Origin of the sequence: Minwuia sp., from assembly GCF_048007105.1 — a bacterium.
Lineage (GTDB): Bacteria > Pseudomonadota > Alphaproteobacteria > Minwuiales > Minwuiaceae > Minwuia.
In genome coordinates this window covers 3,592,978-3,704,195 of sequence record NZ_CP180352.1, presented here as the reverse complement: position 1 = coordinate 3,704,195, position 111,218 = coordinate 3,592,978, and the positions used below count along the sequence as shown (strand labels likewise).

The following is a 111,218-nucleotide window of genomic DNA, read 5'->3' as shown; positions in this document are numbered from 1 at the left end:
TGAAACCTCGGTCGTCGTGCTGACCGGCCGGTCCGACAACTTCTCCATGGGCTTCGACCTGAAGGAAGGCCGGGATCCGGACGCCAGCCTGCTGGAGCGGCGGCGCGCGGTGCAGCGGGGCCCCCGGCTCTGCCGCGCCTGGGAGGATCTGGAGCAGATGACGATCTGCGCCATCGAGGGCTGGTGCGTGGGCGGCGGGGTGGCGCTGGCGACGGCGCTCGACCTGCGCGTCATGGGTGAGGGATCGACGCTCTACGTGTCCGAGATCGAGCGCGGCATGAACATGTCCTGGAACTCGGTGCCGCGCTTCGTGAATCTCTGCGGCCCGGCCCGGACCAAGCGGCTGGTCGTCATGGCCGAGCGGGTTGGTGCGGAACAGGCGAAGGAATGGGGCCTGGCGGACGAGCTGACGCCGAAGGGCGGCGCTTTCGACAAGGCGATGGTGATGGCCGAACGGATCGCCAGCCTGCCGCCGGTCCAGGTCCGGATGCTGAAGAAGGACGTCGATGTCGCGGCCAAGGCGCTGAACCACGCTGTCAGCTTCATGGACGCCGATCAGTTCGTGCTGTCGCAGACCTCGGAGGATTACCGGGAGGGGGTCGAATCCTTCCTCGAGAAGCGTCCGCCGAACTATACTGGCCGGTAATATTTGGTATACTGTTCGGTAAGGGGAGGAAGCGATGCCGGACGAGAATGTGAATGCAGGAAATCGCGCGCCGGACTGCGACGTCGTCGTGGTCGGCGCCGGGTTTGCGGGAATCTACGCGCTCTGGACGGCGCGGAAGCGCGGCTACAGCGTGCGCGGCTTCGAGGCGGGTTCCGACGTTGGCGGGACCTGGTACTGGAACGCCTATCCGGGCGCCCGCTGCGACGTGGACAGCTACAGCTACGCCTATTTCTTCGACAACGAGGTGGTCCGCGACTGGGACTGGTCGGACATCTGCGCCCGTCAGCCGGAGATCCAGAACTACCTCTCCTTCGTCGCCGACCGCTGCGATGTGAAGCCGCTGATCACCTTCGACACACGGGTGACCGCATCGACCTATGACGAGAGCGCCGGCCTGTGGACCGTCAGCACGTCCGGTGGCGAAGAGGTCGTCTGCCGCTATCTGGTGCTGGCCGTCGGTGCGTTGTCGGAACCGAAGGCGCCGGATATCGAGGGCGTCGACGACTTCCAGGGCGAGAAATACTTCACATCGATGTGGCCGAAGGACCGGGAGGTCGATCTGTCGGGCAAGCGCGTCGGGGTGATCGGCACGGGTTCTTCGGGGGTCCAGGCGATCCCCGAGATTGCGAAGGTCGCCAGCGAGGTGGTGGTCTTCCAGCGTACGGCGAACTTCGTCATGCCGACCTGCGGCGGGCCGATGGACCCGGACCATGTCGCCATGCTGCGCGAGGATCCACAGGCGATCCGCGAGGGCATGCGCGCCAACTACGGCGGCACCCGTCCGATCGCGATGGGCCCGCGCTTCGCCGAACTTGACGAGGCCGGGCGCGAGAAGGCGCTGCAGGAAGCCTGGGACGGCGGCTACATGATGACCGCCTTCTATGACGCGCACCTGCCCGAGGCCAACGAGGCCATCTCCGAATTCGTCCGCAAGCGGATGCACGAGCAGGTGGAGGACCCCTGGACCGCGAACCAGATCGTCCCCTGGGACCATCCCTATGGCGGCAAGCGGCCCTGCATGAGCGACGTGTACCTGCAGACCTACAACCAGCCGCATGTCCGTCTCGTCGCGCTGAAGGAGACGCCCATCGAGCGCATTACCGTCGACGGCATCACGACATCGGCGGAGCATGTGCCGCTGGACGTCATCGTCTTCGCCACCGGCTTCGATGCGCTGACCGGCCCGGTCCGGTCGATGAACATCAAGGGCATTGGCGGCGCCGTCATGGCCGATGTCTGGGCGGACGGACCGGTGAACTATCTGGGCACCATGGTCCACGGCTTCCCCAACCTGTTCCTGCCTTCAAGCGCCATGTCGCCGTCCGTGCTCTCCAACATGGCGACGCTGGCCGAGCAGCAGGTGGACTTCGTCTTCGACACCGTCGACGAGCTGGAACGGCGCCAGGCCAGCGGCTGCATCCGAAGCATGAATCGGAGGAGTTCTGGGCCGAGGAAACCCTGCGCTACGCCAAGCGCGTGCCGGGGGCACTGACCACCGACAGCTGGTACAACGGCGCCAACATTCCGGGCAAGCCGCGGCGTTACATGGTCTACCGCGGCGGCTTCAAGCGCTACCACGACACCTGCTACGCCGAGATCGAGCGGGGATTTCCGGGCTACGAGCTGATCGAACCCGAAGCCGCCTGACGAATTGCCGCCGGCGCAGAACCGCCTAGGTTAAGATGCGAGCGCCCATCCGGCCGGATGGGCGCCGCCTGGGCATGCCGGCGTCATGAGGTAACGGATTGAGAAACAGCCTATCCAGCGAACCGACGGGTCCCGCCGACTGGTCGGTGCTGCGCCGGCTCTGGCCGTATCTCTGGCCGAAGGACAACTGGGCGCCGAAGGTCCGCATCTTCATTGCGGCGGCCTGTCTCGGGGGCTCCATCGCCGCCGGCGCCGCCGTGCCGTTCCTGCTGAAGGAGGCGGTGGATGCACTGGACGGTGAGACCATCGCCATCGGTGTTGCCGTAGCCTTTGTGGTCGCCTACGGCCTCGGCCGCGTGCTGCAGCAGGGGCTGGGCCAGGCGCGGGATGCGGTATTCTCGGCGGTCGGCCAGCGCGCGGCGCGGAACGTGTCGCGGCGGGTCTTCGAGCGGCTGCACGAACTCTCCTACCGCTTCCACACGGAGCGGCGCACCGGTGCGCTGCATCAGGTCATCGACCGCGGCGCGAAGGCCATCGACTTCCTGCTGCGCATGACATTGTTCAACGTCGTCCCCGTGGTCGGGCAGGCGCTGATCTTCTGCGGCATCCTGCTGATCGAGTACCAGGTCTGGTTCGCCATCGTGACGCTGCTGACCGTGGTCGGCTATGTCGCCTTCACCTTCATCGTCACCGAGTGGCGGATCGGCATCCGCCGCGAGATGAACAGGCGCGACGAGCAGGCCAATGCGAGTTCCATCGACAGCCTGCTGAATTTCGAGACCGTCCGCTACTTCGGCAACGAGCCCTACGAGACAGGCCGCTTCGACAGCCGCCTCGCGCATTACGAGAAGGCGGCCGTACGCAGCCAGGTCAGCCTGGCCATGCTGAATACGGGGCAGGGGATCATCGTCTCCGCCGGCCTCGCCATCGTCATGGCAATGGCGGCCTATGGCGTGAACGCCGGCACCATGACCATCGGCGACTTCGTGCTGGTCAACGCCTTCCTGATACAGCTTTACATGCCGCTGAACATGCTGGGCATGGTCTACCGCGAGGTGAAGCAGAGCCTGACGGACATGCAGAAGATGTTCGGCCTGCTGGACCGCGAGATCGAGGTGGAGGACCGGCCCGGCGCGCCGGAGCTCGACTTCAGGGGCGGCGAGATCGAGTTCGACCGCGTCGTCTTCGGCTACGATCCGCGGCGGCTGGTGCTGCGCGACGTCTCCTTCCGCGTGCCGCCGGGCAAGACCATCGCCGTGGTCGGCGGCTCGGGCGGCGGCAAGTCGACCATCACCCGGCTGATCTACCGCTTCTTCGATGTGAACGGCGGGGCCATCCGGATCGACGGGCAGGACATCCGCGAGGTGACCCAGAAATCGCTCCGCAAGGCGCTTGGCGTGGTGCCGCAGGACGTGGTGCTGTTCAACGACACGCTGGAGCACAACATCCGCTACGGCGATCTGGACGCGAGCGACGAGCAACTTCAGGACGCCATCGACTCGGCCCAGCTCCGGCCCCTGATCGAGAACCTGCCCGACGGCCTGAAGACCATGGTGGGCGAGCGCGGGCTGAAGCTTTCAGGCGGCGAGAAGCAGCGCGTCGCCATCGCCCGGATGATGCTGAAGAACCCGGGCATCATGATCTTCGACGAGGCGACCTCGGCGCTTGATACGGCGACCGAGCGCGAGATCCAGAAGGCGCTGACCCGCGTCTCCGTGGGCCGCACGACGCTGATGATCGCCCACCGGCTGTCGACCGTGGTCGACGCCGACGAGATCGTGGTGCTGGCCGCCGGCGAGATCGTCGAACGCGGCCACCACACGGACCTGCTCGCCGCCAATGGCGTCTACGCCGGCATGTGGCGCCGCCAGCAGGCGGAGAAGCAGGACGACGCCCCGCCGGTCACCGAGGCGGCGGAGTAGGTGCTCCAAAAGGCTTGAGCGCCGTGACCGGCTGCCGGTAGGTTCCGCTTCCCGTTGTTGAACCGGGGAGGCGGGGAGACGTCATGATCAAGCCGGATACGCTGAAGGGCATCCGTGTCGTCGAGATGAGCCACATGGTGATGGGGCCGTCCTGCGGCATGTTTCTCGCCATGCTGGGCGCCGAGGTGATCAAGGTGGAGCCGCCCGAGGGCGACCGCACCCGGTTCCTGACCGGCATGGGCACGGGCTTCTTCCCGGTCTTCAACCGCGGCAAGCGCTCCATCACACTGGACCTGAACACCGATGAGGGCATGGCCGCGATGCACGGCCTGCTGGCCACTGCCGACGTGTTTCTGGAAAACTTCAAGCACGGTTCGCTGGCGAAGCGGGGGCTCGACGCCGCGTCGCTCAGGCAGCGCTATCCGAAACTGATCGCGGTGCCGCACAAGGGCTTCGCCAACGGCCCGTACCGCGACCGCACCGCGCTGGACGAGGTGGTGCAGATGATGACCGGCCTCGCCTACATGACCGGGCCGACGGGCCGGCCGCTCCGCGTGGGGTCATCGGCCAACGACATCATGGCCGGGCTGTTCGGCGCGATGGGCGTCATGGCGGCGCTGATGGATCGCGAGAAATCGGGCGAGGGGCGCGAGATCCGGGTCGGCCTGTTCGAGAACTGCCTGCTGCTGGTTGCCCAGCACATGGTCCAGTTCGAGCTGGAGGGTACCGAGGCCCCGCCGATGCCGGAGCGGGATTTCTCCTGGCCGGTCTACGACATCTTCGACACCGCCGACGGCAAGCCGCTCTTCGTCGGAGCGGTCACGCTCGGCCACTGGAACGATCTCTGCGGTCTGCTCGGCCTGACCGATCTGGTCGGGCGCGACGATCTCTCGACCAAGATGCAGCAGATCGAGGCGCGAAGCTGGACCCTGCCGCTCATTGCCGAGGCGATCCGCAGGCATACACTGTCCGAGCTCGAGACGGCGTTCCAGCCTCTCGGCATTCCCTATGCGCCCATTGCCCGGCCGGTCGAGATGTATGACGACCCGCATGTGCGGCGTCCCGGCGGGCTGCTGCCGTCGCGCTATGGCGAGAAGCGCTTCAACGCGCCGGGCCTGCCGCTGGATTACGACAGCGAACCGGTCGGTTTCCATGCGGATGTGCCTGATATCGGTCAGGACACGGAAGCCGTGCTGGGCGATCTGGGGCTTGACCCGGATGCGATCGCGAGGGCATCTGGCCGGAACGAATAATTCGATACAAGGGGAGGATACCGATGAAGAAGCTTCTGATCGCCGCGGTCGCGCTGACCGGCTTTTCGGGGGCGGCGCAGGCCGCCGAGACCATGCGCTGCAGCCACCAGCTGCCGCCGCAGCACCACATCGCCCAGGTGATCGACCGCTGGGCCGCCGAGGTCGAAGCGCAGTCGGAAGGCGAGATCGACGTTCAGGTGTTCGGGGCCAACAGCCTGTCCGGCGCCGGCGAGAACATCCCCTCGGTCGCCAAGGGCAGCTTCGAATGCGCCTTCTCGGTGAACTTCCAGTGGGGCAAGACCCTGCCGATGATGAACGTCACCCTGAAGCCCTATGCGGTCACCGCGCTGGAGACCGTTCAGGGCTGGCCGGACTCCGAGGCGGCGGCCTTCCTGGAAGAGAAGCTGCTGACCAAGGGTGTGCGCAACGTGGCCTGGCTGTTCACCACCCGGATGAGCGCCTACACCTCCAAGGGCAAGGCGCTGCTGGCGCCGGCTGATTTCGAGGGCGTGAAGATCCGCGGTCTCAACCCGATCGTCGATGCCGGCCTGAGCGCTCTGGGCGCTGCGCCGTCGGCCATGTCGGGCTCCAAGGTTTACCAGGCGCTGTCGACCGGCGTCATCGATGCGGGCCTGACCGACATCTCGGCCACCTGGTCGCGCAAGTACTACGAGGTCCAGGACTTCGTTGTCGCCTCGCCGCTGTTCAGCGTCTTCTTCCACGGCTACGTCAATCCGGCCTGGTATGACGGCCTGAACGACAAGGCCAAGGCGGCCCTGGCCGCCGCCGGCAAGAGCGCCGCGAAGTGGGCAGTCGAGGAATCCGAGAAGTCCGCCGGTTCTGCGCCGTATCAGCTGGCGACCAAGAACGTGAAGGTTCACATCCACACCGCGGACGAGATCGCGGCGATGAAGGCCGTCATGGGCCCGGCCTTCGACAAGGCCTTCGCCGAGGAGAGCGGCGAGGACGGCCAGAAGCTGATCGAGCTGGTCAACAAGATCGGCCAGTGAACCACGGGGGAGCGGACGGGCCTGGCGGCAATGCGCCGGCCGGCCCGCCGCCCTCGCTGATCGAACGCGCCGTCGCTCCGCTGGCCAGGCTGGGCGCGGCGTTTTCGGTTCTGGGCGTGCTGCTCATTCTCGCGATCACCGGATACAGCGTCTTCATGCGCTACGTGCTGGGCACGCCGGTCACCTGGACGGATGAGCTCTCGGGCTATCTGGTCGTCGGCATCGTCATGCTGGGCGCGGCCGAGACGCTGCGTCGCGGCGACCACATCAGCGTCGACCTGATTTCCGCCAGACTGTCAGGAATCTGGGCGCGCGTCGCCGGCATCTGGGCCATGGTGGCGGTGATCCTGCTGGTTGTCGCGATCCTGATCAGCTCGATCACGGCGGTGCGGTTCTCCCACGATTTCGGCATCTACTCCGACGGCTATCTGGCGATTGCCATGTGGATCCCGCAGTCGCTGCTGGTCATTGGCTGCGTCCTGATCCTGCTGGTGGCGGCGGCGCGGCTGGTCTCGGTTCTGCTGGCGCGGCGGCCGCGGCAGTGACTCTCGTCCTGATCCTTGTCCTGCTGCTGGTCCTGCTGCTGACCGGCGCGCCGATCTTTGCGGCGCTGGGTCTGGCGTCGCTGATCGTGACGCTGCTGACCGAGGGCCACGTCAACTCCATCGCCGACACCGTCTTCGCCAAGCTGAACAACAACCTGCTGACGGCGATCCCGATGTTCGCCTTCATGGCCTACATCATGATCCGCGCGAAGGTGGTCGACCACCTCTACGAGGCCGCCAACGCGATGGTCCGGCATCTGCCGGGCGGGCTGGGCATCGCCACCGTCCTTTCCTGCACCGTCTTCGCGGCCATTTCGGGCTCGTCGGTGGCGACGGCGCTGACCATCGGCACGGCGGCGATCCCTCAGATGAAGCGCTTCGGCTATCCGTCCCACACCGCCTATGGCGTCATCGCTGCCGGCGGGACGCTGGGCATCCTGATCCCGCCATCGGGGCCGGCGATCCTCTATGCCATCGTAACCGAGGTCTCCATTGGCGCCCTGTTTCTGGCCGGCGTGATACCGGGCGCGATCATGGCGTTGCTGTTCGCGGCGTATTGCGCGGTCAGCGCCATGCGGCGGCGCGACGAACACAAGCCGGAATGGATCGGCTTCCGCGAATGCGCCCGCGCCGTCGGCCGCGCTTTCTGGGCGCTGATGATGCCGCCGGTGGTTCTGGGGGGCATCTATGCCGGTGTCTTCACGGCCTCCGAGGCCGCGGCCATCGGCTGTTTCTACGCGCTGTTCGTCGGCGTCGTGGTCTATCGCAGCTTCGGCTTCCGCGATCTCTGGGAGACGGCCTACGAGACCGTCCGGACCACCGCGATGCTGTTCATGATCCTCGCCGCCGCGGCGATCTTCGGCCATGCGGTGACCATCATCCGGCTGCCGGCGGAACTGGTCGAGGCTGTCGTGGCCTACCAGCTGACGCCCATCATGTTCCTTCTAGCGGTGATGGCCGTGATCTTCGTCCTCGGCATGTTCCTGGAGACGATCTCCATCATCCTGATCACCACGCCCATCGTCTTCCCGGTCCTGCTGCAACTCGGGATCGACCCGATCTGGTACGGCATCCTGCTGATGATCAATCTGGAACTGGCCCTGATCACACCGCCGGTGGGCATGAACCTGTTCGTCATCAAGGGCATCGCCGACGCGCCGCTGATCGAGGTCATCCGCGGGGTGGTGCCGTATGTCGTGCTGCTGCTGGCCGGGCTGGCGCTTGTGCTGCTCGTACCGGAACTCGCCACCTGGCTGCCGGAGAGCGCGGGCTTCGGCTAGGCCGGGTGCACCGACCGCCAGTGCCGGGCGATCTCCTCGCCGGTGCAGACCCAGGCGTCGCCATGGGCGGTCACATGATCCAGGAACCGGGTGAGGCCCCTGATCCGGCCCGGGCGCCCGATGATCCGGTCGTGCAGGCCGATCGACATCATGCGCGGCTGGCCCGCGCGCCCTTCCGCCAGCAGAACGTCGAAGGCGTCCCGCATGTAGCAGTAGAAGTCTTCGGCCGTGCTGAAACCGGAATTTCCGTCGAAGCGGTTGTCGTTGGTCTCGTAGGAGTAGGGGACAACCAGATACGGCTCGCCGCCATCCCGGATCCAGTAGGGCAGTTCGTCGTTCAGGGAGTCCCGGTCGTAGAGGAAGCCGCCATGCTCCCGCAGCAGGTTCCGCGTGTTGGGACTGGGGCTGGCCGGTCATCCAGCCGACAGGCCGCTTGCCCGACAGGGCCTCGATGGCCTCGACCGCGCTGCGGATGTCCTGACGTTCGACCGCGGCGGGCACGTCCTGGTAGTCGATCCAGCGCCAGCCGTGGCTGACGATCTCGTGGCCGGCCGCCACGCAGGCCTCGACGACGTCCGGATTATGGCTGAGGCCGCTGGCGACGGCGAGAATGCTGGCCTTCAGGCCGCGGCTCTCGAAGGCGTCGAGCAGGCGCCAGATGCCGCGGCGGCTGCCGTATTCGAAGGCGGACTCGGCCAGCATGGAGCGCGCGCCGACCACTTCGGGGAATCCGATGTCGGTCAGCATGGCTTCGGAGCGGCTGTCGCCGTGGAGCACGCTCAGCTCGCCACCGCATTCGTAGTTGATAGCGAAGGTGACCGCGATCTTCGCGCCCTCTGGCCATTCCGGGTCCGGCAGGCGGCGCCCGTAGCCGCGGAGATCGCGCGGGTAGTCCGGACGCCAGGTGCCATGGCTCGATGCATCGGTCATGGCGAAAGGCTCCGGTGCCGCGGCAACTCTGTCAATTGCGGAAACGGCAGGGGCCGGACGTCCTGCTGGACGCCCGGCCCCCGGTTCAGGCCGAAATACGGCCAGATCAGCCGATCAGGCCGCCATCGTCGCGGGTGATGGCGATGACCGCCGACCGGGGCAGGCTCTCGCCGCCGCCCGGCCAATGGCTGTCGCCGCGCTCGCCCGGATGCTGGATGCCGATGAACAGCGTCCGCCGGTCAGCCGCCCAGGCGAAGCCTGTGACCTCGCACTCCTTCGGGCCGACCATGAAGCGGCGGATTTCGCCGCTGACCGGGTCGCCGACCAGCATCTGGTTGTTGCCCTGACCGGCGAAGTCCTTGGCGTTGGAGTAGTTGCCGTCGGTCTGGATCCAGAGCAGGCCGGTCGAAATCGAAGGCGAGACCGTCCGGCGAATTGAACATGTTCTCGGCCGTCACGTTCTTCGATCCGGCATAGACGTCGTTGTGAACCGTCGGGTTGCCGGCGATCACGTAGAGGTCCCAGGCGAAGCCGGTCGCGGTGTGGTCGTCATTGTCGGCCACCCAGCGCACGATCTGGCCGTAATTGTTGCCCTCGCGCGGGTTCGGGCCGTTCACCGGCGCCTCGTCGCCGCCGGCATTCGGCTTGACGCCGCGGTTCTTGTTGTTGGTCAGGCAGCAATAGGCTTCGACCTTGTTGGGGTTGGCCGCGACCCATTCGGGACGGTCCATGGTCGTGGCGCCGACCTTCGACGCGGCCTGGCGGGTATGGATCAGGATCTCCGCCTCGGTCATGCCGGTGGCCGCCGGAGTAAGCTCGACCCATTCGCCGCGGCCGTCGTCGGAGAACTTCGCGACGAACAGCGCGCCGGTCTCCAGCAGGTCGGCATTGTCGCCGCCGGCGGAATACTTGCCGGCCGAGACGAACTTGTAGAGGAACTCGCCCCGCTCGTCGTCGCCCAGGTAGACCACGACATGGCCGTTGTTGGCGATCACCAGCTCGGCGTTCTCATGCTTGAAGCGTCCCAGCGCGGTGCGCTTCTTCGGCGTCGAGGACGGATCGAAGGGGTCGATCTCGACGATGTAGCCGGCCCGGTTGGGCTCGTTCGGGTGCTTGGCGATGTCGAAGCGCTCGTCCGCCGAGGCCCAGTTGTAGCCCCAGTCCTTCGGACCGATGCCGTAGCGGGAGAAGCCTTCCGGCAGGGCGATCGGCTTCTGGTCCAGCGCCTTCTCCGACGAGGAGAAGTAGCCGTTGAAGTTTTCCTCGCAGGTCAGATAGGTGCCCCAGGGCGTGCGGCCGATGCCGCAGTTGTTCCAGGTGCCAAGGGCCATCGTGCCGGCCGGATCGGCTGCGGTCTTCATCAGGTCATGTCCGGCGGCGGGGCCGGTGATCTGCATCGGCGTCTGCGGCGTGATCCGGCGGTTGAACTCGCTGTCCTTCACGATCGACCAGGCGCCATTCTGCTGGGCGACTTCGACAATCGAGATGCCATGCGCCATCATGCCCTTCAGGGCGGCTTCGGCGTCGGCGGGCTTGCCCTCGGTGTTGCCGAAGATGATGCCGGTGTTGGTGTACTCGTTATTCACGGCAAGGATGTAGCGGCCGCCCTTGTTGAACAGCGCCATGCCGTCATTGTTGTCGCCGAAGGCGCGGGCCTGGCTCTCGGAGGTGCCGCGGGTGGCGTCGTCGAACTCGGGCACGTCCGACCACATCGGATCGCCCCAGCGGACGACGGTGTGCCAGCTGTAGCCCTCCGGCACGGTGATGGTGTCATCGCTGTTCGCAGCGACAGCCTTGAAGCCGAGGCGCGAGGCGGCGTGCGCGGCCGCTTCGGCCGTCCGGGTGAGGGCCGTCGTGCCCAACAGCAGCGCGGTGGCGCCCAGCGCGGCGGCGCCGCCCAGGAAGCCGCGGCGGGCCATGCGGCGTTCGACGACCCGGTCGAAATCGGTGATCGCCGGCGGCGGATTATTGATCTCGTCGAACTCGTCGAAGCTGAGTTCGGAAGCGGTGACGTCTGACATCACGGTCTCCATCAAAGGACAAGTATAGATGCACGGCGCGGGATCCCCATCACCGCGGTGCTCGTCCGAGGATTAAGGCGTCAATGCTTCAGATGAATGACAAGAGGCAGGCCTGCCGGCCGGTTTCGCCGGCGTCAGCCGGCGGGCAGAATCCGTGCTTCGGGAAGCTGGACCGCTGCCGTCGTGCCTTGTCCTGGCCGGCTCTTCACCTCGAACGCGCCGTCATGGAGCTCAACCAGGGATTTCACGATCGGCAGGCCCAGTCCGGTGCCCTGATGGGGCCGCGCGTGAGCGCTCGCCACCTGGCCGAACGGGGTCAGCGCCTGCACGATCTCGTCATCGGTCATGCCGACGCCGGTGTCCTCCACGGCAATGCCGAGTGCGCCGGTATCATGGCGGCTCAGGACGATACGGATCTTGCCGCCACGGGGCGTGAACTTGATCGCATTGCTCAGCAGGTTGAACAGAATCTGCTTGATCAGCCTCGGGTCGGCACGACAGCACATGTCCGGCGCATCGGTATCATCGACTTCGAGTGTGACTTTCGCTTCCGCCGCGCGGTGAGAGACGATGCGAAGGCAGTCGGCGATCAGGTCCGACAGCCCGAAAGCCTCTTCGTGCAGCTCGAGCTTGCCGGCCTCGAGCTTGGAGAGGTCCAGAAGGTCGTTGATGATCTGCAGCAGGTGCCGGCCACTGCCGTGAATGTCCTGGGCATATCCAAGATATTTGGGCGACCCGACGGGACCCGCCATCTCCCGTGAAATCATCTCGGAAAAGCCGATGATGGCGTTGAGCGGGGTGCGGAGTTCGTGACTCATGTTGGCGAGGAACTCGCTCTTGGCGCGGTTCGCCAGGTCGGCTGCCCGCATGCTGTCCTGCAGCGCCTGTTCCTGTCGACGCCGTTCGGTCACGTCTCGGGCGACGAACAGCGTGAGATCGTTGCCGGCGAAGCTGATGTCGCGGGCGGAGACGGCGATCTGCTTGCTGCCGCCGCCGGCGAGGTTGATGACCGTGTCAATTTCGGAGTGGTCCTGGCTCTGACGTGCCTGCAGGGCAAGCTGCCGTGCAATGCCAGGGTCGGCGAGCAATGACAGTTCTTCTCCCGTGCGGCCGATCACCTTGTCGCGGTCATGCCCTGTCACGTCCAGAAAGCTTTCATTGACGTCGACGATGCGCCCGTCGGAGCGGCTGGCCAGCAGCATCATGTCCGGACAGGCCCGGAACAGGACGCCGAACAGTTCCTCCGACCGGCGCAGCGACTCCTCGGCGTGCTTTCGCGCCGTGATGTCGACCAGCCAGGCCAGCGATGCGGGTTTGCTGCCCCAGGTGATTTCGGACGTGAAGCACTCGACCCAGATCACGCCGCCATCCAGACGTACCATCCGGAACTCGTAGGTGCCGGGGCTGACGCCACCGGCCATCCGCGCGGACTGACGCCGGTAGACCATCTCGCGATCGTCGGGGTGCGTGTGATCCGCGTGAGCGCCGTCGCGGCGCATGTGTTCCAGGGACTTGTAGCCGAGCATCGGCGCCAGGGCAGGGTTTGCGTAGACCACCCGCTTGCCGACGGTGACCGTGGCGGCCTGCCGGGCGCCCTCGACGATCTGACGCAGCTTTAGTTCGGCGCGTCGTAGGGTTTCCGCCTCGTCTGCGCTGAGTGACAGAAACGCGCCGCCATCGTTCCCGCACTGGATGCGCACAGGAACCCAGCCGCCGTCTGCGCGGCGCATCCGGACCTTCAGCCGGCCCGTGTCCTTGTCGGCGGTCCGGGCCCATTCCGTGGTCATGCGGGCGAAGGCGCGATCATCGGGATGAATCTGGTCAAGAAGGCGTTCGGTTGGGATGAAGAATCGCCCGGATTTTGCAGGAAGATCGTCAAGACCGAGCAACAACGCCAACTCGCCGGGCATATCCAGGCCAATCTGCCCGGCTTCTCGGCATCGGCATTCAGCAGGCTTGCCGATATCCTTGATGTTCAGGACACCTGAGGGGCTGTCTCCATCGCCTGCCGGCCTGAGGGTCGATCTCTTCATCATACGCGGTTCCCGGTACGCGCCCCCTTCTGACGAGGGCTTAGGCATCTCGCTCCCGTTGCAGTCATTCTGGTGCCCGGATCGTTCCGGTTTGCGACTGCTTGATCTGTCAAGATAGTGCATCATTCGTAAACAAACTGCTCATTCGTCGATCATTGCATGCAACCGCCAGCGACGCATGCATGCCATTGCAACGGCCTGGCATGGACACGGTTTCCCGCCGCGCGAACTTGTCCTAAAGAAGCTCCATGACTGACAATCTCCGCATCGCGCTGGCCCAGGCCAATCCCACCGTGGGCGACATCCAGGGCAATCTGGAACTGGCCCGGCAGATCCGTTCCGAAGCTTGGGAAATGGGCGCGGATCTGGTGGTCTATCCGGAGCTGTTCCTGATCGGCTACCCGCCCGAGGATCTGGTGCTGAAGACAGCGTTCCAGGACGACGCCATCAAGGCGGCACAGACGCTTGCCGCCGAAACGGCCGACAATGGCCCGGCGCTGCTGATCTCGACCTGCTGGCGCGAGGGCGGGCATCTCTACAATTCGGCGCTGCTGATGGACGAGGGCCGCATTCTCGCCGCCCGGCACAAGCACGACCTGCCCAATTACGGCGTCTTCGACGAGAAGCGTCTGTTCGCGCAGGGGCCCTTGCCCGGCCCTGTCAATTTCCGTGGCGTCCGCATCGGCGTACCGATCTGCGAGGACATCTGGAAGCCGGACGTCATCGAGTGCCTTCAGGAGACCGGCGCGGAGATCCTGATCGTGCCGAACGGGTCGCCCTTCGAGGTCGACAAGTCGGACACCCGCCTCAACCACGTGGTCGCGCGGGTCACCGAATCCGGCCTGCCGCTGGTCTATCTCAATCAGGTCGGCGGGCAGGACGAGCTTGTCTTCGACGGCGGGTCCTTCGTGCTCAACGCCGACCGGACCGTCGCGGCCCAGATGCCGGAGTTCGAGAGCGCGATTTCCCTGACCGAATGGACACGCAAGCCGGAAGGCTGGGTCTGCATCCGCGGCCAGGATGCGCCGCCGCGAAGCCGCAACGAAGCGATCTACCGCGCCTGCATGCTCGGGCTCCGTGATTACGTCAACAAGAACGGCTTTCCGGGCGTCGTGCTCGGCATGTCCGGCGGCATCGACAGCGCGCTCTCGGCCGCCATGGCCGTCGACGCGCTGGGGCCGGACCGGGTCTGGTGCGTCATGCTGCCGTCCAAATACACCAGCCAGTCCAGTCTGGACGACGCAGCCGACGCCGCGAAGATGATGGGCTGCCGCATCGACACGGTCTCGATCGCCGAGAGTGTCGACGCGCTGGAAGGCTCGCTGGGCAACCTGTTCGCCGAGAAGCAGCCCGACATCACCGAAGAGAACATCCAGTCCCGCGCCCGCGGCCTGTTGCTGATGGCGATTTCCAACAAGTTCGGACACATGCTGCTGACGACAGGCAACAAGTCGGAGATGTCGGTCGGCTACGCCACCATCTACGGCGACATGGCCGGCGGCTATTCGGTGCTGAAGGATCTCTACAAGACGACGGTCTTTGCGCTCTCGGACTGGCGCAACCACCACAAGCCCTCCGATGGGCTGGGCCCAGACGGGCCAGTGATGCCGCAGAACATCATCGACAAGCCGCCGTCGGCCGAACTCCGCCCCGACCAGAAGGACGAGGACAGCCTGCCGCCCTACGATGCGCTGGACGACATTCTCGAGTGCCTGGTCGAGAAGGAAATGGCTTTCGAGGGCATTGTCGCCCGCGGCCACGATCCGGCGACCGTGAAGCGGATCGAGCACCTGCTCTACATCGCCGAGTACAAGCGCCGCCAGGCGCCGCCGGGCGTGAAGATCACCACGAAGAATTTCTGCCGCGACCGGCGCTATCCGATCACCAACCGCTTCCGGGACGCGGTGTGACGCCGAAGGTCCGTTTCGCGCCCAGCCCGACTGGTCTCCTGCATCTCGGCAACATCCGCGCGGCGGTGATCAACTGGCTGCACGCGCGGCGCGAGGGCGGGCATTTCCTGCTGCGCATCGACGACACCGACGAGGCGCGGTCGACGAAGGCGTTCGAGGACGCGATCCTCCGCGATCTCGAATGGCTCGGCCTGGACCGGGACAGCTTCGAGCGTCAGTCGGACCGGACGGCCAGCTATGAAGCCGCGGTCGCAAGCCTGAAGGCCGATGGCCGGCTCTATGCCTGTTACGAAACGCCGGAGGAACTGGAACGGAAACGCGGCCTTCAGCGCGCTGCGGGCCGGCCGCCGGTCTATGATCGTGCCGGACTGAACCTGACCGCCGAACAGCGCGCATCGTTCGAAGCCGAAGGGCGCCGGCCGCACTGGCGGTTCCTCATGAAGCAGGAGCGGGTGGTCTGGCAGGACCTCGTGCGCGGCAATCAGGAGATCGATGCGGCGTCGCTGTCGGACCCCGTGCTGATCCGCGAAGACGGGCGGCCGCTCTATACGCTGACCTCGGTCGTCGACGACGGCGAGCTCGGCATCAACGAGATCATCCGGGGCGAGGATCACGTCGCCAATACGGCGGCACAGATCCAGCTGTTCGAGGCGCTGGGGCACTCGGCGCCCGCATTCGGCCATTTCCCGCTGATCGTCGATGCCGACGGTGCGCCGCTGTCGAAGCGCGCCGGCAGCCTGACGGTCGAATCTCTTCGGAGAGAGAGATCGAGCCGGAGGCCATTGTCAGCCTGCTCGCCAGGCTCGGGACCTCCGCGCCCGTGGTGCTGTTCCCCGACAACCACGCGGCGGCGGAGGCGTTCGATCTCGGCCTGTTCAGCCGTGCCGCCGCCCGCTTCGAGGAGCGGGAACTCGAAAAGCTGTCCGCGGAGAAGCTTCACGCCCTTAAGGCAGATGCTGCGGTCGCGCGGCTCGGCGACGACCGACCGGCGACCCGGTCGATCTGGGAAGCGGTCTCGCAGAACGTCGAACGGTTCTCGGATTTCCGCCGCTGGGTCGGGATTGTCGAGGGCGAGATCGAGCCGGCGATCGAGGATCCCGACTTCTGCGCTGCGGCCGCCGCGCTGCTGCCCGAAGGCGAACTGACGGAAGACAGCTGGGGCGCCTGGACGGGCGCGATCAAGGCCGACACCGGGCGCAAGGGTAAGCAACTCTTCATGCCGTTGCGGCAGGCTCTCACCGGTCTGGGACATGGACCGGAAATGAAAAAGCTGCTACCGCTCATCGGCCCGGCGAAGGCTGCGGCGCGTTTGCGCGGCGAAATCGCCTGAATATCAACAATTTGAACTCGATTGCTGAAGCGATGGCCAAGGAACGACTCTATTTGTTCGACACGACTTTGCGCGACGGTGCGCAGACTCGCGGCGTTGATTTCTCTGTCGAGGACAAGCGCAACATTGCCGAGGCGCTGGATCATCTGGGCATTGACTACATCGAGGGCGGCTGGCCGGGCGCAAACCCCACGGATACGGCCTTCTTCGCCAATCCGCCGAAGCTGCACCGCTCGAAACTGGTCGCCTTCGGTATGACCAAGCGCGCCGGGCGTTCTGTATCGAACGATCCGGGCCTGTCCGAGGTTCTGAACGCCGGGTCCGACGCAATTTGTCTGGTCGGCAAGGCCTGGGACTTCCATGTCGAACTCGCATTGGGCATTTCGCTGGAGGAGAACCTGATCTCGATCCGCGAGAGCATCGAGGGTGGCGTCGAGCGCGGCCGCGAGGCCATGTTCGACGCGGAGCACTTCTTCGACGGCTATCGCGACAATCCGGAATATGCCCTGGCCTGCCTGAAGGCCGCGCTGGACGGCGGCGCGCGCTGGGTCGTGCTCTGCGACACCAATGGCGGCACGCTGCCGGTCGATGTGCAGCGGATCGTCGGCGAGGTGGTGAAGCACGTGCCGAAGGAGAAGATCGGTATCCACGCCCACAACGACACCGAGAACGCTGTCGCTAACAGTCTGGCCGCCATCGCGGCCGGGGCGCGGCAGGTGCAGGGCACGCTGAACGGCCTCGGCGAGCGCTGCGGCAACGCCAACATGATGTCGGTGATCCCCTCGGTGATGCTGAAGCCGAGCTACGCACAGCATCTGGAAACCGGCATCTCCCAGGCCGGGCTTCGTCAATTGACGCCGACATCGCGTCTGCTGGACGAACTGCTGAACCGCGCCCCGAACCGGCACCAGGCTTATGTCGGCGACAGCGCCTTCGCCCACAAGGGCGGGCTGCATGTCTCGGCGGTGCAGAAGGACCCGAAGACCTACGAGCACATCGAGCCGGGCGTGGTCGGCAACCGGCGCCATGTGCTGGTGTCAGATCAGGCCGGCCGGTCCAACATCCTGGCCCGTCTGGAAGAGGCTGGTATCGAGGTCGCGCCGGACGATCCGCGCGTGGCGCGGCTGCTGGAGACCGTCAAGCAGCGCGAGTTCGAGGGCTATTCCTATGACGGGGCCGAGGCCAGCTTCGAGCTGATGGCGCGCCGCGCGCTCGGCCAGGTGCCAGACTACTTCAAGGTCGACCGCTTCCGGGTGCTCGTCGAGCGCCGCTACAACGCGCGCGGCCAGCTCATCACCGTCTCCGAAGCGACCGTGAAGATGGTCGCCGGCGGGCAGGAGAAGCTCACGGTCGGCGAGGGCAACGGGCCGGTCAACGCCCTGGACATGGCGCTGCGCGACGGCCTGGTGGGCCTCTACGACGAACTCGGAGACCTCCGGCTGGTGGACTACAAGGTCCGCATCCTGAACGGCGGCACCGAGGCCGTGACCCGCGTCCTGATCGAGAGCGCCGACGCGAGCGGTGAGCGCTGGTTCACTGTCGGCGTCTCGCCCAACATCGTCGAGGCCAGCTTCGACGCGCTGCACGATTCCATCACCTACAAGCTCTACCGCGACGGCGCGCGCGTCGCGCCGCAGCTCGCGGCGGAGTAGGGGGTATGGGGGCCGTGCCTGGGAAACACCTGATCCGCCCCGGGACTTGATCCCGGGGTCCAGATCGACGTTGCCGCCGGAGCCGATTTCGAGATGTCTGTCGCCCGTCATCTGAGCCGCAATGGGTTGCGGGATCGAGTCCCGCAACGGGTGGGAGACTAGAACTTGGCCGGAACCGACCGCCGTCTGCAGGACCGGGCGCTGCCTCAGCCTGCCGTGATCCTCGTCCGTCCGCAGATGGGCGAGAACATCGGCGCGGCGGCTCGGGCGATGCTGAATTTCGGGCTGGGCGAGATGCGCATCGTCGATCCGCGCGACGGCTGGCCGAACGAGGCGGCTCGGGCCATGGCCTCGCGCGCCGACGAGGTGCTGGACAACGCGCAGGTCTTCGATACCACCGCCGAGGCCATCGCGGACCTGCATCAGGTCTACGCCACGACTGCCCGCGGCCGTGAGATGTCGAAGCCGGTGCTGAGGCCCTCCGAGATGGCGGCGCACGGCGTCGGCGCCGTACATGCTGGCCAGAAGGTCGGCATCCTGTTCGGCGGCGAGCGGGCCGGTCTGGACAATGACGATGTCGCACTGGCCCGTGCGGTTGTTCAGGTGCCGGCGAACCCTGCCTTCTCATCGCTGAACCTGGCCCAGGCCGTGCTGCTCTGCGCCTATGAGTGGCGTCAGGCGGCGGCGGAAGGCGGCGCCGGGAGCTTCGACGAACAGGATCCCCCGGTGGCGGCGGCGCAGATGACCGCCTTTCTGGATTTCCTCACCCGCGAACTGGATACGGCCGGCTTCTTCAATCTGATCGGCGACAAGCGGCCGACCATGCTGCGCAACCTGCGCGCCCTGTTTCACCGTGCAGAGCTGCGCGATCACGAGGTGCGGACGCTGTTCGGCATGATCCGCAGCCTGTCGGGTCACCGGCAGGGCGTCCGGAAGCCTGAGCAAGACGGCGGTTGACAGGCCGGAAACCGCGGCCTATAGCACCGCCTTCCCGCGGCCGGAACGCACCGGCTGTCGTTATATGTTACACCGAACGAAGTAGGTTGCCCCTATGTCGAAGCGCGTCAGTGCGAAATACAAACTCGATCGCCGTATGGGCGAAAATCTCTGGGGCCGTCCGAAGAGCCCGGTGAACAAGCGGGACTACGGCCCAGGCCAGCATGGCCAGGCCGGCAAGCGCAAGAAGATCTCCGACTTCGGCCTGCATCTGCGCGCGAAGCAGAAGCTGAAGGGCTATTACGGCTCGATCACCGAGAAGCAGTTCCGCCGCATCTATAACGAGGCCGTCCGCCGCAAGGGCGACACCTCGGAGAACCTGATCGGCCTGCTGGAGAGCCGTCTGGACGCGCTGGTCTACCGCATGAAGTTCGTGCCGACCGTTTTCGCCGCGCGTCAGTTCGTCAACCACGGCCACGTCATGGTCAACGGCCGCAAGGTCAACATCCCCAGCTACCGCTGCAAGCCGGGCGACGTCGTCGAGATCCGCGAGAAGTCCCGCCAGATCAACCTGGTGCTGGACGCCGTCGACTCCCCGGAGCGCGATCTGCCCGACTACATCAATGTCGACCACGACAAGATGAAGGGCGAGTTCACCCGTGTGCCGAAGCTGGCCGACGTGCCCTACGCCGTCGCAATGGAACCGAACCTGGTGGTCGAGTACTACTCGCGCTAAGTCAGCGGTTCACCGACGAATTCGGAAGCGGCGCCGGAGCAATCCGGCGCCGTTTTCTATTGGGCCGCCGCCCGCTTCACCGCGTCGATGGCGTCGGGGTTGGTCAGCGCCGAGAGGTCGCCTGTGGGTTCGTCCAGCACCAGCGCCCGGATGACCCGGCGCATGATCTTCAGCGAACGCGTCTTCGGCAGGTCGTCCACGAACAGCACCCGCTTGGGCTGGAAGGCCTTGCCGAGGCCGTTCACGACCGCGCCCGACAGTTCGGCCGCCAATGCGTCCGAGGCCTGCTGACCGTCGCTCAGAACGGCTGCGATCAGCACAGCCTCGCCCTTGATCGGGTCGGGCAGGGCGACGGCGGCGGCCTCGGCGACCTTGCCGGTGGCCATGACAAGCCCCTCGATCTCCGCCGGGCCGGCCCGCTTCCCGGCGACCTGGATCGTGTCGTCGGAGCGGCCATGGACGTACCAGAGCCCGTCCTCATCGCGGCTGGCCCAGTCGCCGTGCCGCCAGAGATCGGGGAACATCGACCAGTAGGTCTCGATGTAGCGGTCCGGATCCTTCCAGATGCCGCGTGAGAGGCCGATGGACGGATTGCGCAGAACCAGTTCCCCGACCTCGCCGGGGCCGACGGGCTCGCCCTGACCGTTGACGATATCGGTGCCCATGCCGGGCAACGGGGCCGCGAAGCAGCAGGCCCGTTGCGGCGTCAGCACGTCACCGGCGACGAAACCGCCGCCGATCTCGGTGCCGCCGCAGACATTGATGATCGGGCATCGCCTGCCGCCGGCATGTTCGGAGAACCAGTGCCAGGCTTCTTCGGTCCAGGGCTCGCCGGTCGAGGCGAGGATGCGGACCGATGACAGATCGTGTTTCGCCACCTCCTCGGGGCCGTAGCGCATCAGGCCGCGAACGGCGGTCGGCGCAATGCCGAAGAAGGTGGCGCCATGCTCGGCGGCGACGCGCCAGATCCGCCCCTTGTCCGGCCAGTCAGGCGTGCCCTCGGCCAGGATGAAGGCCGCGCCGGTGTAGAGGGTGCCGGTCATGGAGTAGGGGCCGGTCACCCAGCCGAAATCGGCCAGCCACAGCAGCCGGTCGTCGGGACGCAGGTCGAAGCTGGTGGAGAAATCGAGCGCCGCCTTGATGGACAGACCGCAATGGGTCAACACCACGCCCTTGGGACGGCCCGTGGTGCCGGAGGTGTAGGCGATCATCACTGCCTGGTCGGCATCGACCTGAACCGGATCGACCTCCGCGCCCGAGGTGTCCAGGTCGGACCAGAGCACGTCCCTGCCCGGTTGCATCCCGGCGCCGGCTTCGGTCGTCTGAAGGACGATGATGGTCTTCAGCGTCGGGATCTCGGCGGCTGCCCGGTCGATGACCTCCTTCATCGGTATGTCGGCGCCGCGCCGCTTCGCCGAATCGACGGTGATGGTGGCGACGGCATCGCAGTCGTTCAGCCGCTTGGCGATGGCCTCGGCGCCGAAGCCGGAGAAGAGCGGCGAGATGATCGCGCCGATCCGCGCGATGGCGAGGAAGGCGACCACGGTCTCGGGCAGGATTGGCATGTAGACGCCGACGGCATCGCCGGGCTTCACGCCCAGCGCCGTCAGGCCGGCCCCGAGTTCCCGGACTTCCCGGTCGAGATCGGCGTAGGACAGCCGGCGGACGCTGTCGTCCTCACCGTGCCATACGATCGCGTCCTGGTCCCAGACGGGTGTGCCGCGGTGGCGGTCCAGGATCGCATCGGTGAAGTTCATCGTGCCGCCAACGCACCATTTCGCCCAGGGCTTGCCATCGGAGACGTCCAGCACCTTGTCGTAGGGCTTGCCGAAGCGGATGCCGAGTTCGGCGATGGCCGCGTTCCAGAACCAGGTCGGGTCTGCGTTGCTGCGGGCCAGCAATTCCTTCTCGTCAGCGCAACCGAGCGCCCTTGCGAACGCCGGCAGACGGGCGTTGTCGGTGTACTCGGGCGTCGGCACCCATGTGTAGTTGTCGGCCATCGGCTGCGTCTCCCCTTGCGCCGTTTGTCTCCCCGCGCCGATTATGACGGCCGGATTCCATGGCGTTAAGGGGGAGGAAACATGGCTGGCTGGACCGAGACCTTCAGGGGTGTGATCTATCCATGGAACTGTGACCACATGGGCCACATGAACGTGATGTATTACGTCAACTTCTTCGATCAGGCGGCGTGCCACCTGATTTCGGCCTGCGGCTTCAAGTGGACGACGATGGGCGAAGAGGGCATCGGGTTCGCCGACGTGAAGCATGTCATCGAGTACAAGGCGGAGCAGAAGGTCGGCAGTCCGATCGTGGTCGAAAGCGGCATCGTCAAGCGGGGCCGCACATCGCTTGTCGCCGCGCATCGGATGCTGAACCCGGAGAACGGCGAACTGGCCGCCACGATGGAGGTCACGACCATCCTCTTCGATCTGAAGGCGCGCAAGTCGATGCCGTTGCCGGAAGACACCTGGCCCCTGATCGACGGTCTGCTGGTCGAGCCCGAATGAAGCGGATCCTGCTGATCGAGCCGATGCATCCGGCCGGCCCTGACCTTGCGGCGGCCCGTGGCGGCTTCGAGGTCGTGGTCGCGCCGGATCCACGGCCGGAGACGCTGAAGCGACTGGTCGGCGATGTCCACGCCATCGGCGTCAGGATCGCGCCGCTCCGGCGGGAGGTGCTGGAAGCCGCGCCGATGCTGGAGATCGTCTCCCGCCACGGCGTCGGTTGCGACAATGTCGATGTCGAATACCTGACGGCGCGCGGCATTCCGGTCGCCATTGCTGCGGGCGCCAATGCCGATTCAGTGGCCGAACACACGTTGATGCTGATGCTGGCCGGGACGCGCAACCTGATCCGGCAGGACCGGGCGGTGCGCAGCGGCCGTTTCGCCGACCGTGACGGACTGGTCGGCGGCGACCTGACCGGCGCGCACGCACTTATCGTTGGCTTCGGCCGCGTCGGGCAGCGGGTTGCGCGGCTCTGCAGGGCGTTCGGCATGCGGGTCACTGTCGCCGATGTCGCGCTCGACCGGGACCTTGCCGGGTCGATGGGCTGCGCGGCCGTCACGGACTTCCGCGAGGGGCTTGGCGAAGCCGATTTCGTGTGCATGCACCTGCCGCTGAACGCCGACACGCGCCACGCCATGAGCGGCGCGGAGTTCGCCCGCATGAAGACCGGCGCGGTTCTGGTGAACTGCGCCCGTGGCGGCGTTGTGGACGAGATGGCGCTGGTCGATGCCCTGGAGTGTGGCCGCGTCGCCTGTGCCGGAATCGACGTGTTCGATCAGGAACCGCCGCCGGCGGATCACCCGCTGCTCGGCCGCGACGACGTCGTGCTGACACCGCATACGGGTGCGGCGTCGCGCGGTGCGATGCGGGAGATGTCGCGCATGACCTTCCGGAACATTCTGGACTTCTACGACGGGCGTCTGCGGGAGGACTGCACGTTCAACGGCGCGGCGTTGAGGGCCGCGTAGCTGCGGTCTTCAGGTCCGGCGGTGTCTCGGGATCTCGGCGATGTCGAACCAGTAGTCCTCGATGGTGCGGACCAGATCCCGCATGGCCGAAGGGGTCATCGGCTTGCTGATGAAGGAATTCGCGCCCATGGCGTAGCAGCGGGAGACATCGACCTGGTCGCGCGAGGTCGTCAGCATGACAATCGGAATGTCGGCAAGATCCGGGTCTCTCCGGACCTGATCCAGCGCTTCGAAGCCGTTCATCATCGGCATGTTGATATCGAGCAGGATGATGTGCGGGCGCGGATTGGCGCCGCTGTCGCTGTAGGCGCCGCGATTGTGGAGATAGTCCAGCATCTCGCGGCCGTTCCCGACGGCGTGGAAATCCTTGATCAGACGGCCTTCCTGAAAGGCGCGCCGGGTGAGGAAGATATCGTCGGGGTCGTCATCCACCATCAGGATGACGATCCGCTCGTCTCGCCCGAAGGACGCCGGGTCTTCCACCGATGTCACAGCCGATCTCACGCCCCAGTGTTCCTCGGTCCGGTTTCGCTCACCGTTGTCTTCTAGCCCAGAATTTATTGATCAATCAATGGTCGTGCGAAAAACAGGGTAGCAAGGTGCTTCAGGCGGGCATCGACGGCATCGCTTGCGAGATAGGGCCGGCCGCTGGGCATCTGCAGGGTGAGCACGTTGTCGGACAGGGAAAGACTGAAGTCCTGCAAAGAGTTGCGGCCGCCGCCGCCAAGGGTCAGCGCCAGCCGCATGGCCGCGCCAATGCGGTCCGCCGCCAGCAATTCCTTCTCGCCCAGCAGCGTTCGGGCGTCGCGGATCGCCTCGTCGCCGGCCTTGTGCGAGTAGCGCCGCAGCACCGAGATCGAGATGAAGGTCCGTTCGGCGTGGTTCAGCGCCAGCAGCGGTGCGCGCAGGACGCGGCGGTAGGATTGTGTCGCCCGGTAATCGGGATGGGTCCGCCAGCCGGTGTCGCAGAGCAGACAGGCTGCGAGGCGGAGCCGCCGCTGCCAGTCTGTCTCGTCGGTGAAGAGCGGCGAGATCCAGTCGAACACGGCCTTGCCGGTCTCGTCGCTGAACCGCGCTTCCTGTGCCGCGATGGCCCTGACGCCGGCAATGAGGGGATCCTGGGCCCGGACGTCGGCGTCCAGGCCTTCCAGATAGGCGCCTTCGCGGACGCCGTGGGCGCTGAAGATGATCCGCGCCGGATCGATGAAGCCGACAAGGTGTTTCAGCACCATCGAGGCGGCGGGCAGTACCTGGAGGCGGCGTTTGGAGACGCCGTGCTCGCCGGCCAGGGAGTCCGGGTGCTGTCCGGCGATGAGGTCGGCGAGATCGAGCGCGCGTGCCGCCGTCATCTGGTAGCCGTGAATGATGTTCAGGCCGTAATTGCGCATCGCGATGTCGATCTTCGCGAAGGCGCGCCAGGTGCCGCCGACCAGATAGAGATTCTCGGTCTTGCCGTCGCCCAGCCAGTTGGGGCGGGAGAGTTCCTCGGCGACGCGCTTGCTGATCTGGTCCGCCTGGTTGTCGTCGTCGGCGAACTGCAGCGGTCCGAGGGGCAGGCTGATGCCGCGGCCGGGTACGCCGCCGCCGACTTCCGCCAGTTCCAGGCTGCTGCCGCCCATGTCGCCAACGAGGCCCTCGGCCTCCGGGATGCCGAACAGGACGCCCTGTGCGGCAAGGTGGGCTTCTTCCTCGCCGCTGAGGACCCTCAACTCGACACCGGTCTCCCGTGCCGCACGTTCGACGAAATCGGGTCCGTCATCGGCGTCGCGCACCGCCGCTGTGGCGAAGGCGTTGACCCGGCGTGCGCCCAGGCAACTGGCCATCCAGCTGAACCGGCGGAGCGTGCGGATCGCATGTTCGACACCCTCCGCGTTCAGGTGCCCGGTCGCGGATACGCCGCGGCCCAGCGCGCAGAAGGCCTTCTCGTTCAGCATGGCAAGTGGCGCGCGCTCGCAATCGCCGAAGATCACCAGGCGCACGGAATTGGATCCAACGTCGATGACCGCGGTGCGGTCGGTCCTGGCGGCGGTCATGGTGTCGGGCATGAAAGTCCGTCAGTCGTCGTCCAGCTTCAACATGACCGGACCCCCGCTTCGCGTCAGGGCCTTGCCTCGGCCCGACAGGCTGGGGTTCGTCATGAAATATTCATGCGCACTGAAGCCGTCCCCGTCCACCTCTAATCTGTGATACTCGCCATTCGACTGGAGTTCCCAGCTCTGCAGGTCATCCTTCAGGTTGGCGACCATGATCTGATCCAGAACCTGGGCGTGTACGGTCTCGTTCCTGATCGGCACCATCGTCTCGACACGCCGGTAGAGGTTTCGCGGCATCCAGTCGGCCGAGGTGATGTAGACCCGAGCCTTCCGGTTGGGCAGGTCCGCGCCATTGCCGAAGACGACGATGCGGGAATGCTCGAGGAAGCGGCCGATCAGGCTGCGCACGCGGATGTTCTCCGACAGCCCCGGCACGCCCGGCCTGAGGCAGCAGATGCCGCGGATCACCAGTTCGATCTCCACGCCGGCCTGGCTGGCCTCGTAGAGGGCGTCGATCACGGTGGTGTCGACCAGGCTGTTCATCTTGCCCCATATCAGGGCGGGGCGGCCGGCCTTCGCATGGGCGATCTCGGCCTGGATCTCCTGCAGGATCCGTTCGTGCATCGTGTGCGGCGAGTAGGCGATCTCCTTCAGGTTCTCTGGCCGGGCGTAACCGGTCAGGAAGTTGAAGATCGCCGCCGCCTCACGGCCGAGCTGCGGGTCTGCGGTGAAATAGGAGAGGTCCGTGTAGATCTTGGCCGTGATCGGGTGGTAGTTGCCGGTCCCGAAATGGGCGTAGGTCTTGAGCTCGTCCTTCTCTCGGCGGACCACCAGCGAGATCTTGGCGTGGGTCTTCAGCTCGACGAAACCGTAGACGACCTGCACGCCGGCCCGTTCCAGATCGCGGGCCCATCGGATGTTGGCGGCCTCGTCGAAGCGGGCCTTCAGTTCGACCATCGCGGTGACGGATATGCCGGCCTCTGCCGCTGCGATCAGAGCCTGGACGATCGGTGAGTTGTCGGAGGTGCGGTAGAGCGTCTGCTTGATGGCGACCGTGTTGGGGTCTTCCGCCGCCTGGCGGATGAACTGCACGACGACGTCGAAGCTCTCATAGGGGTGATGGACGATGATGTCCTTGGCCCGGATGGCGGCGAAACAGTCGCCGCCGAACTCCCGGATGCGTTCGGGGAAGCGGGCGTTGTAGGGCTTGAACTGCAGGTCCAGACGTTCGTCGACGATGACCCGCCGGATGTCGGAGAGCGCCAGAAGACCGTCGATCTCGATCACGTCCGCGGGCTTGGTCTCGGTCTCCTCGACGACCAGACGCCGGAGATGGTCGCTCATGTCCGAAGTGACCTGCAGCTTCACGATGTGACCGCGGCGGCGGCGGCGCAGGGCACTTTCGTAGGTGCGGACGAGATCCTCGGATTCCTCCTCCACCTCGATGTCCGAGTTGCGGATGCAGCGGATCTGGCCGCGGCTGACGATCTCGTAGCCGGGGAACAGCCGGGACATGTAGGTGGCGATCACCTGAGAGATGTTGATGAAGCGGATGTCCTTGCTGGGCAGCCGGATGAAGCGGGGCAGGTGCTGCGGGATGGGCACGATGGCGTCCAGCAGCCGCCCGTCCTCGGCGCGCTTCAGCTGCGCGATCATGGCCAGGCCGAGATTGGGAATGAAGGGGAAGGGGTGGGCCGGGTCGATGGCCAGCGGCGTCAGCACCGGCAGAACCTGATCCAGGAAATGCCCGTCCAGCCACTCACGCTCCTCCGCCGTCAGTTCGCTGGCGGCGATGATGGAAATGCCGTTCTCGCGCAGTTCGTCCTGCAGGCCCTTCCAGTAGTCCTCCTGCTTGTGGATCAGTTCCTGGGCCAGCTCGCCGGTGCTTTCCAGCTGTTGCGCCGGGGTCAGGCCCTCGGCGCTGAGCGTCTTCACGTCCGCCTGGACCATGTCCCAGAGGCCGGCGTACCGCACCATGAAGAACTCATCGAGGTTGGAGGCCGAGATCGAGAGGAAGCGCACGCGTTCCAGCAGCGGATGGCGCGGGTTCTGGCTTTCCTCCATGACCCGGTAGTTGAACTGCAGCCAGGAGAGCTCCCGATTGATGAAACGTTCGGGCGACTCGCCGGTGATCGCCGGCGCTTCCGGTTCCCGGACCTCTGCGGCGCTCATCTCGTTCATGAGAAGTGACCTCCCTGAGACCTCCGGGACCCGGAGGTTGTCTTGTGCTCGGGTGACATCCGCGTGACAGTGGCCCGATGAAGACACTCTACCTGCTCCGGCACGCGAAGTCCGCCTGGGGCGATCCGCAGCTTAGCGATCATGACCGCCCGCTCAATGCCCGGGGACGGAACGCCGCGGCGCGGATGGGCCGGTATTTCGCCGAGAACGGCATCCAGCCGGCAAGAGTGTTCGTTTCCACCTCGGTGCGGACCCGGGAGACCTGGAAGCTGCTGTCCGCCGAGGCGCCGGACCTGCCGGCGCCGGTCTTTGCCGATGCCCTCTATCACGCGCCGCCTGGCGTCTACATGCGGCTGGTCGGCGATCTGACGGCCGAGGTGCCCAGTGCGCTCTTCGTGGCTCACAGCCCGGGCATCGAACAGCTGGCGCGTTCCTGCGCGGCCGAAGGCGACGCCGCCGACATGGCCGCCCTGAGGGAGAAATACCCGACCGGCGCGCTGACCGAGCTCGCGTTTTCCGGCGGCTGGTCGAAGGTCGGGCCTGGCGGGGGGCGGCTGGTCCGCTTCGTCCAGCCCAGGCTGCTCGACTCCGAATGAAAAAGGGCCGCGCCGAGGCGCAGCCCTTGGTCGTTTCCGTAGCCGGAAGCCGGATTACTTGATCTTGGCTTCCTTGAACTCGACGTGCTTGCGCGCGACCGGGTCGTACTTCTTCATGACCATCTTCTCGGTCAGGTTACGCGGGTTCTTCTTGGTGACGTAGAAGTAGCCCGTGCCGGCGGTGCTCACGAGCTTGATCTTCTGGACGATGGGCTTGGCCATGGCTCGGTCTTTCCAACTGATGCGAAATCTGAACCGCGGAACATAGTCGGCGCGCGCCCGCTGTCAAGCGGAACGGGACCTACTGATCGACATCGTCCATGTCCGCCTGACCGGAGATCCTGCGGCGCACATGACTCCAGCTGACGCCGACGCCCATGATGGTGGCGATGGCGAGCAGCGCCACCCAGACCATCAGGTCGCGGTTGGCCGGATCGAAGAGCTGCAGGTCGGCGAGGACCCAGACCAGCACGGCGAAAAAGGCGCCAACCAGCACGATGCCGACGATCCCGATGGACCGGAACGTGGCGCGCAGGAAGATGATGTAGCCGACCAGCAGGACCAGCCCGGCCAGCGCCTTGTAGGGCAGGCCGGTCTGAAGATCGCCCAGCACCCAGCGGACATAGCTCCACTGGGTCGGGTTGTAGGTGAGCATCACCAGCACGAGCGCGATCACCCAGCGCTGCAGGAAGTCGCCGAAGCGGAAATACATGGGCCGGGCTCCGGGTCAGGCGGCTTCGATCTTGACCGAGGTGTCGTGGAACAGGCCGCCGCCGATCGGCGCGCCGGGTTCGGCGGATGTCAGCGCATTGATGCCGAGACCGTCGACGAAGGCGGCGTTGGGCCAGACCGACTCGACCACGACCACGCCGTCCCTCAGTCCCTCGGTGATCTCGACATGGATGCGGACCTGCCCGATCGCATTCGACAGCCGCACGAGATCGCCGTCGGCCACGCCGAGCCGGCCGGCGTCGGCCGGATTGATCTTCACCGTCGGCCGCGCCTCGCGCTTCGTCGAGGTCGGCGTCTCGGTGAATGACGAGTTCAGGAAGTTCCGCGCCGGGCTGGTGGTCATGCGGAAGGGACGCTCCGGCGTCGCCTTGTCCTCGCGCGCCCAGTAGTCGGGGAAGTCCGGCATGCTGTCAGGCGTACCAGCCGGCCCGAAGCCCTTCGGTCCCAGGAAATCCCAGCTCGGATGGAAATGGAACTTGCCGTCGGCGTGACCGAAGCCGTTCAGATAATGCGCCGTCTCGAAGTCCGGCTGCACGTCGAACCACTTCTTCTCGCGCAGTTCCTCGATCCCGGGCCAGCCGGAATTGGTGAGCGTCCAGTCGATGATCTCTTCGGGCGTCATGTCGAAGCCGCGGTGTTCTGCGCCGGTGCGCCGCGCCAGCTCGACGATGACATCATGGTTGGAGCGGCACTCGCCGGGGGCGTCGATGATCTTCGGCCCCAGCAGGATGTGCTGGTGGCCGCCGCCCTGGTAGAGGTCGGTGTGCTCCATGAACATGGTCGCCGGCAACACGACATCCGCGAACTTGGCTGTCTCGGTCATGAACTGCTCGTGGACGCACATGAACAGGTCCTCGCGGCGGAAGCCGGCGTGCACCTTGTTCAGTTCCGGCGCGACCATGGCCGGATTGGTGTTCTGCACGAACAGCGCCATCACCGGCGGGCCGCCGGCCAGCTTCTCGTCCTCGCCCAGCAGGATCGGGCCGAGGCGGGACTGGTCGAGAATGCGGCTGTTCTTGTGCGGGGCGTCCAGGCCTTCGATCAGGCTGCGGTCCCAGTGATAGATCTGGCCGTTGTTGTAGAAGGCCCCGCCGCCCTCGTGCTTCCAGGAACCGAGCACGGTGGGCACCGACACGGCCGCATGCATGCTGACCGAGCCGTTGCGGCCGCGCGTGAAGCCGTAGCCGAGGCGGAAGAAGGTGCGGTCGGTGGTGCCGACCAGCTTCGCGAAGGCCTCGATCTCTTCCACCGGCAGCCCGGTGATCTCGCTGGCCCATTCCGGCGTGCGGGTCCTGAGGTGCTCTTCCAGGCCGGCGGGATCGTCGGTGTATTTCGCCATGTAGTCGCGGTCGGCATGGCCGTCGCGGAAGGCGATGTGCATCACCGCGCAGGCCAGCGCCGCGTCGGTGCCCGGCTTCAGGATCAGCGCCATATCGGCCTGTTCGACCGTGCCGTTCGGATAGACGTCGATGGCGACGATCTTCGCGCCCCGGTCCTTCCGGGCCTTGGTGGCGTGGGTCATCACGTTGACCTGGGTGTTCACCGGGTTGGTGCCCCAGATGACGATGACGTCGGCCTTCTGCATCTCGCGCGGATCGACGCCGGCCAGCCGTCCGGTGCCTGCCATGAAGCCGGACTGCGCGATCGGCGTGCAGAAGGTGCCGTGCATGCGGCTGTAGCCCTTGGCGTGCCGCCAGCGGTTGACGCCGTCCCGCATCACCAGGCCCATCGTGCCGGCGTAGTAGTAGGGCCAGACGGCCTCGGCGCCGTATTCGGCCTCGATCTCGTTGAACTTCGAGGCGGTCAATTCCATTGCCTCGTCCCAGCTCGCCTCGCGGAACTCGCCGGAGCCCTTGGCGCCGGTTCGGATCATCGGCTTCGTGAGCCGGTCCGGATGATGGATGCGTTCGGCGTAGCGGGCGACCTTCGCGCAGATCACGCCGCTGGTGTAGGTGTTGTCCTTCGATCCGCGCACGCGGCCGATATGGGTCGACGAGAGCACCTCGACTTCCAGCGCGCAGGTCGACGGACAGTCATGCGGGCAGGCGGAGTAGGCGGTCGTGATCGGCGCGTTCATGCAGCGGACTCCCCATGTTCGATCCCGCTACACCTATCGCTGCGTCAGCCGCTCGGCAAGCGGATGCGGCGTCAGGCGTCGGCGCGCTGGCTGAAGTAACGCTCCTGATTGGTGCGCCGGTCGTCCAGACGCCAGGGTTCGTCGGGCCGCCAGTTCAGCATGCGCAGGAAGTAGCGCGTCATCTTTCCGTCCTCGACATCCAGGTCGAAGATGTTGAGGCAGGCCGTGTCCTGTTCGAAGCGCGAGAGCCCCGCCAGACCGGCGCCGGTCAGCCAGGAGAAGATCGCCCGGTTCACGCCGCCGTGCGCCGCGATCAGCATGGTATCCCAGCCGTCCTGCGTCAGCAGGTCCTCGATGGCGACGCTGATGCGCTCGTAGAAGTCGGCCAGGGGCTCTCCGAAGGCGAAGCGCGCGCCCGGCTCCGCCGCGCGTTCGAAGGCGTAGACCATGTCATTCAGCGCCTGATCCCGGTTCAGCGGTACGTTGCCGGACTTGATCTCCCGCAGCGCCCCGATGGTCTCCAGTTCGGGTCCGTCCCGTCCTTCCAGAATGGCCTCGGCGGTCTGGACGGTGCGCAGCAGTCCGGTGCAGACGGCGCGGTCGAAATCGATACCGGTCAGCGCCTTGCCCATGGCCTGCGCCTGGTGAAGGCCGAGTTCTGTCAGCGGCACCTTGTCGGGTTCGGCGACCCGCTGGCCCTCGGAATCGTAGTAGGCCACATCGCCGTGCCGCATCAGATAGACCCGTCGCCGGTTGGCGCCAAGCATTGTCATCTTCATCCTCCCCTCGGAATCGATGTCCTATTGTTCCCCGACAAGATTACCGGTCAACGACGGCGCTTGCCCTTGTTCTTCAGGCTCGGCTTGCCGCCGCGCTTCGGCAGGTTCCGCGGCCGGCCCTGTTGCGGGCGCCGCGGCTTCGCAGCCGGCTGGTTCAGCATCTCGAAGAGCAGTCCGCCGGTCACCGGCGCGGCCTCCTTCAGCCTTACGGCCACCGCCTGGCCCAGATGGAAGACGGCGCCGGTCGAACGTCCGACAAGCGAGACCGTCCGTTCGTCGAATTCGAAGAAGTCGCTGCCCAGATGGCGCATCGGCACCAGCCCGGAGGCCCCGGTCTCGGTCAGGGTCACGAAGACGCCGGCTCGGGTGATGCCGCTGATCCGGGCGGAGAACTGCGCGCCGATCCGGTCCTGCATGAAGACGGCGGTGAATCGGTCCATCGCGTCCCGTTCGGCCAGCATGGCGCGGCGTTCGTTGGCGGAAACCTGCTCCGCCAGATCCTGGATTTCCTTGATCGGCATGCCGCCCAGGCCGTCGTTTCCGGCCTTCAGCGCGTCGATCAGCGCGCGGTGCACCAGCAGGTCGGCGTAGCGGCGGATCGGCGAGGTGAAATGGGCGTAGCGCCGCAGCGCGAGGCCGAAATGCCCCTTGTTGTCGGTGCCGTAATAGGCCGGTGTCTGGCTGCGCAGCACCGCCTCGTTCACCATCGCTTCGGCGTCGGTGTCGCGCGCCTTGCGCAGGGCATGGTTGAAGTTCTTAGGCCTGACGGTCTCGCCGACGGTGAAGGGGATGCCGAGGGTCTCCAGCATCTCCTTAAGCGGCCGCAGCTTTTCCGGGTCCGGCGGTTCGTGAATGCGGTAGACGCAGGGCTGGCTGCGCCGCTCCAGCGTTTCGGCCGCGCAGACATTGGCGAGGATCATCATCTCCTCGATCAGCTTGTGTGCGTCGAGGCGTTCGCGCGGCAGGATCTCCCTGATGAAGCCGTCCTCGCCTATTTCCGCACGCCGCTCCGGCATCTCGATTTCCAGCGTCTCGCGGCGGCTCCTGGCCTTCTCCAGCGCCTCGAAGGCACCGTAGAGCGGCTTCAGCACTGGTTCGACCAGCGGACCGATCTCGTCCGTCGGACGGCCTTCGATGGCAGCCTGCACGGTCTCGTAGGCGAAGTTGCCGGCCGAGCGCATCAGGGCGCGGAAGAACTTGTGGCGCAGCTTCCGCCCGCTGGAATCGATCACCATCTCGACAGCCATCACCGGCCGGATCTCGTTCGGCATCAGCGAGCAGAGATCAGCCGACAACGCTTCGGGCAGCATTGGCGCGACACGGTCGGGGAAGTATGTCGAGACGCCGCGTTCCTGCGCGGCCTTGTCCAGCGCGGAACCCGGACGGACGTAGTGGGCGACGTCGGCGATGGCGACAAGGATGCGGAACCCGCCCTTGTTGCCCGGATCGTCGTCCGCCTCGGCCCAGACGGCGTCGTCATGGTCGCGCGCATCCGACGGGTCGATGGTGATCAGCGGGATCTTGCGGATATCGGTGCGGCGGCCCGGCTCGGTGACCGGCAGCGCCTCGGCGGCCTCGCCCAGCGCTTCGGGCCGGAAACTGTCGGGAATGCCGTGGTTCTGGATGGCCAGGATCGAGATCGCCTTCGGGCTGTCGAAGCTGCCCAGAACCTCGACCACCTTCGCCAGCCTCGGGCCCATGGCCCGGCTGGGCAGGCTTTCGACCAGCACGAGATCGCCATGTTCGGCCCCGTTCAGGTCGCCGAGATGGACCCGCATCTCCTGCTTCAGCTTGCGGTCGGTCGGTCGGACCCAGGCCTCCTTGCCGCCGAGTTGGAGCACGCCGGTCAGCGTCCGCGGCGTGATCTCAAGGCGCTTCATGGCACGGGCTTCGTAGCCGTCGCGCCGCTTGAGCAGGCGGGACAGGTACTGATCCCCCGTCTTCGGCGCGGGGCCCTTCACCGTGTCCGGATCGAGTTCGATCCGCGGCGATTCCACGCCGGCCTCCCAGGCCGTCGGACGGCAGAGCACCATTCCGTCGCCTGTCGTCTCGATCACGGTCAGAACGGTCACCGGCGGCAGCCGGCCGGGCGGGCGGCCCTTGTCCTTGGTCTCGACCGCGCGTTCGGCCTCGATCTCCTTCATCATCCGTTTCAGCCAGATGCGGTCCTGGCCCTTGATGCCGAAGGCGCGCGCGACTTCGCGCTTGCCCGCGGTGCCGCCGGACTCGTCGATCAGGGTTCGGATCTGCTGCTTGGTGGGGAGAGGACCGTCGGTCACTCGTCGCCGGCTTTCGACTTCGCCGCCGCCTTCTTCTTTTTCGGCGCGGCCTTCTTCTTCGCTGCCGGCTTCTTCTTCCCGGACTTGGCCGCGCGTTCGGCGATCAGACGGACGGCCTCTTCCACGGAAATCGACTGCGGATCGACATCCTTCGGGATCGTCGCGTTGACCTTGCCATGCTTGACATAGGGGCCATAGCGGCCGTCCAGCACCTGGATCTCGCCGCCTTCCTCCGGGTGCTCGCCCAGCGACTTCAGCGCCTTGGGCTGCGGCCGGCCGCCGCGGGTCTTCGCCTCGGCAATGACGGTGACGGCGCGGTTCAGGCCGATGTCGAGCACCTCCCGCCAGTCCGGCAGGTTGGCGTATTTCTTCTCGTGCTCGACGAAGGGGCCGTAGCGGCGGATACCGGCCGTGATCGGGCTGCCGGTTTCCGGATGCTTTCCGACTTCGCGGGGCAGGGCAATCAGCCGGATCGCGAGGTCGAGATCGACGTCGTTCGGTTCCAGACCCTTCGGCAGAGAGACACGCTTCGGTTTCTCGCCGTTTCCGCCCTGGCCCAGCTGCAGGTAGGGGCCGTAGGGCCCGACCTTCAGCCAGATGGTCTCGCCGGTCGCGGGATCGACGCCCATTTCCCGGTCGCCTTCCATCTGGGCCTTCTGCTCCTTCTCCGTGCCGCCCAACTGCCGGGTGAACTTGCATTCCGGATAGTTGGAGCAGCCGAGGAAGGCGCCGAACTTGCCGAGCCTCAGGCTCAACTCGCCATTGCCGCAGTTGGGGCAGGCGCGCGGGTTGGAGCCGTCTTCCTTCGGCGGGAAGAGCGACGGCGCTAGGAAGTCGTTCAGCGCGTCCAGCACCTCGCCGATACGCAGTTCCCTGGTGTCGTCGACGGCGGCCGAGAACTCCTTCCAGAAACGGCGCAGCACTTCCTTCCAGTCGATCTTGGCCGACGTGATGTCGTCCAGTTCCTCTTCCAGCGAGGCGGTGAAGTCGTACTCGACATAGCGCTGGAAGAAGTTGATCAGGAAGGCGGTGACAACGCGGCCCTTGTCCTCGGGCACGAAGCGCTTCTTGTCGAGGCGGACATAGTCGCGGTCCTGCAGGGTCGAGATGATCGAGGCATAGGTCGACGGCCTGCCCGATGCCGAGCTCCTCCAGCCGCTTGACCAGCGTCGCCTCCGAGTAGCGCGGCGGCGGCTGCGTGAAGTGCTGCGCCGGGTTCACCGCTTCGCGCGCCAGCTTCTCACCCTCGGTCAGCTTCGGCAGGCGCTTGTCGTCGTCATCGTCCTTCGCCTCGTCGCGGCCTTCCTCGTAGAGCTTCAGGAAGCCCGGGAACTCGACCACGGTGCCGGTTGCGCGGAAAACCAGGTTGCCGCCGTCGCCGGGAATGTCGACGCCGGTCTGGGCCAGGCGCGCATCCGACATCTGGCTGGCGACGGTGCGCTTCCAGATCAGGTCGTAGAGCTTGTGCTGCTCGGCGGAGAGATGCTGCTTCATCTCGGCCGGTGTCCGGCTGACATCGGTCGGACGGATCGCCTCGTGCGCTTCCTGGGCGTTCTTGGCCTTGGTCGCGTAGTGGCGCGGATGCGACGGCAGATAGGCGGTGCCGAACTCCTCGCCGATGGCGCCGCGGATCGCGTCGATCGCCTCTGAGGCGAGCTGCACGCCGTCGGTCCGCATGTAGGTGATCAGGCCGACGGTCTCGCCGCCGATATCGATGCCCTCATAGAGCTTCTGCGCCACCTGCATGGTCTGGCGCGCGCCCATGCCGAGCTTGCGGGAAGCCTCCATCTGCAGCGTCGAGGTGATGAAGGGCGGCCAGGGCTTGCGGCTGGTCTGCCGGGTCTCGATCTCGCCGACGGTGAAGCCGGACTTCATGGCCCGCGCGACCAGCGCCTTCGCCTCCGCCTCGGTGGCGATGGACAGGCGGTCCAGCCTGGTCTCGTCGACCTGGCTCAGCCGCGCCTCGAAGGTCTGGCCATCGCCGGTCTTGAAGACCGCGGTGATCGACCAGTATTCGCGCGGCTTGAACTTCTCGATCTCCAGCTCGCGCTCGACGATCAGCCGCAGCGCAACGGACTGCACGCGGCCGGCCGAGCGGGCGCCCGGCAGCTTGCGCCAGAGCACCGGGCTGAGCGTGAAGCCCACCAGATAGTCCAGCGCCCGGCGAGCCTGCTGGGCATTCACCAGATCCATGTCGATGTCGCGGGGCTTCTGCATCGCCTCGGTGATCGAGCGCTTGGTGATCTCGTTGAAGACCACGCGCTCGACCTCGACGTCCTTCTTCAGGGCGCGGCGCTTCTTCAGCGCCTCCAGCACGTGCCAGGAAATGGCCTCGCCCTCACGGTCCGGGTCGGTCGCCAGTACCAGCCGGTTGGCGTCCTTCACCGCATCGGCGATGGCCTTCAGATGCTTGGCCGACTTGGGATCGGCCTCGTAGATCATCTCGAAATCGGCTTCCGGATCGACGGAGCCGTCCTTCGACGGCAGATCGCGGACATGACCGAAGGAGGCCAGAACCTTGTAGCCCGAACCCAGATACTTGTTGATGGTCTTGGCTTTTGCGGGGCTTTCGACGACGACGACGTCCATCTGACCTCAGCGTGCAGGAGGAGGGGCGGCAGGAACCCGGTAGATTTCCGGGAAAATGGGCAAAGCACCAGAGGCTGTCAACGGCCCGCGCCCTTCCGGCGCTTCAGCCGGCTGCCAGCGCATAGCGGTTTCCGGCATGCCGTTCGATGCGTCCGGCGATCTCCAGTTCCAGCGCCAGGGCGTTGAATGCGGCCGACGAAAGGCCGGTCTGACGGATCACGAGATCGGCCTCGGCAGGCTCCGGACCGAGCGCTTCGAGGATCGCGGCGCGGCCGCGGTCCGCGTCGCCTGAGACCGGATCGATCTCGATGGTGGCGGCGACCGGATCGACCGCAGCTCTGGGCGCGCGCAGGCTGAACCGCTGGCCGGGGCCGAGTTCGTCGAGGATGTCGGCGGCGCTTTCGACCAGCCGGGCGCCGTCGCGGATCAGCCGGTTGCCGCCGCGAGCGCGGGGATCCAGCGGCGAACCGGGGACGGCAAAGACCTCGCGGCCCTGCTCGCCGGCCTGCCGGGCGGTGATCAGCGAACCCGACCGCATCGCCGCCTCGACGACCAGGACGCCCAGCGAGAGGCCGGCGATGATGCGGTTGCGGCGCGGGAAATGACGCGCGCGGGGCTGTGTGTTGAAGGGAGCCTCCGCCAGGATCAGCCCTTCTTCGGCGATACGGTGATGAAGGCGCTCGTTCTCCGGGGGGTAGACCACGTCGATGCCGCCTGCGATGGCGGCGACGGTGCCGGTCGGCAGGGCGGCCTCATGGGCTTCGGCGTCGATTCCCCGCGCCAGGCCGGAGGCGATGACCAGGCCGCTCTGTCCCAGTTCGGCTGTGATCCGTCGGCAGAGCGTCCGTCCATTTGCCGAAGCGTTGCGGGCGCCGACAATGGCGAAGACCGGGCGATCCAGGAGCGACAGGTTGCCAAGAGCGGCGAGTACCGGCGGCGCGCTGTCGATCTCGGCCAGTGGTTCGGGGTAGTCCGGGTCGCCGGACATAAGGAACCTGGCGCCGAGCTTCTCCAAAGATTGCCATTCGCGCTCCGCGTCAGAGGCCGGGCAGATCCTGAGGCGCTTGCGGCCGGCCCGCGACGCGATTTCCGGCAGCGCGTCCAGCGCTTCGGCCGCGGTGCCGAAACGCTGCACAAGCCGGGCGAAATTCACCGGTCCCACATTCTCGCTGCGGATCAGCCGCAGGCGGGCGAGGCGTTCAGCATGGTCGGCGGCGGGTTGCATGCCGGGCAGCATGCCTCATCCTGCGGCTGCAGAAAAAGCGAAAGCCCGGCAGCGGGGCTGCCGGGCCTTCATGGATGCGCCAGTTTTGGCGGTCAGGCGGCGCGGACGCGGCTCAGGAAATTGTCCAGTTCCGCGTTCAGCGCGTTGGCCTGCTGCGCCAGGCTGCCGGCCGATTCCAGAACCTGCGCCGCCGCTGCGCTGGAGGCGGAAGCGGCCTGGGAGACGCCGCCGATGTTCTGGGTCACGTTCTTCGTGCCCGTGGCGGCGTGCTGCACGTTCTCCGCGATGTTGCGGGTCACGGCGGCCTGTTCCTCGACGGCCGCCGCGATGGTGGAGGCGATACCGTTCAGTTCCTTGACCGCACCGGTCACCCGGCTGATCGCCTCGGCGGAGGTGCCGGTGGCCTTCTGAATGGCCTGGATCTGCTCGGAGATGTCGGTCGTCGCCTTGGCGGTCTCCGACGCCAGGTTCTTGACCTCGGTGGCTACCACCGCGAAGCCCTTGCCGGCCTCGCCGGCGCGGGCCGCCTCGATGGTCGCGTTGAGCGCGAGGAGATTGGTCTGCTCGGCAATCTCGCGGATCATGCCGACGACCTGACCGATGTTCTCGGCGGTGGCCGACAGCTGCTGAACAGTCATCACCGTCTCGTCGGCCTCGCGTTCGGCGGTGCCGGCCCGCGAGGACGATTCGCTCGCCTTCTCGCCGATTTCCCGGATCGATGCGGACATTTCCTCGGCGGCGGAGGCGACGATCTCGACGTTGGCCGTTGCCTGCTCGGACGCACTGGCAACATTCGCGGAGCGGTCATTGGTCTCGTCGACGGTCGAGCGCATCGTCGAGGCCGCCACTTCCAGTTCCGTGGCCGCGCTGGACACCGCCTTGACGATGTTGCCGACAGCCTCCTCGAACTCTGTCGCCAGGTCCTGCATGGCCTGGCGGCGGGATTCCTCGGCACGGCGCGCATTGGCATCGCTTTCGGCTTCCAGTTCCGCCTTGGCAATGGCCTCCTGGCGGAAGCTTTCGATGGAGGTCGCCATGGCGCCGATCTCGTCGGGGCGGCTCAGATAGGGGACTTCGACCTCGGTGTTGCCGGATTCGAGATCCTTCATGACGTCGGTCATGCGCCGGATCGGCTGGCTCACCAGCCGGTGCAGCACGTAGACGATGGCCACAGCGAGCAGCGCGGCAATCACGGCTGCGATGGCCGACGCCGTCAGTGCGCCCGCGGTGATCTCGGCATTCGCCCGGCTGAAGTCCCAGGCAATGGCGATTGCGCCGACGGCCGCGGCCTGCGGCCCGAACGTGGCCGGTACCGCGACGATCTGCTGTTCGCCGCTGGAGACGGAAACGGACCGGCCTTCGCCGAGCGCGGTCGCCAGGGCTTGCGCCACCACATCGTCTTCAGGAGCCTTGAAGCCGTCTGCGTTGAAGTTCAGGACCTCGGCCTGTTCCAGATTGACGACGCGGATGGCGGCAATCGGCGACTTTTCGGAGGCGGTGAGGGGGCTGTAGGCCTCCTCGATCTTGTCCGCCTTCCCGAACCGCACTGCGCCGCCGATCTGGCCGGCCAGCAGGCGGGTCTGCTCGACATTGCCGCTGGCGACGAATTCGTGCGTGCGCCGTTGCTCGCCCGTGATCATCAGGGCGATAATGGCGCCGAAGCCAAGCACGACGCCCAACAGGACGACCGCGACAATGCGCCGGCCAAGGCCCTTCGCTTTGGAACGAGCAGGGACTTCGTCAGTGTTCTTGTCAGACATCGTGCCTGGTGCTCCGATCAGAGGGTCGAGACGTCGACGCCGAAGGTGGCGGCGCCGATCACGGAGCCGTCCGCCGGATCGACGATCGGAACGCTGACCTGGCTCTGATAGGTCTGGGTGGACTCGTCGAGTTCGACCTCGCTGACATGGACGGATTCGGCGCCCACCTGGTAGGTCTCCTGCCACTTCGCCTCGTCACCCTGCCAGTAGTCGGAGGTGACGTCGGACTGACCGACGTTCAGGCCCTTGTTGTCCATCACGAAGATCTCGGTGAACTGGCCGCCGGCGGCGTCCTTCTGCGACTTCAGGTAGTTCGAGACGGCGTTGGCGAGAACCTCGGAGATCATGGCGCCGCCGCCATTCTTCACTTCGGCGCGCCATTCGTTGTCCATGCCGTCGATGTCGGCCTGGGACAGGGCGCCGTGCTTGTCGTTCTGGGCCTTGATCGCCGCGACGACCGAGGGGTCGGAGATGATCGACTTGATCTGGTTGCGGGCCAGGTCCTCCAGCGGACCCTGGAACTCGTTTGCCGATGCGGACGAGGCGGCGAGGGCGAGCGCACCCGCGGCAACGAGGATGGAAAGACGCTTCATTCGTTTTCTCCTGTGACTTGGCGGGGCGTTGGGCACCCGTGAGTGCAAATGGCTATCAGGAGAAACTTTTCGGATGGTAAACGGTGCGCAATTTCTTTGCAGAAAACGCGGCAAGCCCGCCCCGCGGTGTCTTGCGGGACGGGCTCTACCTTGCGGAGTCATTGGTTTTTCAGGCGTTCTGGCCTTGCAGCCTGACGCCCGGCGACTTGCCTGATACTTAGGCGGCCTTGGCGCCGTAGCGCTTGCGGACCACGTCGATCATGTGATCGGCGCTGGAGATCTCGAACGGATCGCCCTCGACGTCGTCGCCCTTGCCGGGCTCCTCGAAGGTCTCGACGATCTCGCCGTCCTCGACCAGCATCGAGTAACGCCAGCTGCGGTAGCCGAAGCCCAGATTGTTCTTCTTCACCAGCATGCCGATCCTGTCGGTGAACTCGCCGGTGCCGTCGGGCAGCAGGGTCACCTTCTCGATGCCCTGATGGCGGCCCCACTGGAACATCACGAAGGCGTCGTTGACCGACAGGCAGATGATCTCGTCGATGCCCTGCTCGATGAACAGATCGTGCAGCTCTTCGAAGCGGGGCAGGTGGGTCGAGCTGCAGGTCGGCGTGAACGCGCCCGGCAGACCGAAGACGATGACCTTGCGGCCGTTGAAGATCTCGTCGGTCGTGCGGTCCTGCCAGCGATAGGGGTTCGGGCCCTCGACGGATTCGTCGCGGACGCGGGTCTTGAAGGTAACGGACGGTACGCGCATCGGGGTAACTCCTTCCAGGTTCGGTGTCTGATGAGCGGAATGTACGTATCGGGTCTCGAATTTCAATAGGAATTAAAATCATTCTAAAAATAATTTGCTGCGGTGCGGTATCGGCGGATTGGGGCTGCGCTGCGCCGGCGGTTCCGCTACGAGACATGCAGGGCAGGCGCGAACCTTGGGGAGGATCGGAATGAAGGTGCTGGGCGACATTTTCCGCCGCCATGCAGAAGAGCGTGGCGACAGCATTGCGCTGAAGTTCGGGGACAGGGTCTGGACCTACGACTCCCTGAACCGGGCGACGAACAGGGTGGCCAACGCTCTCGTCGCCGCCGGACTGGGCAAGGGTGCGCGGATCGCCATTCTCGCCCAGAACACGGATCGGTTCTTCGAACTGCAGTTCGGCGCCGCCAAGGCCGGTGTCGTGCTTGTCCCGGTGAACTTCCGTCTGGCGCCGCCCGAGGTCGCCTTCGTCGTCAACGATGCGGATGCCGAGATCTTCTTCGTGGACGAGGCGCATGCCGGACTCGTTCGCCGGATCGAGGGCGATCTTGAAACCGTGAAGCAGTATGTCGCCATCGATTTCGCCGACGATGCCTGGCCCGGCTACGAGGCCTGGCGCGATTCGCATGGCGACGGCGAGTGCGGCGTCGATGTCCTGCCCCAGGACACCGCCTGCCAGATGTACACCTCCGGCACCACGGGTCATCCGAAGGGTGTCGAGCTTTCGCACCACAATCTGATCGCGCAGATGCCCGTCGCGACCCGCCGCTGGGCTGGCTGGAACGCCGACGACGTCAACCTGATCTGCATGCCGCTGTTCCACATCGCCGGCGGCGGCTGGGGCAATGTCGGCTTCTACACAGGCTGCACCAACATCCTGCACCGGGAGGTCGATCCGGGCCTGATCCTGGAGACCATCGAGGCCGAGCGGGTATCCATCGTGCTGTTCGTACCCGCGGTGATCCTGTTCCTGACCCAGCACCCCAGAGTGAAGGCCACCGACCTGTCGTCGCTTCGCATGGTGATCTACGGGGCGTCTCCGATCCCGCTGGATCTGCTGCAGCGCGCGGTCGGGCTGTTCGGCTGCGATTTCGCCCAGGTCTACGGCCTGACGGAGACGACCGGCGCCATCACCTATCTGCCGCCCGAGGAGCACACCGCCGGCAATCCGCGCATGAAATCCTGCGGCAAGGCGCATGAGGGCGTGGAGATCCGCATCATCGATGCCGATGGCAGCGACATGGCGCCGGGCGAGGTCGGCGAGATCATCTGCCGGACCGAGCAGAACATGAAGGGCTACTGGAAGCGCCCGGAAGCGACGGCGGACGCCATGCGGGGCGGCTGGTTCCACACCGGCGATGCCGGCTATCTGGACGAGGGCGGCTTCCTCTACATCCACGACCGGATCAAGGACATGATCGTCTCCGGCGGCGAGAACGTCTATCCGGCCGAGGTCGAGAGCGCGCTGTTCGGGCATCCGGCGCTGGCGGACGTCGCCGTGATCGGCGTCCCGGACGAGAAATGGGGCGAGGCGGTAAAGGCGGTCGTCGTGCTGAAGGAGGGCGAGAGCGCCGGCGAGCAGGAGATCATCGCCTGGGCCCGTGAACGCATCGCCGCCTACAAGGCGCCCAAGTCGGTGGACTTCGTCGCCGAGTTGCCGCGCAATCCGTCCGGCAAAATCCTGAAACGCGAACTGCGCCGGCCCTTCTGGGAAGGCCGCGACCGGCAGGTGAACTGATGGTGCTGCAGGTCGAGAGCGACGGACCCGTCAGGCGGCTCACCCTGAACCGGCCGGAGCGGCGGAATGCGCTCAATCCCGAACTGTCCGCCGCAATTCATGCCGCCGTCCGCGCCGCCGATGCCGATCCCGACTGCCGCGTGCTCACCATCCGGGGCGCGGCAGGGAATTTCTGCGCCGGACGGGATCTCTCCGGCGACATGGCGCCGAAACCGCTGGACGAGATCATGGCTGCGGACCGGCAATGGGCCGACATCTTCCGCATTCTCGACCGAAGCCATGTCGTCTCGGTCGCGATCGTCGAGGGCTACGCGGTCGCCGGGGGTTTCACGCTGGCGATGGGCTGTGACTTCGTGCTGTCGGAGAAGACCGCCCGGTTCGGCGCGGCCGAGATGCGCAACGGTTTCCCCGCGGCCGTGAACACGCCGATCCTGATGCACCTTGTCGGGCGCCGGCTGGCGCTGGAGCTGGCCATGTTCGGCGACATGGTCTCAGCCGAGCGGCTCTGGCAGATGGGTCTGGTCAATGCACTGGCGGACGGACCGGAGGCGCTGGATGCGCTCGGCGCGGACTGGAGCGGGCGGCTGCTCGGCCTGGGTACGGAGGCCGTGAGGCTGACCAAGGAGAACCATCGGCTGGCCCGTACGGCGCCCCTGTCGGAGGCGCTGACCGCCGGCGCCCAGCAGAACGCGCTGCTGAACACATCGGGCCTCTTCCGCGAGGGCGCGGAGCGTTTCCGCCAAGCCCAGGCGGAAAAGAAGGGTGGCGGCTGACCGCTGCCGTCACCATGTCACTCCCGGACCTGTGAACCGGCGTGAGATGCCATCCGGGTGCCGCCCGGCCAGAACGGGTCGCGTAGCTTTTGACAAGAACGGCTCCGGGAGACGACATGCCCATCATCAGAATTCTGCTCGCCGCATCGGTCGCGCTGGCCGTGGCGGGGACTGCACAGGCGGCGGAGGACGACGGTCTGATCCGCAAGGAAAGCGCCCACGGCGTCTATGTCACCATCGACAAGTTCAAGGCCGAACTCGAAGCGCGGGGCCTGACCGTCTTCACCGATATCGATCACAGCGCCGGCGCGGCGCGTGCGGGAATGGAACTGCGGCCGACGCGGATCGTGATATTCGGCAACCCCGAACTCGGCACGCCGCTGATGCAGGCGGCGCCGTCGATGGCGATCGACCTGCCGCAGAAGGCGCTGGCCTACCGCGACGACGACGGCAATGTCTGGCTGGTCTACAACGATCCCGACTACCTGAAGACACGGCACGGCCTCGAGGGCCAGGACGAGGTGCTGGAACGGGTCAAATCGGCGCTGGACGCCATGACCGACGCGGCCACCAGACCGTAACCGGCCGTAGACCGGCCCTGCGCCGAATTCGCTTGCGGGCGGGTCGCCGCGCGCGCCAAATCCTCCCATGACAGAGGGGAGGGAGAATCTGCGCGGCGCGGCGCTGATGTCGCTGTGCATGGCGGGCTACGGCGTCAATGACGCCATGATGAAGCTGGCGTCCGAGCATGTCAGCTTCGCCCAGGCGATCCTGCTGCGCGGTCTCGTCGCGACCTTCCTGCTGGCCGTCATTGCATGGCAACGGGGGGCCTTCCGCATCTGGATTGCGCCGGGCGACGGGCGGACGCTGCTGTGGCGCATCGTCGGCGAGGTCGGCGGCACCTACTGCTTCCTGCAGGCGCTGTTCAACATGCCGATCGCCAACGCCACGGCGATCCTGCAGTCGCTTCCCCTGGCCGTGGCGCTTGCGGGTTCGATCTTCCTCGGCGAGAAGGTCGGCTGGCGCCGCTACAGCGCCATCCTCGTCGGCTTCGCCGGCGTCATGATCATCGTGCGCCCGGGCGGCGAGGGCTTCGACGCCCACTCGCTCTGGGCGCTCGGCGCTGTCTGCTTCATCGTGCTGCGCGATCTTTCCACGCGTCGGCTCTCGGCCGGCGTGCCGTCCGTGCTGGTGGCAGTGACGACGGCCTTCTGCATTACCGCGATGGGCGCGGTGATGGCGCCGTTCCAGCCGTGGCGGCCGCTGGCCGGTCCCGAACTGGCGTTGCTCGGCGGCGCGGCCTGTTTCCTGATCGCGGGCTACCTGTTTTCGGTTTCGGCCATGCGGATCGGCGACATCGGCTTCGTCTCGCCCTTCCGCTACACCATCCTGATCTGGGCGATCCTGTCGGGCATCATCGTCTTCGGCCACTACCCGGACCGCTGGACCCTGATCGGCGCCGGCATCGTCGTGGCGACCGGCATCTACACCTTCTACCGGGAGCGCCGGCTCGGGCAGAACCTGGCCGCGCGATCGCACGCCCGGCCCGGCCCCCGGCCGTAAGCAGGCGCTTATGCGGGCCAGGATAAGCGGCGGCGCAATTTCCGGACCCGGCGTAGGTCGCCATTGAAGGGGGGCGGCTGGATGGCCGCGTTCCGGAAATGGAGACGACCGATGAACAAGACGATCCTTCTCATCCTTGCCACCCCCCTGATGCTGGCGGTCCCCGCGCTGGCGTCGGACCGCTCCGGCGACGACGGCCGCGAGCGGCTGGAATACCGCGGCGGCGATCACGAAACGCGGGAAACGCCCGCAGCCGGCGAGGCGCTCTCGAAGCTCGAGGCTGACGGTTACCACGTCGTGAAGGTGGAGCGCGAACACGGCCGGCTGGAAGTGAAGGCCGTGCGCGAGGGCCGGCTCTACGAAATCGATATCGACGCCGCCGACGGCCGGATCATCCGGATGCGCGAGGACGACTGATGAACGGAGTCAGTCTTAACAGTGAGCGCATCTGGGATCCCCTGGTTCGGCTCACCCACTGGGGCATCGCGGCGGCGGTGCTGCTGAACGGATTCGTCATCGACGAGCACGCGTTGGCGCACATATGGATCGGCTATGTCGCCGTGGGTCTGCTGGCGCTGAGGCTTGTCTGGGGCGTGATCGGAACCCGGGCGGCCCGCTTCGCCAGCTTCCGGCCGAGCCTCTCGGCGGCGATGGGGCATCTTGGCGACTTGAAGGCCGGACGTCGCCGGCAGCATGCTTCCCACAATCCGCTGGGCAGCCTGATGGTCTATGCCCTCTGGGGAATGCTGGTAGCGGTGTCCGTAACCGGCCTCGCAATGGAAAGCGCGCCCTTTCCTGACAACGGGACCTACACCGCCAGCCATCGGGAAGAGGGCGGCGATGAGCAGGAGGGAGAGGAGATGCTGGAAGAGGTCCACGAGGCTACCGCCAACATCCTGCTGCTGCTCGCTGCACTTCATGTCGGTGGTGTGGTCCTGGAATCGCGGCTCTCCGGTGTGAACCTGGCGCGCCAGATGGTGACCGGACGGCGCGGCAGACCGGATGGCGCTGGCGAATGACGGCGCCCCGGCCAGCGGCAAGACGTGGCCTCGGCGACCGCCGCGCCGCGCTGCTGGCCGGCCTGCTGACGGTGCAGGCACTGTGCGCCGTCTTCTTCGTCGGCGACGTCATCGGTGATTTCGGCAGCGGCGAGATCGATCTGCACACAGCCTTCGAGGGCCTGGTGGCGCTGATGCTGGTGATCGGCGTCGTGCTGGGCGGGCTGGAAATGCGGCGGACGCTGGAACGCAATCAACGCGCGGAAGCGGCGCTGTCGGTCGCCTCCGGCGCCTTCGCCGAACTGATCGAGAGCTATTTCGAGAAATGGACGCTGACTCCGGCGGAGGCCGACGTCGCCATGCTGGCTCTGAAGGGGTTCGACGTCGCCGAGATCGCCGAGTTTCGCGGGGCGGCCCAAGGCACCGTCAGGGCCCAGTTGACGCGGGTCTACGCCAAGGCCGGCGTCTCGAACCGGACCCAGCTCGTCGGACTCTTCGTCGAGGAATTGATGGGCGGGCGGCTCAGGGAGCCGGACTGACCGCTTCCAAGTCTTCATCGGGCGTGACTGTGCCTCGATAGCGGACGATGAGTTCTCCCGTCAGCGGGGCAAAGAGTCCGACATCGAACCTGAATATCCCACCTTCGGCGAACTCGCGGCTGTCGCTGCCTGGAAGAAGTGGTCGAGGGAGAGGAACCCCGAGAAACCAGCCGCGGCGTACCGGCAGTGAAATGATCCCGTCCACGACTGGTAGTTCCTGCTCGTAGTCGAACGGTCCGAAACGTTCCCTGTAGTGCCCCGGTCGGCCAGGCGTCAGATACGATCGGAATCGACGGCCTGCAAAGTTGCGTTCCCAGATCTCACCATAGGATGTCCGGGTCTTGGTTATGGTAAGTGGTACGGACCGGCCAGCCTTGGGAAAGCGGAAAATTACTGCAGACAATCTCGCAAGAAGGCCACGACCGCGGATGACTTCCGCTGTGCCGCTGAAGCTCTCGATGTCCTGCACGGAATGAATCCGCTGAACTACCTGCGGCAGTGCCTCCCATGCGTCGCCAAGAGCAGCACGGAACAATGTGGGACGGTCCTCCTCGATCCGTTCGAACTTCACGGACAGGTCCGCCATCGCAGCTTCGGCGTCCGGCAGCGCAAACATGGCAAGGCAGGCACCGGCACCTGACCGCATGCGGTCCGCCCGACCCAGTATTGCCCGAACGGCAATGCAGGGAATATAGGGGCCATCGCCTTCCTCGACCGTCAGCTTCCAGGTTCGGCGCACCATTCGGCCCCCGATCGTGCCCGTCACCATGACCAGCATCCCGCCCTTGTCGCTGCCAAATCGCTCCATCCAGCCAGCCAGTCGCTGTGCCAGCGGTACGAGTAGCGACGGCAACTTCCCAAGGCCGGCGCGCCTGACCCAGGCCAGCAATCGGGTGCCGCTATTCAACAGCGGGGTTTCCATGCCGGCCCTGAACAACACCGATCTCGCGCGGAAGAAGCCGGGAAAAAGCTCGAGGTCAGGAACCCGGACCAGTCTCGCGGTGCGACGGTCGCCGGGGCTGATCTCATAAGTCTCGGGGTCGGACCAACTGTTGGCCTTGCGCCATCGGCCGCCGCGCCAGACGCCGACTGTTGCGCCAACCTGGGCCAGTATGCTCCGGACAACCGAGCGCCCACGCGGCGCCTTGTTTCCGGGCAGGATCACACTCTCGATCACGTCAATCCGGTTCATGTCGTCGGAAAGCGCCCGAGCAGCGGCCGATGACAGACCGGGTACCGACGACGCACCGGACAAGGCGAAGAGCCCGGCCGCCCTGAATTCGGTATCCAGTGTCCTGATCCCGGCCGTGAAGTCCGCATCATCCGAGAGATCGAGGTAGTTCGCACCGTATTCGAGGCAGCTTCTCGCCAGGTGATATGGGTCGCCTTCGTAGGCATGGAACGGGCCCGCGGCATCGACCAGCACGTCCGCACCGTTGTCGAACAGTCGGCCGGTTTCCTCGCCAAGACGATAGGCCAATGCAGCACAGCCGAGTTCCTGTGCAAGCTGCCGAGAGCCGTCGCCGTTGCGTCCGGTGATCGTCACATCGTGACCGTCGCGGGTCAGCAGGCGGGCAAGCCGGCTGCCGAAGACACCCGTTCCACCGACAATCACGACCTTCAAGGCAGCAGTCGCCGCTGAAGTTCGGCGTCCGGTATGCCGCACATGTCGCCCCGGCCAAAAATTGCGTAGCGATTTTGAGCGATGCGCCTGTAAATCCAGTCACGGGCCGGCCGAGGCAAGACATAGAAAACAGCCATGACGCGCGAGATGCCGCCCAGTCTGCGTCCGCATTCGATCACGGCGTCCATCGAAGTCCGGACCCGGCCCTCTTCGATCATCAGCCAGCTCTCGGGGTCATCCGGATCGAGCCGGTTCTCGAGCATCAGGGCCCGTCCGCGTTGAGACTGGCTGGTGCAGATCCGGAAGCTTGCGTCGCTATCGTGCCTGGCAATCCATCGGGCCGCGCCGGAACAGAGCGCGCACTCGCCGTCCATCACGACGAGAATGTCGCTGGCGGGAAGCGCGTTCTGATCCGGTCTTTCCATTGAGCGGAGATTTTAGGAGGCGTGATCCTGTTTCCTCATCCGACACGTTGCCACGGTCCGAACCGGTCGCACTACCCCAGAAGGGTCAGGATATTGCCGGAGGGGTCGCGGAAATGGGCGAGGGTGCCGCCCCAGACCTGTTTCTCGGGCGGCTGCTCGAACGTCACGCCCTTCGCGGTCATGGACCGGTAGGCGGCATCGATGTCGTCGACCTGCAGCGACACCCCGACGAAGCGGCCGACCAGGGCCCTGTCCTTGCCCGAGGCCGCCTCGACGATCAGCTCCGCCGTCCCCACGTCAAAGCCCGCGGCCCCGATTTCCGGCATGGACCAGTTGGCCTTCAGGCCCAATGTTTCGCCATAGAAGGCCTGAGCCGCCGCGAAATTGTCGACGAAGATGCGCACGCCGTAGAGTTTCATGCCGGCGCCTCGGTCAGCCTCGCTAATTCAGCATCAGTTCCGGCAGCCAGAGTGTCACTTGCGGGAACAGGATGACGACGCCCAGACCGATCAGCTGCAAGGTCACGAAGGGAATGATGCCCTTGTAGATGTCCTGCATCTTCACTTCGGGTGGCGAGACGCCCTTCATGTAGAACAACGCGAATCCGAATGGTGGTGTCAGGAACGATGTCTGCAGATTCACCGCCACCAGGATCGCGAACCAGTAGATCACCTGATCCTGCACCTGCTGGAAGGGCAGGCCCTCAAGGCCCAGATGCGGCGCGAACTCCGGGGCGAACGCCTTGATGACCGGGGCGAACACCGGAAGGATGATGAGCGTGATCTCGAGGAAATCGAAGAAGAAGCCCATCAGGAAGACCGAGAACATCAGCAGGAACAGCAGCGGCCAGGGGCCGAGCTCCAGGAACTCGATGAACTCGATGATCAGGTCCTCGCCGTAGACGTTCCGGAACACGGTCGAGAAGGCGGTGGCGCCGACGAAGATGAAGAAGATCATCGCCGTCGTCAGGCCGGTGCGGTGACAGACTTCGCGCACGACATCGATGGTCAGCGTCCGGTTGAAGGCGGCCAGCACCATGGAACCGAAGGCGCCGATGCCGGCGGCCTCGGTCGGCGTCGCCCAACCGGCGAAGATCGAACCGAGCACCATGATGATCAGGAAAATCGGCGGCACGAAGCCCTTCAGGATGCCGCCGAAGATGGTGTTGCCTTCCTTGCGGCCGATCCACATGGAGACGCTGAAGATCGCCAGGAAGCCGATCAGCGACCAGTTCACCCAGTCGATGCCCAGGTTCGACAGGACGACGACCGCCAGGACGATGCCGATGACGATGCCGAAATAGAGCGTCACGTTCGAGCGGTTGGTCGGCTCCACCCGGATCATGTCCTCGGGCAGGGGCGGGGCCACGGACGGGTTAATCGAGGCCCGGGTCATGATGTACATGAAGTAGAGACCCGAGAGCACCAGGCCGGGCAGCACGGCGCCGATGAACAGGTTGCCCACCGAGACCGCCAGCAGATTCGCCATCAGCACCAGCATGATCGATGGCGGAATCAGGATGCCGAGCGTGGCGCTGGCGGCGATGGTACCGGTCGCCAGGCTGTGCTGGTAGCCGCGGTTGAGCATGGTCGGCAGCGCCAGCAGCGTCATCATCACGACCGATGCGCCGATGATGCCGGTGGTGGCGGCCATGATGGTGCCCATCACCGTGATGGACAGCGCCAGGCCGCCGGGGACGCGGCGGAGCATGATCTGCAGGATGTGCAGCAGGTCGGCGGCGACGCGGCTGCGTTCCAGCATCGTGCCCATGAAGACGAAACAGGGGATGGCGACCAGGATCGGGTTCTGGATCGCACCGGACGCGCCGTCGCCGCCCCAGATCCGGTTGATGACCTGGAAGAATACCGCGACGTTCGAGCGCGTCGATCGCGATGCCGATCAGACCGAAGATGACCGAGATGCCGCCCAGCGCGAAGGCGACGGGCAGGCCGGTGAACAGCGCCATCGCCAGGGCGAGGAACATGTAGCCGCCGATATACTCGTACAGATGGTCGTCAAGAAACCATTCGATGAATTCCATTACCGGGGCTCCCCGTCGACGGCAATCACGTCATCGGCGTTGTCGAGGGAAGCCTTCGGCAGGACGGCGATGTCGGTGAAGAACTGTATGTTCTCTTCGGCTCTCGAACGCGACTGGTCAGATCCGAAGAGAAAGGTCGCGACGCGGATCAGCGTGGCGACCGCGGCGAACAACAGGATCAGGAAACCGATCGGCAGGACCGACTTGATGACATAGCGCCAGGGAATGCCGACGAGGGATTCCGACCCCTCACCCTGGTGATAGGACAGGGTCACCATGTCGATGGAATAGACCAGGGCGAAGATCAGGAACGGGATGGCGAGAAACACCAGGCCGATGAACTCGATCCAGCACTGGGTCCGACGGGCGCCCATCTCGCGGAAGATGTCGACGCGGACATGGGCGTTCGCGAGGTAGCCCATGCCGAAGGTCAGCATCAGCAGGACGCCGTGGATGTGCCACTGCAGATCCTGGAGAATGAAGGACACGGAGTAGCCGTATTCGATCGTGATGTCGGCCGACCAGGTCGCGATGTATTCGATCTTCCGGGTGATCACGTCGAACATGATGATGAAGATCAGCGGCAGGATGAGCCAGCTGACCCCCCGGCCCACGCGGTTCGATATGGTCGCGAGTCCGTCTGCGAGATTGAGCATGCGTCCGCCCTGCTGTGGGTGTCGGCCGACGGCGGCCCTCTTCCGGGACCTGGGACCGAGTTTGCACGAAAGTGCGAGCAAACGGCCGGCGCGCGAGGCGCCGGCCGCCGTTCTGGATCACGAGGCGGCGGCGCCGGAGCGCCGCCGTTCGAGACGGCCTACTTCAGGTAGCCGCGCTCGCCCCAGATCTTGTACTGCTCGTGGAAGGCGGAATAGCTGTCCCAGAGGTTCTTCACATCCGGATTGGCAGCGATTTCCTCGGCCAAGACTTCCTGCCAGGCGTCGCGGAGGCTGTTCAGGACGTCGTCGGACCAGGTGACGTTCTCGACGCCGTCCTTCTCGTTTGCGATCATCGCCGCGGGCTGAAGGGCCTCGCCTTCGGCAAGCTCGATGCCCTGGTTCGCGCGGCAGGCTATGTCAAAGATCGCCTGCTGCGAGTCGTCGAGCTCGTTCCACTTGTCGCGGTTGACGAGGATCTCGTTGGTGGTCGACTGCTGGTGCCAGCCCGGGAAGTAGTTGTACTTCGCGATCTGGTAGAAGCCGAGCGTGCGGTCGATGGCGGGCATGGAGAACTCGGTCGCGTCGATGGTGCCGAGCTCGAGCGCCGGGTAGATGTCGCCGCCGGCCAGCTGCTGCGTGGCCACACCGAACTTCTGCATCACCTTCGCGCCGACGCCGAAGAAGCGCATCTTCAGGCCCTTCAGCTGGTCCAGGCTCGTGATCTTCTCGCGGAACCAGCCGGAGGTCTCCGGCGGAATCATGCCGCAATAGAAGTATTCGATGCCGTCACGGCCATAGAGCTCCTTGCCGATCTCGACGCCGCCGCCGAACTGCAGCCAGGCGTTGAATTCCAGTGCGCCCGGGCCGAACGGCCAGGTCGACAGGAAGGCGAAAGCGGAGTTCTTGCCCTGGTTGGCGCCCGGCGTCCCGTACGCCGCCTCGAATGCGCCCTGACTGACGGGATCGTAGTACGCGTAACCGCCGGCAAGTGCGCCTGGCTCGAATACCTTGATATCGAAATCACCATTCGAGGCGCGGCCGACCCAATCGGAAATGCGCGGACCGACAGGCCCCAGGACCGCCACGTTGGTGCCAAATGCGGAATGCAGCTTCCAGCGGACCTTCTTGGCGTCCGCGTCGGATGCCGAGATGGCCAGCGTCGTGGCCGCTGCGAGCGCAATTGCGCCCAGCGTTCTTGCAATTCTCATCATGTACCTCCCTAGGTCTGGGCTATTTGTTTTTTGCCCAGCTCTATTGCGGCCCACCAAGGGCCGGTTGTCAAACATCACGTGACCTGAGGTGTCCCCCTCAGTGCCGGCGTGTCTGATTGACGCGACAACCGGGTCCAATACAGAACGACGCTGCGTAAGGCAATCCAGGCGAGGCGTGGGGCCGGTCTGGCGGGTTGTCCCGGAGTGAATCAGGGGTGCCGCCGCCAGGTGCCCGACTGTGTCCGCCCGGCAACGGGCGCGACGCCGCGCCGGGAATTTGCCGGACGCGGGGCAAATCCGGTTTGACCGCGCGAATCGGTTCTGATTCGGTGCGCGGATGCACTTCGCCAATTCCAGCAAGGGCGCCCTGTCGCGGCTGGCGGTTCCCGCCATCTGTCTGGCCCTGATTGCCTATTTCGGCTTTCACGGCATCCAGGGCGAGCGCGGGCTGAACGCCCTCCAGTCGCTGGAGGACGAGACCGCGGCGCGCCAGGACGAACTTGCGCGTCTGAATGCCGAACGCGAGATCCTTCAGCGCCGGGTCGACCTGATCTCCGGTCCCGAAGTGGATGGCGATATTCTCGGCGAGCAGGTGCGGCGGCTGTTCGGCTGGACCGCTCCGGGCGAGATCGTGATCTATCAGAAGGCCGGCGAGGACCAGCGTTAACCGATATCGAGTTAATGCTACACTATCGCCTTGTGGCTGTCATCTTTCGGTGCGCTAATACCGTTACGGAATGCCGGGTCAATCGGCATCTCAAACGGCGCTGAGGAGGAAACATGGCCAAGCCCGCGAGCAGCCGTTCGCGTTCCCGCTCCCCGCGGTCGAGCGCGAAAAAGGAACCGAACACGCCCGTCGAGACCACTGCCGAGGATCTCTCTGCACTCTACCGCGAGATGCTGCTGATCCGGCGCTTCGAGGAGAAGGCGGGGCAGCTCTACGGCATGGGCCTGATCGGCGGCTTCTGCCATCTCTACATCGGCCAGGAAGCCGTCGTCGTGGGGATCCAGGCAGCGCTGACGGCCAACGACAAGGTGATCACGTCCTATCGCGACCACGGCCACATGCTGGCCTGCGGCATGGAAAGCGCCGGCGTGATGGCCGAGCTGACCGGCCGCGCCGGCGGTTACTCGAGGGGCAAGGGCGGCTCGATGCACATGTTCAGCCGCGAGAAGAATTTCTACGGCGGCCATGGCATCGTCGGCGCGCAGGTTCCGCTGGGCACAGGCCTCGCCATGGCGGAAAAGTACAAAGGCACCGACGCGATCAGCGTCACCTATTTCGGTGACGGATCGGCCAACCAGGGGCAGGTCTACGAGGCCTTCAACATGGCCGCGCTCTGGAAACTGCCGGTGATCTACGTCATCGAGAACAACCAGTATGCAATGGGCACGTCGGTCGTCCGTTCGTCGGCGCAGACCGAGATGTACAAGCGCGGCGACAGCTTCGGCATTCCGGGCCGCCAGGTCGACGGCATGGACGTGCTGGTCGTGAAGCAGGCGGCGGAAGAGGCGGTCGAATATGTCCGCGGCGGCAACGGCCCGATCATCCTCGAGATGAAGACCTACCGCTATCGCGGCCACTCCATGTCGGACCCGGCCAAGTACCGCAGCAAGGAAGAGGTCGCGAAGATGCGGGCCGAGAAGGACCCGATCGAGCGGGTCCGCGTCCGCCTGGTGGAGGAGTTCGGCGTTGGGGACGACGCTCTGAAGGCTATCGACAAGGAAGTGAAGTCGATTGTCTCGGACGCCGCCGAGTTTGCGCAGAACAGCCCGGAGCCGGATCCGTCCGAGCTCTACACCGACGTGCTCGTGGAAGTCTGAGGGGGAGCGGACGATGCCGATCACGATAACGATGCCGGCCCTTTCTCCGACCATGGAGGAAGGCACGCTGGCGAGCTGGCAGGTCAAGGAAGGCGACAAGGTCTCCGCCGGCGATGTGCTTTGCGAAATCGAGACCGACAAGGCGACCATGGAGGTCGAGGCGGTCGACGAGGGGACCATCGGCAAGCTGCTGGTCGACGAGGGCACCGAGGGCGTCAAGGTGAACGCCGCCATCGCCATCCTGCTGGAGGAAGGCGAGGACGAAAGCGCCCTCGACGGCTACACGCCTGAGGGCGGACCGGAGCCGGCGGCATCCGGGGACGAGGACACCTCGGAACCGGCGGCCGAGGCGCCGAAGGCGCCAGCCGAGCCGAAGCGTCACGAACCCGAAGCGTCCGACGACGACGAGGACGAGGAGCCGGAAATCCCCGAAGGCGCGGATCTGAAGGAAGTCACGGTCCGCGAAGCCCTGCGCGACGCCATGGCCGAGGAGATGACCCGCGACGAGAACGTGTTCCTGATGGGCGAGGAAGTCGCCGAGTATCAGGGCGCCTACAAGGTCTCCCAGGGTCTGCTGGAACAGTTCGGCGCCAAGCGGGTGATCGACACGCCGATCACCGAGCACGGGTTCGCCGGCATCGGCGTCGGCGCGGCCTTCGGCGGGCTGCGGCCGGTGGTCGAGTTCATGACCTTCAACTTCGCCATGCAGGCCATCGACCACATCATCAACTCCGCGGCGAAGACGCTCTACATGTCCGGCGGTCAGATGGGCTGCCCCATCGTGTTCCGCGGTCCGAACGGCGCGGCGGCCCGGGTGGGCGCCCAGCACAGCCAGGACTACGCCGCATGGTACGCGGCCATTCCAGGCCTTAAGGTCGTCTCGCCCTATTCCGCATCGGATGCCAAGGGGCTGCTGAAGGCCGCGATCCGCGATCCGAACCCGGTGATCTTCCTGGAAAACGAGATCCTCTACGGCCGGTCCGGCGAGGCCCCGACCGATCCCGAATGGGTGTTGCCGATCGGCAAGGCGAAGGTCGTCCGCAAGGGCTCCGACGTCACGCTGGTGGGTTACTCGATCATGGTCGAGAAGGGGATGAAAGCGGCCGAGATGCTGGCCGAAGAAGGCATCGACGCCGAAGTCATCGACCTGCGCTCGATCCGTCCGATGGATATCCCGGCCGTCATCCGCTCGGTCAAGAAGACCAACCGGCTGGTGACGCTGGAAGAGGGCTTCCCGGCCTGCGGCATCGGCGCGGAGATCTCCGCCAGGGTCATGGAGGAGGCCTTCGACTGGCTCGACGCGCCGGTGAAGCGCGTGACGGGCATCGATGTGCCCATGCCCTACGCGGCGAACCTGGAGAAGCTGGCGCTGCCGCAGGTCGAAACCATCGTCGAGGCCGCCAAGGCGGTCTGCTACGCCGACTAGGGGAGCAGGGACATGCCGATCACGATTACGATGCCGGCCCTGTCGCCCACCATGGAGGAGGGCACGCTCGCAAGCTGGCAGGTCAAGGAAGGCGATACCGTCTCGTCGGGCGACGTGCTCTGCGAAATCGAGACCGACAAGGCGACCATGGAAGTCGAGGCGGTCGACGAGGGTACCATCGGCAAGCTGCTGGTCGCGGAAGGGACCGAGGGCGTGAAAGTCAACGCGCCCATCGCGATCCTTCTGGAGGAAGGCGAGGACAAGAGTGCGCTGGACGGCTACACGCCCGAGGGCGGTCCGACGCCTGAACCGTCAAGCGAAGAACCGGAGCCCGAGCCCGAAAAGGCCGAGCCGGCGCCAGCCGCCGCACCCGCACCGAAGCCGGCCGCCTCGGGCGGGAGCAAGGGTGGCCGCATCTTTGCCAGCCCGCTGGCGAAGCGCATGGCGGGTCAGGAAGGTCTGGACCTCTCCCTGATCGAGGGGTCGGGGCCGAAGGGCCGCATCGTCAAGCGCGATGTCGAGGCGGCGCTGAAGGCCGGCACCGGCAAGAAGGCGGCCGCGAAGCCGGACGCACCGGCCGCCGCCCAGGCTGCGCCGGCGGAGAAGGCCGCACCGGCACCGATGACCGCTTCGTCGTATCCGCCGTCCACGGACGACTACGAGGAGATCAAGCTCAACTCGATGCGGAAGACGATTGCGCGGCGGCTGCTGGAATCCAAGCAGACCATCCCGCACTTCTATCTGACCATCGACATCGAACTGGACAATCTGCTGGCCATGCGGAAGGACCTCAACGGCCGGTCCGACAGCTACAAGATCTCGGTCAACGACTTCATCGTCCGCGCTTCGGCGCTGGCGCTGGCGCGGCACCCGAAGATCAACGCCCAGTTCACCGAGAGCGCGATCCTGCAGCACCGCAAGGTCGACGTCTCGGTCGCCGTGGCGATCGAGGGCGGTCTGATCACGCCGGTGGTCCGGGACGCCGACCGCAAGGGGCTGGTGCAGATCTCGGGCGAGACCAAGGACCTCGCCGGACGGGCCCGCGACGGCAAGCTGACGCCTGATGAATACCAGGGCGGCACCTTCACGGTTTCCAATCTGGGCATGTTCGGCATCGACCAGTTCGTGGCCGTCATCAACCCGCCGCAATCCACTATCCTCGCCGTCGGCTCCGGCAAGCAGAAGCCGGTCGTGAAGGACGGCGCGCTGGCGGTGGCGACGGTGATGACGGCGACGCTGAGCTGCGACCACCGCGTCTATGGCGGCGCCGAGGGGGCCGAGTTCCTCGAAACGCTCAAGGGTCTTCTCGAAGATCCGGTGACGATGCTGCTTTGACCGGAGGAGACTGATATGGCTCAGGAATTCGATCTGGTCGTGATCGGCGGCGGTCCCGGCGGCTATGTCGCCGCGATCCGCGCGGCGCAGCTCAAGATGAAGACGGCGCTGGTCGAGCGCGAGCATCTGGGCGGCATCTGCCTCAACTGGGGCTGCATCCCCACCAAGGCGCTGCTGCGCTCGGCCGAGGTCTATCATCTGATGACCCATGCCAAGGACTTCGGCTTCAAGGTCAACGGTACGATCGAGATCGATTCGGCAGCCGTCGTGAAGCGCTCCCGCGGCGTGGCGAACCAGCTCTCCAGCGGCGTCAAGCATCTGCTGAAGAAAAACAAGGTCACGGTCTTCGACGGCCACGGCGCGCTGGCCGGCAAGGGCGTCGTCAAGGTGACGAAGGACGGCAAGGCCGTCGACGACATCAAGGCCAAGCACATCATCCTGGCGACCGGCGCGCGCGCCAGGGTGCTGCCGGGGCTGGAGCCGGACGGCGACCGCATCTGGACCTACAAGGAAGCCATGGTGCCCGAGGGGCTGCCGAAGTCGCTGCTGGTCGTCGGATCGGGCGCCATCGGCATCGAGTTCGCCAGCTTCTACCGCACGCTGGGCTGCGAGGTGACGGTGGTCGAGGTGCTGGACCGGGTGCTGCCGGTCGAGGATGCCGAGATCTCCGCCATGGCGGAGAAGGCCTTCACCAGGCAGGGCATGAAGATCCTGACCGGCGCGACGGTCGAGAAGCTCGACAAGTCGAAGACGTCGGTCACCGCGACGGTGAAGAAGAAGGACGGCAAGACCGAGAAGATCGAGGTCGAGCGCGTCATCCTGGCGGTCGGCATTGTCGGCAATGTCGAGGATATCGGCCTGGAGAACACCAAGGTGAAGGTGGACCGGACCCATGTCGAGACGGGCCCGTACTGCGAGACCGGCGAGAAGGGCGTCTACGCCATCGGCGATCTGACCGGTCCGCCCTGGCTGGCGCACAAGGCCAGCCACGAGGGCGTCATCTGCGTCGAGAAGATCGCCGGCATGGACGTGCACCCGCTGGAAACAACCAACATCCCGGGCTGCACCTACTGCCATCCCCAGGTCGCCAGCGTCGGCCTGACCGAGGCAAAGGCGAAGGAACTCGGCCACGAGGTCAATGTCGGGCGGTTCCCCTTCGTCGGCAATGGCAAGGCCATCGCGCTGGGCGAGCAGGAAGGTATGATCAAGACCGTCTTCGACAAGAAGACCGGCGAATTGCTGGGCGCGCACATGATCGGCGCCGAGGTCACCGAGCTGATCCAGGGCTACGGCATCGCCAAGACGCTGGAGACCACCGAGGCCGACCTGATGCACACGGTCTTCCCGCATCCGACGCTGTCGGAAATGATGCACGAGTCGGTGCTTGACGCATACGGACGGGCCATCCATTTCTGACCCTCATGGAAAGCGAGGCCGGATGACCGACAAGACCGCCGTTCGCCATCCCGAGAAGGCCCATCGTCCGGACCAGCCGGTCTGGAAGAAGAAGCCGGCCTGGATCCGGGTGAAGGCGCCGACATCGCCGGAGTATCAGGAAACGCGCCGCATCATGCGCGAGCACAAGCTCGCCACGGTCTGCGAGGAAGCCGCCTGTCCGAACATCGGGGAGTGCTGGGCCAAGGGGCACGCGACCATGATGATCATGGGCGATACCTGCACGCGCTCCTGCACCTTCTGTAACGTGAAGACCGGCAAGCCGGGCCAGCTCGATCCGTTCGAACCGGAAGGCGTGGCGCAGTCAGTGAAGAAGCTGGGTCTGAGCCACGTCGTCGTCACCTCGGTCGATCGCGACGACCTGGCCGACGGCGGCGCCGAGCACATGGCCCGGACCATCATCTGTATCCGTGAGGCCAGCCCCGGCACCACCATCGAGGTGCTGACCCCGGACTTCCAGAAGAAGCCCGGCGCTCTCGAGAAGGTCGTCGAGGCGAAACCGGACGTCTTCAACCACAATCTGGAAACGGTGCCGAGGCTCTATACCGAGGTCCGTCCCGGCGCCCGCTACTTCCATTCGCTCCGCGTGCTGTCGCGGGTGAAGGAACTCGATCCCTCGATGTTCACCAAGTCGGGCATCATGGTCGGGCTGGGCGAGGGGCGTGAGGAAGTGCATCAGGTCATGGACGATCTGCGTTCGGCCGATGTGGATTTCCTGACCATCGGCCAGTACCTGCAGCCCAGCCGCAAGCATCATGCGGTCGAGAAGTTCGTGACCCCGGACGAGTTCAGGAGCTTCGAGCGCACGGCCTATGGCAAGGGCTTCCTGATGGTCTCGGCGACGCCGCTCACCCGGTCGTCCTATCATGCCGGCGACGATTTCGAACGCCTCCGGGCGGCCCGCGAACGGCAACTGAAGGCGGCGTCGTAACTGCCGGCATGCCGAAGCACACCGAAACCCGCGTTCTGCCCTACGATCCGCGCCAGATGTACGAACTCGTGGCCGATGTCGGCCGCTATCCCGAGTTCCTGCCCTGGTGCGTCGGCGCGCGCGTGGTGTCGAAAACGGAACGCCAGCTGACGGCCGACCTGTTGATCGGCTTCAAGGTCTTCCGCGAGCGCTTCCGGTCCCGTGTCGATCTGGACCCCGACGACCGCACCATCCAGGTGAACTACGTCGAGGGGCCCATGCGGTATCTGGAGAACGACTGGCAGTTCCTGCCGCACGAGAAGGGCTGCAAGGTCGAGTTCAGCGTCGATTTCGAGTTCCGTTCGATGCTGCTCCGGAGGGCCGTTCAGCCGCTGTTCCACGAGGCCGTGCGGCGGATGGTGGCGGCCTTCGAGAGCCGGGCGAACGCACTCTACGGATAGCCGGCCACCCGGAAGCCGAAAGAGAAGCGGGCGGCCGCCTTTCGGCGACCGCCCGTGGTTCCTGGTGTCGATATTTCCCAGGAGCGGGAGAACCTGACTGCCTGCTCTCTGCTGCCTTCGCGGCTGTTGACCGCCGCTTTCGGCTGTCCGGACACGGATCCGGATAAAAGCCTGGCTACGCTACCCCCTTAGACTGCTGCATCCCGCCATTGTCCATTTGCCGTTCTTGTTCTTCTCGTTCTTGTTCTGATTGGAGAAGGGCGTGGGATGCGGCGCTGCAGTCCGGTTCAGCGGGCTCCCGTGAGACGGACCGGCTGGAACGCCTCAGCAGACGTTCCGGTCACCGATCCGGCTATCTTGAATGTCTTGTCGGCCGGTACGGTATCCAGCGTCGATGCGACGGCCGCGCACACCATGATGGTGACGATGGCGATCATCTTTCCGGCTGCGCGATCACTGATCATTCTACTACTCCCTGCAGTCGGGCCTCTGGGGCCGAAGTTCTTATTCCGAGTTTTCCTGGGGATTGCCTTCGACACTGTCGACGACGGCGTCCGCCGTCTGCTGCGTGTCCTTGCCGATACCGCGGATGGTGTCGTCGCAGGCAACCAGCAGGCCGCCGAACGCCGCGATGGTCAGCAGGGTGAGGGTATGTTCACGAAAGCTCATCTTCGTTGCTCCGGTTCCTGAGGGCCTTGACCATCTTCCGTCCTCGCGACGCCGCGTGACGGGCCTGGCGGGCCTTCGCGTCATGACGCAGCGCGGCTTCAACATCCGGATCCCGTTCCTGCGCGCCGTCACGATCGACATCGTCGATGATGTCGTCCGTAGTCACGATGGTAAGCAGGGTGGGCATGGTGGCTCCTTCTTCGTCTTCAGCATGATTGCCGTGCCTTCAAGCTAGCTATTCAAAGAAAAACGACAAGAAAATTCGTATGGGTCGGCCACTGATCTGCCGGTTGTTCGGTCAGACACCGATCTTTCTCAAGCCACTGAGGTTCAAGAACAGCTGGATTGTGTGTTGATTACATAAACTGTTGAAAATATGTAAGGTGTGGAGATGCCGGAAGTGACAGCGCTTGAAGTAGTTCCAGCGATGGAGTAACTTACTCCAACTTGCCTTGCGGACGATGCGTTTGCGGCGTTGCTGACGCCGTACTGGCCTCCTGCAAGGCCGAATGGCCAGCCGGTTGCGGCAGCGGGGCGTTGAAGCCAACGTCTGTACCCGAATGGCCTTGAACGATTGCTGATCTCATGGACGCCGTTTTATCCATACAGGGACTGAATTTGCCGGCCCGGCGCGATCCGGCCTGCGGTTCGGGTATGGCGGCCCTGCTGGACCAGCGTGGCTCGTTCCGGATTGCTCAGGCAGTCTCTGGAACATCGACATGCGCTGCGCGTTGTTGCGTACGAGGAGTATGATTATGGCTGAAGCCCATCCGCCGAAGAGGACCGAGAAGCTCCAGCTGATGCTGGACGATCTCGAAATGGCAGCGATCGATGATTGGCGCTTTGCCAATCGCATGCCGTCGCGCGCGGCCGCGATCCGCGAACTGATCCGGCTGGGGCTGGAGACGGCGCCGATGCTGGAGGAAACGCCGGTCGACAAGGCGTCGACCGATTTCCGCATCGTCGATCCCGACCAGGCCAAGGACGGCTGAACGCTTCACGTTTCGGCCTCGGACGGAATTTCCGGTTGCCTTCAAGCCTGCACCAATAGATGATTGGTCAACTAAAATCTGAATAACCCGATTTGGTTGACCGCGGAGCGCCATTATTGCCTGCGCAGGTCCTTTCCGGAGGCTGCGCCGATGGCCGGCATTCCCGCCAAACGAACCGAGAAACTCCAATTGATGCTCGACGATGACGAGCTCGCCGCTATCGACGACTGGCGTTTCGAGAACCGCCTGCCGACGCGGGCCGCGGCGATGCGGGAGCTTATCCGGCTCGGCCTGACTGCCCACGTGGGCGAGACCTATGCGGAGCGCCGTACGGCCGATTTCCGCATCGTCGCGCCGGACGCCTGACCGGCCAGCTCAGCCGCCGGCGCCAGGCCGCAGGATCAACGTACCGATCGCACCCGGCTCGATGTCCTCACGCCGCATCGACATCGGAATGTAATCCACACGCCGCCAGCGGTTGACCATGTCGTCATAGTGCTGCGACAGGGGATTGCCGGACTGGCCGGTCGAGTGGACGTAGATGGACCTGTCCGGATCGTCCAGGTCGTAGATCGCCCGCATCGAGGCGGCGCTGCGAGTCGCGAACGGCTCCCGCCTGTCGCGCATCCGCCCATGGGCCACGTTGACGGTGTAGCTGTCGCCGCCGACCGGCGCGCGGATATCGAACAGATCCCGCAGCAGGTCCACATTCGTGAAGGGCGTATGATCGCTGTGCGCGGCATGGATCGTGCCCCATGTCCACGCCGTCCGGTCGCCGCCATAGCGCTGCTCCAGATCGGCCAGCGCCAGGGACAGGGCCCGAGCCAGGATCTCGGCGCAATCCTCCGTCTGGTCCGTTGCGGTGTCGTCGCACCAGCTATCGGCGCCGTCAGCGCCGGTCAGGACATTGCGGAAGAAGCCCACGCGGGGCGCCCAGAGTTGATCGAAGAGGTCACCGGTCTGGTCGACCAGGACCTGCCGCACGAATTCCCGGTACCAGGCGTGGAAGACGGTCGGCTCGTAGCGGTCAGGGTCCATGTCGCCGTTCCAGACCCGGAGGTCGGCGAGGATGGCCTCCTGTTCCGCTGCGTCGGGCGTGACCTGCAGCATCAGCGGCAGGAATTCCCGCGCCATCAGCGAGACCCGGTCGGCCTGCATCGAGCGGAAGCTGTCGATGGTATGGGTCTGGCGTGCGGTCAGCAGGTCGGTGATGCGTTGCGCCCGGTAGGGTTCGGCCCACTCGTTGGTCAGGAAATGCGCATAACCGTCCCCGACGATGCGGTTGTTCGCCGTGACGACGTAGCCGCGCTCCGGGTTGATCACCTGCGGCAGCTCTTCATAGGGGATGTAGCCGTTGATCGCCGACTGTGGCGTCCAGCCCGGTTGCGGCAGCATGCCCTGCCAGTCGCTCCGGTCCGCTCGCACCGGTACACGCCCTGCGGCGACGAAGCCGATGTTTCCGTCGATATCCGCCGCGACCATGTTCTGCTGCGCATTGTGGTAGTCGCGCATGACCGACTGGAACTCGCGGACTGTCTTCACGGTCGCCGTGTTCAGGCCGGCCCGCACCGTCATCTCGTCGTCGTCCAGGATGTGCCAGCGCAGCGCCACGGCATAACCTTCCGGCGTCATCTCCGAAACACTCCGGGCTGCGCCGGTCAGGATCGGTCCGTTGACGCTTTCCCGGACTGTCATGCGTTGGGGTTCGGCGCCGCTGACCTCGATGACTTCCTCGCGGGTGGTGAAATCGGCCCAGCCTTCGCTGGTCCGGTACTGGGACGGGTTCTCGGGGTTCAACTGCTCCAGCAGAAGATCCTGCGTGTCGGGGTCGGTATTTGTGAAACCCCAGGCGACGCTTCTGTTGCGGCCCAGAACCACGAAGGGCACGCCGGGCAGGGTCCCGCCGATGACCGCTTCTTCGGCCCACTCCAGATGGGCGAAGTACCAGACCGCGGGGGCCTGCAGACCCAGATGCGGGTCGTTCGCCAGCAGCGGCTTGCCCGTTGCGCTCAACCGGCCGTCGATCACCCAGTTGTTCGAACCGGTTCCGGGATCGGGCGCCGGCCAGCCGTCGAGGAGACCGCCTGCACCGCCCGGTTGCCATAGGCCGGCCTGGTCGCCCAGGGCCACGGGGGCGTTCTTCGGATAGGCGGGCCAGATTTGGCGCATTCTCTCTGGCCCCAGCAACGCGGCAACCTGGGCCCTCAGGGCTTCGGCGTGGTAGTTGCCCGACAGGTTCAGGGCCATGACCTTCAGCCAGACGATGGAATCGGCCAGCCAGGGCTCGGGCTCGATGCCCAGGATCAGAAACTCTGGCGGCAGCAATCCGTCGCGGTTCGTGAGCCAGGCGTTGACGCCGTCCGCGTAGCGCTGCAGGCGCGTCTGCGTCCGGGCGTCCAGTCGCGTCATGGTGGCCTCGGCTGCCCGATACAGGCCGAGTGTGCGCAGGAAGATGTCTGTCTGAACGGTGACGGGGCCGGCGAACTCCGACAGGCGGCCCTGGCCGATCCGGCGCTGCAGTTCCATCTGCCAGAGACGGTCCTGGGCGTGCGTGTAGCCCAGCGCGAACAAGGCGTCGTCCTCGGAGGCGGCATAGATGTGCGGGATGGCGAACCGGTCCCGGACGATGCGAATCTCCGCGGCCGGTCCATCCAGCGCGACGGTTCCGTCGATCGTCGGCAACGTCATGCGACCGGCCACGAACAGACCGACGACCGCGAGCGCCAGCAGCGCCACGATCGTGACCATGGCTCGCCAGATCCATTTCATCTCTGGCGGCCGCGCCGTCGGGAACCGGAAATCATGCGCAGAGCATGCTGCGAATCGCGGCGGACCTCAACCGGCGCAGAGCTTCCTTTGCGCCGCGTCGCCGCCCGGTGTAGGAACATGATCCACAGGCAACAACCGTACAAGGGAGGTCAGGGGCGATGGCGGAACGCGCGGCATTCATCGGGCTCGGTGTCATGGGATATCCGATGGCCGGCTACCTTCAGCAGAAGGGATACGAGACCTGCGTCTACAACCGCACCCCGGCCAAGGCCGACGAGTGGGTCGGCAAGTATGGCGGATCGTCCGCGGCGACGCCGCGCGAGGCGGCCGAGGGCGCCGACTTCGTCATGGCCTGCGTCGGCAATGACGACGATCTGCGCAGCGTGGTACTGGGCGACGACGGCGCACTGGCCGGCATGAAATCCGGCGCGATCTTCGTCGATCACACAACGGCGTCCGCAGACGTCGCCCGCGAGCTTGCCGAAGTGGCGGCCGCGAAGGGCGTCGGCTTTGTGGATGCGCCGGTCTCCGGCGGTCAGGCGGGCGCCGAGAACGGTGTGCTGACGGTCATGTGCGGCGGCGATCAGGCAGTCTTCGACAAGGCGAAGCCGGTCATTGCCAGCTATGCCAGGGCCTGCGAGCGGCTGGGCGATGTCGGCGCCGGGCAGCTGACCAAGATGGTCAACCAGATCTGCATCGCCGGGCTGGTCCAGGGCCTGTCCGAGGCGCTGCACTTCGCCGAGAAGGCGGGCCTCGACGGCCGCGCCGTGATCGACGTGATTTCCAAGGGGGCGGCCCAGTCCTGGCAGATGGAGAACCGCTACGAGACCATGATTGACGACAAGTTCGATTTCGGCTTTGCCGTCGACTGGATGCGGAAGGACCTCGGAATCTGTCTTGCCCAGGCGCGGACTGTGGGTGCGACGCTCCCGGTCGCCGGTCTGGTGGACCAGTTCTACGGCGACATCCAGGCGATGGGCGGCGGCCGCTGGGACACCTCCAGCCTCATCCGGCGCTTGCGGAAGCATCAGCAATCGTATGAGTGACGCCGGCCGGCAGGATGAGAAGAAGGATGAGCAGCGGGAATCCGTAGATTACGACCTGGTCCGCCAGGGCATGGAAGCAGGAGAGCAGGCAGCGCGGGAGAGCCGCGGCCGCCGCAGCCTGAAGCCGCGCATCTGGGCCATCCTGCTGATCATTGCGGCAATTCTGATCACGCGGCTCTTGTCGGGTTGACCGGTTCGCACCGGCTGCCTAGTTCCTGAGTTTCGCCTCTAGCGGAGAGCAACACATGACCGATGCGGCGCGCGCCCTGCCGGAATCCATCGATGCCACCGTCGACCTGCTGGCTGAAGCGGACTACGTGTCCGACCGGAGCATGGCGACCGTCGCCTACCTGTCGATGAAGATGGGCCGCCCGATCTTCCTCGAAGGCGAGGCGGGCGTTGGCAAGACCGAGATCTCGAAGGTTCTCTCGCAGACACTCGGCCTGCCGCTGGTCCGGCTGCAGTGCTACGAGGGCCTGGATACGGCCTCTGCGGTCTACGAATGGAACTATGCCCGGCAGATGCTGGAGATCCGGCTGGCCGAAGCCGCGGGCGAGACCGACCGGGAGAAGCTCGCCAAGGGCATCTTCACGGAGGAGTTCCTGATCCGCCGTCCGCTGATGCAGGCGCTGGAGGGCGAACCCGGGCGCGCCCCGGTATTGCTGATCGACGAACTCGACCGAACCGACGAGCCCTTCGAGGCCTATCTGCTCGAGGTGCTTTCGGACTTCCAGATCACCATCCCGGAGATCGGCACCGTCAAGGCCGCCGAGCCGCCGATCGTCGTCATCACCTCCAACCGTACCCGCGAGATCCACGATGCCCTGAAGCGGCGCTGCCTCTATCATTGGGTCGGCTATCCGACTGCAGAGCGGGAACTCGAGATCCTGCGGCGCAAGGCGCCTGGCGCCCCGGAGCGGCTGACGCGCGAGATCGTCGGCTTCATCCAGGAACTGCGGAACGCAGACCTGTTCAAGTTGCCGGGCGTCGCCGAGACCATCGACTGGACCCGCGCGCTTACCGAACTGGACGTCGTCGCGCTGGATGCGGACACGGTGAACAACACCCTCGGCGTGATCCTGAAATACCAGGACGACATCGCGAAGATGCAGGGCAGCGAGGCGTCACGCATCATCCAGCAGGTCCGCGCCGAGGCGGCGGCCGCCGCAGGATGAGCGACGCCCCGGAAGCACCGCACGAGGGCGGCCGCTTCGCCGAGAACATTATGCATTTCGGCCGCGCCCTGCGCACGGCCGGCCTGCCGGTCGGGCCGGGCCGCATGCTCGAGGCCATCCGGGCGGTCGAGACCGCGGGCATCCGCCGCCGCGACGACTTCTACTGGACGCTGCACGCGATCTTCGTGAACCGGCGCGATCAGAAGGAACTGTTCGACCAGGCCTTCCAGATCTTCTGGCGCAATCCCGAACTGCTGGAAAAGATGATGTCGCTGCTGCTGCCGGTGATCCATCCCGACATCGAGCAGGCGCCGACGGACAAGGAGCAGGCCAAGACCATGCGCCGCGTCGCCGAGGCGCTGGTCCGCGCGCAGCAGAACGAACCGCAGGCGAGCGAGCAGAAGGAAATCGAGATCGACGCGACGCTGACCTTCTCGGACGAGGAGAAGCTGCAGTCGAAGGATTTCGAGGAGATGACCGCCACCGAGGTCGACGAGGCCCGACGGGCGATCCAGCGCATGCGCCTGCCGCTGGCGGAGGTGAAGACCCGCCGGTTCGCGCCGAAGGCGCACGGGCGGCGGGTGGACATGCGCCGGTCCTTCCGCTCCACGCTGAAGTCTGGCGGCGACATCGTCACGCTGGAAAAACGCGCCAGGGTGCGCCGCCATCCTCCGCTGGTGATCCTCTGCGACATCTCCGGCTCGATGGAGCGCTATTCGCGGATGATGCTGCACTTCATGCACGCGGTGACGAACGACCGCGACCGGGTGCACTCGTTCGTCTTCGGTACGCGGCTCAGCAATATCAGCCGTCACCTGAAGCAGCGCGACGTGGATATCGCCCTGGAAAAGGTGGGCAAGCAGGTCGAGGACTGGTCCGGCGGCACCCGGATCGGCGCGACGCTGGCCGAGTTCAATCTCAACTGGTCGCGCCGGGTGCTGGGGCAGGGGGCCGTCGTGCTGATGATCACGGACGGGCTGGACCGAGACGCCGGCGACGGCCTGGAGAAGGAGATCGACCGGCTGCACAGGTCCTGCCGCCGGCTGATCTGGCTCAATCCATTGCTGCGCTACGAGGACTTCAAACCGAAGGCGCGGGGCATACGGGCGATCCTGCCTCATGTTGACGAATTTCTGCCGGTTCACAATCTTCAGAGTCTGGATGCCCTGACGACGGCGCTGAGCGATCTCGGCGGTCCGCGCAGCATTCGCCCCATTTCCCGCTACGACATGGCGGAGCAAAGCGCATGAGCACCGAACGCAACGACATACTCGCAACCGCCGCCGGATGGCGCGACGAAGGCAAGGGTGTGGCCCTGGCCACCGTGGTTTCGACCTGGGGCTCGGCGCCGCGGCCGGCGGGCAGTCAGCTTGCGATAGCCAACTCCGGCGATTTCGTCGGCTCGGTCTCCGGCGGCTGCGTCGAAGGCGCGGTCGTCGCCGAGGCGCTGCAGATCATGAAATCGGACAAGCCGAAGCTGCTGGAATTCGGCGTCTCGGATGACGAGGCCTGGGAAGTCGGCCTGGCCTGCGGCGGCAGGATCGCCGTCTTTGTCGAGAAGGTCTCCTGACTTGAAACGGGACATCCTCGATCGGCTCCAGGCCGACCGCGACGCGCACCGCTCCGTGGTGCTCGCCACTGTTCTTGCAACTGGCGAACAGCGCCTGATCCATCTTGGCGGGAACGATCCGCTTCAGGCCGAGGCGGAGCAGGCGATCCGCAGCGACAAGCCAGCGACCGTCGAGACGCCGGATGGCGACGTCTTCCTGAACGTCTTCAACCCGCGGCTCAGGATGCTCATCGTCGGCGCGGTCCACATTGCGCAGTTCCTGGCGCCGATGGCGCAGATGACCGGCTACGAGGTCTCGATCATCGATCCGCGTCAGGCCTGGGCGACGCCCGAGCGTTTCCCCGGCATCACCATTATCGATGAATGGCCCGACGATGCGATGGACGAGCTTCATCCCGACCATCGCACGGCTGTCGTCACCCTGACCCACGATCCGAAGCTGGACGATCCGGCGCTCAACGCCGCGCTTGGCTCCGACGCCTTCTACATCGGATCGCTGGGCTCGACCCGGACCCACGCCAAGCGGGTCGACCGCTTGAAGGCCGCCGGCTTCGATGACGGGAAGATCGGGCGCATTCACGCGCCGGTCGGGCTCAATATCGGCGCCAAGTCCCCGGCCGAGATCGCGGTCTCCGTGATGGGGCAGGTCACGGCGGCGCTCCGGGGCGCAGCGTGATCTTCGGACGGCTGCCACTGGACGAGGCCGAGGGCGCCATTCTGGCCCACGGGCTGACCATGGACGGCCGCCGGCTCAAGAAGGGCCACGTCCTGACCGCTGCCGACCTTGAAGAACTGAACCGTTCGGGCCGCGAGACCGTGCTGGCGGCGCGGATCGAAGCCGGCGACATGAAGGAAGACGCGGCGGCCGAGGCCGTGGCGCTCGTCGCGGCAGGGCCGGGCGCGAAGGCCCAGGCGCCGTTCACCGGCCGCTGCAACCTCTACGCCGAGCATGCCGGCGTCGTGCAGTTCGACCCCGACGTCATCTCCCGCATCAATACTATCGACGAAGGTATCACCATCGCGACACTCCGCCCCTTCGACGTGGTCGACAGGGGGCAGATGCTGGCCACGGTGAAGATCATCCCGTTTTCTGTTCCGGAAGCCCTGGTCGAACGGGCGCGGGAGATGGCGAAGGGCGCGATCTCGGTTGCTGCCTACCGGCGCCGCCGCACCGGCATCGTGTCGACCCGCTTGCCCGAGACCAAGGACAGCGTCATCGAGAAGGGCGTCGAGTTGATGCGGCGGCGGATCGAGCGGACCGGCGGGCAGACCGGAGAAGTCCTCACAGTCGAGCATCACGAGGATGACGTGCGGGATGCCGTGGCGGGCCTGGCCGACAGCCACGACATGATCGTTATTTTCTCGGCCTCCGCCATTTCCGACCGCCGGGACGTGGTGCCCGCCGGCATCGTGGGCGCGGGAGGCGCGGTTGTGCACTACGGCATGCCTGTCGATCCCGGCAATCTCATGCTGCTGGCCGAAATCGGTGGCGTGCCGGTGATCGGCGCCCCCGGCTGCGCCCGCAGCCCGAAGGAAAACGGCTTCGACTGGGTGTTCAACCGGCTTTCCGCCGGACTGGATGTCGGTCCGGATGACGTCATGGCGATGGGCGTCGGCGGATTGCTGGTCGATACGGCCCAGCGCGGTGCACCGCGCGAGGACCGCGCCGCCGGGGCGCAGCGCATGCCGCGCGTCGCCGCGATCCTGCTCGCCGCCGGCCAGTCTCGGCGCATGGGCAAGGCCAACAAGCTGCTGGCCGAGGTCGACGGCGAACCCATGGTCCGCCACGCCTGGCGCGCGATTCAGGGCAGTGCCGCGGAGACTGCGATCGTCGTGACCGGACACGAACCGGACCGTCTGAAGGCAGCGCTGGAAGACGAGGCCGGAGATGCGCGGTTCGTTCACAACGCGCTCTATGCCGAAGGGCTGAGCACCTCGCTGGGCGCAGGCCTGCTCGCCGTCCCCGCGGATTGCGACGCGGCCGTGGTCTGCCTCGGCGACATGCCGCGGATTTCGTCCGGCGTGATCGACCGGCTGATCAGCGCCTTCAACCCGGTGGAAGGCCGCGCGATCTGCGTGCCGACGCGCAACGGCAAGCGCGGGAATCCGATGCTGTTCGACCGCCGCTTCTTTTCGGACGTGCTGGGTATCGGTGGCGATGTCGGCGCCCGCCACATCATCGGCGAGCATGAGGATCTGGTGGCCGAGGTCCCGGTCGACGACGACGCCATCTTCCTGGATGTCGATACACCCGAAGCGTTGGCGGAACTGGCATGAACGAGCTTGGCGAAACCGAATTGCTGAAGCTTGCTGCGCGCGCCAGCGGGGCCGGGCGGCTGGAAAGGCCCGACGGCACGGCGAAGGTCCGGAATCCGTTCTGCGGCGACCGCCTGACGCTCGATGTCCGCATTGAGGGCGGCAGGGTCGCAGAGATCGGCTACGAGATCCGCGCCTGCCTTGTCTGCCAGGCCTCGGCCTCGATAGCGGGCCAGGAGATGGTGGGCAGACCGGCAGCGGAGATCGCGGATTCCGGCGCTGCCGTCGAAAGCTTCCTGAAGGGCGAGGGGGATGCGCCGGTGCATTACGGCATCTTCGAGCCGATGCAGCCGCACCTGAACCGCCATGTCTGCGTGATGATGCCGTTCCAGGCTATCGCCGAGGCCGTCGAGGACGCCGACAGCGGCGACTGATTGCGATTCCGGTTCGACGCTCTAAACTCCACCCGTCGTGTTCCGGGGGGAGTGCCGATGACCCGAATTCTCGTGCCGTTTCTTGCCGCTGTCTGCCTGTTGTCGTCCGCCGCCTTGGCTCAGGACGTCAGCATCAAGGCCTTTCACGGCCTCTGGAAGGGCAACGCCCTCTCCGAGAGCAATATCAGCGCCCATTTCCGCGTCACCGCGCGCGACATGGACGTCGAGATCCGCTCCTTCGGCGCCGGTGGATTTACCGTCCGCTGGGCCACGGTCCTGCGGCAGGAAGGCGATCCCAACGCCCCTTCGGAAGTGCTGAAGGAGACCCAGGTCGCCTTCAATCCCGTGGCCGGCCGCCCGAATGTCTGGCGCGCGGCCACGCCCGAGGATCCGATGGACGGCCGTGGCTACTACTGGGCCCGGCTGGATGACAGCACGCTGTCGGTCTACAGCCTCGGGGTCGGTCAGGACGGCACCGCGGAACTGCAGATCTACCGCCGGACGCTGGTCGATCTGGGCATGCAACTGGAGTTTACGCGCAATGTGGATGGCGAGTCTGTCCGGACGGCGCGCGGCAAGCTGATCAAGTTTGCGCAGTAGCGGGCAGTTCGATCTGATCGCCGTCGTGGATTTCTCCGCGGCGGCCAAGCCCGGCCCGGCTAGGGCGACCAAGGACCGTATCTGGCTGGCTGCGGCGACCAATGGCAAGACCTTGCCGCCACTCTATTGTCGTACCCGCGCTGATCTGTTGGACATATTGACCGGGATGATCCAGCCGGTTCGCGGCAACGCCCTGATCTGCTGGGACTTCCCTTTCGGCTATCCGTGTGGCAGCGGCATCGGCGGGGGCCGGATCGCTGCGCGTCTGCTGGCCGGAATGGTCGAGGACGGGCCGAGGGACCGGAACAATCGCTTCGATGTGGCCGCAGACATCAATCGCCGCATAGGCAACCCACCCGGACCGTTCTGGGGCGGTCCGCGCTCCATCGTTTCGACAAACCTGACCGAGAAGAAACCCAGTTTCGAACATCACGGCTTCGCTGAATGGCGTGTTGTCGAGAACCAGATTCGCGCTGCCGGGTTTCCGTCAATCAATAGCGTCTGGCAACTCTTTTATAATGGCTCGGTCGGCGGTCAGGCGATCATGGGGCTGGCGCTGATCGAGCGGCTGAACGAGCGGCTGCGGGGGCGCCGGACGCGGTACTGGCCTTTCGAGACCGGCTGGGACAGTGAACTCGACGGTGTCGTCCACGCCGAATGCTGGCCGAGCCTGACGCCGTTCGGCCATATAGACCACCCGATCCGGGATGCGCAGCAGGTCACGGCCAGCCGGGATGCCCTGATGGAGGCGAACGCCGGCGGCAACTGGGGCGCGTGGCTGGGACGGCCGCCGGGCCTGAGTCCTGCCGAGCTTCAGGCCGTGGAGGCGGAGGAGGGGTGGATCATGGGTTTTCCACTGCGCTGATCCGCGTCTCCAGTTCGGCCAGGCAGGCGTCCCGGTCCGGGGCGAAATCCCGTTCCAGCCACCAGGTCTCGACCGCCCGGGTCATCTCGCCCACCTGCCGGCCCGGTGCGACGCCACGGTCCAGAGCATCCTGTCCGCGCAGGGGAAACACCGGCGGCGACCAGTTCCGGATTTCTGCGGCGATCTCTTCGGGCGCGCCGGCAAGCGTCAGCCGGTCGGCGACCGCAACCGGACCTTCCTTGTAGGCCAGGCGCCGTAGTTCGGCCGGGGCCGCGGACACGCCGCCGGGCAAGGGCGCCAGAGCGGTGACAAGACGGTCACGGTCCGCATTCGACAGTTTCCAGCGGTCCGCCACAACTTCTCCCGCATCGCGTGGCAGCAGCGCCGCCAGGGCGAGAACGTCATCGCCGTCGGGCAGTCCGCCCAGCGGCGCGTCACCGTCCGCTTCCGGCAGCAGCGCTTCAAGCACGCCCAGATTTGCCATCAGGCGGATGATGGCCTCGCGGTTGGGCCCTGCGAGCAGGCGGCGCATTTCCTGCCAGATCCTCTCGGCAGAAAGCTGCGCCAGGCCGCTCGACATCCGTGCGCAGGCCTCGGACTCCCCGGGGAGATGCCGAAGGTCGATCTCTGCCTGGAAACGGAAGAAACGGAGGATGCGGAGATAGTCTTCTTGAATGCGTTCACCGGGGTCGCCCACGAACCGGAGTAACCTCGCCTCGAGATCCGCGCGGCCGGAGCCCAGCGGGTCATGGACCGTGCCTTCCGGGTCGGCATAGAGCGTGTTCATGGTGAAGTCCCGCCGGCTGGCGTCTTCCGCCCAGTCGGTGGTGAAACTGACCACCGCATGGCGTCCGTCGGTCTCGACGTCCCGTCGCAGCGTCGTCACCTCATAGCCACGGCCGCCGGAAACCGCCGTCACGGTGCCATGGTCGATGCCGGTCGGCACCGACTTGATGCGTGCGGCTTTCAGCGCGGCGGTGACCTCGTCCGGCGTCAACGTGGTCGCGATATCCAGATCGCCGGCCCGCCGCGCCATCAGCCAGTCGCGCACACATCCCCCGACCAGCCGCGCCTCACCGCCGGCCTTCCGGATCGCGCCGACGATACGGTGCAGCCCGGCGTCCTCCTGCCAGGGCGGGGGCGTCATTCCGGTGCCCGGAACTCGCCGGGTTTCAGCACGCCGTCCTCGACCCGGGGCGGGATGTACTGTCCGCCCGGCTCGTGCCCGCCGGTCAGGGCCAGCACGCCGGCCGTCAGCACGCAGAGCAGCACGCCCGAAACCAGCAACCAGAGCCAGGTGGACAGGCTCTGACCGCGCGAGGCACGGCGCCGGGCCAGCAGCCAGTAGAGACCGTAGAGGATGAACGGAATCGAGAACGGGACGATATATACAATCAGTTTTTTCAGCATGTTATGCTGAAAGTCTCGCGTGAAGGTTCATCAGCATGCCGGCCGTGGCCCCCCAGATGTAGTAGTCGTTGTAGGGCATGGCCCACCACTTCCGCGGCACGCCGTTGAACCAGCCCGTGTGACGGTGGTGGTTCTTCGAATCCAGCAGGAAGGCCAGGGGTGTCTCGAACACCTCGGCGACCTCATAAGGGTCGGGCTTCGGCCGGAAGTCCGGCGCGACGATGCCGACGACGGGGGTGACGGCGTAATTCGTGACGGTGGTGTAGATGTCCAGCATGCCCACGACATCGACCAGCGAGGGATCGATGCCGACTTCCTCCTCGGTTTCCCGCAGCGCGGTCGCCTCGGGGGAGGGGTCGCGCTCCTCGCGCCGTCCGCCGGGAAAGCTGATTTGCCCGGCATGGGAACTCAGATGCGCCGTGCGGCGCGTCAGCAGCACCGTCGGACCATCGGGCCGGTCGATGATGGGCACAAGCACGGCGGCCTCGCGCAGAGGCCGGTCGCCGCGGCGCTGCTCCGGCGTCAGGTCGTAGTCGGAATGTCCCCAATCCGGCGAGGCGTCGCGCGCCAGCCGCCGGCGAATTTCGTCCGGTGTCATGCGTTTCCGTTCAAGGGCCTGCCGTCGGAGCGGCCGATGACGTGAAAGCGGCCGGCGCTCATGACGCCCTGCACTTCCACCCCGTCGATCTCGCGTTCGTCGGCGATCTCGACCAGATCATAGAAGACGCTGCGCGCGAGCAAACCCTTCAGACGGCCACGGATGTGCACCAGCGGCGTCGGCTCGCCGGTTTCGGCATCGACGCTGACCTCAAGGGGGTGGTCGTCGTCCAGCACGGCCACGTCGTCGGTATGGGTGCGGAAGCGGATGACCTGCTCGGGCCCGGCGTTTTCCCGGAACATCTCGTTGACGAACAGCGGCGCGACATCGACCTGGATCGCCAGCCGTTCCGCGGGCGTCACGAGGTAATGACGCCCGTCGTCGTCGCGGCGGAGAACGGTGGAGAACAGTTTCACCAGTTCGTGGCGCAGGATCGGATCGCCTTCGTGATACCAGGTGCCGTCCTGCGCGATGCGGATGTCGATTTCGCCGACCCGTTCCGGATCCCACTTGTCCACGGGCGGATAGCTGCGCTCCGACCCGTCCGGAATCGATTCGGCCAGCCGTTCGATATCGAGATAGCTCTTGTCGCTCATGGCTACGCTACGAATTCCCTTTGTTATCAGTCATTGATCACAATGTGATCGGCAGTGGCCGGAATGGTCTCGCCACTGTGTCTTTGGACCATATAATCACGCACATGCAAAACGTCAGTGAAGCGGGCGAGGATCTCGCCCAGGAAGTGGAAGCGCTGGGCGAGAAGGCCGGCCGCATCCGCGAAGCCATCGGCAATGTGATTTTCGGCCAGCAATCGGTGATCGACGAGACCCTGATCACCCTGTTCTCGGGCGGTCATGTGCTTCTGATCGGCGTGCCGGGGCTGGCCAAGACGAAGCTGGTCGTGACCCTCGGTTCCGTGCTCAGTCTCGACAGTCGGCGGGTCCAGTTCACACCCGACGTCATGCCGGCGGATATTCTCGGCTCGGAAGTGCTGGAAGAGTCGGATTCGGGACGCCGTTCGTTCCGATTCATCAAGGGACCGGTCTTCTGCCAGCTTCTGATGGCCGACGAGATCAACCGCGCCAGCCCGCGCACCCAGTCGGCGCTGCTGCAGGCCATGCAGGAGTATCACGTTTCGGTGGCGGGCGAGCGCCACGACCTGCCTCGGCCGTTCCACGTGCTGGCGACGCAGAATCCGCTGGAACAGGAAGGCACCTATCCGCTGCCGGAAGCCCAGCTCGACCGCTTCTTCATGCAGGTCAACGTGCCCTATCCGGACCTGGAGGCGGAGCGCCGCATGCTGCTGGCCACGACCGGCGCCAGCGAGGCCGAGGCTTCGGCCGTCATGACGCCGGGCGAACTGCAGCAGGCGCAGCGTCTGGTCCGCCGCCTTCCCGTCGGGGAGAGCGTGGTCGAGGCGATCCTCGACCTTGTCCGCAACGGCCGGCCCGAGGAAACGAGCGACGAGGCCGTGAAACGCCATGTCGCGTGGGGTCCGGGACCGCGCGCCTCGCAGGCGCTGATGCTTGGCGTCCGCGCCCGCGCCCTGATGCAGGGCCGCTTCGCGCCGTCGGTCGATGACGTGGCTGCTCTGGCGCCGCCGATCCTGAGACACCGCATGGCCGTGAACTTCGCGGCCCGCGCCGACGGCGTGACGGTCGAGGAGATCGTCCGGCGGCTGGTCGGCAGGCTCTAAAGGCAGAGATGGCACAACCCGCAACGCGAGCCCGGATCGATCCCCGCCTCAGAAAGCGGGCCGACAGTCTCGCCGATGCGATGCCGCCGCTGCTGGTGGAGGCCGAACGTGTCGCGCAGACCGTGAGCCAGGGCGTGCACGGCCGACGCCGCGTCGGCGAGGGCGAGAGCTTCTGGCAGTTCCGGCGTTATCAGCCCGGCGATCCGGCGACGTCGATCGACTGGCGGCAATCGGCCAAGCGGGTACCGACCTATGTCCGCCAGAACGAGTGGGAGGCCGCACAGGCCGTCTGGCTCTGGCGCGACGGTTCGGAATCGATGGATTTCCAGTCGCATCTCGCCTCGGCCAGCAAGCTCCGGCGCGCCACGTTGCTGACCCTGGCGCTGGCGTCGCTGCTGCTGCGCGGTGGCGAGAAGATCGCCTTCCTGGGCCTCGACCATCCGCCGGGATCGAGCCGCGCGTTGCTGGAAGACTATGCGCTGGCGCTGGAGAAGGGGCTGGTGGAGGACCATCACAGCCTGCCGCCGCCGGCCAACCTGCCGCGCTTCGCCCAGGTCGTGCTGATCGGCGACTTCCTGACCCCGCTGGACGAGGTCTCGCGGTTCCTGCGCAGCTTCTCGGCGGTTGGCGTGGCCGGGCATCTGATGCAGATCATGGACCCGGCGGAACACCGGTTGCCCTATCAGGGACGGGTGATCTTCCAGGGCCCCGAGAACGAGGGCGAGGTGCTCATCGGGCGCACCGAGGGTATCTACGAGGAATACGGCGTCCGGGTGGACCGGCGGCGTGACGATCTCCGCGACATCGCACGCTCGGCGGGCTGGACCCATACGGTCCACCATACCGACCAGCCGGCCCAGGCCGCGCTACTGGCGCTCTACCAGGCCATTGCGGGCAGCGGCCGATGAGCGGACTGCTTTCATTCATCACCTTCGGCCAGCCGCTGATCCTGCTGGGCCTGCTGTCCCTGCCCGTGATCTGGTGGCTGCTGAAGGCGACGCCGCCGGCGCCGGAGCGGGTGATCTTCCCGCCGGCGCGTCTGATCTTCGAGATGGTCCGTCAGGAAGAGACGCCGCACCGGACGCCCTGGTGGCTGCTGCTGCTCCGGCTGCTGATCGCGGCGCTGCTGGTGCTGGGCCTGTCGCGGCCGATCCTCAATCCCGGTGGCGAGTTCGGCGGCTCCGGTCCGGTCGTGCTGATCGTCGATGACGGCTGGGCGGCGGCGGAAAGCTGGCCCGAGCGGGTCCGCAGCATGGTCGACATCACGAACCGGGCCCGGCGGGAGGATCGTGTGGTGGCGATACTCCGGACGACGCCCGACCCCGACGGTGTCGCACCGCGAGCGGCCGTGATGTCCGCCGCACAGGCCGCCGACACGGTCAGGGGCATGGTGCCGAGGGCCTGGGCGCCCGACTATCCGGCTGCCAGGGCGGCGCTGGACGATCTGGACCTTTCCGGCGCGGTGAACGTCTTCTGGATGAGCAGCGGAACTCGAGGCGGAAGGCGCCTACGAAATGGCGGAAGCCGCGCAACGGCTGGGCAATCTGACCGTTGTCGAACGCCCCGAGGGACAGTCCGTGATGCTGCTCAGGGCGCTGGAAGGTGAGGGCGCCCGGCTGCGGGCCGTCGTCGAGCGGGACCGGACCGATCTGCCGGAGACCGCCGCGGTCGTGTTTTCCGCCGCCGATGGCGTGACCATTCTCCGCCGCGAAGCCGGTTTCGAGCCGGGCACGGCGCAGGTCGTCATCGAGGAGACGCTGCCTGTCGAGGCGCTCAACCGTATTGCCCGGGCCTCGGTCGAAGGGCGTGACAGTGCCGGCGGCGTCGCGCTGGTCGATGCAGGGCTCAAGCGCTACCGGACCGGCCTTATGGGGACCCGCGAGCCGGAGAGGGCGCAGCCGCTGCTGTCTGACATCTACTATCTCAGGCGCGCGCTCGGACCCTTCGCCGAAGTGACCGAGGGCGATCTGACCGAACTGCTCGAGCAGCCGCTGTCGATGCTGGTCCTCGCCGATATCGGCCAGCTGGTCGAGGGCGACCGGCTGCGCCTCGCGGACTGGATGGAGAAGGGTGGCGTCCTGCTGCGCTTTGCCGGCCCGCGCCTTGCCGAAGGCGACGGGGAGCTGTTGCCGGTGGCGATCAGGCAGGGCGGACGGGCGCTGCAGGGCTCGATGAGCTGGTCCGAGCCTGCACGGCTGGCGCCGTTCCCGGAGAGCAGCCCGTTCCACGGTCTGGTGGCGCCCCGGGATGTGACGGTACGCCGGCAGGTGCTTGCGGAACCGACCCTGGACCTGCCCGAGAAGACCTGGGCGCGGCTTGAAGACGGGACGCCGCTTGTCACTGCCGAAGCCCGGGGTGACGGCTGGCTGATCCTGGTCCATACGTCGGCCAATACCGCATGGTCGAACCTTTCGCTCTCGGGCCTGTTCGTGGAGATGCTGAGGCGCATGAGTGCGCTGTCGACCGGCATCGACGAGGAGCCGGAATCGCGTCTTCTGAATGCCGTCGAGGTGCTCGACGGCTTCGGACGGCCCGTGCCGCCGGGACCCAGTGTCCGGCCGCTGGTGGAGACGGAGCTGGCGTCAACCGATGTCGGCCCGCGGCACCCTCCCGGGCTCTACGGGGAGGAAACGCTGGCCCGGGCCTTCAATCTCGGGGGAAGTGCGAAACCGTTGCTGGTGATGGAGGATCTGCCCTCCGGTGTCCGACGCGGCGTGATCGGCGGCGAGCCCGAACAGGATCTGGGACCGATCCTGCTCGCCATTGCTGCCGCGCTGCTGATCGTCGATCTGGTGATTGCGCTTCTGCTGCGGGGATTGCTCCGGGCGCCGCGCCGCGGGCTGGCCGCCGTCCTGCTGGCCGCAGGTCTTGGCGGGCTCGCGCCGCCGGCCGAAGCGCAGGAAAGAGAGGCCGACAGGACCGTTGTCGAGGCGGCGCTGGAAACCCGCCTGGCCTATGTCCTGACCGGCAACGATACCGTCGACCAGATGTCCGCTGCCGGGATGTTCGGCCTGACCGAGATCATGATCGCCCGGACCTCGGTCGAACCGTCCGAGCCGCGAGCCATCAATGTCGAGCGCGACGAACTGATCTTCTACCCGATGATCTACTGGCCGATGGTCGCCGAGCAGCCGGAACTCAGCGACGAGGCCATCCGGCGCCTCGACAGGTACCTCAGGACCGGCGGCGTCGTGCTGTTCGACACCCGCGACGACGGCAGTCCGCTGGGCGGCGGCGGTGCCGCGGGACCGGGCACGCAGCGCCTGCGTCAGCTTCTGTCGCGAATCGACATCGGTCCGCTGGACCCGGTGCGCGAAGGCCATGTCCTGACCCGCGCCTTCTATCTGATGGATGTCTTCCCGGGCCGGTATGGCGGCGGGCGGATCTGGGTGGAGCGGCTGGATTCGCTGGCCAATGACGGCGTCTCGCCGCTGGTGATCGGCGGTGCCGACTGGGCCGCGGCCTGGGCCATGGACCGCAACGGCTGGCCGATCGCGGCGCTGAGCGGCGGCGGCCTGGAACAGAGGGAGATGTCCTACCGCTTCGGTGTGAACCTTGTGATGTACGCGCTGACCGGCAACTACAAGGCCGACCAGGTGCACGTGCCGGCGATCCTCGAACGGCTGGGGCAGTAGGCGGATGCTGGAAGGCAGCCAGATCGTTTTCGAGCCTCTGATCCCGGAACCGGCGCTGCTTGTGCTGGCGGCGCTGTCCGGCATTGTCCTGCTCTACGCACTGTTCCGCCGCGCCCGGGGCGGTATCCCGCGTCTTCTGCTGATGGCGGCGCTGCTGGCCTTCCTCGCCGGCCCGACCCTGGTCGAGGAAGAACGCCGCTATCACGACGATGTGGCGCTGGTCGTGACCGACCGCAGCCTGAGCCAGGGGGTCGGCGACCGGCAGGCGCAGACCGACCGGGCCTTGGCCGCGTTGAGGCGCGACACCGATACGCTCGAAAATCTGGAAGTCCGCTTTGTCGAGGCGGGCCCGAAAGCCGGCGGGCCGGCGGATGGCTCGATGCTGGTCGAGGCCGCCCGGCAGGCGCTGGAAGGCGTGCCGCGGAACCGCCTTGCCGGCGTGGTCTTCATCACCGACGGTCTGGTTCACGACCTGCCCGACGACGGCTCGGCCGATCTGTTCGGCGCGCCGCTTCAGGTCCTGCTCAGCGGCGTGCCTGGCGAACGGGATCGCCGCATCGAGGTGCTGTCGGCGCCGGCTTTCGCCATCGTCAATCAGGAGACCGAGGCCTCGATCGTGGTTCACGATCCGGAGGGCGGGAACGACCTGATCCGGGTGAGCATCCGCCGCGACGGTCAGCCGGTCGAGGTGCGGCTGCTGCCGCCGGGACAGCCCACCCGCGTGCCGCTGACGCTCGATCATGGCGGCAAGAATGTCTTCGAATTCGAGGCCGAGGCCGGCGAGGGCGAACTGACGCTGGAGAACAACCGGACCGCACTGTCGGTGAACGGCGTCCGCGACCGGCTGCGCGTGCTGCTGATCTCGGGCGAGCCCTATTCGGGCGAGCGGTCCTGGCGGAACCTGCTGAAGGCCGATCCGGCGGTGGATCTGGTCCACTTCACGATCCTGCGCCCGCCGCAGAAACAGGACGCGACCCCGATCCACGAACTGGCGCTGATCGCCTTTCCGATCCGGGAGCTGTTCGAGATCAAGATCAAGGATTTCGACCTGATCATCTTCGACCGGTTCTGGCGCCGTGGCGTGCTGCATTTCGCCTATCTCAACAACATTGCCCGCTATGTGAATGAGGGCGGGGCGCTGCTGGATGCGGCGGGGCCGTCCTTCGCGGGGCCTGCAAGCCTGTTCCGGTCGCCGTTGTCGAAGGTCCTGCCGGGCTCGCCGACCGGCGACGTGACTGTCCGTGGCTTCCGGCCGAAGGTCTCCGATCTCGGCGCGCGCCATCCGGTCACGTCAAATCTGCGCGGTGGCGACGGTGGACGTCCCTGGGGACGCTGGTTCCGGCAGGTCGATGTCGAGGCGCCCGAAGCCGATATCCTCATGACCGGCGCGGACAACAAGCCGCTGCTGATCCTGGACCGGGTCGGCGAAGGCCGGGTGGCGCAGCTGCTTTCCGACCAGGCCTGGCTCTGGGCGCGCGGATTCGAGGGCGGCGGTCCGCAGGCCGAAATCTTCCGGCGCACGGCGCACTGGCTGATGAAGGAGCCGGCGCTTGAAGAGGAAAGCCTGTCGGTCGAGGTCGAAGGCCGGCAGTTGAAGGTCGAACGGCGGTCGCTGAAGGATGGCGGTGGCACCGTTCAGGTGACAGGCCCGGGCGGTTCGGTGGAAACGCTGACGCTGGAGGCCGGCAACAACGGACTCTCGTTCGGCCGCATGGAGGTCGACGCCGCCGGTCTCTACCACGTCAGCGACGGGGAGCGCGGTTCGGTGGCGGTGCTCGGCAGCCTCAATCCGCTGGAATATGCCGAACTCGTATCGACCGACCGGCTGCTTCGCGGGCATGTCGAGGCGGCTGGCGGCGGGATCGTCAGGCTGGCCGAAACGCCGGAGCCGCGCGTGCGCCGTGTCGAAGCCGGTGCGCGGATGGCCGGCGGCAACTGGATCGGGCTGGTCGAGAACCAGGCCTATGATGTCACCAGCCTGAAGCGCGCGCCGCTGGCGCCGCCGCTGATTGCGGTCCTGCTGTTCCTGGCGCTGGCAATGGCCGCCTGGCGGCGTGAGGGCCGCTGACGGCGTCCGGGGGAGGAATACCTATGGAAGTTATCATTCTGGGGAGCGGCTCGCCGATGCCGCATCCCGACCGCGCCGGTCCGTCGACACTGGTCCGCGCCGCCGGGCAGGATTTCCTGTTCGATTGCGGGCGCGGCGTGCTGATGCGGGCCGCTGCCGTCGGGTGCGGGGCGGCGACCATCGCAGGTCAGTTCGTGACCCACATGCACAGCGATCACACGACCGACTTCAACGACATCGTCACGACCAGATGGATCATGAGCCCGGGGCCGAACCCGCTCACCGTCTACGGGCCGGTCGGCATGAAGGGTTTCGCCGATGCGACCCTGGCCGCGCTGGAGACCGACATCGGCTACCGGATCGCGCACCACAAGGACCTGAACGAGCCGCCCGTGCTCGATGTCCACGAACTGGAGACCGGTCCGGTTCTCGACGCCGGCGGTGTGCGGATCAGCTGCGCACCGACGAACCACAGTCCGGTCCATCCGACGTTGGGGTTCCGGGTGGAGGCCAACGGGCTGGTGGCCGCGATCGCCGGCGACACGGTGCCTTGCGAAGGCCTGGACGAGATCTGCCGAGGGGCGGACATCTACGTGCAGACGGTGATCCGGAGCGACGTCATCCGGCGCGCGAAGATGCAGCGGATGCGGGATGTGGAGGACTATCATTCCGATGTCCGGCAGGCGGCCGAGACCGCCAGCCGCTGCGGTGTGAAGACACTGGTACTGAACCACATGGTGCCGCCGCCGACGCCGGATCAGGAAGCCGACTGGATCGCGATGGCGGCCGAGGCCTTCGACGGAGAGATCGTGGTGGCGCGCGACCTGACGCGGATCGGCGGCTGACCGCTTTCGGTCACTCGCCGCCTACGGGGCCGTAGAACACGACCCAGGTGCCGAAATCGTCCGTGAAGTCCTCGAAGCGGTGTTCCGCGCCGGCCGGCGCGAACAGGGCGTCGCCCGGCCCGAAGGCGGCCCGCTCGCCATCCATGAAGAATATCCCGGAACCGCTGGCCACGATGTAGATCTCGTCCTGATCGTGCGGGGTCTGGTTGTCGACGCCCTTCGGCGCGTACCAGCGCAGCGTCATCGAGCCGTGTTCCATCAGCAGCGCCGAAGCGCGGCCCGCGGACAGCGGTGCGGACATTGCCTCCTTCAGCGTCGAGAGAACCTTCATCGCATCAACCCGCCGTCGCATTGGCCATGACACCGCCGTCGACGACGAAGGTCTGACCGGTGGTCCAGGATCCGGCCGGGGCGGCCAGATATACAGCGATCCCGGCAATGTCCTCGGGTTCGCCAAGGCGCGCCAGCGGCGTGCCCTTGATGCGCGGGTCGGCCCGCTTCGGGTCGTTCCACAGCGCCTTCGCGAAATCGGTCTTCACCAGGCCCGGGGCGATGCAGTTGAAGCGGATGTTGTCCTTGCTGAACTCGGAGGCGAGGTTGCGGATCAGCTGCATGTCGGCAGCCTTGGAGATGGCGTAGGCGCCCAGCGCGCTGCTGCCCTTAAGCCCGCCGATGGAAGAGACGACAATGAAGGCGCCGTCCTTGCGCGTCTGCATCTCCGGCACGACCATCTGCGCCAGCCACAGGTTCGACTGCACGTTGCAGGTCATGATCTTGTCGAAGGCCTCGTCGGGGATCTCGAGGTTGGAACCCATGAAGGGGTTCACCGCGGCGTTGCACACCATGATGTCGATCTGGCCGTAGGCCTCCTTCGCGCCCTGCACGAGCTTCTCCAGGTCGGGGCGGTGGGTGATGTTGCAGCCCAGCGCCGTCGCCTCGCCGCCGGCAGCCTTGATCTCGTCGACCACGGCCTGGCAGGCGTCGACCTTGCGGCTGGCAACGACGACCTTCGCGCCGTGCGCGGCGTAGGCCTGGCAGATCGCCTTGCCGATGCCCTTGGAGCCGCCGGTGACGACGGCGACCTTGCCGGTGAGATCGAAGAGATGTTTCATTGGTCTGCTCTCAGAAATGCGGGACGGGTGAGTTGGCGGTTCGGCCTGCCGATCTAGTGGCGGTGGTTCGACCGGCCGGGTCCTGTCAGCGCGCGCCCATCGAAGACGTTCGCGGCTGGCGGGACGCAGATGGCTGACGTCGCCACCGGGCGAAGGGGCTGGCGCCCGCGCACCGTGGCGCGGGCGCCGGACCTTCTAGCGCTTCGGAACGGCCGGGCGGGACAGGCAGCGGCCGAGCCACTCGGTGACGTTCGGATAGTTGGACATGTCCATCCGGCCGAGCTTGCCCCAGAGCAGGACGGCGGCGACGTTCAGGTCGGCCACCGTGAAGCTGTCGCCCACCAGCCACTCGTGATCCTTCAGATAGCCGTCCAGCACGGTCAGCGGCCAGTCCAGCGCCTTGACGGCATTGGCGACGACCTCGGTATCGCGCTGGTCCTCGGGCAGCATTGCGGCGTGGAACAGGAAATCGAGCATGTGCCGCTCGACATCCGTCATCACCCAGAAGCTCCATTCCAGCACCCGGGCCTCGTTCTCCAGGCCGGAGGGCATCAGCTTGCCGTGCTTCTTGGCCAGGTAGATGTTGATGGCGCAGCTCTCGCCCATGCCGAAATCGCCGTCCTGGATCGCAGGCACATGGCCGGCGCGGTTGACGGCGAGGTACTCGGGCGTGCGGGTGCTGCCGTCCCGGAACTTCTCGGTGGCGGTCTCGAACTCGACGCCGAGCTCGTTCGCCATCCACTGCGCGCGCATGGCGCGGGAGGCGGCGGGTCCGTGAATGATCAGCTTGCTCATGTCTCTTTCTCCCCTGTGGACATGGTCGCGGCGGGCGGCATTTGATCCGCCGCCGTCGCGGTCGTCAACGACAGCCTGCGGCGTCTGACATCGGCCCACTGCATCAGGCCGATGGAGCCAAGAACGAGGGCGCCGCCGAGCGCCTGAAGCGCGCCCAGCACCTCGTCGAACAGCACCCAGGCCTCGAAGATCGAGACCACCGGCTGCACATTGGTGAACATGCCGGCCTTCAGCGCGCCGATGCGCGAGAGCGCGTAGAGATACATCGGCATGGCCGAAGCCTGCAGCACGGCCACGCCGGCGACACCGGCCCAGCCGCCGGTCGTCACCGGAAAGCGCACTTCGGCGAAGAAGATCCCGATCACCACCAGCACGATCAGCGCGGTCCAGCTGAAGTGGAAGGTGATGACGAAGGCGTTCACCTCGCGGAAATGGCGCGCCACGAGTACGCCGTTGATGGCGGTGCAGACGGCGGCGACCAGCGAGAAGACGACGCCGCGCCAGTCCGCATCGCCGACCGATGCGCCGAGCATCATCGCCAGGCCGAAGAAGGCGAGCAGGATGGCGAACAGCTTGACCGGATGCGCCGGTTCGATCCGCAGCACGGTCACGATCACCGCGATGATGATCGGGAAGGTGAAGAACAGCAGCGCCGCCAGGCCGACCGAGATGAACTCGACCGCGCCGATATTGCCGTAGGTCATGGCCGACATCAGCAGCCCGTTGAACAGGGCCAGCGGCATCAGCTTGCGGGGCAGGCGCAGGCTGCGGCCGGCCAGCGTCATGCCCAGCGCAATGGCCGCGGTCATCAGCGTGGTCCGGCAGCCGGCCACGACGATGCCGCTCGCGCCGCCGTCATAGGCATAGCGGGCGACCGCCACCGCGCTGCCGAGAAAAATCCCGGCAAGCAGCGACAGCGCGATTCCGAAGAACTGTGTACGCGCGTCGATCGGACGTCCTCCCCGGCGCGAGGGTGCACCGGGGCAGGAGGCCCTTCAAACGCTTATTTCGGGACTCTGGCCTGACGGACCCCGGTCCCGGCGGCGTCGCCCCGAGGGCTCATTCTTCCGGCAGCATCTTCATCACCGACACGACGGCGCCCTGGGGATCCATGATCACCGCCATGCGGCCGACATCGGGGACGTCGAAGGGGCCGTTCAGGATCTGGCCGCCGGCGGCCTTCGCCTTCGCGCAGGTGTCGTCGACGTCATCGACACCGATATAGGACATCCAGTGCGGCTGCGGTGGATCGCCGGAGATCTCCGCGGTCGACATCACGCCGCCGCGCATCTCGTCGCCGCTGCGCAGGATGTGGTAGGTGCCCCCCTCGGCCATGTCGACCGCCTCGACCTCCCAGCCGACGACATCGCGGTAGAAGGACAGGGCGCCTTCCAGATCCGAGGTGGCCAGTTCGTTCCAGACGAATTTTCCCTGGCCGCTCATCTTCGCCTCTCCATTAAATCAATGGTTAAATGTTGGCCGGTTGCCGGCCTCGGGTCAATCGCATATTTTTGTTTTGTTCTCATGACGGGGCAGAGCGGTTGCGCATTGTCCTCTGGAATTGCGCCATGGCGCTGCACCGGAAATGGCCGGCGCTCGAAGCGCTGGCGCCCGACATTGCCATCGTTGCCGAATGCGACACCCGAGCGCGTCTGAGGGCGCGCGGCGTGGCCATCCAGCCGTCGCGGATGGCCTGGACCAGCGGCCGCGCGTTCAAGGGTCTGGCGGTGATCGCCTTTCCGCCTTACCGCCTGAGGGTGCATCCGCTGCACGATCCGGCGCTGGCGCATGTGCTGCCAGTCGAGGTCAGCGGGGCGGGGCTCCGCTTCAACGTCGTCGGCGTCTGGGCGCAGAACGCCTCGGCCGGTCTCCGAACGAAGGCGGAGCCCGGACCGTTCAACCGCGCGCTGGACCGCTACGGCCACTGGATCCGCTCCCGCCCGACGCTGGTCGGCGGAGATTTCAACAACCACCATTTCTGGGACCGGCAGGGCCACGCCATCAATTTCGAGGAGAATCTCGCGCGCTGCCGGCGGCTGGGTCTGGAGAGCGCCTACCATCTGGCGCGGCGGGAGCGGTTCGGCCTGGAGACGCTCCCGACCCATTACTGGCGGGACCGCAGGATCGACGGCCCGACCTACCACATCGACTATCTCTTCTTCTCCGCCGGTTGGCGCAGGCGGTTCCGCCGTTTCGGGGTCGGGGACTTCGACGGATTCTGTGGGCCGGGCCTCTCGGATCATGCGCCGCTGGTGGCGGATTTCGACGCCGGACGGGGTGCGCGGCGAAACCGGAAACCCTTTCCCGAATGGCTATTGCCAGTGCGGAAACGATCCGCTATATCCGCCGCTCCGCTGAACGGGGCGCGCGCCCCGTAGAGTATCGCGTGGGCGCATAGCTCAGTTGGTAGAGCAGCTGACTCTTAATCAGCGGGTCCAAGGTTCGAGTCCTTGTGCGCCCACCAATCTTTTCAAAGGGTTGCGTGTCGATCCGGCTTTGTGGAGTGGCCTTCGGGGTTCCCGTGGGGTTCCGGATCTGCCTCGCTGGAGATCCCTCTTCTGGCCGGATGATGGATGGTGGTTTGCATGCTATCATCGTCCCGTCGGGAGGTCGTGGACGTGCGGATGCGAAGCCTGAGACCTGAGCCTTGTCCATTGCCGGTCCGTCCCGCCATCGGCGGCGGATCCGTCCCTGGGTCGCCGTGAATCATGCCGGCCCTGGATGCGGCAGAAATCCTGACCGTCGGCTTTGCGACCGTTGGCGCTGGCCTTGTCATCGGTCTTTTCCTTCTGTTTTTCGGACCGGCTGTTTCGGGCCTGTTCGGACGCAAGCCCCAGCCCACCACGGTTGCGGACGAGCTGGCAGCGGAGATCCTGAACCGCGATTGGGACCGGGAACGCGCTATCCGGATGTCGCCGCCCGGACTGACGCATGACGACGTGCAGATCAACGCCAACGCGGATGCAGCGCCGCTGCGCGAGCGCCTGGACAGGGCGTTCCGCCGCTTCAACCAACGGTTCGAGACGCTGTCGGAAGAGTATGAGGCCGAGCGCGAGACCGACCGTGCCGTCCGGAAAATCGCCGCCTGCGCAGCGCCGATGGAGTCTTATGTGGCAATGCTCGCCGGCCTGGATGGCGAAAAGGTCGCGCCCTTGCTGGCGATCGCCGTGCATGTCCGGAACGGGATGAAGGATCACGGGGTCGACCTGTCGGACCCCGCGGCGGCGGAGATCAGGCTTCCCGGATTGACGTTGACGATGGCGGAGAAGGTCGAGATGTGCCGTCAGGCCGGCGACACCGTGAGGATCAACGGGCCGCTGATCTGGCTCTTTTCCCTGGTTGCCGTTCAGGATCCCGCACGGCGCCGGACCGGCCGGCGGCTCTGGGCCGAACTGCATCGGGGCGCCCCGCATGTCGAAGCATGCCGCGATGCCCTGGAGCTGCTGGTTGAAGACTGGGCGCGGCTGGAAGGCGCGGACCAGTTTCCGAGAGGCCTGACGCCGGAACCGATCTGATCCGCGTCCCGGGTCTGCGCCTCAGGCCCGCGGGCGCCACGTCCAGCGGCGATCGAATGGCGGCGGGACCGGCAGTCCCGGCGCCGCCGTCCGGACCTTCCCGATGATGCCGAAGATCAGTTCTTCAACCGAGGACCGCATCGGGCCCGAGGACAGCTTCGGCGTGATCTGCAGCATCCAGTGAACGTCCTCGTGGATGGCCAGATAGTCCCGCGCCACCGTTCGTGTGAGCGTGTCCTTCCGCCGCGCCGAGCCCCAAAGGAACGCGTTCATCTTCTGCTGTCGGTCCGGTTCGCCGAAATTCAGCGTGAAGTCCTCGCCGAGGGTCATGAGGTCGGCCCTGACGCTTTTCCGGTCAACTGCCGGATGCTCCTGCCACGCCTTCAGAAACAGGGCCTCGAGCCGCTCGACGGCCTTCAGACGGTCCTGGATCTTGGCGAGACGGGCCCTGTCACGGGCATCGGTCTTGTCGTTCACCCACCCGTCGATTGCGTCTGCAATATCTCCGAAGAGCGCCCGGCCGGACACGAAACCGGCCTTCGCACGATGAAGTCTCATGGCCCGAAACCGTCTGTGGCACCTGGATCGACAATAGCCAGATCGCTGGTAGTGTACCCGCAATCCGGACGACAGATACAGGGCCGCTGCCGGATGTCGTCGGGGGGGCGTATCGGCCGGCGTGGGCATCCTGGCCACGTGGCCTCTCGCGCCTCGTCGCATGACGACCGGAAACCGGACTGGGTTGTTCGCTCTCGAAGTGTCCGCACCGGCAATCTGCACACGCCGGACCACCCGTGCGGCCCGGCCACGATCCGGAAGATGATTCGGAAGCGTTCACGAAACCGCCGCAATCCGAATTCCTGTCAATATGCCCCGGGCCTGTCGGTAACAAAAAGTGATTGCGTGAGCATCTGGTCCTCCGGGAGCCCGAGGTCCCTGAGATCCGGACTTCCAGGGATGCACCGGTCCGCACGTTTCGCCGCAGTCTGGCGTTGACGAGCGGCGCCGAAGGAACCGAGACTCGCGGGAGTGGAGTCAGGACCAAGTCCAACCCCGTTCTGAAGCGCCGCCTGATGGGTATTCCAACACCGGGCACGGGCGGGCTGCAGGGAACCCTGCCTGTATAAAGCCATGCGACGCATTGCGGGTTTTCGGATCTGAACTCGGTGAGAGCATGCTGCGCCTGCCGCTCGGCGATCGCGGCGTGTCCTGCGGTCCAGAGTAGCCAGGAGTGGGACAGTGCGGTCATGGGATGCTGCGGGCGTGGCGCGAGGGGCCCCTGAGGGCGCGTGATACGGACCGGCCCTTGAAAAAGGAGGGGGCGGCCGATCGGTCAACTCCGTTGCACACGTTGTGAATCCGCCAGGTCCGGTCGAGACGATCAGACCGGCATCCGAGGCGTCAGGGCAGGGAGGTATCCTTGCCCGCATGAGCCGTTGACGCATCCGGTTCCATCCTTTCGCCGGCCCGCGCCATCACCCAGGTCTCGATCTCTTCGAGAAGCCACACCGACCTTGAAGCGCCGAGCTTGACCGGCTTCGGAAATCCGTCGTCCCTGATCCAGCGGTAGATGCTGGCGCGGCTGACACCGAGCAGTGTGCCGACTTCCCGGATGGAGAGCAGTTCAAAAGCCATTGATTCTTACTCCTGTGTTCGAACAGCGATCGGGAAACCCCCTGATGGCTTCGGGCTGGACAGATCGGCTTTCGGCGCGCTGACCGCATGACTTGACGCCTGCGGCTGGTGCGGGAGCTGACCGAGGGGCTGGTGCGATTGATGCCGGTGATTGTTGCGGACTGCGGTTCATGGGGTGGCTGACGGCAACAATGCATGCAGGTTGATGGTCGGGCTCGACAAAGCCATTGTTGGCGACACCGGGCGTCACGCCCGTATCCGGGGCTGACGCGCTCTGGCGGGCAAGCTGTTGAGGGGGCGCATCTTGGCGGACGGCGACATCAAATCACTCAGCGCGTTCGTGTGGTCGATCGCGGAGACGCTGCGGGGCGATTTCAAGCAGTCGGAATACGGAAAGGTCGTGCTGCCCTTCGTGGTGATGCGGCGGCTGGACTGCATCCTGGAGGACAGCAAGTCGGCCGTGCTGGATCTGGCCGCCGGCCTGCCCGGGGACATGGATGACCAGGCCCGGGACACGATCCTCTACGGCGCCGCCGGCGACGACATCCGGGTCTACAACCTCTCACGCTTCACCTTCGCCTCGCTGAAGGGCCAGGACGCGAAGGACATCCACGCCAACCTGCTGGACTATGTCACGAAGTTCTCGCCCAACGTCCGGGACATCTTCCTGGAGAAGTTCCTGTTCACCGACCAGCTCAAGCGGCTGAACGATGCCGGGCTGCTCTACCGCGTCTTCGAACAGTTCGCCCAGATCGACCTGCACCCCGACACCATCTCCAACCTGGAGATGGGCTACCTGTTCGAGGAGCTGATCCGGCGCTTCTCGGAAATCTCCAACGAGACGGCGGGTGAGCACTATACGCCGCGGGAGGTCATCCGCCTGATCGTGGCCCTGCTGCTGGTGAACGACCGCGAGGCGCTGACCAGCTCCGGTGTCATCCGCCAGGTCTATGACCCGGCCGCGGGTACCGGCGGCATGCTCTCGATCGCCGAGATGGAGATGAAGGGGCTCAATCCCGGCATCCGGGTCGAGCTCTACGGGCAGGAGCTGAACCCGGAATCCTTCGCGATCTGCAAGTCCGACATGCTGGTGACCGGCCACAACCCCGAGAACATCGCTTTCGGGAACACGCTGACCCAGGACGCGCATGGGACCCGGCGGTTCCATTACCTGCTCTCCAACCCGCCCTATGGCGTGGACTGGAAGAAGTACCAGGACCCGATCCGGGAGGAGGCGGCGGAGCTGGGCCAGTCGGGCCGGTTCGGCGCCGGCCTGCCGCGTATCTCCGACGGCCAGCTGCTTTTCCTGCAGCACATGATCTCCAAGATGCGCGACGACGAGGCAGGCTCCCGCATCGGCATCGTCATGAACGGCTCGCCGCTCTTCACCGGCGGCGCCGGGTCCGGCGAGAGCGAGATCCGCCGCTGGATGCTGGAAAACGACTGGGTCGAGGCCATCGTCGCGCTGCCCACCGACCTGTTCTACAACACCGGCATCCAGACCTATGTCTGGCTGCTGACCAACCGCAAGGCGGCGGCGCGCCGGGGCAAGGTGCAGCTGATAGACGCCTCGGGCGAGCGGTTCTGGAGGTCCATGCGCAAGTCGCTGGGCTCCAAGCGCCGGGAGATCCCGCAGGAGGCCGCCGACGAGATCGCCCGCATCTATTCGGAGATGCTGAACGGTGAGAGCGACTGGGGCGATGTGTCGAAGACCTTCGACACGACCGATTTCGGCTACCGGGAGATCCGCGTCGAACGCCCGCTGCAGCTCCGCTTCGAGGTCACCGATGAGGGCATGGCTTCGCTGCGGGAGAGCAAGCCCTTCACCAGGCTTGAGCCCGCGGAACAGGACCTGCTCGAAGAGCTGCTCCCCGACGTGCTGGGCGGCCGGGTCTACAGGGACCGGCCTGCCTTCGAGACCGACCTGAAGAAGGTCCAGAAGTTCGCCGGCTTCACCCTGGGCGCGCCGTTGAAGAAGGCGCTACTGTCGGCGCTGTCGGAGCGCGACGAGGAAGCCGAGATCTGCCGCGACAGGAACGGCGACCCGGAGCCCGACACCGATCTGCGCGATCACGAGCTGGTGCCGCTGGACGAGGACTGGCGGGACCATGTCGAACGGGAGGTGCGGCCCTTCGTGCCGGACGCCTGGGTGGACGAGACCCACACCGACGCAAGGGACGGCGGCGTCGGCCGCGTCGGCTACGAGATCAACTTCAACCGCTACTTCTACAAGTACGAGCCACCCCGGCCGCTCGAGGAGATCGACGCCGAACTGAAGGCGCTTGAGGCCGAGATCGCGGGGCTGCTGCAGGAGGTGGTGGCTTGACCCTCCACACTCCGCAGCGCGGAACACCCGCATCTTGGGACCGCAGAAAGATCAAGTTTCACCTCTCCGCGTTTTTCGGGGGTGGAACGCCGAGTAAAGACAACCTGGACTACTGGACCGCCGGTACCATCCCATGGGTGACGCCCAAGGATATGAAACGCCGTATGATTGACGCAGCGGAAGACCTGATCACTGTCGATGCCGTCAAGAACAGCGCGACAAACATGGTGCCACCAAGTTCAGTCTTGATGGTGGTTCGGTCGGGAATACTGAAGCACTCGTTGCCGGTCGCATTGAACACGGTGCCAGTGGCGCTGAATCAAGATATGAAAGCGTTTCGCTTCCGCCGTTCGCTGATGCCGGAGTTTTTCGCGTATTGGATAGAGGGGCAGCAGAAGCAGAAACTGCTTGAATGGTGCCAAATCGGGGCGACGGTCGATAATATCGACGTGGACGCGATGTTGAACGGTCAGATCGCTGTCCCCGACCTCCCCACCCAACGCCGGATTGCCGATTTCCTGGACCGCGAGACCGCCCGGATCGACCTGCTGATCGAGAAAAAGCAGCGGTTGGTGGTGTTGTTGGGGGAGAAGGTCCGTTCCGATATCCACGACTTGTTTGGGTCGCTTGACGCCAGAACGTGGCGCATCCGTCATCTCGGCAAGGTCAGGAATGGCGCAGGGTTCCCCGTCGATCTACAGGGAGATTCCTCGAACGAAATACCGTTCTTCAAGGTAAAGCACCTAGCGGTGAACGGTCTGGATCAGCGTATCGTCGATTCCGGGGATACGATCACGAAAGAGACAGCTAAATCGCTTCGTGCCATCGTGTTCCCAGAAGGAACGATTATTTTCGCGAAGATCGGCGCCGCGCTGCTTCTTTGTCGCTTTTCTATGCTTGGAACAGAAGGTTGCATCGACAATAACCTCGCCGCTTTCGTTGTGAGCAAGAGTTCTCGTTGATCCAGACTATCTGCTGCTTTGCTTCGAACGCTTCGAGATGCAGTTGATGGTCCAACCGGGCGCAGTCCCCTCGCTGAGCACCGAGAAATTCATCAACCAATCTGTGCCGCTTCCGTCGGTGGACTGCCAACGCGAATTCGTACAGCAGGTTCGACGTGTGGTTCAACGGAACGGACGCATCGTTCAGCGGACACAAGAGTCCATCGAACGCCTCAAGGAGTACCGATCCGCCCTGATCACTGCGGCGGTCACCGGGCAGATCGACGTCGCCACATGGTCGCGATCCGGCGCGACCGACCGCCGGCTGGACGCCATTCAGGAAGAGATGGGCGCGTGAACCGGTACCTGATCAAGATCAACGGCGAGAGGTTCTGCCCGGACAATATATGCCGTCCTGCGAAGGCGTCGGACTGGGAAGGCGGCGAGGTGCTGCTTGAAGCAAATCCGCCGGTACTGCTGGATTCCGGCAGGCGGGAAGATGCGCCAGAAATCACAAAGGGCGACGAACTCTGGATCTGGACGCATGAGGCCCCGAACCATGGAAATGGGTGGGGCCTGACTGCAAGGGCAATTGCGGGGCCTCGGAGGACGGTCGGCGATGATGTTGCGTTGACGTTGAATGCGGTCGAGCGTCTGGAGCGCCCGTTCGGGTACAAAAAGCTCGGCAATCGACCGACCGGCTGCGGGCTCATCGACTACGTTCGAACTTTCCGTCACCGCCATGTCTACCTGATCGAAGACGATGACTACGAAAAACTTGTTGCATTGGCACAGCAGCATGGCTCGGCGCTGCCTGACGAGCTTCGCTTCCGGAACGAGACCGAATGGCAGAGCGAAATCCGCGAAAACAAGGATGAAGTTCTGGATGGCTTCGTTCAGCGGCGCCTAGGTTGGCAGAAGGCGCGCCCCGGACAGCAGGAATTCCGTGACCGCCTTTTGAGGCTCTACAAGGGCCGCTGTGTCCTGACAGGATGCTCGGTTCCGCAGGCGCTCGAAGCAGCGCATGTCCTGCCGCATGACGGCAGCGAAATCCGCGACCGTGTCGAGAATGGATTGCTGCTGAGGCGTGATCTGCACGCCATGTTTGACAGTCTTCTCTGGAGCATCAATCCGAAGACAGGCAAGGTCCGGTTGTCGAAACATCTGACCGACCGGTCCTACGATCAATTCGACGGAAAAACCGTCCAGCATCACGTCGCGCCGGAGCCTCTGCGTTTCCACTTCACGCAGTTCAAGAAGGCGGAAAAGGAAGGGGCCGGCAATGTCTGACCAGACCCACACCACCGCCGACATTCACCAGGAGAAGGTCTTCGAGGCCCATATCGTGGGCTGCCTCACGTCGGAGCTTGGCTATGTCGAGCGGGATTGCGCCGCGCATTACGACGTCGCCCATGCGCTCGACATCGAACTGCTGTTCCGCTTCCTGAAGACCACCCAGCCCGAGGCGTGGAAGACGCTGGAGGCCCATTACAGCGGGGCCGCGGAGGCCGAGGTTCTGAAACGCCTGGAACAGGCGCTGAAGAACCAGCCAACCCATCAGGTGCTGCGCGACGGGCTGAAGCTGGTGCCGAACATCCGCTTCGCGCTCTGCTGTTTCAAGCCGGCGTCGAACCTGAACCCGGAGCTGACAGGGCTCTACGAGGCCAACATCCTGTCGGTGATGCGGCAGGTGACCTATTCGTCGAAGAACAGGAACGCCATCGACATCGTCACCTTCGTCAATGGCATCCCGGTCGCCACCATCGAGGTGAAGAACAACCTTACCGGCCAGACATTCCGCCACGCCGAGAAGCAATACCGCACCGACCGCTCGCCGGCCGGGGAACCGCTGCTGACCTTCAAGCGCGGCGCCATCGTCCATTTCGCGGTCGACCAGGACAATGTCTCGATGACCACGCGGCTGCTGAATGGCAAGACCCGCTTCCTGCCCTTCAACCGGGGCCGGGACGGCGGCGCCGGCAATCCGGACGTGACCGGGGAGAACCGTGTCGCCTACCTCTACCGGAACCAGCCCGAGGGCCGGGCGGTGTTCTCGCGGGAGGTGTTGCTGGACCTGATCGGCCGCTTCATCCACCTGGAGCGGGACGGCAAGCGGGAGACCCTGATCTTTCCGCGCTTCCAGCAGCTGGACGCCGTGCGCTGCATCCTGGCCGACGCCCGCGCCGCCGGGCCGGGACAGAACTACCTGATCCAGCACAGCGCCGGGTCGGGCAAGTCCAACACCATCGCCTGGACCGCGCACCAGATCATCAACCTGCATGACGACAGGGACCAGCCGCTGTTCGACACGGCGATCATCGTCACCGACCGGCTGGTGCTGGACCGGCAGCTGCAGAACACCATCTCCGGCTTGGCCCAGACCCAGGGCGTCGTGGCCACCATCGATGGCACATCCCAGGACCTGCGGCAGGCTATCGAGCAGGGCAAGCGGATCATCATCACGACGATCCAGAAGTTCGGCACCGAGCATCTGGCGACGCTGTCCGGGCAGTCGGGCAAGAAATTCGCGGTCATCATCGACGAGGCGCATTCGTCCCAGTCCGGCAAGGCCGCGCAGTCCATGGCGGATGCGCTGACCCGGGACGAGGAGGTGCTGGACGAGATCAACGACTTCGTGCTGCGCCACCAGGCGGCGCGGGGTCCGCAGGCGAACATCTCCTTCCTGGCCTTCACCGCCACGCCGCGGAACGTGACGCTGGAACGGTTCGGGCGGATGGGCCTGGACGGGAAGCCCTATCCCTTCCACCTCTACTCGATGCGGCAGGCGATCGAGGAAGGCTTCATCCTCGACGTGCTGCAGAACTACATGACCTATGGCGCCTATTACCGCCTGGAGAAGACCATCGAGGACGATCCGGCGCTGCGCGGCAGCCGGGCCCAGGCGGCGGTGGCGAAATATGCCTCGCTGCACCCGACGGCCATCGACCAGAAGGTAGAGGTGATCGTCGAGCACTTCCGCCGGCACGTGAAGAGCGAGCTTGGCGGCCAGGCCAAGGCGATGGTGGTGACCCAGAGCCGGGAACATGCGCTGCGCTACTGGCAGCACATCAACCGCTATCTGGAAGAGAAGAAGTATGCGGACCTGAAGGCGCTGGTCGCCTTCTCCGGCGATCTGACGGTCGATGGTGTGGACTGGACCGAGGCCGCCGCCAATGGCTTTTCCGAGACGGAATTGCCCAGGAAGTTCGACAGCGACGCGTTCCAGATCCTGGTCGTCGCAGAGAAGTACCAGACCGGCTTCGACCAGCCGAAGCTGGTGGCGATGTATGTGGACAAGAAACTGGCCGGCCTGCAGGCGGTGCAGACCCTGTCGCGGCTGAACCGCACCTTTCCGGGAAAGACGCGGACCCATGTGCTGGATCTGCGGAACACGATGGAAGAGATCCGGGACGCCTTCGCGCCCTATTTCGAGGCGACGGAGCTGGAGGAGCGGACCGACCTCAACCAGATCTACGATCTTTCCGACCGGATCCGGAATGCGGCCTATATCCGGGAGGATGAGGTCGAGAAGTTCGCGGACGGCTTCTTCAAGGGCGATCTGACAGCCGCGGACCGCCTGGTTCTGGAGGGGCTGGTCAGGGAGGCGCTGGGCCGGTTCCAGCTGGACGAGGACGAGCAGCAAAGGGAGGAGTTCCGGCAGCTGCTGAAGAGCTACCAGCGCTTCTACGCCTTCGTGGCGCAGGTCGTGGCGCTGAACGATGCCTGGCTGGAGAAGCTCTACGTCTACACGTGCTGGCTGTCGAAGCTTCTGCCGTCGCGGAGCGTGCCGGCCGATATCGACATCACCGATGACATGCTCGACCTGGAAGCCTTCAAGCTGAAGAAGGAGGAAGAGGGAAGCGCCTCGCCGGCGCCGGGCATGGCCGAGCCGCTGGCGCCGATCACCGGCTTCGGCGCAAACCCCTATACCGAGGAAGAGGAGAAGTCGCTCTCCGAGGTGATCGACGCCTTCAACGAGCGGCACGGGACGACATTCTCCCGCGAGGACTTCCTGCGCTTCGAGCAGGTGAACCGGGACATCCTGGACGAGAACATGCTGGAGATGATCCGCAAGAACTCGGCCGACGTGGTCTATGACGCGTTCGCCCAGGCCTTCTTCAAGGCCATGGTCAAACGGTTCCAGGCCGACCAGGAGATGGAGAGCATCGTCATGAAGGATCCCGAGGCCCGCGATCAGGCGACCCGGCATTTCTTCATGCGGGCCCAGCGGATGGCGCAGGAGGCGCGGCCGGCATGAGCGGGACGGTGTGGGGGATTCACATGGCGGATATCCTGGCTTCGGCGCCGGTCGATGACGGCTTCGTCGGCATCGGCTGGGAGCCGCTGGGCGACCTGTCAGCGCTGGCGCCCACCCGCGACGCCTTCAAGGCGCGTTTCCTGGAGGTCTATCCGGAAGAGAATCCGGGCGCGGTGCCGGTCAAGGCCGGCGTGCTTCTCCGGTTCGCCTGCCACATGGAACCGGGCGATGTGGTGGTCTACCCGTCCAAACCGGACAAGATGGTTCATATCGGCCAGATCGCGGATGGCTATGAATGGCATGCCGAACACATGAACCAGTATCCGCACCGGCGGAAGGTGACGTGGATCGCCGCACGGCCACGGTCCGATTTCTCTCAAAGCGCGCTCTACGAGATCGGTTCGGCCATAACGCTGTTCGAGATAACCAACCACGCCGACGAATTCCTCGCCGCGATGAAGGGCGAATCCACGGGCGCCGAGGCAATCGACAAGGACACGATCGAGGAGGTCAGCAACCAGGTCGAGGAATCGACCGAGGACTTCATCATCAAGCGCCTGAAGACCAAGCTGTCGCCCTACGAGTTCGAGAAGTTCGTGGCGCACCTGCTGACCTGCATGGGCTATCACGCCCGAGTGACGCAGCAGTCTTCGGATGGCGGCATCGACATCATCGCCCATCGCGACGAACTCGGATTCGAGCCGCCGATCATCAAGGTGCAGTGCAAGCAGACGCTCGACCAGACCGGCCGCCCGGCGGTGCAACAACTGCACGGCGCTATCGAGACCGGCGAGCACGGCCTCTTCGTGACCCTCGGCGGCTACAGTCCGGATGCCCTGGTCTTCGAGCGGAGCAAGCCCAATCTCCGGCTGATCAGCGGGACCTCGCTCATCGAGCTGGTCTACGCGCACTACGAGAAATTCGCGCCGCGCTACAAGGTGCTGCTGCCGCTTCAGCGGACCTATATCCCGGGCCCGGTGGCGGGCGCGCCGGACTGAGCGGAAGACGAAGGAGCCTGCGGTCATGGCGGCGATCGGTCAATTGAGGGGTGTCTGGCGCAGGATTGCGATGGCCCTTGGCTGGCGACCCCGCGAGGTTCTCGTGTTTGTCGGGGATTCCATTGACGGACTGCGGACGCCGGACTGGAAAATGGTGGATCTGGCCGAATGGTGCGGGCTGCCGCCGTTAAGTGACGAGGATCATGATCGTCTTTGGGGCGAGTTCAGTGATGTCGATCTCCTCGACGAATGCCCGAGCGCCTTCATTGACACCGGCGCGGACCCGGATGACCAGCCGGGTCTGAGCGCGGTGACCTATCGTGTCACCACGTTCGATGAGGCGGCGATGAAGCGGGAAGTCCGGCAAGCCATCAGTGCGGTTCTGGCCAATGGGCGATGAATGACCACTGTCCGGTGTGCGGCATCACGGGCGATCATTTCGATCATCTCGTTGCCGAAATCGACAAGACCTTTCAGCAGACCCCAGGGCGGCGATCTACTGACCTTGCGGCTGGCCACACCGAGACGGCGCCAAGACCATTGTGGAGACGCAGGTTTCGGCGGACATCCATCTCCATGTCTGAATACACAAACAATCCGGAGTGAGACGGATGAAGCGCAATTCGACCGCAATCCCGATCATATGGCTCACCCTCGCGCTGTGCGTGATCTGGTTGGCCCTGGGACTCTATCTGTTCGTCTTCGCGCCGACGTTGAAGACCGAATGGGCTCGGGGCGAGGTGGGCGACTTTGTCGGCGGTGGCGTGGGCGCCCTGGCGATCCTGTTGATCGCCTATACCGTGCTCATCCAGCAGCGCCAGATCGCCGAGGAGCGGGTGTTCCGGACGATCGAGTTGCTGAAGCCGGAACTGGAGAACCTGTCGGCACGGATCGTGGCCAAGGCTCGAGATACCGAAGCCATATCCACCGAGCATTTTGAGGACAGGAGAGAACGCTTCGAGAAGCTTGATCGGACGGTGTTCTTTCGCGAGATCCAGAAACAGGCGTTTCAGGAGGCACTTGAACACCCGGCCGTCGCGGAGGCGTCGATCCGGTTTCTGCAAGTGGTCTCTCTGATCGACGAATCCCTCGAAAGCCTGGGCGGTGCCGGCAATGCGATGAAGAACGCGGTGCGGGCCATGGACTTCTACCGGGCAAAGATGCACCTCGAAGCGAAAGGGCTGTCGGCCGCCGGATCTCAGGCCTGAAAGTTGAAGTTCACGAAGTCATAGCCCGAGCTGCCACGCTTCAGTGTCATCTGAGTTCCTTCTGTAGCAAGACCCGACGCCCTCACCACAAGCTGCAGCGCTTCATCCGAGATTGCCGCGACATCCTCGGAAACGAATATGAGGCTCTCCGCCTTCACACCCTCCCAGGACCATTTCTCATGGAGTGCGTCGAGACCGCTGATCTGGACGGTCTTTCGAAACAGGATCTTGGTGTCACTCTCGTGCGGTACATTCGAGAACTTCTCGGACACAGGCTCCTCCGTCGGATTCAAGGGGCAGAGTGGGGTACGAGGCCGTCATACCTCGGATGGATGCGGTCCGCCGTCATTTCGATCACTTCAGCAGTGACTGGAGCGCCCTGGTACAAGAACATGCATCATACGGTTCGGACCAGTCACTGTTGCCGCCAACTGCCGCTGGCGACGGCAGTCATCACACTTGTTCGAAAGCACGCAAGGGGGGCCTCGCCCTCGGCCAGCCGTTGCAAGGTCCAGGTTGTCAGCCTCTCCGGGCCATCCGACACCGGACCGGTTCTTGCCCGGGCCATTGTGAAAACCTCCAGCCCGACTTCCCGGCCCGCGGCAAAAAGGGCGTCCGCAGACCGGTTCGAGGCCGCCGCCAGGACGATCCTTGCGAGCCCGGGTCCAAGGAACGCCAGCTGCGGTTCCGCGGCGCGGTTCATCAGGTCGAACACGGTCTGCCGGGCGTAGGAACGCGGATCGTCGAACGTGGTCTTCGTGTCGATCACCGCCGCAACGCTGTGGATCGGCACCAGCGGCATGCCGCTTTCCGGCGACGCGGGCGGCGGATAGCCGCGGTCATTGAAGGGCCTGTGGACGACGATGTCCCAGGACCGCGACCTGAGATCAGGACGAGCCGGATCGACGATCTGCGAGGGTCCGGAGAGGCGCCAGCCCGCCGGCAGCCAGACGGTCATCATCGCCTTGATCCGTGCCTCCATCCACGGTCCGAGTATCGGCATCGATTGATGCAGGCTGCGCATCACGTGCTGGAGATCATGCCAGAACTCGAGAGTCGGGCCATCATCGACGCCGGCATGGTGCAGTTCGGTCCGGTGCAGGGGCGGGAGGGTCAAGAGCCCGGCCTCATCCACCTCGGTAGGCTACGAGGCCGTCATACCTCACATACATGCCGTGGCCTCGCCAGAGCGGTGTCGGCGCGATCCGGCCGGTGTCATCGAATGCTTCGTCATTGCTCGCGACGGCGACGCCGGCGAAGTGCCCCAGCCGGCTCATGTGCGCGCAGCTCGCGGAAGATGCCCCCAAATTCTCTGGCATGGAAATCATTCTCCGGCCACCTCAAATCTCCGACGCGAACACACTTCGGGACGGCCGTCCTTTTTGCAGGAACGCGCTGCACCAGGGCATCCGAGCCAGTTGGTCGGGACGCCGACGGTGTCTATTTCAAGCGTGCGGCGATACAGCCTTCCGTGGTGGTGAGAATAAGTGATCTTCTGTTCCCACTTACCTCATAGATTTCACCCCCAACATCTTCATTCAGCATCTGATCCGAGAAAGTCAGTTTCGGTCGGAGAGTTTCGAACTCAACGACGGTGAACCCCTCCTTGCGATCCAATTTGCCCGATACCTCACCCGGAACGGATATCTCCACTGTCTCGCCCAGGGCACTGGCAATCAACTGACAGCTCTGGCCGGTGTTGTATAGCATGCCATCAGACAAAAAAGTGTTGCCACGCCGACAGGGGTCAGCAGAAAGACCAAATCGATCGAGCATTTCTGATTTTTCCAATATCGTCCTGTTTTGGCTCTCTACTGCTTGGATGAGCCAAGCCAAACCGGACGAATAATTATAATTCTTTAGTTCTACTATCAGGCAGTAACCCCCATTTCCGGAACCGCATTCGTTGCGGCAATTAAACATTGGTTCGTCGGTTTTGATATTTGAAACTCTCTTTGATAAGTTTCCGATCGGTTTTGCATCGACCGAAACAAGGTGGCGCCAAAATCGAGAATCTGGAACAACCAGTTTTCGTTCAGATTTGATATTTCCCAGCGTTCTCTGGCTCTTGATTTCGAAAACATTCATTTGGGTGCATTTTTGATTCACCGGCGCGTTCTTCGCCGTAACAATTGTGCAACTGAGTGATCGCTTTTTCTTGGCATCAAGTTCTGTATCAGTCTTGAATGATCTAACAATCTTTCCATCTACCTGGATTGACGTCAGATACTCGACCTGAGCCCTGTCATTTGAGAGATTGACAAGCCAAGCCCTCTTGGATCCTGTACAACTACAGCTTTTGGCATCCTTGTACTCGATCTGGACTTGCGGCTGATTGAGAGATGGATCGTCCGGGCCGATGTTGCTGATGGCATCATCAATGTCCTCGACGACGTCACAGGAGCCCAAAGCGATTGCCAGGCACATCGCAGGAAGAAGGTACCAAGTCCTCTTCATCTGATGGTCACCGCGTTTTCCACTTAATGTTTCGGCGGAGAAAGAAGTCCGATCTGGTAAGAAACAAACCTGATTGAAACAGTGCTTCATGAATTTTGCATGCTTGAGATCGAACGAAGGGATCCGCAGCATAGCCACCCCTTACCCAAAGGACGCCCCTATGCAGCGGCGGCGACGTGTCAAAGACGGCCTCAAGGAAAGTCGCTCGTGTTCGCCAATTTGACCACTCAAAGCTGGATTCGGGAACATGATCGGTACCAGCGACTGCCTTCTTCATCTGCATTGTCAGGCTTTCCGGATTCACTTTCAATATCGGGCGATTGCTGCTTGGCAGAAAGTTGCTGTTGCCGACGAGATAGAGAGCAATCTGGTCGCCTACATCATTTGGGCAGCCTTCCTGTTTGCTGCCTGCGCTGCACGCCAAAATTCGAAAGCTTTGTGTGACGCGGGTGTTCGATAATTCTTTCCGTGTCGAAAGTATGCCACTATCTGCGCATAGGTCGTGGCTGATATTGAAGGTATTGCTTCCAACGACGGCCCCATTTCTAATATCAACCGAGTAAATATCATCATCCTGTATCGAAAATTCGCACCTGTTTTTTCCCGAAAGCTCCTTATGGGCGAAAGTTCTGTAAAGGCGCCGTACATCGCCCAAGGAGAAGGTAATTTCTGCGTCAATAACAGGCCGAAAGGTCGGCTTCTTTCGAGTAAAATCCGCGTCAAAGTATATCTTGATAAGGGGATTGACAGGCAGATTGCCGAATGGTGTCTCGAGGTAACAGCTTGTTTCCGGGACGTGAAACAACGTGCTGTTGGAGAGCACATCAGTGTCGCATTGGTTTGGGTATTTGGGAGCAACTTTCATCGCTATCAGGCCGTCCAAGAAGACAACCCGACGATTTTCCTTCGCAGGCATGCCTTGGCCTCCCGGAGCCGGTGGCGGTGCGCCCGGAGCCCCAATCATTCCGGTTGGTCCTTGCATCGGCCGCATGCCTGGTTGCGGCAATTGTGGAAGTGACCCATCAATTCTCTGCTTCGATGCCGCAATCGGTTGGCACGTAAGCGACGGTCCCAACTTCTTTTCCGCCAGAGCGCTTGTGTTTATAATAAGGACTGCAAAAAAAGCAAAAAATGCTACGAAATGGAGCGAGTCAAACAGCAAATTTGTCGACTTAATTGAGAGAAATTTGGAGGCATCTCTATAATTGGTGTCCAAATAAATTTCATTTCTCACAAGATTATTTCCAGACCATTTATTGGTGTGCTTTCTGGGTGCATAGTAGATTTGCAATAGAGGCAATTGTCAACAATGTTGGTTAGGATCCAGGGCTGTGTCAGGTCGGCGCCGGGGGTTTGTGCGGGTATCGTTGGCAGGCTTGCGCTTGTCGCTTCTTCGACTGGTGCGGTCGTCGGGAGTCGGGCCACCTCGTAGGCACCGGTGAGTTACACAGAACCGGGAGCCGGAGAACCAGAGATGCGATCTGGATTGGCCGTTTAAGTGCCGACGCAAATCGCCCGAAACCTCGGAATGTACTTTGCCGCCTGTCGCCTGTCGTACCCTGGCGGGAGTGTCATGCCGACAGCCCGGAATACCGGAGGCATCGATCTGCTCGCCCATGATTTCTCCGCCAGGCAATTTCTCGGCATTCAGTTGAAGGCATTGCCGAACCTGAACGCGGTTCCACCCGGATCCGACCTGGGCAAGATCATCGGGGGCTGGTGAATCATCTTCACAACACCGGACGATCAGCCTGTCGGTTACGTGCTTCTTCCGGACGACGTCAGAAAACCGGCCAACCGGAACGAGAGGAATGGTCGGATTTCAACTTGGCTCGAGCCGGGTTCGTATCGCACCGAGGCATTCAGGGAGGCCTGGCATCGGATCGGTCGCGGTGACGATGCCCGGTGATGATCGTGCGCCCTTGGGCCGGCCCGGAGGAGGGGGCCATGAGCGCCTTGCTGCGATCAGGCTCCCTCCCATTTGCTCCGAACAGGGTTCCGAATGCAGCTGATGGCGGTGCGTTGCGGCCGGCAACTCCATTGCCCGCATGCGGAACGGTCCCGGGCCGGGAACCTCTCCGGGACCGCCTACACAAAGCCCTCCCGCATTCGCCGAGTTGACCGCTTCATCGGCTTTCCAGAGGTCCGATAGGCCGTGACCAGTACACCGTCCCTCAGAACGATTTTCGTGTTCGTGTTCTTTTGCAGCAGGTTGATGCGTTTTTTCAGCCTGGCAGTTGCGGCGCGGACCGAGGGCGTCTGGTCCCATCTCTGAAGACGCCTGATCTCGGTCTTGGCGTCCTTGATGGCAGCGGCCGCGTGGCGGTAGGTCAGCATGATGGCATCGTCATCGACGAACTCTCCATAGATTTCGACGATGTCGATGTCCTGCTTTCGCAGGCCGCGCTGGTTCATCCGGGCGGCTGCATGGCGGCAGATCTGGTTGCGGTTCATTTGGACGTCCCCGGAGTTGACGGCGTCGTTGTTGCCTCATCCTGTCGATTTCGGGCCTGATCGGCACTCAGCTCCCGGGCCAGCTTCTCGAGGGTTTCGATCTGGTCTGAAGACAACTGGTTCTTGATGTGGGAGACGCCTGTTCCGGCCGACATCGCCACGTCATCGACCATCTTGACATCACCGGGCTTGATCCTGGCCCATCCCAGCCAGACTGCCAGTTCGGCTACATCGGAGCCCTCGACAAAGGACTCGAGGAGATCGGAGAGGACAGCGTATTCGGGACACTTGTCGACCGCGTAGCCACCACACAGATCGATACTGGCCAGTTTTTCGCCGCCGAGACGCTGAGCAAGATCCCGAAGGTAGTGGAAGAGCGGTGCGTGGCGCAAACCGTAGACCTCTTCATCGACCGGATCCGTGCCGTAGCCCCAGATATCGCGTTGGCTCTCTTCGTACATGAGCTCGGCGTACGCCTCGCCGAACGGGATCGGGAAATCCAGATGATCGGCCAGGTTGCGCTCAAAGGATTCCAGGGCGGCAGCCGCCGCCTGCGCCTTCTTTCGCCGCCAGACATGGCTGGATTCCGCGGCCAACGTGAAGAGAAGCGGTGCGAGGAAAATCAGCTCTTCCTGCGTGGCGCCATACTCCCGATGCACCAGATCGTAGGCTCGGCGATACTGCATGGGAAGGTTCGCGCCGATACGAACCTTTCCGGCGGGGGGTTTCTGTTGAGCCGGCGGTGGAGCTTCCTTCTCCCCCATCAGCGTTCCGGCGTCGAGATCCAGCGCCTTCTCCAGGTTTCTTATGGTGTTTTCCCGGGGCAGATGCCCGCTCGACCGTTCGTTCTCGAGCCGTGCGATCGTCCGAACAGATACTCTTGACGCCTCAGACAGCTGTTCCCGCGACAGGTCGCGCTCTTTCCGCCTGCTCTTCAAAAGGTGGGCCTGGAAAGCCATGCTCCTGCTCCTTTCCGTTTCATGACACGGAGGGAATATGTGGCATCATCGACGATCAACAAAGATGCCAATACAGGAAAAATGGCATTTTAAATCCTGAAATTTGGGGAATATTTGGCATAATTGGCACGTTCCTGACGGCCGAGCGATCGCGGTGTCTGCCTTGTCGGGATTGTCATGACCGGATTCATGCCACTTCGGCCTCGAACCGGCCGAGAAGACCATGCCGGACTCTCCGGACGGATCATGGCTCGGGCCTGCGGATTTGCTGGAAATCGTGCTCCAGGCGTAGGGACAGGCGGGCTGATCGGCGCCCACGGATTGCGCAAGATCGGCCCGCCTGGACCAAAGCCCCGCCAAACAGGGGCTGCGTCGGCAAGCATCATGTCGTTTTCGAAACGCGGTCCGGATATCGCCAGACTGCCCGGCAAGAGCGCTTGCTGGACGCCCCTTTCAGGGCGCTTCGCTCTTCTGCATCCGCCGAAGGCGCTCCAGCATGTCCCGGAGGCGGTCGAGTATGTCCTGATAGCCTTCGATGCCCTGTATTGAAGGGCCCGGCATGTCAGGGAGATGTGGCCGGCCCTGTTCCTCGACATGCGCGGCCCAGAGCTCGAGAGCGTCGCGCTTCTCGTCCAGATATTCGTAGCGGTTGTAGATGGCCGTGACCGACTGGTCCTTGTGGTTCAGCAGCGCGCTGACGACATGCGGCGGCACGCCGTTTTCCGACAGCCATGTCGCCATGGTGCGGCGGAGGTCGTGCCAGCGCCAGTTCCTGACCTTGCTCGAGCGGTCGAGGCTCTGTTTCACCTTCGAGAAGCCGGAGAAGGGACGGTGTCCGGTCTTTCCGGAGAACAGGTAGAGATCGTCCCGATCTTCCGGAGGCCAGAATTGCTGCATCCAGCAGATCACGGCCCGTGACTGAAGGCTCAGCGGGACGGTGTTCGGCCTGCTGTTCTTGGCGGCCTCCCGTGGAACGGTCCAGATATCCCCGTCGGTCTGTGCGAGCCGCAGCTGGGCGACCTCGCCGCGCCGCTGACCCGTGAGCATGAGAAGCCGCACGAACGCCCCGGCATGCGGCGTCTGCGACATGCTCGCGCCCCAGATACGGCCGAGCTCGTCGGCAGTCAGCACCCGTTCCCGCCGGATTTTCGCGGCGCTGACCGGTTGGCCGATGCGGTCGCAGGGGTTGGCCTCGCAATACTCCTGCTCGATGCACCAGTTGAACAGCTTCCGGGTATTGGCCAGGACCCGCCCGGCCTGGACCGGCGCGCCGCGGTCGGCAATCTCGGAAAGCATGGACTGGATGTCGGCGCGTCGGATCCGGGAGACCGGATAGTGGCCGAACCGGGGGAGCAGATCGTGGCGAAGCATGCGTTCGGCCTCCGGAGCCGACCGGTTCCTCGGATAGGCGTAGCGTTTCAGGAACTCCTCGAACGCCTCGGCCAGGCGGGCGCCGTCGCGGCCGGCCTGTCCGCGGACCGGGTCGATGCCCCTGGCCAGACTTGACGCGTAGGTATCGCGCATTTCGCGGGCCGATTTCAGCGTCAGGTCCGGAAAACGCCCGAGCGTCCAGCGGCGCTTCTTGCCGTGCAGCACGCCGACGAAGGAAAAGGTCCTGACGCCGTTCGGCGTGATCCGCAGTTCCAGGCCCCGGCCATCGGAAAGGACCGTCCGCCCCGTCCGTGGCGCCGGCGTCGACTTGATCTCCTGGACCGTGAGTGGCATCCGGGGTTCCGCTGGGGTTCCAGATCGGGCAATCTGCCGCGAGAAACGACGATACGGCATGATCCGATTTGGATCAATAACCTGCTGATACGTATGTGAAAATGTTACTTGATGAATTCAGATGCGCCCAGATGAAACAGCGCATCCGCCTACTCTTAATCAGCGGGTCCAAGGTTCGAGTCCTTGTGCGCCCACCATTTCATCCCGCATTGCCGATGTCCGGTCCCGGCGAGGCCGCGTGGACCGGCCTTGATCAGCCGGCGCGTTCTGCCGACATCCGCTGCGCCTCGACGACCGACAGGGCGGTCATGTTGACCACGCCGCGGGCGGTGACGGAGGGCGTCAGGATGTGGGCAGGCCTGGCCGCGCCGACGAGGATGGGGCCGACGGGCAAGGCGTCGGCGAGGTATTTCACCAGTTGATAGGAGATGTTCGCCGCGTCCAGGTTGGGCATGACGAGCACGTTGGCCTCGCCGCTCAGCTGCGCCAGGGGGAAGGCGCGGTCGCGGTAGTGTTCGTCGAGGGCCGCGTCGCCGTGCATCTCGCCCTCGACCTCCAGATCCGGCGCCATTTCCCGGATCAGCTCGGTCGCGCGGCGCATCTTGTTGGCGCTGACCGTGGGCCGGCTGCCGAAGTTGGAATGCGACAGCAGCGCGATCCGGGGCTCGATGCCGAAGCGGCGGACTTCCTGTGCGGCCATGATCGCGAGTTCGGCCAGTTCCTCGCTGCCGGGATCGTAGGAGACATAGGTGTCGGCCAGGAAATAGGCGCCCTTGTTGAGGATGATCAGGCTGAGCGTGGAGAAATCGCGCGCGCCCTCGGCCAGTCCGATGACGTCGCGGATGTGGTCCATGTGGCGGTCGAACCGGCCTTCCAGCCCGCAGATCATGGCGTCGGCATGGCCCAGTTCCACGGCCAGGGCGGCAATCACGGTCGGGCGCGTGCGGACAAGCGTCCGCGCCCGGTCGGCGGTCACGCCGCGCCGCCAGGTGCGCGACAGGTAGGCGTCGACATAGTCGCGGTAGCGCGGGTCGCTGTTCGGGTTGACCAGCTCGAAATCCTCGCCCGGCCGGATGGTGAGGCCGAACTTCTTCAGCCGCTGCCCGACGACTTCCGGCGGCCGACCAGGATCGGCCGGGCCAGTTCCTCCTCGATGACCACCTGCGCGGCGCGCAGCACCCGCTCGTCCTCGCCCTCGGCATAGATCACGCGGCGCGGGTCGGTGCGGGCCTGGCTGAAGATCGGCTTCATGATCAGACCCGAGCGGAAGACGAAGCGCTCCAGCGAATCCTGATAGGCGTCGATGTCCGGGATCGGCAGCGTGGCAACGCCGCTGTCCATCGCCGCCTTCGCCACGGCCGGGGCGACATGCAGGATCAGCCGCGGATCGAACGGGTTGGGGATAAGGGAGTCCGGCCCGAACAGCTTGGCCTCACCGCCATGCGCCTTCGCCGCCACGTCCGACGAGGCCGCCTGCGCCAGCGTCGCGATGGCCTCGACGGCGGCCAGTTTCATGGTCTCGTTGATGGCCGTTGCGCCCGCGTCCAGCGCGCCCCGGAAGATGTAGGGGAAGCAGAGCACGTTGTTGACCTGATTGGGAAAATCGGACCGGCCGGTGCAGATCATGGCGTCCGGGCGGTGCTGCTTGGCCAGATCGGGCATGATCTCGGGCGTCGGGTTGGCCAGCGCCATGATCAGGGGATTCTCGGCCATCTGCGCCAGCAGTTCCGGCTTCAGCACGCCGCCCGCGGACAGGCCGAGGAAGATGTCGGCGCCCGGTATCACGTCCGCCAGCGTGCGGGCGTCGGTGTCCTGCGCGAAGGCGGCCTTCCAGCGGTCCATCAGCGCCTCGCGACCGCTGTAGACCACGCCCTCGATATCGGTGACCCAGATGTTCTCCCGCTTCGCGCCCAGCGACATCAGGATGTTCAGGCAGGCGAGGGAGGCCGCGCCGGCGCCGGAGGCGACGATCTTCACGTCGGAGATGTTCTTGCCCGACAGCTGCATGGCGTTGCGCACCGCCGCGCCGACGATGATCGCGGTGCCGTGCTGGTCGTCGTGAAAGACCGGAATGTTCATCCGTTCCTTCAACTGCTCCTCGATCTCGAAGCATTCGGGCGCCTTGATGTCCTCGAGATTGATGCCGCCGAAGGTGGGCTCCAGCATCGCCACCGCGTCGCAGAGGCGATCGACGTCGTTGCAGTCCAGTTCCAGGTCGAAGACGTCGATGCCGGCGAACTTCTTGAACAGCACGCCCTTGCCTTCCATCACCGGCTTGGCCGCGAGCGGCCCGATGGCGCCCAGACCCAGCACCGCGGTGCCGTTGGAGATCACCGCGACCAGATTTGCGCGGGAGGTGTAGCGCGCGGCCGAGGCGGGCTCGGCGGCGATGGCCTCGCAGACGACCGCGACGCCGGGACTGTAGGCCAGCGCCAGATCGCGCTGGTTACCCAGCGGCTTGGTCGGGTTGATCTCGACTTTTCCGGGCCGCGGATGGCTGTGATAGACCAGCGAGCCCGACCTGAGCTCGTCGGAAATGTTCTGTGCCATCGCAAATGCCTCCCAGCGCCCGACCGCGTCGGTCCATGGCGACAGCTTGGCGGATCAGGTGCAAATGACAAGGCGTGAGGCCGGGCCGCCGCGACGCGGCCGGGGGCTGGCCGTTCAGGAACCGGGCGTCTGTTGCGCCCGCCACGCCGTCAGCCAGGCGTCGATGCGCGAGCGGGCCTCGTCGTCGAGGCGAAGAGCCAGCTTGGTTCGGCGCAACAGCACGTCGTCCGCGGTCATCGCCCATTCCTTGTCCGCCAGATGGCGCAGTTCAGCCTCGGTCAGGCCCGCGCCGAAATCCTCTCCCAGGTCTTGCGCGGAACGCGCGCCGTCGAGAATGGTCTTCGCATCTGTTCCATAGGTCCGGACCAGTCGCTGTACACTCTTCGCGTCCAGAAAGGGGTGCGCCGCGGCGATCTCCGCGTTCAGCGCCGCGACGCCATCGACCGGCATGTCGCCGCCGGGCAGGGGCGCGCTTCCGGTCCAGCTTCGGGTCTCGCGGCCGGCGAATCCGTCGATCTTTTCCAGCACCTCCTCGGAGAGCCGGCGGTATGTGGTGATCTTGCCGCCGAACACGTTGATCAGCGGCGCGCCGGCGGCGGTCTCGGAGGTCAGCACATAGTCGCGGGTGGCCTCCTGGGCGCGGGAGGCGCCGTCGTCATAGAGCGGCCTCACGCCGGAATAGGTCCAGACGATGTCGGAACGCTCGACCGGCTCCCGGAAATACTCGCTGGCCGCTGCCAGCAGGTAGTCGGTCTCCTCGGGGCTGATGCGGATATCGCCCGGATCGCCTTCGTAGTCCCGGTCGGTGGTGCCGATCAGGGTGAAGTCCTGCTCGTAGGGGATCGCGAAGATGATCCGGTCGTCGGCATTCTGGAAGATGTAGCAGCGGTCGTGCTCGAACAGCTTGCGGACGACGATGTGGCTGCCCTGGACCAGCCGGACATGGTGCGCGTCATTGCGCCCGAGCGCGCCCTGCAGCACCTGATCCACCCAGGGGCCGGCGGCGTTGACCAGCATCCGCGCCGACAGCTGGCGGAGTTCGCCGGTGCGGGTGTCTTCCATCCCGATCTGCCAGAGCCCGTCGACAACACGGGCATCGGTGACGCGGTTGCGCGGCCGGATGTCCGCGCCGCGCCCGGCGGCGTCGCGCGCGTTCAGGACGACCAGCCGGGCATCGTCGACCCAGCAGTCGGAATATTCGAACCCGCGCACGAACTCGTCCTTCAGCGGTTTGCCGGCGGGGTCGCTGCGCAGGTTCAGCGAGCGGGTCGCCGGCAGCCGCTTGCGACCGCCCAGATGGTCGTAGAGGAACAGGCCGAGGCGCAGCATCCAGCGCGGGCGCAGACCCTTGTGGTGGGGCAGCACGAAGCGGAGCGGCCAGACGATATGCGGCGCCATGGCCCAGAGCCGCTCCCGCTCCATCAGCGATTCCCGCACCAGCCGGAACTCGTAGTGCTCAAGATAGCGAAGGCCGCCATGGATCAGCTTGGTCGAGCCCGAGGAGGTGCCCTGCGCCAGGTCCTGCATCTCGGCGAGCGCGACCGAATAGCCGCGGCCGGCGGCGTCGCGGGCAATGCCGCAACCGTTGATGCCGCCGCCGACGATCATCAGATCGACAGGTTCTGCGCGCCCGCCGCTCATGCATCCCCCGCGGGTTGCGGTTCGGCGATTTCCAGCCGGACGCCGTGGGCGTCGCAGATCTCGCGGATCGGCTCCGGCGGTTGGCGGTCGGT

At 65.3% G+C, this 111,218-nt stretch carries 104 protein-coding genes, 1 tRNA gene and 5 pseudogenes (2 of these 110 only partly in view); 60 read left to right on the top strand and 50 right to left on the bottom strand.

Translation table 11 applies throughout. From position 1 onward, the window contains the following. The 8 genes from ACMVY4_RS17965 to ACMVY4_RS17930 form a co-directional block, all read left to right on the top strand. Positions 1-646, top strand: the 3' portion of a protein-coding gene (locus ACMVY4_RS17965; RefSeq protein WP_416897350.1) for an enoyl-CoA hydratase/isomerase family protein. 140 nt of this gene lie to the left of the window's left edge; the window shows 646 of its 786 coding nt (coding positions 141-786); its start codon lies beyond the left edge, outside the window; its stop codon occupies positions 644-646. A gap of 34 nt (positions 647-680) precedes the next feature. Further along, positions 681-2,159 carry a flavin-containing monooxygenase gene (locus ACMVY4_RS17960; protein WP_416897349.1) on the top strand — a complete coding sequence of 493 codons (1,479 nt, stop codon included), beginning with the start codon at positions 681-683 and terminating at the stop codon, positions 2,157-2,159. Further along, a complete protein-coding gene (locus ACMVY4_RS17955) occupies positions 2,144-2,314 on the top strand; it encodes a hypothetical protein (protein WP_416897348.1) in 171 nt (56 codons plus the stop codon). The genes ACMVY4_RS17960 and ACMVY4_RS17955 overlap by 16 nt, the downstream gene beginning before the upstream one ends. Before the next feature lie 98 nt (positions 2,315-2,412). Beyond that, positions 2,413-4,236: an ABCB family ABC transporter ATP-binding protein/permease gene (locus ACMVY4_RS17950; protein ID WP_416897347.1), complete on the top strand. Its 1,824-nt coding sequence runs from the start codon at positions 2,413-2,415 to the stop codon at positions 4,234-4,236. Between the two features lie 83 nt (positions 4,237-4,319). Then, complete coding sequence (locus ACMVY4_RS17945) at positions 4,320-5,489, top strand: CaiB/BaiF CoA transferase family protein (protein WP_416897346.1); 1,170 nt, start codon at positions 4,320-4,322, stop codon at positions 5,487-5,489. A 23-nt stretch (positions 5,490-5,512) separates the two neighbouring features. Continuing rightward, positions 5,513-6,499 (top strand): TRAP transporter substrate-binding protein DctP, encoded by a 987-nt coding sequence (gene dctP, locus ACMVY4_RS17940; protein ID WP_416897345.1) that lies wholly within the window; start codon positions 5,513-5,515, stop codon positions 6,497-6,499. After that, positions 6,496-7,044 (top strand): TRAP transporter small permease, encoded by a 549-nt coding sequence (locus ACMVY4_RS17935; protein ID WP_416897344.1) that lies wholly within the window; start codon positions 6,496-6,498, stop codon positions 7,042-7,044. The genes dctP and ACMVY4_RS17935 overlap by 4 nt, the downstream gene beginning before the upstream one ends. Further along, complete coding sequence (locus ACMVY4_RS17930) at positions 7,041-8,324, top strand: TRAP transporter large permease (protein WP_416897343.1); 1,284 nt, start codon at positions 7,041-7,043, stop codon at positions 8,322-8,324. Before ACMVY4_RS17935 ends, ACMVY4_RS17930 begins: the two co-directional genes overlap by 4 nt. On the opposite strand, the pseudogene ACMVY4_RS17925 reads toward ACMVY4_RS17930, so the two are convergent. The 3 genes and pseudogenes from ACMVY4_RS17925 to ACMVY4_RS17915 all read right to left on the bottom strand — a co-directional run bounded on the left by ACMVY4_RS17925 (position 8,321) and on the right by ACMVY4_RS17915 (position 13,431). After that, positions 8,321-9,254, bottom strand: a pseudogene (locus tag ACMVY4_RS17925) (polysaccharide deacetylase family protein). The gene ACMVY4_RS17930 and the pseudogene ACMVY4_RS17925 overlap by 4 nt on opposite strands. A gap of 106 nt (positions 9,255-9,360) precedes the next feature. Then, positions 9,361-11,275: pseudogene (locus ACMVY4_RS17920) on the bottom strand (PhoX family protein). A gap of 134 nt (positions 11,276-11,409) precedes the next feature. After that, positions 11,410-13,431, bottom strand: a complete 2,022-nt coding sequence (locus ACMVY4_RS17915) for a PAS domain S-box protein (RefSeq protein ID WP_416897342.1) — start codon at positions 13,429-13,431, stop codon at positions 11,410-11,412. 125 nt (positions 13,432-13,556) lie between these two features. On the opposite strand from ACMVY4_RS17915, the gene ACMVY4_RS17910 reads away from it, so the two are divergent. From ACMVY4_RS17910 to rpsD, 5 genes and pseudogenes are all read left to right on the top strand, one after another. Next, the gene (locus ACMVY4_RS17910) at positions 13,557-15,218 is read left to right on the top strand and encodes an NAD+ synthase (RefSeq protein WP_416897341.1); all 1,662 of its coding nucleotides are present in this window, start codon (positions 13,557-13,559) and stop codon (positions 15,216-15,218) included. Next, positions 15,215-16,548 (top strand): annotated as a pseudogene (gene gltX / locus ACMVY4_RS17905) (glutamate--tRNA ligase). Before ACMVY4_RS17910 ends, gltX begins: the two are co-directional and overlap by 4 nt. 32 nt (positions 16,549-16,580) lie before the next feature. Further along, positions 16,581-18,200 (top strand): citramalate synthase, encoded by a 1,620-nt coding sequence (cimA, locus tag ACMVY4_RS17900; protein ID WP_416897340.1) that lies wholly within the window; start codon positions 16,581-16,583, stop codon positions 18,198-18,200. Positions 18,201-18,365: 165 nt separating this feature from the next. Further along, positions 18,366-19,157 carry an RNA methyltransferase gene (locus tag ACMVY4_RS17895; protein WP_416897339.1) on the top strand — a complete coding sequence of 264 codons (792 nt, stop codon included), beginning with the start codon at positions 18,366-18,368 and terminating at the stop codon, positions 19,155-19,157. 94 nt (positions 19,158-19,251) lie between these two features. Further along, positions 19,252-19,872, top strand: coding sequence for a 30S ribosomal protein S4 (rpsD, locus tag ACMVY4_RS17890; protein WP_416897338.1), 621 nt, complete (start codon positions 19,252-19,254; stop codon positions 19,870-19,872). Positions 19,873-19,928: 56 nt separating this feature from the next. Here rpsD and ACMVY4_RS17885 read toward each other — a convergent pair whose 3' ends face one another. Beyond that, the gene (locus ACMVY4_RS17885) at positions 19,929-21,872 is read right to left on the bottom strand and encodes an AMP-binding protein (RefSeq protein WP_416897337.1); all 1,944 of its coding nucleotides are present in this window, start codon (positions 21,870-21,872) and stop codon (positions 19,929-19,931) included. 81 nt (positions 21,873-21,953) lie between these two features. Here ACMVY4_RS17885 and ACMVY4_RS17880 point away from each other — a divergent pair, with 81 nt between their 5' ends. Further along, entirely contained in the window at positions 21,954-22,379 is a 426-nt protein-coding gene (locus tag ACMVY4_RS17880; protein ID WP_416897336.1) for an acyl-CoA thioesterase, read from the top strand. Then, on the top strand, positions 22,376-23,347 hold the full coding sequence (locus ACMVY4_RS17875; RefSeq protein WP_416897335.1) for a hydroxyacid dehydrogenase: 972 nt from the start codon (positions 22,376-22,378) through the stop codon (positions 23,345-23,347). Before ACMVY4_RS17880 ends, ACMVY4_RS17875 begins: the two co-directional genes overlap by 4 nt. Before the next feature lie 9 nt (positions 23,348-23,356). Here the strand turns inward: ACMVY4_RS17875 and ACMVY4_RS17870 are convergent, their stop codons facing one another. The 3 genes from ACMVY4_RS17870 to ACMVY4_RS17860 form a co-directional block, all read right to left on the bottom strand. Beyond that, the gene (locus ACMVY4_RS17870) at positions 23,357-23,839 is read right to left on the bottom strand and encodes a response regulator (protein ID WP_416897334.1); all 483 of its coding nucleotides are present in this window, start codon (positions 23,837-23,839) and stop codon (positions 23,357-23,359) included. A gap of 65 nt (positions 23,840-23,904) precedes the next feature. Then, positions 23,905-25,392, bottom strand: coding sequence for a hypothetical protein (locus tag ACMVY4_RS17865; protein ID WP_416897333.1), 1,488 nt, complete (start codon positions 25,390-25,392; stop codon positions 23,905-23,907). Positions 25,393-25,401: 9 nt separating this feature from the next. Continuing rightward, the gene (locus ACMVY4_RS17860; protein WP_416897332.1) at positions 25,402-27,561 is read right to left on the bottom strand and encodes an RNA degradosome polyphosphate kinase; all 2,160 of its coding nucleotides are present in this window, start codon (positions 27,559-27,561) and stop codon (positions 25,402-25,404) included. A gap of 77 nt (positions 27,562-27,638) precedes the next feature. Here ACMVY4_RS17860 and ACMVY4_RS17855 point away from each other — a divergent pair, with 77 nt between their 5' ends. Continuing rightward, a complete protein-coding gene (locus tag ACMVY4_RS17855) occupies positions 27,639-28,157 on the top strand; it encodes a SixA phosphatase family protein (protein WP_416897331.1) in 519 nt (172 codons plus the stop codon). Positions 28,158-28,211: 54 nt separating this feature from the next. Here the strand turns inward: ACMVY4_RS17855 and rpmG are convergent, their stop codons facing one another. From rpmG to ACMVY4_RS17800, 11 genes and pseudogenes are all read right to left on the bottom strand, one after another. Beyond that, a complete protein-coding gene (rpmG, locus tag ACMVY4_RS17850; protein WP_416897330.1) occupies positions 28,212-28,379 on the bottom strand; it encodes a 50S ribosomal protein L33 in 168 nt (55 codons plus the stop codon). Positions 28,380-28,458: 79 nt separating this feature from the next. Further along, complete coding sequence (locus ACMVY4_RS17845) at positions 28,459-28,869, bottom strand: DUF6524 family protein (protein ID WP_416897329.1); 411 nt, start codon at positions 28,867-28,869, stop codon at positions 28,459-28,461. A gap of 15 nt (positions 28,870-28,884) precedes the next feature. Then, positions 28,885-30,966 carry a molybdopterin-containing oxidoreductase family protein gene (locus tag ACMVY4_RS17840; protein ID WP_416897328.1) on the bottom strand — a complete coding sequence of 694 codons (2,082 nt, stop codon included), beginning with the start codon at positions 30,964-30,966 and terminating at the stop codon, positions 28,885-28,887. A gap of 71 nt (positions 30,967-31,037) precedes the next feature. Beyond that, positions 31,038-31,739 carry a histidine phosphatase family protein gene (locus tag ACMVY4_RS17835; RefSeq protein ID WP_416897327.1) on the bottom strand — a complete coding sequence of 234 codons (702 nt, stop codon included), beginning with the start codon at positions 31,737-31,739 and terminating at the stop codon, positions 31,038-31,040. A 53-nt stretch (positions 31,740-31,792) separates the two neighbouring features. Continuing rightward, positions 31,793-34,024, bottom strand: coding sequence for a ribonuclease R (gene rnr, locus ACMVY4_RS17830; protein ID WP_416900343.1), 2,232 nt, complete (start codon positions 34,022-34,024; stop codon positions 31,793-31,795). Beyond that, positions 34,021-35,124 (bottom strand): topoisomerase C-terminal repeat-containing protein, encoded by a 1,104-nt coding sequence (locus ACMVY4_RS17825; protein WP_416900342.1) that lies wholly within the window; start codon positions 35,122-35,124, stop codon positions 34,021-34,023. The genes rnr and ACMVY4_RS17825 overlap by 4 nt, the downstream gene beginning before the upstream one ends. 91 nt (positions 35,125-35,215) lie before the next feature. Continuing rightward, positions 35,216-36,613, bottom strand: a pseudogene (gene topA / locus ACMVY4_RS17820) (type I DNA topoisomerase); the annotation flags it as partial. Positions 36,614-36,716: 103 nt separating this feature from the next. After that, positions 36,717-37,850: a DNA-processing protein DprA gene (gene dprA / locus ACMVY4_RS17815; RefSeq protein WP_416897326.1), complete on the bottom strand. Its 1,134-nt coding sequence runs from the start codon at positions 37,848-37,850 to the stop codon at positions 36,717-36,719. Positions 37,851-37,930: 80 nt separating this feature from the next. Beyond that, the gene (locus ACMVY4_RS17810; protein WP_416897325.1) at positions 37,931-39,598 is read right to left on the bottom strand and encodes a methyl-accepting chemotaxis protein; all 1,668 of its coding nucleotides are present in this window, start codon (positions 39,596-39,598) and stop codon (positions 37,931-37,933) included. A 17-nt stretch (positions 39,599-39,615) separates the two neighbouring features. After that, positions 39,616-40,191: a PDC sensor domain-containing protein gene (locus ACMVY4_RS17805; protein WP_416897324.1), complete on the bottom strand. Its 576-nt coding sequence runs from the start codon at positions 40,189-40,191 to the stop codon at positions 39,616-39,618. A 217-nt stretch (positions 40,192-40,408) separates the two neighbouring features. Next, on the bottom strand, positions 40,409-40,945 hold the full coding sequence (locus ACMVY4_RS17800; protein ID WP_416897323.1) for a peroxiredoxin: 537 nt from the start codon (positions 40,943-40,945) through the stop codon (positions 40,409-40,411). A 190-nt stretch (positions 40,946-41,135) separates the two neighbouring features. On the opposite strand from ACMVY4_RS17800, the gene ACMVY4_RS17795 reads away from it, so the two are divergent. From ACMVY4_RS17795 to ACMVY4_RS17765, 7 genes are all read left to right on the top strand, one after another. After that, positions 41,136-42,683: a fatty acid--CoA ligase gene (locus ACMVY4_RS17795; protein WP_416897322.1), complete on the top strand. Its 1,548-nt coding sequence runs from the start codon at positions 41,136-41,138 to the stop codon at positions 42,681-42,683. Further along, the gene (locus ACMVY4_RS17790) at positions 42,683-43,456 is read left to right on the top strand and encodes an enoyl-CoA hydratase/isomerase family protein (protein ID WP_416897321.1); all 774 of its coding nucleotides are present in this window, start codon (positions 42,683-42,685) and stop codon (positions 43,454-43,456) included. The genes ACMVY4_RS17795 and ACMVY4_RS17790 overlap by 1 nt, the downstream gene beginning before the upstream one ends. A gap of 116 nt (positions 43,457-43,572) precedes the next feature. Then, a complete protein-coding gene (locus tag ACMVY4_RS17785; RefSeq protein ID WP_416897320.1) occupies positions 43,573-44,037 on the top strand; it encodes a DUF302 domain-containing protein in 465 nt (154 codons plus the stop codon). Positions 44,038-44,104: 67 nt separating this feature from the next. After that, on the top strand, positions 44,105-45,019 hold the full coding sequence (locus tag ACMVY4_RS17780; RefSeq protein WP_416897319.1) for a DMT family transporter: 915 nt from the start codon (positions 44,105-44,107) through the stop codon (positions 45,017-45,019). Positions 45,020-45,130: 111 nt separating this feature from the next. Continuing rightward, positions 45,131-45,436, top strand: a complete 306-nt coding sequence (locus tag ACMVY4_RS17775) for a PepSY domain-containing protein (protein WP_416897318.1) — start codon at positions 45,131-45,133, stop codon at positions 45,434-45,436. After that, positions 45,436-46,038, top strand: a complete 603-nt coding sequence (locus tag ACMVY4_RS17770; RefSeq protein WP_416897317.1) for a cytochrome b/b6 domain-containing protein — start codon at positions 45,436-45,438, stop codon at positions 46,036-46,038. Before ACMVY4_RS17775 ends, ACMVY4_RS17770 begins: the two co-directional genes overlap by 1 nt. Then, positions 46,035-46,556 carry a helix-turn-helix transcriptional regulator gene (locus ACMVY4_RS17765; protein ID WP_416897316.1) on the top strand — a complete coding sequence of 174 codons (522 nt, stop codon included), beginning with the start codon at positions 46,035-46,037 and terminating at the stop codon, positions 46,554-46,556. Before ACMVY4_RS17770 ends, ACMVY4_RS17765 begins: the two co-directional genes overlap by 4 nt. On the opposite strand, the gene ACMVY4_RS17760 is transcribed toward ACMVY4_RS17765, so the two are convergent. The 6 genes from ACMVY4_RS17760 to ACMVY4_RS17735 form a co-directional block, all read right to left on the bottom strand. Continuing rightward, entirely contained in the window at positions 46,540-48,171 is a 1,632-nt protein-coding gene (locus ACMVY4_RS17760) for a DUF4166 domain-containing protein (RefSeq protein WP_416900341.1), read from the bottom strand. The two genes, ACMVY4_RS17765 and ACMVY4_RS17760, sit on opposite strands and share 17 nt — an antisense overlap. Positions 48,172-48,176: 5 nt before the next feature. Continuing rightward, positions 48,177-48,605 carry a thiol-disulfide oxidoreductase DCC family protein gene (locus ACMVY4_RS17755; RefSeq protein WP_416897315.1) on the bottom strand — a complete coding sequence of 143 codons (429 nt, stop codon included), beginning with the start codon at positions 48,603-48,605 and terminating at the stop codon, positions 48,177-48,179. Between the two features lie 71 nt (positions 48,606-48,676). Beyond that, on the bottom strand, positions 48,677-49,024 hold the full coding sequence (locus tag ACMVY4_RS17750; RefSeq protein ID WP_416897314.1) for a VOC family protein: 348 nt from the start codon (positions 49,022-49,024) through the stop codon (positions 48,677-48,679). A gap of 22 nt (positions 49,025-49,046) precedes the next feature. Continuing rightward, on the bottom strand, positions 49,047-50,366 hold the full coding sequence (locus ACMVY4_RS17745; RefSeq protein ID WP_416897313.1) for a TRAP transporter large permease: 1,320 nt from the start codon (positions 50,364-50,366) through the stop codon (positions 49,047-49,049). A 279-nt stretch (positions 50,367-50,645) separates the two neighbouring features. Beyond that, positions 50,646-51,302 carry a TRAP transporter small permease subunit gene (locus tag ACMVY4_RS17740; RefSeq protein WP_416897312.1) on the bottom strand — a complete coding sequence of 219 codons (657 nt, stop codon included), beginning with the start codon at positions 51,300-51,302 and terminating at the stop codon, positions 50,646-50,648. Between the two features lie 158 nt (positions 51,303-51,460). Continuing rightward, entirely contained in the window at positions 51,461-52,510 is a 1,050-nt protein-coding gene (locus ACMVY4_RS17735) for a TRAP transporter substrate-binding protein (protein ID WP_416897311.1), read from the bottom strand. Between the two features lie 340 nt (positions 52,511-52,850). Between ACMVY4_RS17735 and ACMVY4_RS17730 the strand changes: the two genes are divergently transcribed. The 7 genes from ACMVY4_RS17730 to ACMVY4_RS17700 all read left to right on the top strand — a co-directional run bounded on the left by ACMVY4_RS17730 (position 52,851) and on the right by ACMVY4_RS17700 (position 59,924). Continuing rightward, entirely contained in the window at positions 52,851-53,180 is a 330-nt protein-coding gene (locus ACMVY4_RS17730; RefSeq protein ID WP_416897310.1) for an FtsB family cell division protein, read from the top strand. Between the two features lie 113 nt (positions 53,181-53,293). After that, the gene (gene pdhA, locus ACMVY4_RS17725) at positions 53,294-54,337 is read left to right on the top strand and encodes a pyruvate dehydrogenase (acetyl-transferring) E1 component subunit alpha (RefSeq protein WP_416897309.1); all 1,044 of its coding nucleotides are present in this window, start codon (positions 53,294-53,296) and stop codon (positions 54,335-54,337) included. A gap of 13 nt (positions 54,338-54,350) precedes the next feature. Continuing rightward, positions 54,351-55,763, top strand: coding sequence for a pyruvate dehydrogenase complex E1 component subunit beta (locus ACMVY4_RS17720; RefSeq protein ID WP_416897308.1), 1,413 nt, complete (start codon positions 54,351-54,353; stop codon positions 55,761-55,763). A gap of 12 nt (positions 55,764-55,775) precedes the next feature. Continuing rightward, complete coding sequence (locus ACMVY4_RS17715) at positions 55,776-57,098, top strand: pyruvate dehydrogenase complex dihydrolipoamide acetyltransferase (protein WP_416897307.1); 1,323 nt, start codon at positions 55,776-55,778, stop codon at positions 57,096-57,098. Positions 57,099-57,113: 15 nt separating this feature from the next. Beyond that, a complete protein-coding gene (lpdA, locus tag ACMVY4_RS17710; RefSeq protein ID WP_416897306.1) occupies positions 57,114-58,514 on the top strand; it encodes a dihydrolipoyl dehydrogenase in 1,401 nt (466 codons plus the stop codon). Positions 58,515-58,536: 22 nt separating this feature from the next. Further along, complete coding sequence (gene lipA / locus ACMVY4_RS17705; protein WP_416897305.1) at positions 58,537-59,484, top strand: lipoyl synthase; 948 nt, start codon at positions 58,537-58,539, stop codon at positions 59,482-59,484. An 8-nt stretch (positions 59,485-59,492) separates the two neighbouring features. Beyond that, on the top strand, positions 59,493-59,924 hold the full coding sequence (locus tag ACMVY4_RS17700; RefSeq protein WP_416897304.1) for a type II toxin-antitoxin system RatA family toxin: 432 nt from the start codon (positions 59,493-59,495) through the stop codon (positions 59,922-59,924). A gap of 287 nt (positions 59,925-60,211) precedes the next feature. Here ACMVY4_RS17700 and ACMVY4_RS17695 read toward each other — a convergent pair whose 3' ends face one another. Genes ACMVY4_RS17695 through ACMVY4_RS17685 form a run of 3 tightly spaced genes read right to left on the bottom strand, consistent with a single transcriptional unit; the run spans position 60,212 to position 60,780 of the window. Next, positions 60,212-60,388 (bottom strand): hypothetical protein, encoded by a 177-nt coding sequence (locus tag ACMVY4_RS17695; protein ID WP_416897303.1) that lies wholly within the window; start codon positions 60,386-60,388, stop codon positions 60,212-60,214. 40 nt (positions 60,389-60,428) lie between these two features. Further along, entirely contained in the window at positions 60,429-60,593 is a 165-nt protein-coding gene (locus ACMVY4_RS17690; protein ID WP_416897302.1) for a hypothetical protein, read from the bottom strand. After that, entirely contained in the window at positions 60,580-60,780 is a 201-nt protein-coding gene (locus ACMVY4_RS17685) for a hypothetical protein (protein ID WP_416897301.1), read from the bottom strand. The genes ACMVY4_RS17690 and ACMVY4_RS17685 overlap by 14 nt, the downstream gene beginning before the upstream one ends. 568 nt (positions 60,781-61,348) lie before the next feature. On the opposite strand from ACMVY4_RS17685, the gene ACMVY4_RS17680 reads away from it, so the two are divergent. Beyond that, positions 61,349-61,585 (top strand): hypothetical protein, encoded by a 237-nt coding sequence (locus ACMVY4_RS17680; protein WP_416897300.1) that lies wholly within the window; start codon positions 61,349-61,351, stop codon positions 61,583-61,585. A gap of 150 nt (positions 61,586-61,735) precedes the next feature. Then, positions 61,736-61,951 (top strand): hypothetical protein, encoded by a 216-nt coding sequence (locus tag ACMVY4_RS17675; protein ID WP_416897299.1) that lies wholly within the window; start codon positions 61,736-61,738, stop codon positions 61,949-61,951. Positions 61,952-61,960: 9 nt separating this feature from the next. Here ACMVY4_RS17675 and ACMVY4_RS17670 read toward each other — a convergent pair whose 3' ends face one another. Then, complete coding sequence (locus tag ACMVY4_RS17670) at positions 61,961-64,354, bottom strand: penicillin acylase family protein (protein ID WP_416897298.1); 2,394 nt, start codon at positions 64,352-64,354, stop codon at positions 61,961-61,963. 158 nt (positions 64,355-64,512) lie between these two features. On the opposite strand from ACMVY4_RS17670, the gene ACMVY4_RS17665 reads away from it, so the two are divergent. From ACMVY4_RS17665 to ACMVY4_RS17620, 10 genes are read left to right on the top strand one after another with little or no spacing between them, the layout of a single operon-like run. Continuing rightward, positions 64,513-65,400 (top strand): NAD(P)-dependent oxidoreductase, encoded by an 888-nt coding sequence (locus ACMVY4_RS17665; RefSeq protein ID WP_416897297.1) that lies wholly within the window; start codon positions 64,513-64,515, stop codon positions 65,398-65,400. Next, positions 65,393-65,590 (top strand): hypothetical protein, encoded by a 198-nt coding sequence (locus tag ACMVY4_RS17660; RefSeq protein WP_416897296.1) that lies wholly within the window; start codon positions 65,393-65,395, stop codon positions 65,588-65,590. Before ACMVY4_RS17665 ends, ACMVY4_RS17660 begins: the two co-directional genes overlap by 8 nt. Positions 65,591-65,645: 55 nt before the next feature. After that, entirely contained in the window at positions 65,646-66,575 is a 930-nt protein-coding gene (locus ACMVY4_RS17655; protein ID WP_416897295.1) for an AAA family ATPase, read from the top strand. Beyond that, positions 66,572-67,825 carry a vWA domain-containing protein gene (locus ACMVY4_RS17650; protein ID WP_416897294.1) on the top strand — a complete coding sequence of 418 codons (1,254 nt, stop codon included), beginning with the start codon at positions 66,572-66,574 and terminating at the stop codon, positions 67,823-67,825. The genes ACMVY4_RS17655 and ACMVY4_RS17650 overlap by 4 nt, the downstream gene beginning before the upstream one ends. After that, a complete protein-coding gene (locus ACMVY4_RS17645) occupies positions 67,822-68,145 on the top strand; it encodes an XdhC family protein (RefSeq protein ID WP_416897293.1) in 324 nt (107 codons plus the stop codon). The genes ACMVY4_RS17650 and ACMVY4_RS17645 overlap by 4 nt, the downstream gene beginning before the upstream one ends. 1 nt (position 68,146) lies before the next feature. Continuing rightward, entirely contained in the window at positions 68,147-68,821 is a 675-nt protein-coding gene (locus ACMVY4_RS17640) for an XdhC family protein (RefSeq protein ID WP_416897292.1), read from the top strand. Next, the gene (locus ACMVY4_RS17635; protein WP_416897291.1) at positions 68,818-70,422 is read left to right on the top strand and encodes an NTP transferase domain-containing protein; all 1,605 of its coding nucleotides are present in this window, start codon (positions 68,818-68,820) and stop codon (positions 70,420-70,422) included. Before ACMVY4_RS17640 ends, ACMVY4_RS17635 begins: the two co-directional genes overlap by 4 nt. Next, positions 70,419-70,835 carry an iron-sulfur cluster assembly scaffold protein gene (locus tag ACMVY4_RS17630; protein ID WP_416897290.1) on the top strand — a complete coding sequence of 139 codons (417 nt, stop codon included), beginning with the start codon at positions 70,419-70,421 and terminating at the stop codon, positions 70,833-70,835. Before ACMVY4_RS17635 ends, ACMVY4_RS17630 begins: the two co-directional genes overlap by 4 nt. 57 nt (positions 70,836-70,892) lie before the next feature. After that, on the top strand, positions 70,893-71,435 hold the full coding sequence (locus ACMVY4_RS17625) for a hypothetical protein (RefSeq protein WP_416897289.1): 543 nt from the start codon (positions 70,893-70,895) through the stop codon (positions 71,433-71,435). Positions 71,436-71,460: 25 nt separating this feature from the next. Continuing rightward, positions 71,461-72,300 (top strand): hypothetical protein, encoded by an 840-nt coding sequence (locus ACMVY4_RS17620; protein WP_416897288.1) that lies wholly within the window; start codon positions 71,461-71,463, stop codon positions 72,298-72,300. Here ACMVY4_RS17620 and ACMVY4_RS17615 read toward each other — a convergent pair. Genes ACMVY4_RS17615 through ACMVY4_RS17600 form a run of 4 tightly spaced genes read right to left on the bottom strand, consistent with a single transcriptional unit; the run spans position 72,278 to position 74,904 of the window. Continuing rightward, positions 72,278-73,447 (bottom strand): CCA tRNA nucleotidyltransferase, encoded by a 1,170-nt coding sequence (locus ACMVY4_RS17615; protein ID WP_416897287.1) that lies wholly within the window; start codon positions 73,445-73,447, stop codon positions 72,278-72,280. The genes ACMVY4_RS17620 and ACMVY4_RS17615 overlap by 23 nt on opposite strands. Next, positions 73,444-73,710: a DUF6111 family protein gene (locus ACMVY4_RS17610; protein WP_416897286.1), complete on the bottom strand. Its 267-nt coding sequence runs from the start codon at positions 73,708-73,710 to the stop codon at positions 73,444-73,446. Before ACMVY4_RS17610 ends, ACMVY4_RS17615 begins: the two co-directional genes overlap by 4 nt. A 1-nt stretch (position 73,711) precedes the next feature. Beyond that, positions 73,712-74,308, bottom strand: coding sequence for a CoA pyrophosphatase (locus ACMVY4_RS17605; protein ID WP_416897285.1), 597 nt, complete (start codon positions 74,306-74,308; stop codon positions 73,712-73,714). Beyond that, entirely contained in the window at positions 74,305-74,904 is a 600-nt protein-coding gene (locus tag ACMVY4_RS17600; protein WP_416897284.1) for a DUF1285 domain-containing protein, read from the bottom strand. The genes ACMVY4_RS17605 and ACMVY4_RS17600 overlap by 4 nt, the downstream gene beginning before the upstream one ends. 104 nt (positions 74,905-75,008) lie before the next feature. On the opposite strand from ACMVY4_RS17600, the gene ACMVY4_RS17595 reads away from it, so the two are divergent. From ACMVY4_RS17595 to ACMVY4_RS17570, 6 genes are read left to right on the top strand one after another with little or no spacing between them, the layout of a single operon-like run. Beyond that, positions 75,009-76,004 (top strand): AAA family ATPase, encoded by a 996-nt coding sequence (locus tag ACMVY4_RS17595; RefSeq protein WP_416897283.1) that lies wholly within the window; start codon positions 75,009-75,011, stop codon positions 76,002-76,004. An 8-nt stretch (positions 76,005-76,012) separates the two neighbouring features. Then, positions 76,013-76,912, top strand: a complete 900-nt coding sequence (locus ACMVY4_RS17590) for a DUF58 domain-containing protein (RefSeq protein ID WP_416897282.1) — start codon at positions 76,013-76,015, stop codon at positions 76,910-76,912. Further along, a complete protein-coding gene (locus tag ACMVY4_RS17585) occupies positions 76,909-77,610 on the top strand; it encodes a BatA domain-containing protein (protein WP_416897281.1) in 702 nt (233 codons plus the stop codon). The genes ACMVY4_RS17590 and ACMVY4_RS17585 overlap by 4 nt, the downstream gene beginning before the upstream one ends. Next, a complete protein-coding gene (locus ACMVY4_RS17580; RefSeq protein ID WP_416897280.1) occupies positions 77,519-79,639 on the top strand; it encodes a DUF4159 domain-containing protein in 2,121 nt (706 codons plus the stop codon). The genes ACMVY4_RS17585 and ACMVY4_RS17580 overlap by 92 nt, the downstream gene beginning before the upstream one ends. A 4-nt stretch (positions 79,640-79,643) precedes the next feature. Beyond that, the gene (locus tag ACMVY4_RS17575; RefSeq protein ID WP_416897279.1) at positions 79,644-81,707 is read left to right on the top strand and encodes a hypothetical protein; all 2,064 of its coding nucleotides are present in this window, start codon (positions 79,644-79,646) and stop codon (positions 81,705-81,707) included. Positions 81,708-81,730: 23 nt separating this feature from the next. Continuing rightward, positions 81,731-82,552, top strand: a complete 822-nt coding sequence (locus tag ACMVY4_RS17570) for an MBL fold metallo-hydrolase (protein WP_416897278.1) — start codon at positions 81,731-81,733, stop codon at positions 82,550-82,552. Positions 82,553-82,562: 10 nt separating this feature from the next. On the opposite strand, the gene ACMVY4_RS17565 is transcribed toward ACMVY4_RS17570, so the two are convergent. The 5 genes from ACMVY4_RS17565 to ACMVY4_RS17545 all read right to left on the bottom strand — a co-directional run bounded on the left by ACMVY4_RS17565 (position 82,563) and on the right by ACMVY4_RS17545 (position 85,902). Continuing rightward, entirely contained in the window at positions 82,563-82,883 is a 321-nt protein-coding gene (locus ACMVY4_RS17565) for a cupin domain-containing protein (RefSeq protein ID WP_416897277.1), read from the bottom strand. A 4-nt stretch (positions 82,884-82,887) separates the two neighbouring features. Beyond that, on the bottom strand, positions 82,888-83,664 hold the full coding sequence (locus ACMVY4_RS17560; protein ID WP_416897276.1) for an SDR family NAD(P)-dependent oxidoreductase: 777 nt from the start codon (positions 83,662-83,664) through the stop codon (positions 82,888-82,890). Positions 83,665-83,859: 195 nt separating this feature from the next. Further along, on the bottom strand, positions 83,860-84,459 hold the full coding sequence (locus ACMVY4_RS17555; RefSeq protein ID WP_416897275.1) for a glutathione S-transferase family protein: 600 nt from the start codon (positions 84,457-84,459) through the stop codon (positions 83,860-83,862). After that, positions 84,456-85,340 carry a DMT family transporter gene (locus tag ACMVY4_RS17550; protein ID WP_416897274.1) on the bottom strand — a complete coding sequence of 295 codons (885 nt, stop codon included), beginning with the start codon at positions 85,338-85,340 and terminating at the stop codon, positions 84,456-84,458. Before ACMVY4_RS17550 ends, ACMVY4_RS17555 begins: the two co-directional genes overlap by 4 nt. A 178-nt stretch (positions 85,341-85,518) precedes the next feature. Then, the gene (locus ACMVY4_RS17545) at positions 85,519-85,902 is read right to left on the bottom strand and encodes a VOC family protein (protein ID WP_416897273.1); all 384 of its coding nucleotides are present in this window, start codon (positions 85,900-85,902) and stop codon (positions 85,519-85,521) included. 125 nt (positions 85,903-86,027) lie between these two features. Between ACMVY4_RS17545 and ACMVY4_RS17540 the strand changes: the two genes are divergently transcribed. From ACMVY4_RS17540 to ACMVY4_RS17530, 3 genes are all read left to right on the top strand, one after another. Then, the gene (locus ACMVY4_RS17540) at positions 86,028-86,837 is read left to right on the top strand and encodes a hypothetical protein (protein WP_416897272.1); all 810 of its coding nucleotides are present in this window, start codon (positions 86,028-86,030) and stop codon (positions 86,835-86,837) included. A gap of 10 nt (positions 86,838-86,847) precedes the next feature. After that, a tRNA-Lys gene (locus tag ACMVY4_RS17535) sits at positions 86,848-86,923 on the top strand. 244 nt (positions 86,924-87,167) lie between these two features. After that, complete coding sequence (locus ACMVY4_RS17530; protein ID WP_416897271.1) at positions 87,168-87,974, top strand: hypothetical protein; 807 nt, start codon at positions 87,168-87,170, stop codon at positions 87,972-87,974. A gap of 21 nt (positions 87,975-87,995) precedes the next feature. Here the strand turns inward: ACMVY4_RS17530 and ACMVY4_RS17525 are convergent, their stop codons facing one another. Together ACMVY4_RS17525 and ACMVY4_RS17520 are read right to left on the bottom strand one after the other, a co-directional pair. Continuing rightward, positions 87,996-88,532, bottom strand: a complete 537-nt coding sequence (locus ACMVY4_RS17525; protein WP_416897270.1) for a hypothetical protein — start codon at positions 88,530-88,532, stop codon at positions 87,996-87,998. An 843-nt stretch (positions 88,533-89,375) separates the two neighbouring features. Then, positions 89,376-89,609, bottom strand: a complete 234-nt coding sequence (locus ACMVY4_RS17520) for a helix-turn-helix transcriptional regulator (protein WP_416897269.1) — start codon at positions 89,607-89,609, stop codon at positions 89,376-89,378. A gap of 304 nt (positions 89,610-89,913) precedes the next feature. Here ACMVY4_RS17520 and ACMVY4_RS17515 point away from each other — a divergent pair, with 304 nt between their 5' ends. From ACMVY4_RS17515 to ACMVY4_RS17480, 8 genes are all read left to right on the top strand, one after another. Continuing rightward, entirely contained in the window at positions 89,914-91,935 is a 2,022-nt protein-coding gene (locus ACMVY4_RS17515) for a type I restriction-modification system subunit M (protein WP_416897268.1), read from the top strand. Then, entirely contained in the window at positions 91,932-92,897 is a 966-nt protein-coding gene (locus ACMVY4_RS17510; protein ID WP_416897267.1) for a restriction endonuclease subunit S, read from the top strand. The genes ACMVY4_RS17515 and ACMVY4_RS17510 overlap by 4 nt, the downstream gene beginning before the upstream one ends. Before the next feature lie 37 nt (positions 92,898-92,934). Then, positions 92,935-93,234, top strand: coding sequence for a restriction endonuclease subunit S (locus tag ACMVY4_RS17505; protein ID WP_416897266.1), 300 nt, complete (start codon positions 92,935-92,937; stop codon positions 93,232-93,234). Then, on the top strand, positions 93,231-94,166 hold the full coding sequence (locus ACMVY4_RS17500) for an HNH endonuclease (RefSeq protein WP_416897265.1): 936 nt from the start codon (positions 93,231-93,233) through the stop codon (positions 94,164-94,166). The genes ACMVY4_RS17505 and ACMVY4_RS17500 overlap by 4 nt, the downstream gene beginning before the upstream one ends. Continuing rightward, positions 94,159-97,134, top strand: coding sequence for a type I restriction endonuclease subunit R (locus ACMVY4_RS17495; RefSeq protein ID WP_416897264.1), 2,976 nt, complete (start codon positions 94,159-94,161; stop codon positions 97,132-97,134). The genes ACMVY4_RS17500 and ACMVY4_RS17495 overlap by 8 nt, the downstream gene beginning before the upstream one ends. Continuing rightward, the gene (locus ACMVY4_RS17490; protein WP_416897263.1) at positions 97,131-98,132 is read left to right on the top strand and encodes a restriction endonuclease; all 1,002 of its coding nucleotides are present in this window, start codon (positions 97,131-97,133) and stop codon (positions 98,130-98,132) included. Before ACMVY4_RS17495 ends, ACMVY4_RS17490 begins: the two co-directional genes overlap by 4 nt. Before the next feature lie 25 nt (positions 98,133-98,157). After that, positions 98,158-98,532: a hypothetical protein gene (locus tag ACMVY4_RS17485; protein WP_416897262.1), complete on the top strand. Its 375-nt coding sequence runs from the start codon at positions 98,158-98,160 to the stop codon at positions 98,530-98,532. A 211-nt stretch (positions 98,533-98,743) separates the two neighbouring features. Beyond that, entirely contained in the window at positions 98,744-99,340 is a 597-nt protein-coding gene (locus ACMVY4_RS17480; RefSeq protein WP_416897261.1) for a hypothetical protein, read from the top strand. Here ACMVY4_RS17480 and ACMVY4_RS17475 read toward each other — a convergent pair. From ACMVY4_RS17475 to ACMVY4_RS17455, 5 genes are all read right to left on the bottom strand, one after another. Further along, positions 99,331-99,612 (bottom strand): hypothetical protein, encoded by a 282-nt coding sequence (locus ACMVY4_RS17475; RefSeq protein WP_416897260.1) that lies wholly within the window; start codon positions 99,610-99,612, stop codon positions 99,331-99,333. The genes ACMVY4_RS17480 and ACMVY4_RS17475 overlap by 10 nt on opposite strands. 143 nt (positions 99,613-99,755) lie before the next feature. Then, positions 99,756-100,457 (bottom strand): hypothetical protein, encoded by a 702-nt coding sequence (locus ACMVY4_RS17470; RefSeq protein WP_416897259.1) that lies wholly within the window; start codon positions 100,455-100,457, stop codon positions 99,756-99,758. 10 nt (positions 100,458-100,467) lie between these two features. Further along, positions 100,468-100,617 (bottom strand): hypothetical protein, encoded by a 150-nt coding sequence (locus ACMVY4_RS17465; RefSeq protein ID WP_416897258.1) that lies wholly within the window; start codon positions 100,615-100,617, stop codon positions 100,468-100,470. A 163-nt stretch (positions 100,618-100,780) separates the two neighbouring features. Further along, positions 100,781-101,887, bottom strand: coding sequence for a hypothetical protein (locus tag ACMVY4_RS17460; RefSeq protein WP_416897257.1), 1,107 nt, complete (start codon positions 101,885-101,887; stop codon positions 100,781-100,783). Then, positions 101,805-102,713: a hypothetical protein gene (locus ACMVY4_RS17455; protein WP_416897256.1), complete on the bottom strand. Its 909-nt coding sequence runs from the start codon at positions 102,711-102,713 to the stop codon at positions 101,805-101,807. The genes ACMVY4_RS17460 and ACMVY4_RS17455 overlap by 83 nt, the downstream gene beginning before the upstream one ends. Before the next feature lie 657 nt (positions 102,714-103,370). Here ACMVY4_RS17455 and ACMVY4_RS17450 point away from each other — a divergent pair. Next, complete coding sequence (locus ACMVY4_RS17450; protein ID WP_416897255.1) at positions 103,371-103,520, top strand: hypothetical protein; 150 nt, start codon at positions 103,371-103,373, stop codon at positions 103,518-103,520. A gap of 365 nt (positions 103,521-103,885) precedes the next feature. Here ACMVY4_RS17450 and ACMVY4_RS17445 read toward each other — a convergent pair whose 3' ends face one another. The 6 genes and pseudogenes from ACMVY4_RS17445 to ACMVY4_RS17420 all read right to left on the bottom strand — a co-directional run. Next, a complete protein-coding gene (locus tag ACMVY4_RS17445; RefSeq protein WP_416897254.1) occupies positions 103,886-104,251 on the bottom strand; it encodes a hypothetical protein in 366 nt (121 codons plus the stop codon). Further along, positions 104,248-105,210, bottom strand: a complete 963-nt coding sequence (locus ACMVY4_RS17440; RefSeq protein ID WP_416897253.1) for a helix-turn-helix domain-containing protein — start codon at positions 105,208-105,210, stop codon at positions 104,248-104,250. Before ACMVY4_RS17440 ends, ACMVY4_RS17445 begins: the two co-directional genes overlap by 4 nt. 453 nt (positions 105,211-105,663) lie before the next feature. Beyond that, the gene (locus ACMVY4_RS17435) at positions 105,664-106,935 is read right to left on the bottom strand and encodes a tyrosine-type recombinase/integrase (protein ID WP_416897252.1); all 1,272 of its coding nucleotides are present in this window, start codon (positions 106,933-106,935) and stop codon (positions 105,664-105,666) included. Between the two features lie 253 nt (positions 106,936-107,188). Further along, a pseudogene (locus ACMVY4_RS17430) lies at positions 107,189-109,485 on the bottom strand (NADP-dependent malic enzyme). Positions 109,486-109,599: 114 nt separating this feature from the next. Then, on the bottom strand, positions 109,600-111,126 hold the full coding sequence (gene glpD, locus ACMVY4_RS17425; RefSeq protein WP_416897251.1) for a glycerol-3-phosphate dehydrogenase: 1,527 nt from the start codon (positions 111,124-111,126) through the stop codon (positions 109,600-109,602). Then, positions 111,123-111,218, bottom strand: the 3' end of a protein-coding gene (locus ACMVY4_RS17420; RefSeq protein WP_416897250.1) for a DeoR/GlpR family DNA-binding transcription regulator. It continues 705 nt past the right edge of the window; only the last 96 of its 801 coding nucleotides appear in the window; the start codon falls outside the window, past its right edge — the gene reads right to left on this strand; the stop codon is at positions 111,123-111,125. The genes glpD and ACMVY4_RS17420 overlap by 4 nt, the downstream gene beginning before the upstream one ends.

Excerpts from the sequence above, each read along its gene's own strand:
- ACMVY4_RS17480 (WP_416897261.1), top strand. The coding sequence starts at position 98,744 with ATGAAGCGCAATTCGACCGCAATCCCGATCATATGGCTCACCCTCGCG.
- ACMVY4_RS17845 (WP_416897329.1), bottom strand. The coding sequence starts at position 28,869 with ATGTATTTCCGCTTCGGCGACTTCCTGCAGCGCTGGGTGATCGCGCTC.
- ACMVY4_RS17715 (WP_416897307.1), top strand. The coding sequence starts at position 55,776 with ATGCCGATCACGATTACGATGCCGGCCCTGTCGCCCACCATGGAGGAG.
- ACMVY4_RS17440 (WP_416897253.1), bottom strand. The coding sequence starts at position 105,210 with ATGGCTTTCCAGGCCCACCTTTTGAAGAGCAGGCGGAAAGAGCGCGAC.
- ACMVY4_RS17880 (WP_416897336.1), top strand. The coding sequence starts at position 21,954 with ATGGCTGGCTGGACCGAGACCTTCAGGGGTGTGATCTATCCATGGAAC.
- ACMVY4_RS17960 (WP_416897349.1), top strand. The coding sequence starts at position 681 with ATGCCGGACGAGAATGTGAATGCAGGAAATCGCGCGCCGGACTGCGAC.
- ACMVY4_RS17490 (WP_416897263.1), top strand. The coding sequence starts at position 97,131 with ATGAGCGGGACGGTGTGGGGGATTCACATGGCGGATATCCTGGCTTCG.
- ACMVY4_RS17735 (WP_416897311.1), bottom strand. The coding sequence starts at position 52,510 with ATGAGAATTGCAAGAACGCTGGGCGCAATTGCGCTCGCAGCGGCCACG.
- ACMVY4_RS17435 (WP_416897252.1), bottom strand. The coding sequence starts at position 106,935 with ATGCCACTCACGGTCCAGGAGATCAAGTCGACGCCGGCGCCACGGACG.
- ACMVY4_RS17795 (WP_416897322.1), top strand. The coding sequence starts at position 41,136 with ATGAAGGTGCTGGGCGACATTTTCCGCCGCCATGCAGAAGAGCGTGGC.
- ACMVY4_RS17665 (WP_416897297.1), top strand. The coding sequence starts at position 64,513 with ATGGCGGAACGCGCGGCATTCATCGGGCTCGGTGTCATGGGATATCCG.
- ACMVY4_RS17730 (WP_416897310.1), top strand. The coding sequence starts at position 52,851 with ATGCACTTCGCCAATTCCAGCAAGGGCGCCCTGTCGCGGCTGGCGGTT.
- ACMVY4_RS17810 (WP_416897325.1), bottom strand. The coding sequence starts at position 39,598 with ATGTCTGACAAGAACACTGACGAAGTCCCTGCTCGTTCCAAAGCGAAG.
- rpsD (WP_416897338.1), top strand. The coding sequence starts at position 19,252 with ATGTCGAAGCGCGTCAGTGCGAAATACAAACTCGATCGCCGTATGGGC.
- ACMVY4_RS17835 (WP_416897327.1), bottom strand. The coding sequence starts at position 31,739 with ATGACAATGCTTGGCGCCAACCGGCGACGGGTCTATCTGATGCGGCAC.
- ACMVY4_RS17575 (WP_416897279.1), top strand. The coding sequence starts at position 79,644 with ATGCTGGAAGGCAGCCAGATCGTTTTCGAGCCTCTGATCCCGGAACCG.
- ACMVY4_RS17465 (WP_416897258.1), bottom strand. The coding sequence starts at position 100,617 with ATGAGCCGGCTGGGGCACTTCGCCGGCGTCGCCGTCGCGAGCAATGAC.
- cimA (WP_416897340.1), top strand. The coding sequence starts at position 16,581 with ATGGCCAAGGAACGACTCTATTTGTTCGACACGACTTTGCGCGACGGT.
- ACMVY4_RS17685 (WP_416897301.1), bottom strand. The coding sequence starts at position 60,780 with ATGCCCACCCTGCTTACCATCGTGACTACGGACGACATCATCGACGAT.
- ACMVY4_RS17740 (WP_416897312.1), bottom strand. The coding sequence starts at position 51,302 with ATGCTCAATCTCGCAGACGGACTCGCGACCATATCGAACCGCGTGGGC.
- ACMVY4_RS17545 (WP_416897273.1), bottom strand. The coding sequence starts at position 85,902 with ATGAGCGGCCAGGGAAAATTCGTCTGGAACGAACTGGCCACCTCGGAT.
- ACMVY4_RS17945 (WP_416897346.1), top strand. The coding sequence starts at position 4,320 with ATGATCAAGCCGGATACGCTGAAGGGCATCCGTGTCGTCGAGATGAGC.
- ACMVY4_RS17595 (WP_416897283.1), top strand. The coding sequence starts at position 75,009 with ATGCAAAACGTCAGTGAAGCGGGCGAGGATCTCGCCCAGGAAGTGGAA.
- ACMVY4_RS17560 (WP_416897276.1), bottom strand. The coding sequence starts at position 83,664 with ATGAAACATCTCTTCGATCTCACCGGCAAGGTCGCCGTCGTCACCGGC.
- ACMVY4_RS17785 (WP_416897320.1), top strand. The coding sequence starts at position 43,573 with ATGCCCATCATCAGAATTCTGCTCGCCGCATCGGTCGCGCTGGCCGTG.
- ACMVY4_RS17540 (WP_416897272.1), top strand. The coding sequence starts at position 86,028 with ATGGCGCTGCACCGGAAATGGCCGGCGCTCGAAGCGCTGGCGCCCGAC.
- ACMVY4_RS17790 (WP_416897321.1), top strand. The coding sequence starts at position 42,683 with ATGGTGCTGCAGGTCGAGAGCGACGGACCCGTCAGGCGGCTCACCCTG.
- ACMVY4_RS17675 (WP_416897299.1), top strand. The coding sequence starts at position 61,736 with ATGGCCGGCATTCCCGCCAAACGAACCGAGAAACTCCAATTGATGCTC.
- ACMVY4_RS17615 (WP_416897287.1), bottom strand. The coding sequence starts at position 73,447 with ATGACGCCCCCGCCCTGGCAGGAGGACGCCGGGCTGCACCGTATCGTC.
- ACMVY4_RS17700 (WP_416897304.1), top strand. The coding sequence starts at position 59,493 with ATGCCGAAGCACACCGAAACCCGCGTTCTGCCCTACGATCCGCGCCAG.
- ACMVY4_RS17805 (WP_416897324.1), bottom strand. The coding sequence starts at position 40,191 with ATGAAGCGTCTTTCCATCCTCGTTGCCGCGGGTGCGCTCGCCCTCGCC.
- ACMVY4_RS17720 (WP_416897308.1), top strand. The coding sequence starts at position 54,351 with ATGCCGATCACGATAACGATGCCGGCCCTTTCTCCGACCATGGAGGAA.
- dctP (WP_416897345.1), top strand. The coding sequence starts at position 5,513 with ATGAAGAAGCTTCTGATCGCCGCGGTCGCGCTGACCGGCTTTTCGGGG.
- ACMVY4_RS17525 (WP_416897270.1), bottom strand. The coding sequence starts at position 88,532 with ATGAGACTTCATCGTGCGAAGGCCGGTTTCGTGTCCGGCCGGGCGCTC.
- ACMVY4_RS17915 (WP_416897342.1), bottom strand. The coding sequence starts at position 13,431 with ATGCACTATCTTGACAGATCAAGCAGTCGCAAACCGGAACGATCCGGG.
- ACMVY4_RS17555 (WP_416897275.1), bottom strand. The coding sequence starts at position 84,459 with ATGAGCAAGCTGATCATTCACGGACCCGCCGCCTCCCGCGCCATGCGC.
- ACMVY4_RS17630 (WP_416897290.1), top strand. The coding sequence starts at position 70,419 with ATGAACGAGCTTGGCGAAACCGAATTGCTGAAGCTTGCTGCGCGCGCC.
- ACMVY4_RS17460 (WP_416897257.1), bottom strand. The coding sequence starts at position 101,887 with ATGAAGCACTGTTTCAATCAGGTTTGTTTCTTACCAGATCGGACTTCT.
- ACMVY4_RS17745 (WP_416897313.1), bottom strand. The coding sequence starts at position 50,366 with ATGCTGGAACGCAGCCGCGTCGCCGCCGACCTGCTGCACATCCTGCAG.
- ACMVY4_RS17600 (WP_416897284.1), bottom strand. The coding sequence starts at position 74,904 with ATGAGCGACAAGAGCTATCTCGATATCGAACGGCTGGCCGAATCGATT.
- ACMVY4_RS17625 (WP_416897289.1), top strand. The coding sequence starts at position 70,893 with ATGACCCGAATTCTCGTGCCGTTTCTTGCCGCTGTCTGCCTGTTGTCG.
- ACMVY4_RS17875 (WP_416897335.1), top strand. The coding sequence starts at position 22,376 with ATGAAGCGGATCCTGCTGATCGAGCCGATGCATCCGGCCGGCCCTGAC.
- ACMVY4_RS17505 (WP_416897266.1), top strand. The coding sequence starts at position 92,935 with ATGCAGTTGATGGTCCAACCGGGCGCAGTCCCCTCGCTGAGCACCGAG.
- ACMVY4_RS17530 (WP_416897271.1), top strand. The coding sequence starts at position 87,168 with ATGCCGGCCCTGGATGCGGCAGAAATCCTGACCGTCGGCTTTGCGACC.
- ACMVY4_RS17865 (WP_416897333.1), bottom strand. The coding sequence starts at position 25,392 with ATGCCCGACACCATGACCGCCGCCAGGACCGACCGCACCGCGGTCATC.
- ACMVY4_RS17885 (WP_416897337.1), bottom strand. The coding sequence starts at position 21,872 with ATGGCCGACAACTACACATGGGTGCCGACGCCCGAGTACACCGACAAC.
- ACMVY4_RS17800 (WP_416897323.1), bottom strand. The coding sequence starts at position 40,945 with ATGCGCGTACCGTCCGTTACCTTCAAGACCCGCGTCCGCGACGAATCC.
- ACMVY4_RS17580 (WP_416897280.1), top strand. The coding sequence starts at position 77,519 with ATGGCGGAAGCCGCGCAACGGCTGGGCAATCTGACCGTTGTCGAACGC.
- ACMVY4_RS17855 (WP_416897331.1), top strand. The coding sequence starts at position 27,639 with ATGAAGACACTCTACCTGCTCCGGCACGCGAAGTCCGCCTGGGGCGAT.
- lipA (WP_416897305.1), top strand. The coding sequence starts at position 58,537 with ATGACCGACAAGACCGCCGTTCGCCATCCCGAGAAGGCCCATCGTCCG.
- ACMVY4_RS17590 (WP_416897282.1), top strand. The coding sequence starts at position 76,013 with ATGGCACAACCCGCAACGCGAGCCCGGATCGATCCCCGCCTCAGAAAG.
- ACMVY4_RS17755 (WP_416897315.1), bottom strand. The coding sequence starts at position 48,605 with ATGGAAAGACCGGATCAGAACGCGCTTCCCGCCAGCGACATTCTCGTC.
- ACMVY4_RS17565 (WP_416897277.1), bottom strand. The coding sequence starts at position 82,883 with ATGAAGGTTCTCTCGACGCTGAAGGAGGCAATGTCCGCACCGCTGTCC.
- ACMVY4_RS17750 (WP_416897314.1), bottom strand. The coding sequence starts at position 49,024 with ATGAAACTCTACGGCGTGCGCATCTTCGTCGACAATTTCGCGGCGGCT.
- ACMVY4_RS17860 (WP_416897332.1), bottom strand. The coding sequence starts at position 27,561 with ATGAACGAGATGAGCGCCGCAGAGGTCCGGGAACCGGAAGCGCCGGCG.
- ACMVY4_RS17520 (WP_416897269.1), bottom strand. The coding sequence starts at position 89,609 with ATGGCTTTTGAACTGCTCTCCATCCGGGAAGTCGGCACACTGCTCGGT.
- ACMVY4_RS17695 (WP_416897303.1), bottom strand. The coding sequence starts at position 60,388 with ATGATCAGTGATCGCGCAGCCGGAAAGATGATCGCCATCGTCACCATC.
- ACMVY4_RS17660 (WP_416897296.1), top strand. The coding sequence starts at position 65,393 with ATGAGTGACGCCGGCCGGCAGGATGAGAAGAAGGATGAGCAGCGGGAA.
- glpD (WP_416897251.1), bottom strand. The coding sequence starts at position 111,126 with ATGAGCGGCGGGCGCGCAGAACCTGTCGATCTGATGATCGTCGGCGGC.
- ACMVY4_RS17680 (WP_416897300.1), top strand. The coding sequence starts at position 61,349 with ATGGCTGAAGCCCATCCGCCGAAGAGGACCGAGAAGCTCCAGCTGATG.
- ACMVY4_RS17690 (WP_416897302.1), bottom strand. The coding sequence starts at position 60,593 with ATGAGCTTTCGTGAACATACCCTCACCCTGCTGACCATCGCGGCGTTC.
- ACMVY4_RS17610 (WP_416897286.1), bottom strand. The coding sequence starts at position 73,710 with ATGCTGAAAAAACTGATTGTATATATCGTCCCGTTCTCGATTCCGTTC.
- ACMVY4_RS17485 (WP_416897262.1), top strand. The coding sequence starts at position 98,158 with ATGGCGGCGATCGGTCAATTGAGGGGTGTCTGGCGCAGGATTGCGATG.
- lpdA (WP_416897306.1), top strand. The coding sequence starts at position 57,114 with ATGGCTCAGGAATTCGATCTGGTCGTGATCGGCGGCGGTCCCGGCGGC.
- ACMVY4_RS17605 (WP_416897285.1), bottom strand. The coding sequence starts at position 74,308 with ATGACACCGGACGAAATTCGCCGGCGGCTGGCGCGCGACGCCTCGCCG.
- dprA (WP_416897326.1), bottom strand. The coding sequence starts at position 37,850 with ATGCTGCCCGGCATGCAACCCGCCGCCGACCATGCTGAACGCCTCGCC.
- ACMVY4_RS17770 (WP_416897317.1), top strand. The coding sequence starts at position 45,436 with ATGAACGGAGTCAGTCTTAACAGTGAGCGCATCTGGGATCCCCTGGTT.
- ACMVY4_RS17570 (WP_416897278.1), top strand. The coding sequence starts at position 81,731 with ATGGAAGTTATCATTCTGGGGAGCGGCTCGCCGATGCCGCATCCCGAC.
- ACMVY4_RS17910 (WP_416897341.1), top strand. The coding sequence starts at position 13,557 with ATGACTGACAATCTCCGCATCGCGCTGGCCCAGGCCAATCCCACCGTG.
- ACMVY4_RS17840 (WP_416897328.1), bottom strand. The coding sequence starts at position 30,966 with ATGAACGCGCCGATCACGACCGCCTACTCCGCCTGCCCGCATGACTGT.
- pdhA (WP_416897309.1), top strand. The coding sequence starts at position 53,294 with ATGGCCAAGCCCGCGAGCAGCCGTTCGCGTTCCCGCTCCCCGCGGTCG.
- ACMVY4_RS17780 (WP_416897319.1), top strand. The coding sequence starts at position 44,105 with ATGACAGAGGGGAGGGAGAATCTGCGCGGCGCGGCGCTGATGTCGCTG.
- ACMVY4_RS17650 (WP_416897294.1), top strand. The coding sequence starts at position 66,572 with ATGAGCGACGCCCCGGAAGCACCGCACGAGGGCGGCCGCTTCGCCGAG.
- ACMVY4_RS17775 (WP_416897318.1), top strand. The coding sequence starts at position 45,131 with ATGAACAAGACGATCCTTCTCATCCTTGCCACCCCCCTGATGCTGGCG.
- ACMVY4_RS17585 (WP_416897281.1), top strand. The coding sequence starts at position 76,909 with ATGAGCGGACTGCTTTCATTCATCACCTTCGGCCAGCCGCTGATCCTG.
- ACMVY4_RS17495 (WP_416897264.1), top strand. The coding sequence starts at position 94,159 with ATGTCTGACCAGACCCACACCACCGCCGACATTCACCAGGAGAAGGTC.
- ACMVY4_RS17645 (WP_416897293.1), top strand. The coding sequence starts at position 67,822 with ATGAGCACCGAACGCAACGACATACTCGCAACCGCCGCCGGATGGCGC.
- ACMVY4_RS17455 (WP_416897256.1), bottom strand. The coding sequence starts at position 102,713 with ATGCCTGCGAAGGAAAATCGTCGGGTTGTCTTCTTGGACGGCCTGATA.
- ACMVY4_RS17670 (WP_416897298.1), bottom strand. The coding sequence starts at position 64,354 with ATGAAATGGATCTGGCGAGCCATGGTCACGATCGTGGCGCTGCTGGCG.
- ACMVY4_RS17655 (WP_416897295.1), top strand. The coding sequence starts at position 65,646 with ATGACCGATGCGGCGCGCGCCCTGCCGGAATCCATCGATGCCACCGTC.
- ACMVY4_RS17765 (WP_416897316.1), top strand. The coding sequence starts at position 46,035 with ATGACGGCGCCCCGGCCAGCGGCAAGACGTGGCCTCGGCGACCGCCGC.
- ACMVY4_RS17450 (WP_416897255.1), top strand. The coding sequence starts at position 103,371 with ATGCCGACAGCCCGGAATACCGGAGGCATCGATCTGCTCGCCCATGAT.
- ACMVY4_RS17445 (WP_416897254.1), bottom strand. The coding sequence starts at position 104,251 with ATGAACCGCAACCAGATCTGCCGCCATGCAGCCGCCCGGATGAACCAG.
- rpmG (WP_416897330.1), bottom strand. The coding sequence starts at position 28,379 with ATGGCCAAGCCCATCGTCCAGAAGATCAAGCTCGTGAGCACCGCCGGC.